101 protein-coding genes, 2 tRNA genes, 3 rRNA genes, 1 other RNA gene and 6 pseudogenes (2 of these 113 running past the window's edge) are annotated in these 115,343 nt (G+C 68.4%); 31 read left to right on the top strand and 82 right to left on the bottom strand.

Annotation, left to right across the window (positions count from 1 at the left end; translation table 11 throughout):
* The 33 genes from DFJ65_RS09765 to DFJ65_RS09610 form a co-directional block, all read right to left on the bottom strand.
* Positions 1–689: the 5' portion of a hypothetical protein gene (locus DFJ65_RS09765; protein ID WP_211308411.1), read on the bottom strand. It extends 103 nt beyond the left edge of the window; the window shows 689 of its 792 coding nt (coding positions 1–689); its start codon is at positions 687–689; the stop codon falls past the left edge of the window.
* On the bottom strand, positions 686–1,618 hold the full coding sequence (locus DFJ65_RS09760) for a copper transporter (protein ID WP_115922859.1): 933 nt from the start codon (positions 1,616–1,618) through the stop codon (positions 686–688). The genes DFJ65_RS09765 and DFJ65_RS09760 overlap by 4 nt, the downstream gene beginning before the upstream one ends.
* On the bottom strand, positions 1,611–2,792 hold the full coding sequence (steA, locus tag DFJ65_RS09755) for a putative cytokinetic ring protein SteA (RefSeq protein WP_115922858.1): 1,182 nt from the start codon (positions 2,790–2,792) through the stop codon (positions 1,611–1,613). Before steA ends, DFJ65_RS09760 begins: the two co-directional genes overlap by 8 nt.
* A complete protein-coding gene (gene recN / locus DFJ65_RS09750) occupies positions 2,789–4,510 on the bottom strand; it encodes a DNA repair protein RecN (RefSeq protein ID WP_115924225.1) in 1,722 nt (573 codons plus the stop codon). Before recN ends, steA begins: the two co-directional genes overlap by 4 nt.
* Positions 4,510–5,409, bottom strand: coding sequence for an NAD kinase (locus tag DFJ65_RS09745; protein WP_115922857.1), 900 nt, complete (start codon positions 5,407–5,409; stop codon positions 4,510–4,512). Before DFJ65_RS09745 ends, recN begins: the two co-directional genes overlap by 1 nt.
* Complete coding sequence (locus DFJ65_RS09740; protein WP_245950162.1) at positions 5,406–6,233, bottom strand: TlyA family RNA methyltransferase; 828 nt, start codon at positions 6,231–6,233, stop codon at positions 5,406–5,408. Before DFJ65_RS09740 ends, DFJ65_RS09745 begins: the two co-directional genes overlap by 4 nt.
* On the bottom strand, positions 6,230–6,448 hold the full coding sequence (locus DFJ65_RS09735; RefSeq protein WP_115922855.1) for a hypothetical protein: 219 nt from the start codon (positions 6,446–6,448) through the stop codon (positions 6,230–6,232). Before DFJ65_RS09735 ends, DFJ65_RS09740 begins: the two co-directional genes overlap by 4 nt.
* The gene (locus DFJ65_RS17475; protein ID WP_170144053.1) at positions 6,441–8,117 is read right to left on the bottom strand and encodes a hypothetical protein; all 1,677 of its coding nucleotides are present in this window, start codon (positions 8,115–8,117) and stop codon (positions 6,441–6,443) included. The genes DFJ65_RS09735 and DFJ65_RS17475 overlap by 8 nt, the downstream gene beginning before the upstream one ends.
* A gap of 35 nt (positions 8,118–8,152) precedes the next feature.
* A complete protein-coding gene (locus DFJ65_RS09725) occupies positions 8,153–9,163 on the bottom strand; it encodes an HAD-IIA family hydrolase (protein ID WP_115922854.1) in 1,011 nt (336 codons plus the stop codon).
* 11 nt (positions 9,164–9,174) lie between these two features.
* Positions 9,175–9,543, bottom strand: a complete 369-nt coding sequence (locus DFJ65_RS09720) for a single-stranded DNA-binding protein (protein ID WP_115922853.1) — start codon at positions 9,541–9,543, stop codon at positions 9,175–9,177.
* Between the two features lie 169 nt (positions 9,544–9,712).
* Positions 9,713–10,627 (bottom strand): tetratricopeptide repeat protein, encoded by a 915-nt coding sequence (locus tag DFJ65_RS17795; protein WP_211308410.1) that lies wholly within the window; start codon positions 10,625–10,627, stop codon positions 9,713–9,715.
* Positions 10,624–11,508: a hypothetical protein gene (locus DFJ65_RS17790; protein ID WP_211308409.1), complete on the bottom strand. Its 885-nt coding sequence runs from the start codon at positions 11,506–11,508 to the stop codon at positions 10,624–10,626. The genes DFJ65_RS17795 and DFJ65_RS17790 overlap by 4 nt, the downstream gene beginning before the upstream one ends.
* A 238-nt stretch (positions 11,509–11,746) precedes the next feature.
* A 5S ribosomal RNA gene (gene rrf / locus DFJ65_RS09710) occupies positions 11,747–11,864 on the bottom strand.
* 119 nt (positions 11,865–11,983) lie between these two features.
* A 23S ribosomal RNA gene (locus DFJ65_RS09705) occupies positions 11,984–15,095 on the bottom strand.
* Positions 15,096–15,431: 336 nt separating this feature from the next.
* Positions 15,432–16,954: ribosomal RNA gene (locus DFJ65_RS09700) — 16S ribosomal RNA — on the bottom strand.
* The 16S, 23S and 5S rRNA genes sit together here, the layout of an rRNA operon.
* Positions 16,955–17,531: 577 nt before the next feature.
* Entirely contained in the window at positions 17,532–18,788 is a 1,257-nt protein-coding gene (gene tyrS, locus DFJ65_RS09695; protein WP_115922852.1) for a tyrosine--tRNA ligase, read from the bottom strand.
* 59 nt (positions 18,789–18,847) lie between these two features.
* Positions 18,848–19,453, bottom strand: coding sequence for a DNA-3-methyladenine glycosylase (locus tag DFJ65_RS09690; RefSeq protein ID WP_115922851.1), 606 nt, complete (start codon positions 19,451–19,453; stop codon positions 18,848–18,850).
* Complete coding sequence (locus tag DFJ65_RS09685) at positions 19,450–19,998, bottom strand: AAA family ATPase (RefSeq protein ID WP_115922850.1); 549 nt, start codon at positions 19,996–19,998, stop codon at positions 19,450–19,452. Before DFJ65_RS09685 ends, DFJ65_RS09690 begins: the two co-directional genes overlap by 4 nt.
* A gap of 3 nt (positions 19,999–20,001) precedes the next feature.
* Entirely contained in the window at positions 20,002–21,492 is a 1,491-nt protein-coding gene (gene argH / locus DFJ65_RS09680; protein WP_115922849.1) for an argininosuccinate lyase, read from the bottom strand.
* Entirely contained in the window at positions 21,489–21,977 is a 489-nt protein-coding gene (argR, locus tag DFJ65_RS09675; protein WP_115922848.1) for an arginine repressor, read from the bottom strand. Before argR ends, argH begins: the two co-directional genes overlap by 4 nt.
* Positions 21,974–22,906, bottom strand: coding sequence for an ornithine carbamoyltransferase (gene argF, locus DFJ65_RS09670; RefSeq protein ID WP_115922847.1), 933 nt, complete (start codon positions 22,904–22,906; stop codon positions 21,974–21,976). The genes argR and argF overlap by 4 nt, the downstream gene beginning before the upstream one ends.
* Positions 22,903–24,126: an acetylornithine transaminase gene (locus DFJ65_RS09665; RefSeq protein ID WP_115922846.1), complete on the bottom strand. Its 1,224-nt coding sequence runs from the start codon at positions 24,124–24,126 to the stop codon at positions 22,903–22,905. Before DFJ65_RS09665 ends, argF begins: the two co-directional genes overlap by 4 nt.
* On the bottom strand, positions 24,123–25,049 hold the full coding sequence (gene argB / locus DFJ65_RS09660) for an acetylglutamate kinase (RefSeq protein ID WP_115922845.1): 927 nt from the start codon (positions 25,047–25,049) through the stop codon (positions 24,123–24,125). The genes DFJ65_RS09665 and argB overlap by 4 nt, the downstream gene beginning before the upstream one ends.
* A gap of 49 nt (positions 25,050–25,098) precedes the next feature.
* A complete protein-coding gene (argJ, locus tag DFJ65_RS09655) occupies positions 25,099–26,250 on the bottom strand; it encodes a bifunctional glutamate N-acetyltransferase/amino-acid acetyltransferase ArgJ (protein ID WP_115922844.1) in 1,152 nt (383 codons plus the stop codon).
* Between the two features lie 37 nt (positions 26,251–26,287).
* A complete protein-coding gene (argC, locus tag DFJ65_RS09650; protein ID WP_115922843.1) occupies positions 26,288–27,328 on the bottom strand; it encodes an N-acetyl-gamma-glutamyl-phosphate reductase in 1,041 nt (346 codons plus the stop codon).
* Positions 27,329–27,466: 138 nt separating this feature from the next.
* Complete coding sequence (pheT, locus tag DFJ65_RS09645) at positions 27,467–29,986, bottom strand: phenylalanine--tRNA ligase subunit beta (RefSeq protein ID WP_115922842.1); 2,520 nt, start codon at positions 29,984–29,986, stop codon at positions 27,467–27,469.
* Positions 29,986–31,080 (bottom strand): phenylalanine--tRNA ligase subunit alpha, encoded by a 1,095-nt coding sequence (locus DFJ65_RS09640; protein WP_115922841.1) that lies wholly within the window; start codon positions 31,078–31,080, stop codon positions 29,986–29,988. The genes pheT and DFJ65_RS09640 overlap by 1 nt, the downstream gene beginning before the upstream one ends.
* 118 nt (positions 31,081–31,198) lie before the next feature.
* Positions 31,199–31,996, bottom strand: coding sequence for a TrmH family RNA methyltransferase (locus tag DFJ65_RS09635; RefSeq protein WP_115922840.1), 798 nt, complete (start codon positions 31,994–31,996; stop codon positions 31,199–31,201).
* A gap of 29 nt (positions 31,997–32,025) precedes the next feature.
* Complete coding sequence (gene rplT / locus DFJ65_RS09630) at positions 32,026–32,415, bottom strand: 50S ribosomal protein L20 (protein WP_115922839.1); 390 nt, start codon at positions 32,413–32,415, stop codon at positions 32,026–32,028.
* Between the two features lie 67 nt (positions 32,416–32,482).
* Positions 32,483–32,677, bottom strand: coding sequence for a 50S ribosomal protein L35 (rpmI, locus tag DFJ65_RS09625; RefSeq protein ID WP_115922838.1), 195 nt, complete (start codon positions 32,675–32,677; stop codon positions 32,483–32,485).
* Positions 32,678–32,766: 89 nt separating this feature from the next.
* Complete coding sequence (gene infC, locus DFJ65_RS09620; RefSeq protein WP_245950160.1) at positions 32,767–33,372, bottom strand: translation initiation factor IF-3; 606 nt, start codon at positions 33,370–33,372, stop codon at positions 32,767–32,769.
* Between the two features lie 330 nt (positions 33,373–33,702).
* Positions 33,703–34,896, bottom strand: coding sequence for an MFS transporter (locus DFJ65_RS09615; RefSeq protein WP_115922836.1), 1,194 nt, complete (start codon positions 34,894–34,896; stop codon positions 33,703–33,705).
* Between the two features lie 65 nt (positions 34,897–34,961).
* Entirely contained in the window at positions 34,962–36,851 is a 1,890-nt protein-coding gene (locus DFJ65_RS09610) for a serine/threonine-protein kinase (RefSeq protein WP_170144052.1), read from the bottom strand.
* An 87-nt stretch (positions 36,852–36,938) separates the two neighbouring features.
* Between DFJ65_RS09610 and DFJ65_RS09605 the strand changes: the two genes are divergently transcribed.
* A complete protein-coding gene (locus DFJ65_RS09605) occupies positions 36,939–37,280 on the top strand; it encodes a DUF952 domain-containing protein (RefSeq protein WP_115922834.1) in 342 nt (113 codons plus the stop codon).
* Between the two features lie 65 nt (positions 37,281–37,345).
* Complete coding sequence (gene lpdA / locus DFJ65_RS09600; protein ID WP_115922833.1) at positions 37,346–38,746, top strand: dihydrolipoyl dehydrogenase; 1,401 nt, start codon at positions 37,346–37,348, stop codon at positions 38,744–38,746.
* 491 nt (positions 38,747–39,237) lie between these two features.
* On the opposite strand, the gene DFJ65_RS18085 is transcribed toward lpdA, so the two are convergent.
* The 4 genes from DFJ65_RS18085 to DFJ65_RS09580 form a co-directional block, all read right to left on the bottom strand.
* Entirely contained in the window at positions 39,238–39,525 is a 288-nt protein-coding gene (locus DFJ65_RS18085; RefSeq protein ID WP_245950158.1) for a maleylpyruvate isomerase N-terminal domain-containing protein, read from the bottom strand.
* The gene (locus DFJ65_RS09590; RefSeq protein WP_115922832.1) at positions 39,522–40,022 is read right to left on the bottom strand and encodes an SRPBCC family protein; all 501 of its coding nucleotides are present in this window, start codon (positions 40,020–40,022) and stop codon (positions 39,522–39,524) included. The genes DFJ65_RS18085 and DFJ65_RS09590 overlap by 4 nt, the downstream gene beginning before the upstream one ends.
* Positions 40,019–40,384: an ArsR/SmtB family transcription factor gene (locus DFJ65_RS09585; RefSeq protein WP_115922831.1), complete on the bottom strand. Its 366-nt coding sequence runs from the start codon at positions 40,382–40,384 to the stop codon at positions 40,019–40,021. Before DFJ65_RS09585 ends, DFJ65_RS09590 begins: the two co-directional genes overlap by 4 nt.
* 82 nt (positions 40,385–40,466) lie before the next feature.
* Positions 40,467–41,120, bottom strand: a complete 654-nt coding sequence (locus DFJ65_RS09580; protein ID WP_115922830.1) for a hypothetical protein — start codon at positions 41,118–41,120, stop codon at positions 40,467–40,469.
* Positions 41,121–41,158: 38 nt separating this feature from the next.
* On the opposite strand from DFJ65_RS09580, the gene DFJ65_RS09575 reads away from it, so the two are divergent.
* Complete coding sequence (locus tag DFJ65_RS09575) at positions 41,159–41,662, top strand: flavodoxin family protein (RefSeq protein ID WP_115922829.1); 504 nt, start codon at positions 41,159–41,161, stop codon at positions 41,660–41,662.
* Here DFJ65_RS09575 and DFJ65_RS09570 read toward each other — a convergent pair.
* Positions 41,659–42,624: a zinc-binding dehydrogenase gene (locus DFJ65_RS09570; protein ID WP_115922828.1), complete on the bottom strand. Its 966-nt coding sequence runs from the start codon at positions 42,622–42,624 to the stop codon at positions 41,659–41,661. The two genes, DFJ65_RS09575 and DFJ65_RS09570, sit on opposite strands and share 4 nt — an antisense overlap.
* Before the next feature lie 50 nt (positions 42,625–42,674).
* Entirely contained in the window at positions 42,675–43,571 is an 897-nt protein-coding gene (locus DFJ65_RS09565; RefSeq protein ID WP_170144051.1) for a peptidoglycan-binding protein, read from the bottom strand.
* Positions 43,572–44,469: 898 nt separating this feature from the next.
* Between DFJ65_RS09565 and DFJ65_RS09560 the strand changes: the two genes are divergently transcribed.
* Positions 44,470–45,306: a patatin-like phospholipase family protein gene (locus tag DFJ65_RS09560; RefSeq protein ID WP_115922826.1), complete on the top strand. Its 837-nt coding sequence runs from the start codon at positions 44,470–44,472 to the stop codon at positions 45,304–45,306.
* Positions 45,303–45,551 (top strand): hypothetical protein, encoded by a 249-nt coding sequence (locus DFJ65_RS09555; protein WP_115922825.1) that lies wholly within the window; start codon positions 45,303–45,305, stop codon positions 45,549–45,551. Before DFJ65_RS09560 ends, DFJ65_RS09555 begins: the two co-directional genes overlap by 4 nt.
* 16 nt (positions 45,552–45,567) lie before the next feature.
* On the opposite strand, the pseudogene DFJ65_RS09550 reads toward DFJ65_RS09555, so the two are convergent.
* Both DFJ65_RS09550 and DFJ65_RS09545 read right to left on the bottom strand, forming a co-directional pair.
* Positions 45,568–46,053: pseudogene (locus DFJ65_RS09550) on the bottom strand (ISL3 family transposase); the annotation flags it as partial.
* Positions 46,054–46,097: 44 nt separating this feature from the next.
* Positions 46,098–46,568, bottom strand: a pseudogene (locus tag DFJ65_RS09545) (transposase); the annotation flags it as partial.
* Between DFJ65_RS09545 and DFJ65_RS09540 the strand changes: the two are divergent.
* Both DFJ65_RS09540 and DFJ65_RS09535 read left to right on the top strand, forming a co-directional pair.
* Positions 46,567–47,827: pseudogene (locus tag DFJ65_RS09540) on the top strand (IS3 family transposase). The pseudogenes DFJ65_RS09545 and DFJ65_RS09540 sit on opposite strands and share 2 nt — an antisense overlap.
* Positions 47,828–47,862: 35 nt before the next feature.
* Positions 47,863–49,008, top strand: coding sequence for a glycerol-3-phosphate dehydrogenase/oxidase (locus DFJ65_RS09535; RefSeq protein ID WP_019310328.1), 1,146 nt, complete (start codon positions 47,863–47,865; stop codon positions 49,006–49,008).
* Positions 49,009–49,249: 241 nt separating this feature from the next.
* Here the strand turns inward: DFJ65_RS09535 and DFJ65_RS09530 are convergent, their stop codons facing one another.
* From DFJ65_RS09530 to DFJ65_RS09515, 4 genes are all read right to left on the bottom strand, one after another.
* Positions 49,250–50,635 carry a Dyp-type peroxidase gene (locus tag DFJ65_RS09530; RefSeq protein ID WP_044496630.1) on the bottom strand — a complete coding sequence of 462 codons (1,386 nt, stop codon included), beginning with the start codon at positions 50,633–50,635 and terminating at the stop codon, positions 49,250–49,252.
* A complete protein-coding gene (locus tag DFJ65_RS09525) occupies positions 50,635–51,351 on the bottom strand; it encodes a hypothetical protein (protein ID WP_044496629.1) in 717 nt (238 codons plus the stop codon). The genes DFJ65_RS09530 and DFJ65_RS09525 overlap by 1 nt, the downstream gene beginning before the upstream one ends.
* A gap of 24 nt (positions 51,352–51,375) precedes the next feature.
* The gene (locus DFJ65_RS09520; RefSeq protein WP_154594327.1) at positions 51,376–52,455 is read right to left on the bottom strand and encodes a catalase family protein; all 1,080 of its coding nucleotides are present in this window, start codon (positions 52,453–52,455) and stop codon (positions 51,376–51,378) included.
* An 82-nt stretch (positions 52,456–52,537) separates the two neighbouring features.
* Positions 52,538–53,827 carry an ISL3 family transposase gene (locus tag DFJ65_RS09515; protein ID WP_102213537.1) on the bottom strand — a complete coding sequence of 430 codons (1,290 nt, stop codon included), beginning with the start codon at positions 53,825–53,827 and terminating at the stop codon, positions 52,538–52,540.
* Positions 53,828–53,930: 103 nt separating this feature from the next.
* Between DFJ65_RS09515 and DFJ65_RS09510 the strand changes: the two genes are divergently transcribed.
* On the top strand, positions 53,931–54,701 hold the full coding sequence (locus DFJ65_RS09510; RefSeq protein WP_115922824.1) for a 1-acyl-sn-glycerol-3-phosphate acyltransferase: 771 nt from the start codon (positions 53,931–53,933) through the stop codon (positions 54,699–54,701).
* A gap of 3 nt (positions 54,702–54,704) precedes the next feature.
* Here DFJ65_RS09510 and DFJ65_RS09505 read toward each other — a convergent pair whose 3' ends face one another.
* The 10 genes from DFJ65_RS09505 to DFJ65_RS09460 all read right to left on the bottom strand — a co-directional run bounded on the left by DFJ65_RS09505 (position 54,705) and on the right by DFJ65_RS09460 (position 67,362).
* Positions 54,705–55,430, bottom strand: coding sequence for an SseB family protein (locus DFJ65_RS09505; RefSeq protein WP_115922823.1), 726 nt, complete (start codon positions 55,428–55,430; stop codon positions 54,705–54,707).
* Positions 55,427–56,164, bottom strand: a complete 738-nt coding sequence (priA, locus tag DFJ65_RS09500) for a bifunctional 1-(5-phosphoribosyl)-5-((5-phosphoribosylamino)methylideneamino)imidazole-4-carboxamide isomerase/phosphoribosylanthranilate isomerase PriA (RefSeq protein ID WP_115922822.1) — start codon at positions 56,162–56,164, stop codon at positions 55,427–55,429. Before priA ends, DFJ65_RS09505 begins: the two co-directional genes overlap by 4 nt.
* 14 nt (positions 56,165–56,178) lie before the next feature.
* Complete coding sequence (gene hisH / locus DFJ65_RS09495; RefSeq protein ID WP_115922821.1) at positions 56,179–56,793, bottom strand: imidazole glycerol phosphate synthase subunit HisH; 615 nt, start codon at positions 56,791–56,793, stop codon at positions 56,179–56,181.
* Positions 56,790–57,407 (bottom strand): hypothetical protein, encoded by a 618-nt coding sequence (locus tag DFJ65_RS09490; RefSeq protein ID WP_115922820.1) that lies wholly within the window; start codon positions 57,405–57,407, stop codon positions 56,790–56,792. The genes hisH and DFJ65_RS09490 overlap by 4 nt, the downstream gene beginning before the upstream one ends.
* 4 nt (positions 57,408–57,411) lie before the next feature.
* A complete protein-coding gene (gene hisB, locus DFJ65_RS09485; protein WP_115922819.1) occupies positions 57,412–58,047 on the bottom strand; it encodes an imidazoleglycerol-phosphate dehydratase HisB in 636 nt (211 codons plus the stop codon).
* Positions 58,044–59,210, bottom strand: a complete 1,167-nt coding sequence (locus tag DFJ65_RS09480; RefSeq protein WP_115922818.1) for a histidinol-phosphate transaminase — start codon at positions 59,208–59,210, stop codon at positions 58,044–58,046. Before DFJ65_RS09480 ends, hisB begins: the two co-directional genes overlap by 4 nt.
* Entirely contained in the window at positions 59,207–60,541 is a 1,335-nt protein-coding gene (gene hisD, locus DFJ65_RS09475; protein ID WP_115922817.1) for a histidinol dehydrogenase, read from the bottom strand. The genes DFJ65_RS09480 and hisD overlap by 4 nt, the downstream gene beginning before the upstream one ends.
* Positions 60,542–60,623: 82 nt before the next feature.
* Positions 60,624–63,605, bottom strand: coding sequence for a bifunctional [glutamine synthetase] adenylyltransferase/[glutamine synthetase]-adenylyl-L-tyrosine phosphorylase (locus DFJ65_RS09470; RefSeq protein WP_115922816.1), 2,982 nt, complete (start codon positions 63,603–63,605; stop codon positions 60,624–60,626).
* Positions 63,602–64,939 (bottom strand): glutamine synthetase family protein, encoded by a 1,338-nt coding sequence (locus tag DFJ65_RS09465; protein ID WP_115922815.1) that lies wholly within the window; start codon positions 64,937–64,939, stop codon positions 63,602–63,604. Before DFJ65_RS09465 ends, DFJ65_RS09470 begins: the two co-directional genes overlap by 4 nt.
* A 107-nt stretch (positions 64,940–65,046) precedes the next feature.
* Positions 65,047–67,362, bottom strand: coding sequence for an immune inhibitor A domain-containing protein (locus DFJ65_RS09460; RefSeq protein WP_245950156.1), 2,316 nt, complete (start codon positions 67,360–67,362; stop codon positions 65,047–65,049).
* 189 nt (positions 67,363–67,551) lie between these two features.
* Between DFJ65_RS09460 and panB the strand changes: the two genes are divergently transcribed.
* Positions 67,552–68,448 carry a 3-methyl-2-oxobutanoate hydroxymethyltransferase gene (gene panB / locus DFJ65_RS09455; protein ID WP_115922813.1) on the top strand — a complete coding sequence of 299 codons (897 nt, stop codon included), beginning with the start codon at positions 67,552–67,554 and terminating at the stop codon, positions 68,446–68,448.
* Positions 68,449–68,469: 21 nt separating this feature from the next.
* On the opposite strand, the gene DFJ65_RS09450 is transcribed toward panB, so the two are convergent.
* Entirely contained in the window at positions 68,470–69,660 is a 1,191-nt protein-coding gene (locus DFJ65_RS09450) for an MFS transporter (protein ID WP_115922812.1), read from the bottom strand.
* A gap of 11 nt (positions 69,661–69,671) precedes the next feature.
* Positions 69,672–70,724 (bottom strand): NAD(P)-dependent alcohol dehydrogenase, encoded by a 1,053-nt coding sequence (locus DFJ65_RS09445; protein ID WP_115922811.1) that lies wholly within the window; start codon positions 70,722–70,724, stop codon positions 69,672–69,674.
* 203 nt (positions 70,725–70,927) lie between these two features.
* Here DFJ65_RS09445 and DFJ65_RS09440 point away from each other — a divergent pair, with 203 nt between their 5' ends.
* The gene (locus tag DFJ65_RS09440; RefSeq protein WP_115922810.1) at positions 70,928–72,112 is read left to right on the top strand and encodes an MFS transporter; all 1,185 of its coding nucleotides are present in this window, start codon (positions 70,928–70,930) and stop codon (positions 72,110–72,112) included.
* A gap of 85 nt (positions 72,113–72,197) precedes the next feature.
* On the opposite strand, the gene DFJ65_RS09435 is transcribed toward DFJ65_RS09440, so the two are convergent.
* Positions 72,198–72,374, bottom strand: coding sequence for a methionine aminopeptidase (locus DFJ65_RS09435; RefSeq protein WP_115924224.1), 177 nt, complete (start codon positions 72,372–72,374; stop codon positions 72,198–72,200).
* A 47-nt stretch (positions 72,375–72,421) separates the two neighbouring features.
* Here DFJ65_RS09435 and map point away from each other — a divergent pair, with 47 nt between their 5' ends.
* Positions 72,422–73,282: a type I methionyl aminopeptidase gene (map, locus tag DFJ65_RS09430; RefSeq protein ID WP_115922809.1), complete on the top strand. Its 861-nt coding sequence runs from the start codon at positions 72,422–72,424 to the stop codon at positions 73,280–73,282.
* A gap of 70 nt (positions 73,283–73,352) precedes the next feature.
* Complete coding sequence (ppgK, locus tag DFJ65_RS09425) at positions 73,353–74,111, top strand: polyphosphate--glucose phosphotransferase (RefSeq protein WP_115922808.1); 759 nt, start codon at positions 73,353–73,355, stop codon at positions 74,109–74,111.
* A 72-nt stretch (positions 74,112–74,183) separates the two neighbouring features.
* Here ppgK and DFJ65_RS09420 read toward each other — a convergent pair whose 3' ends face one another.
* The 3 genes from DFJ65_RS09420 to DFJ65_RS09415 form a co-directional block, all read right to left on the bottom strand.
* On the bottom strand, positions 74,184–75,305 hold the full coding sequence (locus tag DFJ65_RS09420; RefSeq protein ID WP_115922807.1) for a lipid II:glycine glycyltransferase FemX: 1,122 nt from the start codon (positions 75,303–75,305) through the stop codon (positions 74,184–74,186).
* Between the two features lie 24 nt (positions 75,306–75,329).
* Positions 75,330–75,506 carry a hypothetical protein gene (locus DFJ65_RS17470; protein ID WP_170143935.1) on the bottom strand — a complete coding sequence of 59 codons (177 nt, stop codon included), beginning with the start codon at positions 75,504–75,506 and terminating at the stop codon, positions 75,330–75,332.
* A gap of 70 nt (positions 75,507–75,576) precedes the next feature.
* Positions 75,577–76,236, bottom strand: coding sequence for an MBL fold metallo-hydrolase (locus DFJ65_RS09415; RefSeq protein WP_115922806.1), 660 nt, complete (start codon positions 76,234–76,236; stop codon positions 75,577–75,579).
* Between the two features lie 138 nt (positions 76,237–76,374).
* On the opposite strand from DFJ65_RS09415, the gene DFJ65_RS09410 reads away from it, so the two are divergent.
* Complete coding sequence (locus tag DFJ65_RS09410; RefSeq protein ID WP_115922805.1) at positions 76,375–77,832, top strand: GuaB1 family IMP dehydrogenase-related protein; 1,458 nt, start codon at positions 76,375–76,377, stop codon at positions 77,830–77,832.
* A gap of 249 nt (positions 77,833–78,081) precedes the next feature.
* On the opposite strand, the gene rnpB is transcribed toward DFJ65_RS09410, so the two are convergent.
* Positions 78,082–78,431, bottom strand: an RNA gene (gene rnpB, locus DFJ65_RS09405) — RNase P RNA component class A.
* A 49-nt stretch (positions 78,432–78,480) separates the two neighbouring features.
* Complete coding sequence (locus DFJ65_RS09400) at positions 78,481–79,920, bottom strand: RNB domain-containing ribonuclease (protein ID WP_115922804.1); 1,440 nt, start codon at positions 79,918–79,920, stop codon at positions 78,481–78,483.
* Positions 79,921–80,071: 151 nt separating this feature from the next.
* Between DFJ65_RS09400 and DFJ65_RS09395 the strand changes: the two genes are divergently transcribed.
* Complete coding sequence (locus DFJ65_RS09395; RefSeq protein ID WP_115922803.1) at positions 80,072–80,818, top strand: YaaA family protein; 747 nt, start codon at positions 80,072–80,074, stop codon at positions 80,816–80,818.
* Between the two features lie 62 nt (positions 80,819–80,880).
* Positions 80,881–81,951 (top strand): SLC13 family permease, encoded by a 1,071-nt coding sequence (locus tag DFJ65_RS09390; protein ID WP_115922802.1) that lies wholly within the window; start codon positions 80,881–80,883, stop codon positions 81,949–81,951.
* A 28-nt stretch (positions 81,952–81,979) separates the two neighbouring features.
* Here DFJ65_RS09390 and DFJ65_RS09385 read toward each other — a convergent pair whose 3' ends face one another.
* The 7 genes from DFJ65_RS09385 to DFJ65_RS09355 all read right to left on the bottom strand — a co-directional run bounded on the left by DFJ65_RS09385 (position 81,980) and on the right by DFJ65_RS09355 (position 87,358).
* Positions 81,980–83,164, bottom strand: coding sequence for an O-succinylhomoserine sulfhydrylase (locus DFJ65_RS09385; RefSeq protein ID WP_115922801.1), 1,185 nt, complete (start codon positions 83,162–83,164; stop codon positions 81,980–81,982).
* Positions 83,165–83,271: 107 nt separating this feature from the next.
* Positions 83,272–84,495, bottom strand: coding sequence for a bifunctional RNase H/acid phosphatase (locus tag DFJ65_RS09380; protein ID WP_115922800.1), 1,224 nt, complete (start codon positions 84,493–84,495; stop codon positions 83,272–83,274).
* Complete coding sequence (locus tag DFJ65_RS09375) at positions 84,492–85,232, bottom strand: zinc ribbon domain-containing protein (protein ID WP_115922799.1); 741 nt, start codon at positions 85,230–85,232, stop codon at positions 84,492–84,494. Before DFJ65_RS09375 ends, DFJ65_RS09380 begins: the two co-directional genes overlap by 4 nt.
* 34 nt (positions 85,233–85,266) lie before the next feature.
* On the bottom strand, positions 85,267–86,154 hold the full coding sequence (locus DFJ65_RS09370) for a Nif3-like dinuclear metal center hexameric protein (protein ID WP_115922798.1): 888 nt from the start codon (positions 86,152–86,154) through the stop codon (positions 85,267–85,269).
* A gap of 116 nt (positions 86,155–86,270) precedes the next feature.
* Positions 86,271–86,343 (bottom strand) — tRNA-Val (locus tag DFJ65_RS09365).
* A 47-nt stretch (positions 86,344–86,390) separates the two neighbouring features.
* A complete protein-coding gene (locus DFJ65_RS09360) occupies positions 86,391–86,855 on the bottom strand; it encodes a peroxiredoxin (protein ID WP_115922797.1) in 465 nt (154 codons plus the stop codon).
* Between the two features lie 83 nt (positions 86,856–86,938).
* A complete protein-coding gene (locus tag DFJ65_RS09355) occupies positions 86,939–87,358 on the bottom strand; it encodes a DUF3052 domain-containing protein (RefSeq protein WP_115922796.1) in 420 nt (139 codons plus the stop codon).
* Positions 87,359–87,586: 228 nt separating this feature from the next.
* Between DFJ65_RS09355 and aceE the strand changes: the two genes are divergently transcribed.
* On the top strand, positions 87,587–90,352 hold the full coding sequence (aceE, locus tag DFJ65_RS09350; RefSeq protein WP_425452976.1) for a pyruvate dehydrogenase (acetyl-transferring), homodimeric type: 2,766 nt from the start codon (positions 87,587–87,589) through the stop codon (positions 90,350–90,352).
* 303 nt (positions 90,353–90,655) lie between these two features.
* On the opposite strand, the gene DFJ65_RS09345 is transcribed toward aceE, so the two are convergent.
* Entirely contained in the window at positions 90,656–91,765 is a 1,110-nt protein-coding gene (locus DFJ65_RS09345) for a glycerophosphodiester phosphodiesterase (RefSeq protein ID WP_115922794.1), read from the bottom strand.
* A 101-nt stretch (positions 91,766–91,866) separates the two neighbouring features.
* Between DFJ65_RS09345 and DFJ65_RS09340 the strand changes: the two genes are divergently transcribed.
* The 6 genes from DFJ65_RS09340 to DFJ65_RS09315 all read left to right on the top strand — a co-directional run bounded on the left by DFJ65_RS09340 (position 91,867) and on the right by DFJ65_RS09315 (position 98,479).
* Positions 91,867–93,021, top strand: coding sequence for a PucR family transcriptional regulator (locus DFJ65_RS09340; protein WP_115922793.1), 1,155 nt, complete (start codon positions 91,867–91,869; stop codon positions 93,019–93,021).
* An 80-nt stretch (positions 93,022–93,101) separates the two neighbouring features.
* Entirely contained in the window at positions 93,102–94,277 is a 1,176-nt protein-coding gene (locus tag DFJ65_RS09335; RefSeq protein WP_115922792.1) for an acyltransferase domain-containing protein, read from the top strand.
* A complete protein-coding gene (locus DFJ65_RS09330) occupies positions 94,278–95,315 on the top strand; it encodes a beta-ketoacyl-ACP synthase III (protein ID WP_115922791.1) in 1,038 nt (345 codons plus the stop codon).
* Positions 95,316–95,402: 87 nt separating this feature from the next.
* Positions 95,403–95,651: an acyl carrier protein gene (locus tag DFJ65_RS09325; protein WP_115922790.1), complete on the top strand. Its 249-nt coding sequence runs from the start codon at positions 95,403–95,405 to the stop codon at positions 95,649–95,651.
* Between the two features lie 135 nt (positions 95,652–95,786).
* On the top strand, positions 95,787–97,031 hold the full coding sequence (gene fabF / locus DFJ65_RS09320) for a beta-ketoacyl-ACP synthase II (protein ID WP_115922789.1): 1,245 nt from the start codon (positions 95,787–95,789) through the stop codon (positions 97,029–97,031).
* The gene (locus DFJ65_RS09315; RefSeq protein WP_115922788.1) at positions 97,031–98,479 is read left to right on the top strand and encodes an acyl-CoA carboxylase subunit beta; all 1,449 of its coding nucleotides are present in this window, start codon (positions 97,031–97,033) and stop codon (positions 98,477–98,479) included. Before fabF ends, DFJ65_RS09315 begins: the two co-directional genes overlap by 1 nt.
* Before the next feature lie 61 nt (positions 98,480–98,540).
* Here the strand turns inward: DFJ65_RS09315 and DFJ65_RS09310 are convergent, their stop codons facing one another.
* Positions 98,541–99,053, bottom strand: a complete 513-nt coding sequence (locus DFJ65_RS09310) for a DUF3145 domain-containing protein (protein WP_115922787.1) — start codon at positions 99,051–99,053, stop codon at positions 98,541–98,543.
* A 347-nt stretch (positions 99,054–99,400) separates the two neighbouring features.
* Positions 99,401–100,852 carry a protein kinase domain-containing protein gene (locus DFJ65_RS09305; protein ID WP_170144050.1) on the bottom strand — a complete coding sequence of 484 codons (1,452 nt, stop codon included), beginning with the start codon at positions 100,850–100,852 and terminating at the stop codon, positions 99,401–99,403.
* A 179-nt stretch (positions 100,853–101,031) separates the two neighbouring features.
* Between DFJ65_RS09305 and DFJ65_RS09300 the strand changes: the two genes are divergently transcribed.
* Together DFJ65_RS09300 and DFJ65_RS09290 are read left to right on the top strand one after the other, a co-directional pair.
* Positions 101,032–101,105 (top strand) — tRNA-Ile (locus tag DFJ65_RS09300).
* Between the two features lie 108 nt (positions 101,106–101,213).
* Positions 101,214–101,696 (top strand): annotated as a pseudogene (locus DFJ65_RS09290) (amino acid permease); the annotation flags it as partial.
* Between the two features lie 15 nt (positions 101,697–101,711).
* On the opposite strand, the gene DFJ65_RS18265 reads toward DFJ65_RS09290, so the two are convergent.
* From DFJ65_RS18265 to DFJ65_RS09270, 3 genes are all read right to left on the bottom strand, one after another.
* On the bottom strand, positions 101,712–102,743 hold the full coding sequence (locus DFJ65_RS18265) for a WS/DGAT domain-containing protein (RefSeq protein ID WP_115922784.1): 1,032 nt from the start codon (positions 102,741–102,743) through the stop codon (positions 101,712–101,714).
* Positions 102,692–103,012 (bottom strand): wax ester/triacylglycerol synthase domain-containing protein, encoded by a 321-nt coding sequence (locus DFJ65_RS18480; protein WP_425453025.1) that lies wholly within the window; start codon positions 103,010–103,012, stop codon positions 102,692–102,694. Before DFJ65_RS18480 ends, DFJ65_RS18265 begins: the two co-directional genes overlap by 52 nt.
* 529 nt (positions 103,013–103,541) lie before the next feature.
* Complete coding sequence (locus DFJ65_RS09270; protein WP_115924223.1) at positions 103,542–103,973, bottom strand: Hsp20/alpha crystallin family protein; 432 nt, start codon at positions 103,971–103,973, stop codon at positions 103,542–103,544.
* A gap of 150 nt (positions 103,974–104,123) precedes the next feature.
* Here DFJ65_RS09270 and DFJ65_RS09265 point away from each other — a divergent pair, with 150 nt between their 5' ends.
* Both DFJ65_RS09265 and DFJ65_RS09255 read left to right on the top strand, forming a co-directional pair.
* Positions 104,124–104,420 (top strand): MerR family transcriptional regulator, encoded by a 297-nt coding sequence (locus tag DFJ65_RS09265; protein WP_170144048.1) that lies wholly within the window; start codon positions 104,124–104,126, stop codon positions 104,418–104,420.
* A gap of 243 nt (positions 104,421–104,663) precedes the next feature.
* Positions 104,664–105,240, top strand: a pseudogene (locus tag DFJ65_RS09255) (PP2C family protein-serine/threonine phosphatase).
* Positions 105,241–105,281: 41 nt separating this feature from the next.
* Here the strand turns inward: DFJ65_RS09255 and DFJ65_RS09250 are convergent.
* The 4 genes and pseudogenes from DFJ65_RS09250 to DFJ65_RS09235 all read right to left on the bottom strand — a co-directional run.
* Positions 105,282–105,932, bottom strand: coding sequence for a phosphodiesterase (locus DFJ65_RS09250; protein WP_115922779.1), 651 nt, complete (start codon positions 105,930–105,932; stop codon positions 105,282–105,284).
* Positions 105,933–106,034: 102 nt separating this feature from the next.
* Entirely contained in the window at positions 106,035–106,436 is a 402-nt protein-coding gene (locus tag DFJ65_RS09245; RefSeq protein WP_115922778.1) for an SRPBCC family protein, read from the bottom strand.
* A 96-nt stretch (positions 106,437–106,532) separates the two neighbouring features.
* A complete protein-coding gene (locus DFJ65_RS09240; protein WP_147301364.1) occupies positions 106,533–106,880 on the bottom strand; it encodes a hypothetical protein in 348 nt (115 codons plus the stop codon).
* Positions 106,877–107,461 (bottom strand): annotated as a pseudogene (locus DFJ65_RS09235) (SDR family oxidoreductase); the annotation flags it as partial. The pseudogene DFJ65_RS09235 and the gene DFJ65_RS09240, both read right to left, overlap by 4 nt.
* Positions 107,462–107,649: 188 nt before the next feature.
* Between DFJ65_RS09235 and DFJ65_RS09230 the strand changes: the two are divergent.
* From DFJ65_RS09230 to DFJ65_RS09220, 3 genes are read left to right on the top strand one after another with little or no spacing between them, the layout of a single operon-like run.
* Complete coding sequence (locus DFJ65_RS09230) at positions 107,650–108,204, top strand: Dps family protein (RefSeq protein ID WP_115922775.1); 555 nt, start codon at positions 107,650–107,652, stop codon at positions 108,202–108,204.
* A gap of 32 nt (positions 108,205–108,236) precedes the next feature.
* Positions 108,237–109,826 carry a phytoene desaturase family protein gene (locus tag DFJ65_RS09225; protein WP_115922774.1) on the top strand — a complete coding sequence of 530 codons (1,590 nt, stop codon included), beginning with the start codon at positions 108,237–108,239 and terminating at the stop codon, positions 109,824–109,826.
* Between the two features lie 29 nt (positions 109,827–109,855).
* Positions 109,856–110,305 (top strand): SRPBCC family protein, encoded by a 450-nt coding sequence (locus DFJ65_RS09220; protein WP_115922773.1) that lies wholly within the window; start codon positions 109,856–109,858, stop codon positions 110,303–110,305.
* Between the two features lie 385 nt (positions 110,306–110,690).
* Here the strand turns inward: DFJ65_RS09220 and DFJ65_RS09210 are convergent, their stop codons facing one another.
* Together DFJ65_RS09210 and DFJ65_RS09205 are read right to left on the bottom strand one after the other, a co-directional pair.
* Positions 110,691–112,853: a 3-hydroxyacyl-CoA dehydrogenase NAD-binding domain-containing protein gene (locus tag DFJ65_RS09210; protein ID WP_115922771.1), complete on the bottom strand. Its 2,163-nt coding sequence runs from the start codon at positions 112,851–112,853 to the stop codon at positions 110,691–110,693.
* Between the two features lie 38 nt (positions 112,854–112,891).
* Positions 112,892–114,103, bottom strand: a complete 1,212-nt coding sequence (locus tag DFJ65_RS09205; RefSeq protein ID WP_115922770.1) for an acetyl-CoA C-acetyltransferase — start codon at positions 114,101–114,103, stop codon at positions 112,892–112,894.
* Positions 114,104–114,240: 137 nt separating this feature from the next.
* Between DFJ65_RS09205 and DFJ65_RS09200 the strand changes: the two genes are divergently transcribed.
* Both DFJ65_RS09200 and DFJ65_RS09195 read left to right on the top strand, forming a co-directional pair.
* On the top strand, positions 114,241–115,059 hold the full coding sequence (locus tag DFJ65_RS09200) for an enoyl-CoA hydratase-related protein (protein ID WP_115924221.1): 819 nt from the start codon (positions 114,241–114,243) through the stop codon (positions 115,057–115,059).
* On the top strand, positions 115,056–115,343 hold the start of the coding sequence (locus DFJ65_RS09195; RefSeq protein WP_211308407.1) for a TetR/AcrR family transcriptional regulator. 366 nt of this gene lie beyond the right edge of the window; only the first 288 of its 654 coding nucleotides appear in the window; its start codon is at positions 115,056–115,058; the stop codon falls past the right edge of the window. Before DFJ65_RS09200 ends, DFJ65_RS09195 begins: the two co-directional genes overlap by 4 nt.

Genomic DNA, 115,343 nt, shown 5'->3' with positions numbered 1-115,343 from the left:
GCGGTGGTGGCGGCGATGCGCGCCGGCGTGGAGGCACTGCGCGCCCAGCCGGCCGCGATCGCCGCGCCGAGCGCGTTGGCGCCGGTGTCGCCCATCATCGACCGGCCGGCAAGGTCGGCCGGCAACAACACGGCGCCGGCGGCGAGCGGCACGACAGCGACTTCCGGGCGCCGCAGCAGCAACGGCAGATCGGCGAGTGCACCCACCTTGAGCGCACGCCCCGGACGCAGGTCGAACAGGTTCATCAGGTTGGCCGAGGCCGCGATGAGCACGGCTGCCGTCGGGGTGCCGACGAGCCGCCACCGGCCGCGGTCGAGCAGGGCTGCCGCGACGACACCGGTGGCTCCGATGCCGACGATCTTCAGTGCGCCGGTGGTGACCTCGCCGTGGGCGAGTCCGCTGAGGTGGCCCTTGAGCCCGCGCCGGTCGGCCGATCCGGCGACATCGTCGATGAGCCCGAACACGCCCGCGCCGGCGGCCGCGAGCGCCACCGCCGGGTCCACGTACGCCGCGGTGGTGAGCCCGACGACGAGCGCCGGACCCTCGATGAGGGTGACCGGTTCGTCGCGGAAGTTGGTGCGGGACAAGCGTTCCCGCACCGCGGGCAGCCGATGGGCGATCGCCCAGGTTGCTGCCGTGCCGGCGACGGCGAGGCCGACGGCAGCGACCGTGCGGCCCACCGTCGTCACGGGGTGGCGCCCGGCGACGACTCCGGTGACACCCGGGGCACGACCGCAGACGCGTCGCGTCCCATGCCGTACTGACCCGATCGGCCGGCCAGTTCGTCACGTACGGCGAGGCCCAGACCGACCTGACCGATCGGGATCGACCCGTCGTCGATGGTGCTCATCACCGACACCACCTCGGGGGTGTCGCGCAACGAGGTGACCAGGGCGTCGGGTTTCGATCCGCCGTCGCTGGGCGCCGACCCACTGGAGACGCCGACGACCGCGTCGACCGAGATGCCCATCCCGGACACCGACGCCGACCACTTCTTGACCACACCGTCCTTGTCGACCATGCCCGGCCAGACCACGACGACCGCGTCGGCCACCGGCGCGGTCTGCGGGGAGACGGACGCCGCGTCCGACCCGGCCAGATCGCGCAGCACCTCCTGGCCGGCGGGGCGCACCAGCGAGCGGGCAAGCACCGCACCGGCGAGCCGTTCGGCGGGCACGCTCTTGGCGTCGATGCCGACCTTGGCAGCGTCGGTGCGCACCTGCTCGGAGTCGAGCCACTGCGGCGTGATCCATTGCTGCTTCAGCGAAACGGTGGTGGTCACCGTGCCTCCGGCGACGCCGACCGTCTGCTTCACCGACTTCACCAGGGCGTGGTCGGTGTCGGGCAGCGCCACGATCGCGACCCGCTTGTCGGCGAGCGCGCCGGCGAGCACCTTGGGCGCCACCTCGGCCACACCCTCGTCCCGTTTGCGCCCACCGATGCTGGCCTGGTTGACCTGGTTCTGCAGCTCGGACTTGTCCTTGCGCAGTTGAACGACCTGCCCGTTCAGCTGGTCGGCCACCTCGCCGCGCAGTGAGAACCCGCCGATCACGATGCCGGTCGCGAGTGCGAGGAACACCGCGACCAGGGAGACGACGTGGTACCGGAAATCAATCACTGAACAGCCCCTCGAGCCAGGAGTAGAAGGTGTCCCACCGGGCGCCGACGACCTGGAAGAAGGCCTGGCCGGCCGGCGTCGACAACATGGCCACGAGCAGCGCCACGAGTCCGGCCACCACGAGCACCAGCAGCGCCGGCCACCCGATGCTGGAACGGTACAGGCGACTCACGCCCTTCGCGTCGACCAACTTGCTGCCCACCCGAAGTCGGGTGAGGAAGGTGCTCGCCATGCCGGCGCGGCCCTTGTCGAGAAACTCCACCAGCGTGGCATGCGTGCCGACCGCGACGATGAGGTCGGCGCCGGCGTCGTCGGCCATCAGCATCGCGATGTCCTCGCTGGTGCCGGTGGCCGGAAAGACCACGGCGTCCTTGATGCCGAGTTCTTCCACCCGGGACAATCCCGGTGCGCGACCGTCGCGGTAGGCATGGACGACGAGTTCGGCACCGCTGCGCAGCGTTTCGTCGCTGACGGAGTCCATGTCGCCGACGATCATGTCGGGTTTGTGCCCGGCCTCGATGATCGCGTCGGCTCCCCCGTCGACGCCGATCAGCACCGGTTTGAAGTCGCGGATGTAGGGCTTGAGGATCGCAAGGTCTTCCTTGTAGTGGTAGCCACGCACCACGATGAGCACTGGTCGACCGTCGAGATCGGTGCGGATGTCGGGCAGGCCGATGCCGTTGAGCAGCAGGTCGCGTTCCTGTTCGAGGTACTCCATCGTGTTGCCGGCGAACGCGACGATCTGCTCCGACAGCCCCTCCCGGGCGAGCTCCATCGCCTCGTCCACCGACTCGGCGGTCATCACGGTGCCGGTGGCCACGGCCTTGCCGTCGACCATCAAGTGCTCGTCGACGAGCACGCCCGTCGCTCCTTCGAGCTCGGCATCCATCACCTGCTCGCCGACGTCGTCGAGCAGCGGGATGCCCGCCGCGACGAGGATGCCCGGGCCGACATTGGGATACCTGCCGGTCGAGGAGCGGGCCGCGTTGACCACGGCGGACGGGCGGCAGGCGACGAGCGCCTCGGCACTCACCCGATCGATGTCGGCGTGGTTGATGACCGCGATATCGCCCTGCCGCAGACGCTTGGTGAGGTCCTTGGTGCGTCGGTCGACCTGGATGCGACCGAGAGTGTTCTCCGGCACCGGCGCGGCCCGGCGCAGCTTGCTCCTCACGCGTCCATGCTGCCAGCACGCGGCGCCGAAGCCGCGGAGGCGACCTGCTCGAGCAGTTCGTCGACGTGTGCCAGCGCGGCGTCGCTGTCGCTGACGCCGCCGAGCATCCGGGCCAGTTCACGACGGCGTTCGTCGCCTTCGACGACCGCGACATCGCTGACGGTGATGTGGCCGTCGTGCTGCTTGCGCACCACCAGGTGCCGGTCGGCGTACGCCGCGACCTGGCCGAGGTGGGTGACGACGAGCACCTGCGCGTGTGCTGCCAAGGCCTTCAGCCGGGCACCGATGTCGAGTGCCGCCGATCCACCGACACCCGCGTCGACCTCGTCGAAGACGAACGTCGGCACCCCGCCGGCGGCGGTGACGACCTCGATGGCGAGCATCACCCGCGACAACTCACCACCGGACGCCGCCTTGGTGACGCTGCGTGCCTTGCCGCCCTTGTTGGCGGCCAGACGGATCTCGACGTCGTCGACACCGGTGGCGCCGTAGTCACCCTGCCGTGGCTCGACCACGACCTCGACCTTCGCCGAACCCATCGCGAGGTGTGCCAGTTCGGCGGTGACCTCCTTGCCGAGGCGAGCGGCGGCCTTGGTGCGCGCGTTGGTGAGTGCCGTTGCGGCAGAGGCGATCTCGCCGTCGAGGCGTTCGGCGTCGGCGGCCAGCGCGGCGATTCGGTCGTCGGATCCGGCCAGGTCGGTGCTCTCCGCGGCCGCCTGCTGCGACCAGGCGAGCACCTCCTCGACCGTGCTGCCGTACTTGCGGAGCAAGGTGCCGATCGCGGCGCGACGTTCCTGCACCTGTTCCACCCGCGCCGGATCGGCATCGAGGTTCTGCAGGTAGCCCTGGAGATCGGCGGCGAGGTCGGTGAGCAGCACACTGAGTTCGCTCAGGCGGGTGTGCAACGCGCCGAGTGCCGGGTCGTGGTCGGTCGCCCGGGCCAGCGCGGCCGACGCCGTGCCGAGTTGGGTGAGTGCACTGCGGTCATCGATGTCGTCGGTGCCGCTGATCGCGCCGTGTGCACCGGCCGCCGCGGCGAACAGCGCATCGAGATGCTCCAGTCGCATCGACTCCTCGGCGAGCGCGACGTCTTCGCCGGGTTGCGGGTCGACCGCCTCGATCTCCTCCAGCGACGCCGTCAACTGATCGAGCCGCATCGCTCGTTCGCGGGCGTGGGTGCGCAACTCCTGCAGTTCCTTGTGCACCGCGAGTCGTTCGCGGTGCACTGCGGTGTAGCGCTCCAGGCAGGTGCGGACGGCTTTGCCGCCGAAGTCGTCGAGCACCTCGCGGTGCTGATCGGGGCGTTGCAGTCGCCACTGGTCGGCCTGGCCGTGCACGGCGACGATCCGTTCACCGATCTCGCCGAGCACCCCCACCGGGGCGTTGCGGCCGCCGACCCAGGCTCGGGAACGTCCGCCCTCGGCCACCGACCGGGCCAGCAGCAGTTCACCCTCGTCGAGTTCGCCACCGGCTTCGTCGGCGCGCACCACCGCCGGATGGTCGGCCGGCAGGTCGAGTACACCTTCGACGACGCACGATGCCGCGCCATCACGCACGAGTCCCGCGCTCGCGCGTCCGCCGAGCAGGAGTCCGAGCCCCTGCACGACCATCGTCTTGCCGGCACCGGTCTCGCCGGTCAGCACGTTGAGTCCGGGCGCGAACGGCAGGGTCGCGTCGTCGATGACGCCCAGATCCCGGATGCGGATCTCACGCAGCATCAACGCACCTCGCGGGCGCCGCGCCAACCGGTCACCGACAGGTCGAACTTCGCGACCAGGCGGTCGGTGAACGGTGACTGGGCGAGGCGGGCGAGACGCACGGGAAGTTCGCTACGCCGCACGGCGATTCGTGCGCCTTCGGGCAGGTCGAAGCTGCGGCGTCCGTCGCACCACACGACCGCCCGGCCCTGTCCGCTCGGGGACAGTTCGATGGCGACCCGCACGTCGTGGCTGAGCACCAGCGGACGCGCGAACAATGCGTGCGCCGAGATCGGACATACCAGGAAGGCCTGGACACCCGGCCAGACGACCGGTCCCCCGGCGGAGAACGCGTACGCGGTCGAACCGGTCGGGGTGCTGATCACGACTCCGTCGCAACCCCAGGTCGACAACGGTCGGCCGTCGATCTCGACGACGAGTTCGATCATCCGTTCCCGGGACGCCTTCTCGACCGACGCCTCGTTGAGCGCCCAGCTGTTCCAGACGATTTCGTCGTCGACGCTGACGTCGATCTCGAGCGTCTCGCGCTCCTCGACGGTCCAACTGCGGTCGACGATGCGCTGGGCCGCCTCGCGCACGTTGTCGCGCTCGGCCTCGGCGAGAAAGCCGACGTGACCGAGGTTGATGCCGAGCAGCGGCGTGCACGCGTCGCGCACCGTCTCGGCGGCGCGCAGGATCGTGCCGTCGCCGCCGAGCACCACGGCCAGCTCGCATCCTTCACCGGGCGTGCCGGTCTGGGGCACGACGTTCGGGTTGTCGAGCACGCCGAAAGCGCGCAGTTCCTCCTCGTCGCCGGTGACCTCGATCTGCTGCGCGGCCAGTTCGGAGACGAGTTCGCACGCGGCCTGTCGGGCCTGCTCCCGCCCGGGGTGGCCGATGAGCAGCACGCGCCGGGTCATCCGTCCTCCTGCTCGATCGTCGTCACGAAGGCCGCGATCGCGGCGTCGTCCATCTTGCCTGCCGGGCGCTTGCGCGCCCACAGCAGGTACTCCTGGTTGCCGGTGGTGCCCGCAACCACACTGCGATCAAGACCGTGCACGGTCAGCCCTGCGGCGTCGATAGCTTCCAGCACTGCACGGACGGCGCGCGCACGCTCGCGCGGTGAGCGCACCACACCACCGTGACCGAGCCGCTCGCGACCCACCTCGAACTGTGGTTTCACCAGCGCGACCAGGTGCCCGTCGTCCGTGAGCAGCCGCGCGAGATCGGCGGCGACCAGCGTGAGCGAGATGAAGCTGAGGTCGGTGACGACGAGGTCGGCGGGTCCACCGATCGTCTCCGGATCGATGCCGCGCACGGTGGTTCCCGAGTGGTCACGCACGCGGTCGTCGTCCCGCACTGCAGGGGCCAGTTGCCCGTGCCCGACGTCGACGGCCTCGACGACCGCGGCGCCGCGGCTCAGCAACACCTGGGTGAAACCGCCGGTCGATGCACCGACGTCGATCGCCCGCAGCCCCGCCGGGTCGACCTCCCCGAACGCGGCCAGCGCACCGAGCAGCTTGTGCGCCGCCCGGCCGACCCACGGGTCGACCTCGCCGACCACCTCGAGTTCGGTGTCGGGGGTGACCTTGACCGACGGCTTGTCGATCGTGTCGGCACCAGACCGCACCCGGCCGGCGAGGACGAGGTCGCGCGCCACCGCGCGCGACCTCGCCAATCCTCGAGTGACCAGCGCCTGGTCGACCATTTCCGAACCGGTCATCGCAGGCTCACCGGCCGTCATCGATCGATGCTGGACAGCTGCCGTCGCAGGGTGTCGTGGGCGGCGCCGAGCGTTTCGATCTGTTCGTCGAGATCGATCTCGGGCAGCTGTCCCTCCGCGTCGGCCGACGTGCTCGGCAACGCCCGCACGCGGCTCATCGCGTCGTCGATCTCGGCCGCGCCGCGCTCATGGGCGGGCGCGACCGGGCCGGGCTTCGGAACGTTCGACTCAGACATTCGTGGACGGCGCCGCCTCGTTGTTCGCCGGTTCGTCCTTCGCCTCCGCAGACTCCGGCGCGCCGGTCTCGGCGGCGGGGGCCTGTGCCGACGGCGCGGTCGTCGTGTCGGCAGCCGGAGCGCCGGTGCTCGAGGCGGACGGCTTGTCGGAGGTCGACGCAGCGTCCTTCGCGGGCTCGGTGGCCGCAGCCTTCGAGGCGTCCGCCGCGGCCGGGTCGGCTGCCGACGTGGTGGACGTCGAGTCCGCCGCGACGGTGGCCGTCGACGGCGTCGCGACCGACGACGGCGTGGCGGGTGCGGTCGGCACCTCGGGGGCCGAGTTCGTCGACGTGGCGGTGCTTGCCTGTGCGGTGCTCGCAGACGCAGTGCTCGTCGGTGCGGTCTCGACCTCGGTGGCCTTGGTCGTCTGCGGCTTCGGGGCGGTGTCGGTCGCTGCCTTCTTAGCCGACGTTGCGGTGGTGCTGCCCGAGGACGCCGTCGCCGCCTTGGCAGGCATCGTCTTCTTGGCGGGTGCAGCCTTCTTGGCGGGTGCAGCCTTCTTGGTGGTCGACTTCGCCGGAGCCGGCGACGCCTTCGTCGTCGCAGACTTCGCGGTGCCGGTCGTCTTGGCCGCCGAGCTCTTCGTCGCAGCCTTCGTCGCCGGTGCCGCCTTCGTCGCGGTGCTCTTCGCAGCCACGGTCTTCGCCGGGGTTGCCTTCGTGCCGGTCGCCTTCGTGGTGGGGCTCGCAGTCTTGGCCGCCGACTTCGCAGGCGTGGCAGCGGCGTTGGTGGCCGACTTCTTGGCAGCAGCGGTCTTCGCCTGCTGCGTGCCGGTCGACTTCGCCGCAGCCTTCTTGGTCGCAGCCTTCTTGGTCGCAGTCTTCTTGGTCGCAGTCTTCTTGGTCGCAGTCTTCTTGGTCGCAGTCTTTTTGGCAGGCTGAGCAACGGACGCCTTTGCCGCCGACTTCTTCGCAGCGGTCGACGTGGCGGCGGTCGTCGCAACCGACTTCTTCGCGGTGCCCGCACCTGCCGGGGTCGCAGCGGCCTTGCTGGCCGTCTTGCCCACGGTCTTCTTCGCGGGAGCCTTCGCGGCGGGCGCCGACTTCGCGGCCTGCGCGGCGGGCGCCGACTTCGCAGCCTTCTTCACCGCAGCGCGCGAGGGGGTCTTCGACGCGGCCTTGGAAGCAGCCTTGGTAACGGGCTCGGCGGACGGCTCGGTCTCGTCCACGGCTGCCGGAACTTCAACAGCGGGCGCGGGGATGCTCTTGCTGCGGCGACCGGGCACTGCACGCGCGGCCGCGCCGCGGGCGCCGGTGGTCGCAATTCCCGCGAGGGTTGCGGTGCCGCCGGCGATGCTTGCGCGCAGCGCACGCAGTTCCTGGCTCAGTCGGTCGATCTCCTGCTGGGCGTTGCCGAGTTCGGCGAGCGTCGACAGTCCGACCTTCTCCAGCTGACCGGCGATCTCGGCCTGCACCGTCTCACTGATCAACTGACGGTTGGCCGCCGCGGCAGCGATGAGTTCGTCCGCCAGGGTCGAGACCTGGCCGGCCACCGCACCGGCCCGACCGGCCGGCTTTTCCAGCCCGGTCACGGCCAGCAAGGTCTGCGCCGCCTCCGTCGCCTTGGCGCGCGTGAGTTCCCCTGCGCCGGAAAGAATTTGCAGTGCTGCGCGCACGCTGTCGAGACCCATGGCCGCTCCTGATAGGTGACTTGTTCGGCTAGAGCCTACTTGCTCGTAACCCAAAGGTTCACTGCTTCGGTGCGGTCGATCATGCCCGTGTCGACGCCTTCCCAAAGCACCGCCAGCACGAGCCGGAGACGTTCCTGTCCGGTGATCGTTCCACGCACCTCGAGGCAGGCGTCGCCACCTTCACCGTCCAGTCGCGCCCGTGCGGCGCCCAGTTGCCACCCGTCGTCGCGGCGGCGCGGCTCGTCGTACGGGTCGTGCAGCGCACGGAGATCGTCGGCGACATAACGAGGACGCAGATCGGCCGGCGCCGCAATGAGATCGGTGGGGCCATGCACACCCGTGAGCACGTGGAGGCAATCCATTCCTGCGGCGTGGGCGCCGGCGACATCGGTCTCGAGCCTGTCGCCGATACCCAGCGTGCGTGCAGCGCTCGACCCGAGCCGTGCTGCGGCCATCGTGTACATCAACGGTCCGGGCTTGCCGACCACTTCCGGGTCGACGTCGACCGCCTCGCGGACGGCGCCGATGAGCGCCCCGTTACCGGGGGCGGTGCCCTGGGCCGTCGGCAATGTGCGGTCGGTGTTGGTCGCCACCCACCGCGCGCCACGCTGCACCGCATACGCGACATGGGCGAGGTCTTGTGCGGTCACCTTCGGGCCGTACCCCTGCAGCACCGCCGCCGGCTGCTCGGACTTCAACCCCGTCACGACCCGGAAACCCTTGTCGGACAACGCAAGACGCACCCCGTCGCCACCCACGGCCAGAACGGTCGCGCCCTCATGGAGGTGTCGCGCCAAGTGATCGGCTCCGGCCATCGAACTGTTGATCACAGCCGAGTCGTCGGTCGTCAGGCCGAGCTCGCGCAGGTGCTCGGCCACCTCGGCCGGCGGGCGGGAAGCGTTGTTGGTGGCATAGGCAACCTTCACACCGGCACCACCAGCGGCTTCGACCGACTCGATGGCATACGGCACCGGCTCCGGGCCGCGGTAGATCACCCCGTCCAGGTCGCACACCAACGCGTCGTACCGGCTGAGCAGGGAGTCCATGCCCCCCATTCTCACCCGGCGCTTCGGCGGGGTGATCGACGGCTGAGGGTGCGGGCTTCGAGATCCATCCGGCTGGTGACCCCGCCGGGACCGCGGCGCACATTTCGGCGCATCGCCCCGCGAAGTTCGACGAGGTCACCGTCGGCCAGGGAGCGCCCGGTGCGGCGGGTCGCCGCGCTGAAGCAGGTGACGTCGAACAAATCGCTGCGCGGACTGCGTGCACTGCGCCGGTCGGCCGCAGCCCGCTCGACGGCGACCCGAAGGGCGACGATCTCGTCGCCGCTGGGCAGTGTGCGAACCTCCGGTTCTGCTCGGACAACTCCGATGAGATGAACCTCGTTGCAGTGGACGAGGGTGTCGGGCGGCGGTGTCGTGGTCATGAGTCCTCCTGGTGTCTGGTGAGTGCAGCATCGCTGCTGCACACCGGCTCGAGAACTCTGCGACCACCGTTGTGTGGACAACGCCCCGCCGACACCGAGGCTGTGATGCACGAAAGAGGCCCCCGGCCGTCTCCTGTGGATGGTCGGGGGCCTCCTTCGTGCATTCGGCTCAGCTGGGGTCGCCGTCCCGGTCAGCCTCGTCGGTTGCGTCGTCGTCGGACTCTTCAGCGTCCACGTCGTCGTCGGCTTGCTCCGCGTACGCGTCGTCCTTCTCGTACGCGTCGTCCTCGGCGCCGTCAGACTCTTCGGGCTCGTCCTCGTGAGTGTCGTCACCCATGACCTGGCCGTCGAGTTCATCGTCGTCCAGATCCACCGGTCCACCCGGACGCTCCGGGGTGAGCAGGTCGTCGACGTCCTCTTCGTCGCCGAGCAGGTCGAGCATGTCGACACCGTCGAGTTCGGCGACCCGCTCGTACGCATCGGTGAGGCCGTCCTCGTCCGCGCTCGCCGACCGGGCGAAGTACTCGCGGGCGGCCGACTCGTCGCCGGTCGCAAGCAGCGCTTCGGCGTAGGCGTACAGCAGTCGCGATGCCCACGGCTGGCGGCCGGCCTTCTCGAGGGCAGGGATCCGCAATCCGATGAGCGCAGCGTCGGGCTGTCCCATGTCGCGACGCACACCGGAGACCACGATCGCAAGTTCGATCGCGTCGTCCTGAGCAAGGCGCTTCGCCTCCGGGGAGGCAGCCAGGTCGAGCGCGCGGTCGTAACGGCCGAGGCCTCGTTCGCAGTCGACCATGTAGGGCAGCAAATGATCAGACCCCGACAGTCGGCGCGCGGTCTTGAACTCCCGCAGCGCATCGGTGAACTCCCCGCGGCGGTAGCGCACAAGGCCGAGAGCTTCGCGGACGGCGGGAACCCGGCCCGCGCGCCGCGCAGCGTGTTCGGCGTGCTCGAGCGCGCGGTCCTCGTCGTCTTCGAGCAGGATCGCTGCCGCGGCGAGATGGGCCGCGACGCCTTCGGCGTTCTCTGCCGACAGGGTGCGCAACTGCTGCCACACGCTGCGGTCGAGTTCCTTGCCGGTCACGCCCTCGGGCAACACCGGCTCGCGGCGCTTGTCACGCCGGCCCTGCTCGTCGAGCCCGCGCTCCCAGCTGCGCGGTCCGCCCTCGGGACGATCCGATCGATCGTCGGAGCGCCGGTCATCACGCCGGTCGTCGAAACGTCCACGGCCCTGACCGCCACGGTCACCACGGTCGTCCCGACGTGCTCGATCGAAGTCGCCGCCACGGCGGTTGTCGTCGCGACGCGGCCCGCCACCACGGCGGTCGTCGCTCCAACGCCCGCCACGGTCGTCACGCCGGTCATCACGCCCACGTCCGTAACCGCCGCCACGGTTGTCACCCCCGCGGAACCCGCGGTCGCGGTCGTCACGGCGCTCGGAGCGTTCCCCGTATCCGCCTCGGCGCTCGTTGCTCCGGTTGTCGGAACCGCGGTAGCCGCCCGCGCGATCATCCCGTCCGCCATAGCCTCCGCGCCGGTCATCACGCCGGTCGTCGCGCCGACCATCACGCCGGTCGTCGCGCCGACCATCCGAACGTCCACCGCGGTTGTCTGCTCCGCGGTAGCCACCACGATCGTCGCGACCTCCGCGTCCACGGTCGTCGCGACGTTCGAAGCCACCTCGGCGTTCACCCTGCCGGTCGTCCCGTCGGTCGTCGCGACGGTCATAGCCGCCCCGTCGATCGTCACGGCGCTCGTAGCCTCCACGACGGTCGTCACGTCGGTCACCGTCACGGTCGTCACGCCGTCCATCGCGCCGATCACCGTCGGAGCGACGGGGGAACGAACCCCCGGAGCGCTGCGGACGATCGTCACGGTCACGCCGCGGGTAGCCGCCACGGCCGCGGTCGTCACCATCGCGCCGCGGACGGTCCTCTCGCCGGCCGCCGTCGCGACCACGGTCACGTGATTCGCCGCGCTCCGGCCTGTTGTCGCCATTACCTTCGGAGCGTGCTCGGGACCAGCGACCGGAACGGCCCTGCTCGTCTGCCTTGTCGGGCTGCTCGTCCGTCACACCAATCTCCTTCGAACTGTCCTGCTCGGGGGCTCGCAACAGCCCATTCTTCCACGTCAAATGGAAATTGGAGGGTTGTCCCCGGGTCTTGTCGACCATCACGGGGACAACCCTCCAATTTGAGGTGAAGTCCGGCGGTGTCCTACTCTCCCACACCCTACCGAGTGCAGTACCATCGGCGCTGAAGGGCTTAGCTTCCGGGTTCGGAATGTAACCGGGCGTTTCCCACTTCGCTATGACCGCCGTAACACTATGAAACTATCAGCCGACACCACCCACAATTGTGTGGTGTTGCGTGTTGTTTCAGATATTGCATAGTGAACGCGAAGACTCAAATTCTGCAGCACAAACCTGTAAGAACGAGTTTTTGGTAAGTTATCGGTTTATTAGTACCGGTCAGCTACACACATTACTGTGCTTCCACATCCGGCCTATCAACCCAGTAGTCTACTGGGAACCTCCCCACCACAAGGGTGATGGAAACCTCATCTTGAAGCGTGCTTCCCGCTTAGATGCTTTCAGCGGTTATCACTTCCGAACGTAGCTAATCAGCGGTGCCCTTGGCAGAACAACTGACACACCAGAGGTTCGTCCATCCCGGTCCTCTCGTACTAGGGACAGGTCTTCTCAAGTTTCCTACGCGCACAGCGGATAGGGACCGAACTGTCTCACGACGTTCTAAACCCAGCTCGCGTACCGCTTTAATGGGCGAACAGCCCAACCCTTGGGACCTACTCCAGCCCCAGGATGCGACGAGCCGACATCGAGGTGCCAAACCATGCCGTCGATATGAGCTCTTGGGCAAGATCAGCCTGTTATCCCCGGGGTACCTTTTATCCGTTGAGCGACGGCGCTTCCACAAGCCACCGCCGGGTCACTAGTCCCGACTTTCGTCTCTGCTCGACATGTCTGTCTCACAGTCAAGCTCCCTTGTGCACTTACACTCAAAACCTGATTGCCAACCAGGCTGAGGGAACCTTTGGGCGCCTCCGTTACCTTTTGGGAGGCAACCGCCCCAGTTAAACTACCCACCAGGCACTGTCCCTGATCCGGATCACGGACCGAGGTTAGGAGCCCAGAACGACCAGAGTGGTATTTCAACGATGACTCCACACACACTGGCGTGCATGCTTCACAGTCTCCCACCTATCCTACACAAGCCGTACCGAACACCAATACCAAGCTGTAGTAAAGGTCCCGGGGTCTTTCCGTCCTGCTGCGCGTAACGAGCATCTTTACTCGTAGTGCAATTTCGCCGAGTTCGCGGTTGAGACAGTGGAGAAGTCGTTACGCCATTCGTGCAGGTCGGAACTTACCCGACAAGGAATTTCGCTACCTTAGGATGGTTATAGTTACCACCGCCGTTTACTGGCGCTTAAGTTCTCAGCTTCGCCCAAAGGCTAACCGGTCCCCTTAACGTTCCAGCACCGGGCAGGCGTCAGTCCGTATACATCGAATTACTTCTTCGCACGGACCTGTGTTTTTAGTAAACAGTCGCTTCTCCCTGGTCTCTGCGGCCCTCACCCCTAGTGAGCAAGTCACTTCAAGGATTGGGCCCCCCTTCTCCCGAAGTTACGGGGGCATTTTGCCGAATTCCTTAACCACGATTCACTCGATCGCCTTAGTATTCTCTACCTAACCACCTGAGTCGGTTTAGGGTACGGGCGGCTCGAACCTCGCTAGAAGTTTTTCTCGGCAGCATAGGATCACCCTACTTCCCACATTCGTGGTCACCATCAACTCTCAGGCACATGACTGGCGGATTTGCCTACCAGTCGCCCTACAGTCTTGGACGGGGACAACCATCGCCCCGCGGAGGCTACCTTCCTGCGTCACTCCATCGCTTACCTACTACAAGATCGGGTCCCACGCTCCCCACAAACACGCCCACCCGAAGGTGAACAAACGTCATGGTTTGGGTGGTTAGCATCCCCTGATTCGATATGGGCGGTCCTTCGCCGGTTCCGGAATATCAACCGGATGTCCATCGACTACGCCTGTCGGCCTCGCCTTAGGTCCCGACTTACCCAGGGCAGATTAGCTTGACCCTGGAACCCTTGGTTATTCGGCGGACGGGTTTCTCACCCGTCATTCGCTACTCATGCCTGCATTCTCACTCGTGTGGCCTCCACGACTCGATCACTCGGCCGCTTCACCGCCCACACGACGCTCCCCTACCCAACCACACCCCTGGACACAAGGTCAGGGTGATGTGTGATTGCCACAGCTTCGGTGATGTGCTTGAGCCCCGCTACATTGTCGGCGCGGAATCACTTGACCAGTGAGCTATTACGCACTCTTTAAAGGGTGGCTGCTTCTAAGCCAACCTCCTGGTTGTCACAGCAACTCCACATCCTTTCCCACTTAGCACACGCTTAGGGACCTTAGCTGGTGATCTGGGCTGTTTCCCTCTCGACTATGAAGCTTATCCCCCACAGTCTCACTGCCACGCTCTCACGTACCGGCATTCGGAGTTTGGCTGACGTCAGTAACCTGGTGAGGCCCATCAGCCATCCAGTAGCTCTACCTCCGGCACGAAACACGCGACGCTGCACCTAAATGCATTTCGGGGAGAACCAGCTATCACGGAGTTTGATTGGCCTTTCACCCCTACCCACAGCTCATCCCCTCAGTTTTCAACCTAAGTGGGTTCGGTCCTCCACGACGTCTTACCGTCGCTTCAACCTGGCCATGGGTAGATCACTCCGCTTCGGGTCTAGACCCAGCGACTATAGGCGCCCTCTTCGGACTCGCTTTCGCTACGGCTACCCCACACGGGTTAACCTCGCCACTGAGCACTAACTCGCAGGCTCATTCTTCAAAAGGCACGCCATCACCCACCCAAAGGCAGGCTCTGACGGATTGTAAGCGCACGGTTTCAGGTACTATTTCACTCCCCTCCCGGGGTACTTTTCACCTTTCCCTCACGGTACTAGTCCGCTATCGGTCACCAGGGAATATTTAGGCTTAGCAGGTGGTCCTGCCAGATTCACACCGGATTTCACGGGCCCGGTGCTACTTGGGAACACATCCAAGACAGTGACACATGTTTCGACTACAGGACTTACACCCTCTACGGTCAACCATTCAAGATTGTTCGTCTACACGCGCCATTTCTAACTGCCCACCAGCATGTCAGCACTGGTAAGAACGGCCCCACAACCCCACGACTGCAACCCCTGACAGGTATCACACAACCGCGGTTTAGCCTCATCCGCTTTCGCTCGCCACTACTCACGGAATCACTGTTGTTTTCTCTTCCTGTGGGTACTGAGATGTTTCACTTCCCCACGTTCCCTCCACACACCCTATGAGTTCAGATGCGGGTCACACCACATGAATGGTGCGGGGTTCCCCCATTCGGAAATCCTCGGATCACAGTCTGGTTATCGACTCCCCGAGGCTTATCGCAGATTCCTACGTCCTTCATCGGTTCCTGGTGCCAAGGCATCCACCGTACGCTCTTAAAAACTTACACAAAATACTAAGAACAAATCTCAGAAATGCTTACAGAGCACTACAGATGCTTCGCGTCCACTATGCAATTCTCAAACAACACACAGCAACCCCCACCAACCACACGAAACTCATGCAGCCGGCGCAAGGCCTGCCAACCCAGAAGAAACAAACCGTTCCCTCAGGACCCAACAACGTGCCGACACCCAACCAGACACCAACCCAACACTTTCCACAACCCCTCTGACAAGGTTCGTACTCACGCCGAGCCGGCACCCAACCAGGCACCATGATCGATGTTCCACCCTTGAGCAACCCCCACCACACACTCGGTGATGAAAAGGCATGCGCTCCTTAGAAAGGAGGTGATCCAGCCGCACCTTCCGGTACGGCTACCTTGTTACGACTTAGTCCCAATCGCCAATCCCACCTTCGACGGCTCCCCCCACAAGGGTTAGGCCACCGGCTTCGGGTGTTACCAACTTTCGTGACTTGACGGGCGGTGTGTACAAGGCCCGGGAACGTATTCACCGCAGCACTGCTGATCTGCGATTACTAGCGACTCCAACTTCATGGGGTCGAGTTGCAGACCCCAATCCGAACTGAGACCGGTTTTAAGGGATTCGCTCCACCTCACAGTATCGCTGCCCTCTGTACCGGCCATTGTAGCATGCGTGAAGCCCAAGACATAAGGGGCATGATGATTTGACGTCATCCCCACCTTCCTCCGAGTTGACCCCGGCAGTCTCCCATGAGTCCCCACCATCACGTGCTGGCAACATGGAACGAGGGTTGCGCTCGTTGCGGGACTTAACCCAACATCTCACGACACGAGCTGACGACAACCATGCACCACCTGTACACCAGCCAAAAGGCTGCACCATCTCTGGCACATTCCGGTGTATGTCAAGCCTTGGTAAGGTTCTTCGCGTTGCATCGAATTAATCCGCATGCTCCGCCGCTTGTGCGGGCCCCCGTCAATTCCTTTGAGTTTTAGCCTTGCGGCCGTACTCCCCAGGCGGGGCGCTTAATGCGTTAGCTGCGGCACGGAACTCGTGGAATGAGTCCCACACCTAGCGCCCAACGTTTACGGCATGGACTACCAGGGTATCTAATCCTGTTCGCTCCCCATGCTTTCGCTTCTCAGCGTCAGTAATGGCCCAGAGACCTGCCTTCGCCATCGGTGTTCCTCCTGATATCTGCGCATTTCACCGCTACACCAGGAATTCCAGTCTCCCCTACCATACTCTAGCCTGCCCGTACCCACTGCAGAACCGGAGTTAAGCCCCGGTCTTTCACAGCAGACGCGACAAACCGCCTACAAGCTCTTTACGCCCAATAATTCCGGACAACGCTCGCACCCTACGTATTACCGCGGCTGCTGGCACGTAGTTAGCCGGTGCTTCTTCTCCAGGTACCGTCACTTCCGCTTCGTCCCTGGTGAAAGAGGTTTACAACCCGAAGGCCGTCATCCCTCACGCGGCGTCGCTGCATCAGGCTTTCGCCCATTGTGCAATATTCCCCACTGCTGCCTCCCGTAGGAGTCTGGGCCGTGTCTCAGTCCCAGTGTGGCCGGTCACCCTCTCAGGCCGGCTACCCGTCAAAGCCTTGGTAAGCCACTACCTCACCAACAAGCTGATAGGCCGCGAGTCCATCCCCCACCAAAAAATCTTTCCACCCACAACCATGCGATCATGAATGAATATCCAGTATTAGACCTCGTTTCCAAGGCTTATCCCAGAGTGAAGGGCAGGTTACTCACGTGTTACTCACCCGTTCGCCACTAATCCACCACAGCAAGCTGCGGCTTCATCGTTCGACTTGCATGTGTTAAGCACGCCGCCAGCGTTCGTCCTGAGCCAGGATCAAACTCTCCGTAAAAAATCACAAAAACTATCCTGGCCAAAATCAACAAGAGCATTACTTGCTACATAGTCAATCTCAACCAAACAAACATTTGGCATCAATCACTCGACACGCTGTTGAGTTCTCAAGAAACGTTTGCTCACCGTTGGGCTTCTCTTGCGATCCGCACTCTGGGGCAACCTCTTCAGGTTATCATCTCTTCTTTTCGCTTTCAAATCCGCGTTTCGGCCGATCTGACTGCTTCTGAGAAGCGATGAAGTTTTTGCTTTGAATTTGCCTTTTTATTTCGGCTTTCTCAGCAACCTCTTCAGGTTAGCACCACTTTTGTTTGCTTCCAAATCGACTTTCGCTGATTTGTTTTGCTCGGAAGCGGTGGGTTTGTGCCCCGGGACCGGCCTCGCCTCTCGGCTCGTCCGTGCCTCCCGCTGGGCGACTCGGAGAACACTACGCGTCTCGTCCCGCGATGCCAAATCGGTGCGTGCATGACCTGCATCACAGTACTCCGATGCTCGCCCGAGGATGCGCCGAGGCCCGAAATCACGCGGGTTTCCGCGGTCTCCGGGCCTCGGCAGGACGTGTCCGGCGGCGAGGTTCAGCTCGCTCGCGCGGCCGCCTGGTACTTCCGTCCCCGCTTGATCACCGCGACGACGCCGTGCAGGTAGTCGTCGGCGCCCAAGGTCGCGTCGACGTCCGTGACCTTCTCGTTGTTGACCGACACGCCCCCGTCACCGATCAGCCGGCGCGCGGCGTTGCGGGAGTCGGCAATGCCAACGGTGATGAGCGCATCGACGATCGGAGTGCCGGCCGGCACCACGCCACCGGGCAGTTCGGCCGTCGCGTCCTGCAGCGTTCCCGCGTCCAGCGCGTGCAAGTCACCCTTGCCGAACAGTGCTTCCGAGGCGGCCTGCGCACTCACCGTCGCGACCGCTCCGTGCACCAAGGTCGTCGCAGCCGCGGCGAGTGCACGCTGCGCCGCGCGCTTGAACGGCTCGTTCGCCACCTGTTCCTCGTAGTCCTTGATCTCATCAGGGCCGAGATCGCTGAACACCTTGAGCAGCTTGATGACCTCGGAGTCCTCGACGTTCAGGAAGTACTGGAAGAACGCGTAAGGCGAGGTCATCGTCGGGTCGAGCCAGATCGCGTTGCCCTCGGACTTGCCGTACTTGCGTCCCGTGCTGTCGGTGAGCAACGGCGTCGTCAGCACGTGCACGTGTTTGCCCTCGGCCTGTCGGATCAGGTCGACGCCGGCGAGGATGTTGCCCCACTGGTCGACCGCGCCGGTCTGGAGCGTGCAGTCGTAGGTGCGGAAGAGGTGCAGGTAATCCAGGCCCTGCAGGATCTGGTAGCTGAACTCGGTGTAGCTGATGCCGGCATCGGAGTTGAGTCGCGCGGAGACCGCGTCCTTCTTGATCATCGAGTTGACCCGGAAGTACTTGCCGTAGTCGCGCAGGAAGTCCAAGGCACTGATGCCTTCGGTCCAGTCGAGGTTGTTGACCATGCGTGCCGGGTTGTCACCCTCGAAGTCGAGGAAGGACTCTGCTTGACGCTGGATCGAGGCCACTGCCTCGGCCACCTGCTCCTTGCTACGCAGCACCCGCTCGCTGTCCGGCTTCGGGTCACCGATGAGCCCGGTCGACCCGCCGACGAGGCAGATCACGTGGTGTCCGGCCCGCTGCAACTTCCGTGCCACGACGAGTTGCACCAGGTTGCCGAAGTGCAGGGAGGGCGCCGTGGGATCGAATCCCACATACATGGTGAGCGTCCCGTCGAGCGCTTCCCGCAACGCGGCCTCGTCGGTGGTCTGCGCCACCAAGCCACGCCACTGCAGCTCGTCGAAGATGTTGCTCACCGGTGAATCCTTCCCTCGGGGGTAACGGCGTGCCTGTTGCGCGCCGGGTCAAGCCTGCCTCATCGCTCGACCGCTCTGCGACGCGGTTTCGCCGGACGGTACGGCGACACGCTCGGTTCGCCGTCGATCCAGAAGCGCCACGGGTACTCCGGGCCACCTCCTGCGCCCGACACCCCGACCCGCGGACCGCTGCTGATCGCCCGCTTCGTCAACGGCTCCCCCAGCTCGAGCCGCACCGGTGACGCGGGGTCGTGCAGGTCGAGGTCGTAGTCGTCGAGACCGATCCCGAGCGCACTGGTCAGCCGCGCCGGCCCACGTGCGAGGTCACGGTCGCTCCTACCGGGGCGACGGCGACGCGCGAGCTCGATGCCGTCCACCACCGTCCCGGCCCGAAGCAGCACCGCAGCTGCCGTGCCGTCCACACCGCAGACGTAGTTCGCACAGACGTGCATTCCGTAGCTGAAGTACACGTACAGCCGGCCCGCAGGGCCGAACATCACCTCGGTGCGCGGGGTGCGTCCGCGGAAGGCGTGCGACCCCGGGTCGTCCTGCCCGGCGTACGCCTCCACCTCGGTCAGCCGCACGCTCACCCCACGTCCGTGCAGGGTCGCACCGAGCAGCCGCATGGCGGCGTCGGTGGCGGGAATGTCGAGCACGTCGCTCACGAGCGGCCGGCGAACTCGAGGACCCGGTCGACGGTGGTAGCCGGCGAAAGGTCGGTGGTGTCGATCTCGATCGCGTCGGGCGGGGCCGGCAGCGTGCCGCTCGCCAGCGCGTGACGAAGCAGCTGCGGATCGCGCAGTTTCGCGCGCCGTCGGCGGTCTTCGGAAGTCACTCGTTCCAAGAGGGTGTCGGGGGACGCGGACAGCCACACCAGAACCAGGCGCGCCCCGCGCTTTGCCGCGAGTGCCCTGATGCGGTCGAGGAAAGCCGCATCGGTCGGCGAGTCGTCGAGCCAGTTCGTCAGGATGTGGTCGATGTCCGCAGCAGCGAGGGCGATCGCCTCGTGCACCACGTCGATGACGCGCTCCCGCAGCGGGCCGAACCCCGCCGGCAACGGGCGGACTCCGTCGGCACCGAGTGGCACGAACACCGGGTCGTTAACCAGATGGTTGTCGATCAACGCCGCCCCGGTGCGCTCACGCAGCAAGGTGGCGACGGTGAGCTTGCCAACCGCAGGAGGGCCGACGAGGTAGTAGAGGACTGGCACTCCTCAGGCCCCGACCACCCGCTGCGCAGACCACGAACGAGCCTGACCCACGACGATCTTCGCGGCCTCGCGCTGCTCCTCCACCCGGGTCGGCGAGGTGCCGCCCTGCGAGTTGCGGGAGGCGAGCGAGCCGGTCACGGTCAGCACCTCGCGCACGTCGGGCGTCAGCGCCGGGTTGATGGACGTCAACTCCTCGTCGGTGAGATCCCACAATTCCTTGCCCTGCGTCTCGCACACCCGCACGCACTCGCCGGCCACCTCGTGGGCGATGCGGAACGGGGTGCCCTCGCGCACCAGCCACTCGGCGATGTCGGTGGCGAGTGCGAAGCCCTGCGGCGCCAGCGACTCGAGTCGGTCGGTGTCGAACACCATCGTGTCGACCATCCCGGAGAACGCCGGCAGCAGCACCTCGAGGGTGTCGACGGCGTCGAACACCGGCTCCTTGTCCTCCTGCAGGTCGCGGTTGTACGCCAACGGCAGCGCCTTGAGCGTCGTCATCAGACCGGTGAGGTCACCGACCAACCGGCCGGCCTTGCCGCGGGCGAGTTCGGCGACATCGGGGTTCTTCTTCTGCGGCATGATGCTCGACCCGGTCGAGTAGGCGTCGTCGAGGGTGATGAAGGAGAACTCCTTGGTCGCCCAGAGCACGACCTCCTCGGCGATGCGCGAGATGTCCACGGCCGACATCGCCGCGACGAACGCGAACTCGGCGACGAAGTCACGCGAGGCGGTGCCGTCGATCGAGTTCATCACCGCCCGCGAGAAGCCCAGGTCGGTCGCGACCGCGTTCGGGTCTAGACCGAGGCTCGAACCGGCCAATGCGCCCGAACCGTAAGGCGATTCGTCGCAGCGGCGGTCCCAGTCGGCAAAGCGCTGGACGTCGCGCAACAGCGCCCATGCGTGGGCGAGCAGGTGGTGGGACAACAACACGGGCTGTGCGTGCTGCAGGTGGGTGCGCCCGGGCATCGCCACGCCGTGGTGCTGTTCGGCCTGCTTGATCAGCGCGTCGACGACATCGAGCAGCAGCCCACTGACGACGCGGGCGTGGTCGCGCAGGTACATGCGGAACAGCGTCGCGACCTGGTCGTTGCGGCTGCGACCGGCACGTAGCCGTCCGCCGAGGTCGGCGCCGGCGCGCTCGATGAGGCCGCGCTCCAACGCGGTGTGCACGTCTTCGTCGTCCGGCGCCGGCAGGAACGCACCGGTCTGCACGTCGGTCAGCAACCGGTCGAGGGCGTCGATCATGCCGTCGCGCTGTGCGTCGTCGAGCAGCCCGGCCGAGTGCAGCACGCGGGCGTGCGCCTTCGAGCCGGCGATGTCGTAGGCCGCGAGGCGCCAGTCGAAGTGGGTCGATTTCGACAACGTCGCGAGCGCGTCGGCCGGCCCACCGGCAAAACGTCCGCCCCACAGACTGATTCGCTCGCCGGAGCCGGCGGCCTCGGGTGCCGGAGCGGGTGCGGAAGCGGGAGTGGTCGCGTCGTTGTGGTCGGTCATGCCTGCCCTTGTGCGAGTCGAATGAGATGGTCGCGGACCAGCGGCGCCGCCTTGCGGGACGCCGTGATCACCATGATCGTGTCATCCCCGGCAATGGTGCCGAGAATGTGTTGTGGTCGTGCGTGGTCGATGGCCGAGGCGAGCAGGTTCGCGCCGCCAGGCGGGGTCTTCAGCACCACGAGATTCTCGGCGTGCTCGGCCGAGACCAACAGGTCGACACACGCCTTGCGCAGCCGTCCGTCAGGGTCGGCGAGCGAGGCGAACCCGGTGCCGTCGCCGCCCTCGGCCGGCACCGCGTAGACCAGTTGCCCGTCCTTGCGGATCTTCACCGCGCCGAGTTCGTCGAGGTCGCGCGACAGCGTCGCCTGTGTCACGGTGAACCCGCGATCGGCGAGCAACTGCGACAACCGGGTCTGCGACCCCACGTCCTCGCGGGCGAGCACGTCGGCGATCGCCTGGTGCCGCGAGGTGCGGGTGGTGATCACGCCTGCTCCAGCAAGAACGCCATCAACGCCTTCTGTGCGTGCAACCGGTTCTCGGCCTCGTCCCAGACGACCGACTGCGGGCCGTCGATGACGTCGGCGCTGATCTCGTAGCCGCGGTAGGCCGGCAGGCAGTGCAGCACGATGGCGTCGGACGCGGCGTGCCCGAGCAGGTCGGCGTCGAGGGCGAAGGGGGTGAACGGGCTCTCGGTGCCCTTGCGGTCACCGGCCTCGGCTTCCTGGCCCATCGAGACCCAGGTGTCGGTGATGACCACGTCGGCGCCGGTGACGGTGCCGACCGGGTCGTCGTTCACCTGCACCGATCCGCCTGTCTGCGAGGCGATCTCGCGGGCACGATCGACGATCGCCTGCTGCGGTTGGTGAGTGGCCGGCGTGCCGATGCGCACGTTCATGCCGGCGAGCGCGCCACCGAGCAGGTAGGAATGGGCCATGTTGTTGGCACCGTCACCGACGTAACTCATCGTCAGGCCGGCGAGCTCACCCTTGTGTTCGGTGATCGTGAGCAGGTCGGCGAGGATCTGGCACGGGTGGAAGTCGTCGGTGAGCGCGTTGACGACCGGCACGCCGGCATACTCGGCCATCTGCTCGATGCGGTCCTGACCGTAGGTGCGCCACACGATGAGCGACACCTGCCGTCCGAGCACACGAGCGACGTCCGGGATCGACTCGCGCACCCCGATCTGGGCGAGGTTGCCGTCGACGACCGTCGGGAAGCCGCCGAGTTCGGCGACGCCGGTGCTGAACGACAGTTGGGTGCGCAGCGTCGGCTTGTCGAAGATGATCGCGACGCCCTGCGGGCCGGCAAGCGGTTGGATCGCCGTCCGGTCGGCCTTCATCCGAGCAGCGGTGCGCAGCACCTGCGCCTGCTCGGCGGGGCTGAGGTCGTCGTCGCGCAGGAAGTGGCGGGTCATCGGGGCTGTCCTTCGGTCGGTTCGATGGAGTCCAGGAGTGCCGGGAGTGCGTCGACGAAGGTCGCCAATTCGGTCTGTGTGATGGTGAGCGCTGGGGCGAGCCGGATGGCGTCGGGTGCGACCGCGTTGACGATGAACCCGGCCTCGCGGGCAGCCGTGTTCACCTGCGCTGACACCTCGTCGCGCAGCACGACGGCGAGCAGCAGGCCGCGTCCGCGGACGCCGACGATGCGCGGGTCGTCGAGGCCGGCCACGGCGTCGGCGAACCATTCGCCGAGTTCGCGGGCGTGGTCGAGCAGGCCGTGGCGTTCGATGATGTCGACGACCGCAAGTCCGGCGGCGCAGGCCAGCGGATTACCGCCGAAGGTGGTGCCGTGTTGACCCGCCTGCAGCAAGGCCGAGACCTCGGGGCCGTAGGTGAGCATCGCGCCGATCGGCACGCCGCCGCCGAGCCCCTTCGCGAGGGTCATGGCGTCGGGCACGATGCCTGCGCGCTGGTGCGCAAACCAGTCTCCGGTGCGTCCGACCCCGGTCTGGATCTCGTCGATGATGAGCAATGCCCCTGCGGCAGAGGTGATCTCGCGTGCCGCGCGCAGGTACTCGGCGTCGGCCTCGATGACACCCGCTTCGCCCTGCACGGGCTCGACGAAGAACGCTGCGGTGTCTGCGTCGACGGCTTCGGCCAGAGCGTCGATGTCGCCGAACGGCACGTGTACGACGCCCGGCAGCAGCGGCTCGAACGGCTCGCGGTAGGCGGCCTTGTGGGTGAGCGCGAGCGCGCCGGTGGTGCGGCCGTGGAAGGCTCGTTCGGCAGCGATGATCTTGGTGCGGCCGGTGCGCCGGCTCAGCTTGATCGCAGCCTCGATCGCCTCGGTGCCGGAGTTGGCGAAGAACACCCGGGAGCCCTGCGGCGCGGCGCTCACCCGCAGGAGTTCGTGGGCAAGGCCGATCTGGGCGCGGCTGGTGAAGAAGTTGGAGATGTGCAGCATCTCGCCGGCCTGCTTCGACACGGCGGCGACGAGGTCGGGGTTGTTGTGACCGACGACATTGACCGCGATGCCGGCGAGCAGGTCGAGGTAGCGCTTGCCGCCGAGATCCCACAGGTAGCTGCCGTCGCCACGTTCGATCACGAGTGCCGGCTGACCGAACACCGGCAGCAACTCCTGCTGGTACTCCGCAAGGGCGGCCTCGTTCGTGGTGGGTGTCGCGGGTGCGTTCATGCGTCCTGATCGCTTTCGTCGGTCGAGCCGGGCAGGAGCATCGTGCCGATGCCGGCGTTGGTGAAGATCTCGAGCAGCACGCAGTGGGCGCGGCGTCCGTCGATGACGTGGGCCTGGGGCACTCCCCCGTCGATGGCCCGGATGCAGGCCTCGAGCTTGGGCACCATCCCGGAATCGACGCGGGTGAGCAGGTCGCGGGCCTCGTCGACCGGCAGCGTGCTGAGCGGGCTGCCGCGGTCGGGCCAGTCGGCGTAGATGCCCTCGACGTCGGTGAGCACCACCAGCTTGCGGGCGCCCAGAGCCGTCGCCAGCGCGGCCGCCGCGGTGTCGGCATTGACGTTGAGCACCTGCCCGTCGACGTCGAGGTCGGGCGCCACCGACGACACGACGGGGATCCGTCCGGCGTCCAGAATGTCTTGCACCGCAGCGGGATTCACCGTCTCGACGTCGCCGACCAGGCCGATGTCGACCATTTCGCCGTCGACGAGCGTGCCGCGGCGGCGGGCGCCGAAGAGCGCCGCGTCTTCGCCGGAGAGGCCGACCGCGAGCGCGCCGTGGTTGTTGATGAGACCGACGAGTTCGCGGGAGACCTGGCCGGTGAGCACCATCCGGACGACTTCCATCACCTCGGGCGTGGTGACCCGCAGTCCGCCCTTGAACTCGCTCTCCAGGCCGAGGCGGGTCAGCATCGCCTGGATCTGTGGTCCACCGCCGTGCACCACGACCGGGCGGAGGCCGGCGTACTTCAGGAAGGCGACGTCTTCGGCGAACGCGGCTTTGAGGGCGTCGTCGGTCATGGCGTTGCCGCCGTACTTGATCACGACGAGCGCGCCGCGGAACTGCTCGAGCCAGGGCAGCGCCTCGACAAGGGTGGCCGCCTTGTCCGCGGCAGCGGCGAGCGAGGTCTCGTCACGCAGGGTCATCGGTTGCGGTCCTTCGCAGGTCGTCGATCGGTCGTCGATCAGTCGTCGATCAGGTGGAGTAGGCGGAGTTCTCGTGCACGTAGTCGTGGGTGAGGTCGTTGGTCCAGACCGTCGCCGTCTCGGAGCCGGCGTGCAGGTCGACCACCACGTGCACCTCGCGACCGCTGAGGTCGACCAGGGACCGATCGTCGCCCACCCCGCAGGCCCGACAGACCTGCACCCCGTTGACGCTGACGTCCAGTTGCTGGGGTTCGAAGACCGCGTCGGTGGTGCCGACAGCGGCCACGATGCGCCCCCAGTTGGGGTCGTCGCCGAAGATCGCGCACTTGAACAGGTTGTTGCGAGCGATGGCGCGAGCGACCGTCAACGCGTCGGATTCGCTTGCCGCCGTGCGGATCTCGATCGCAATGTCGTGCTTGGCGCCCTCGGCGTCGGCGATCAGCTGGCGGGCGAGCGACGCGCACACCTCGGTGACCGCCTCGGTGAGCGCTTCCCGGCTGACCGGCACGCCACTGGCGCCCGATGCGAGCAGCAACACCGTGTCGTTGGTCGACTGGCAGCCGTCGGAGTCGATGCGGTCGAAGGTCGTGGAGGTGGCAGCTCGCAGCACGTCCTGCAGGGTTGCGGCGTCGACGACGGCGTCGGTCGTCACCACCACGAGCATCGTGGCGAGCGCGGGCGCGAGCATGCCGGCGCCCTTGGCCATGCCGCCGACGCTCCAGCCGTCACGCGCCGCGGCAGCCTGCTTCGGCACGGTGTCGGTCGTCATGATCGCCTGGGCCGCAGCATCGCCTCCGGCCTGGCCGAGCTGCGAAACCAGTTGCGGCACAGCAGCTTCGATCTTGTCCATCGGCAGCAACTCGCCGATGAGGCCGGTCGAACACACCGCGAGATCGCCGGAGGAGATCCCGAGCGCGTCGGCGACCAGTTCCGCGGTGCGGTGCGTGTCGGCAAAACCCTGCGCGCCGGTGCATGCGTTCGCCCCGCCGGAGTTGAGCACGACGGCGTCGAGCCGTCCGTCGCCGACGGCGACCCGCGACCAGGTGACCGGCGCGGCCTCCACCCGGTTGCTGGTGAAGACCGCCGCGGCGTGGCGGGCGGGTCCGTCGTTGACGACCAGCGCGAGGTCGGACTTGCCGCTCGGCTTCAGACCGGCGGTGATGCCGGCCGCGCGAAACCCTTGCGGTGCAGTGACGCTCACGACCGGGCTCCCGTCGCTCGATGTTCGGTGGGGTGGGTCACGGTGCGACTCCTACGCTCGGCAGGCCCGTCGACTCCGGGAGTCCGAGGGCGAGGTTCATGCACTGCACGGCGGCGCCGGCGGTGCCCTTGGTCAGATTGTCGACGGCACTGGCGACGACGAGTCGGCCGACGTGTGCGTCGACGGCCACCTGGATCTGCACGTTGTTCGACCCGAGCACGGCGCCGGTACTCGGCCACATGCCCTCGGGCAGCAGGTGCACGAACTTCTCCTCGGCATATGCGGCGTCGTAGGCGCGGCGCACCGCGGCGAGATCGACACCCGGCTTGATGCGGGCGGTGCAGGTGGCCAGAATGCCGCGCGGCATGGGTGCCAGGGTCGGCGTGAACGACACGGTCACCGGCTCGCCCGCGGCGCCGGAGAGGTTCTGCTCGATCTCCGGGGTGTGGCGGTGCACGCCACCCACGCCGTACGGACTCATCGAACCCATCACTTCGGCGCCGAGCAGGTGCGGTTTGAGGCTCTTGCCGGCCCCCGAGGTACCCGACGCAGCGACGATGACGACGTCGTCGGCATCGACGAGCCCGGCCGCGAAAGCCGGCGCGAGCGCGAGGCTGGCCGAGGTCGGGTAGCAACCGGGCACCGCGATGCGGCGGGCACCCTCCAGCTGGTGTCGCTGCGGTCCGTCGGCGGTGGCGAGTTCGGGCATGCCGTAGGGCCAGGTGCCGGCGAACTCGGTGTCGTAGAAGGTGGTCCACGCAGCTTCGTCACCCAGCCGGAAGTCGGCGCCGCAGTCGATGAGCACGACGTCGTCGGGCAACTGTCGAGCCAGCGCGGCGCTCTGGCCGTGCGGCAGCGCGAGGAACACCACGTGGTGGCCATCGAGGGTCTCGGGCGTGGTCTCGGTGAACTGCCGGTCGGCCAGCGGCGTGAGGTTCGGGTGCACCGAGGTGACCGGCTTGCCGGCCTGACTACCGGCCGCGAGCGTGCCGATCTCGACCTGTGGGTGGTTGGTCAACAGCCGGACGATCTCGCCTCCGGCATATCCGCTCGCTCCCGCGACAGCAGCCCTGATCATGTGATGATCATACATCCGACCGCATATTCATGCACGGGGGTCGCGCCGCCGACCCCTCCGCCCACCCCCGCGAAAGTTTGCAACCTTGCGCGCATCTGTCGCGTGTCGCGCAAACTTTCGCGGGGGTGTGGGGTGGGCTCAGGCGCCGCGCAGCACCGCCGCGTGCTCGCGTCCGGCGGCGGCGACCGCGGCGTCGCGCAGCGCGTTGACCTCTTCGGTCTTCAGCGTGCGATCGGCCCGGAAGGTCATCCGGAAGGCGAGCGACTTCTTGCCCTCGCCGACCTGGTCGCCCTCGTAGCTGTCGAACAGCTGGATCCGCTCCAGATCGTCACCGGCGGCGGAACGCAACGTGGCGAGCACCTCGCCGGCGCGCACCTGCGCGTCGACGGTCAGCGCGATGTCGCTCTGCACGATCGGGAAGTTCGACAGCCCGGCGGCCTGCGGGGTCGTCGACGCCGCGATGAGCGCGTCGAGGTCGAGCTCACCGCCGACCGGGCGGCCACTGAGACCAAGCGCCCCGACCACCTTGGGGTGCAACTCACCGGCCGCACCGATCACGGTGCCGTCGGGGAGCACGATCTCGGCGCAGCGTCCCGGGTGGAACGGCGCCACGGCGCCGGTGCGCACCTGCAGCGGCACCGCGAGTGCGTCGCCGAGAGCCAGAGCGGCGTCGATGGCATCCGACCAGTCGGCGGTGCGGCCCGCGCCCCACCAACCGGCCTTCTCGACGTCGCCCGCAAGCGCCCAGGCGATGTGCCGCGGCTGTGCCGGCACGGCGTCCTCGATCGCGCGGACGGCGTCGGCACCCGGGTAGGTGCCCACCGGGAAGGTCGGCGCCCTGCCCGCCGGGCCGGCGACGACGAGCCCGTGCTCGAAGAGCGCCACATCGCGCTGGCCACGAGAAGTGTTGCGGCGCAACGCCTCCAGCACGTTCGGCAGCACGGCCGTGCGAAACAGTGGCTCCTGCTCCGAGAGGGGGTTGGCGATACGGACGGTGATGCGCCGCGGGTCGTCGGCGGGGTAACCGAGCTGGTCGAACGACTCCACCGCCACGAACGGTGCGCTCCAGATCTCGCTGAAGCCGCGCGCGGCGAGCACGTTGGCCGCCAGGCGGCGTCCGCTCTGTGCCGGGGTGAGCCCGCGACCGCCCGGGGCCGCCGGCACGATCGACGGGATCGCGTCGTACCCCTTGATGCGGGCGACCTCCTCGGCGAGGTCGGGCCAGGTGGTGAGGTCGGGGCGCCAGGTCGGCGGCGTGACCGACAAGGTGTCGCCGTCGCCCTCGACCGTGCACCCGATGAGTTCGAGCACGCCGCGCACGTCGTCGGCCGAGTAGTCGACGCCGACGAGCCGGCCCGGCTGCTCCACGCCGATCGTGATCACCGGCTGTTCGACGGGAGTGTGCACATCGGTGACACCCTCGTCGACGGTGCCGCCACCGAACTCGACGAGCAGGTCGATCGCCAATTGCGCTGCCGCAGGCGCGAGTTCGGGGTCGACGCCGCGCTCGAAACGCTTCGACGCCTCGGTGGCGAGCTTGTGCCGCCGGGCACTTCGGGCAATCGAGACCTGGTCGAACCGGGCAGCCTCGACGAGCACGTTGCGGGTGGACTCGGACACCTCGGAGTCTTCACCCCCCATGACACCCGCGATCGCCAGCGGCTTCTCGCCGGCGTCGGTGATGAGGAGGTCTTCGACATCGAGCGTCCGCTCCACGTCGTCGAGGGTGGTGAGCTTCTCCCCCGCCCGGGCGCGACGCACCACGATCGGGCCGGTGAGGGTGTCGACGTCGAAGGCGTGCAGCGGCTGGCCGAGCGCAAGCATGACGTAGTTGGTGACGTCGACCGCGAGCGAGATGGGTCGCATGCCCGCCTCGGTGAGGCGGGTGGCCATCCACTCCGGAGTGGGCGCGCTCGGATCGATGCCGCGCACCGTCCGCGCGACGTAGCGGGTGCAGCCGACCTTGCCGCCGAGTGGGGCGTCGTCGGCGACCTGCACCCCGAAGCCGGAGTCGTTGGCGGCCGGTGCCCGCCGGGCCAGATCGTCAGCCGAGTCGGTGAACACCGCACCGGTCGAGTGGGAGTACTCCCGGGCCACTCCGCGCAAGCAGAAGCAGTAGCCGCGGTCGGGCGTCACGTTGATCTCGACGGTCTCACGGTCGAGGCCGAGGATCGGCAACGCGTCCTGACCGGCGGTGAACTCGACCCCCGGCACCCGCTCGGCGAGGCGGATGATGCCGCCGGAGCCGTCGTCAGGAAGTCCGAGTTCGTCTGCGGCACAGATCATTCCGGCCGAAACGTGGCCGTAGGTCTTGCGCGCGGCGATTGCGAAACCGCCGGGCAGCACGGCTCCGGGCAGCACGCAGACCACCCAATCGCCGGCGTCGAAGTTGTGTGCGCCGCAGACGATGCCCTGGGGCTCGCCGGTGCCGTTGGCGTCGCCGACGTCGACCTGGCACCAGTTGATCGTCTTGCCGTTCTTCTGCTCCTGCGGCTCCTTGGAGATCACCCGGCCGACGACGACCGGGCCGGTGATGTCGCCACCGTGGATGCCCTCCTCCTCCAGACCCACCTTCACCAGGGCGGCGGCCACGTCGGTGCCGCGTGCGTCGGTCGGGACCGCGACGTACTCGCGCAGCCAATCGATCGGCACCCGCATCAGATCTCCATTCCGAACTGGTTGTTGAAGCGAACGTCGCCCTCGATCATTTCCCGCATGTCGGCGGCGCCGGTGCGGAACATCAGTGCCCGATCGACGCCCATTCCGAAGGCGAAACCGGAGTACTTGTCCGGGTCGATGTTGCAGGCGCGCAGCACGTTCTGGTTGACCATGCCGCAGCCGCCCCACTCGATCCATCCGGTGCCGGAGCAGGCCCGGCAGGCCTGGTCTTCCCCGCGGCAGACGAAGCAGCGCAGGTCCATCTCGGCCGACGGCTCGGTGAACGGGAAGTACGACGGACGCAGCCGGGTCACGATGCCCTCACCGAACAGTTCGGTGGCCATCCGGTCGAGGGTGCCCTTGAGGTGGGCCATCGTCAGGCCCTCGTCGACCGCAAGGCCCTCGATCTGGTGGAACGCGGGCATGTGGGTGGCGTCGAGTTCGTCGGTGCGGAACACGCGTCCGAGGCATCCGATGTACAGCGGCGCGCCGCGTTCGAGCATCGCGCGGGCCTGCACCGGCGAGGTGTGGGTGCGCAGCACCAACCCGTTCTCGGGCGGGTCGATGTAGAAGGTGTCCTGCATCTGGCGCGCCGGGTGGTCGGCGTCGAAGTTGAGGGCGTCGAAGGTGAACCACTCGGCCTCGATCTCCGGGCCCTCGGCGATCTCCCAACCCATGCCGACGAGGATGTCGGCGATGCGCTCGCCCATCAGTTCGGTGGGGTGGCGCCGGCCCAGCGGACGGCGTCCGGGAGTCATCGTGACGTCGACGGCTTCCTCGACCAGGATGCGTTCGTCGCGTTCGGCCTCCAGCACCGCCTGGCGTTCCTTGAATGCCTGACCCACGCGTCCGCGGGCTTGGCCGACGCGCTTGCCGGCTTCGGCCTTGGCGGTGGGCGGCAGGGCGCCGATCTCGCGGTTGGCGAGGGCGAGCGGCGACTTGTCGCCCTGGTGCGCGGTGCGCACCGACTTCAGTTGCTCCAGGTCGCCCGCGCCGGCGATCGCGTCGAGCGCGTCCTGGACGGCTTTGTCGATCGCTTCGGGGTCGAGGGCGGCGACCTCCACCGGGTCGTACTGCGTATTGGGGCCTGACATCGCTCTCGTCTCGTCCTCGTGGTGTGCGTTCGCCGTGCCGGAAAGCCGGAATCGGCAGCCCGGCGATTCTATCGACGGCGCCGTGGGCGCCTCATCCCGGTTTCGGTGGGCGGAGGGTTCAGTCGGTGGTCTGCGTCGCGGCGGCGCTGGCGTACATGCAGACGGTCGCGGCCATCGCGAGGTTGAGCGACTCGGCGTGCCCGTAGATCGGCACCCGCACCACCTCGTCGCAGGCGTCGCGCACCTCGGGTTCGAGACCCCACGCCTCGTTGCCCATCACCCAGGCGTGCGGACGGGTGAGGTCGGTGTCGGGCAGCAACTGCTCACCGACGCCGTCGGCAGCCAGCAGCAGCAGGCCGGCGTCACGGCAGGCGGCGAAGATCTCTTCGATGCTCGACCCGGTGTGGATCGGCAGGTGCCACAGTGACCCGACGGTCGACCGCACCACCTTGGGGTTCTCGATGTCGACGCTGGAGTCGCTGATCAGCACGCACCGCGCACCCGCCGCGTCGGCGCCGCGGATCACCGTGCCGGCGTTGCCGGGGTCGCGCACGTTGGTCAGCACGACCACGTAGCCGTCGCCGGCCAACGCCTCGTCGAGCGACACCGACACCGGGCGCACCACGGCAACCACCGGTTGCGGATGCTGGGCCTCGCACATCTGCGCGAGCACCTCGGGGGTGCACTCCCGGGTGGTGACGCCCCGCTGGGCGGCCAGTTCGACCAGTTCCGCGCTGCGCTCACCGCGCACGTAGTAGACGGCGTCGACGGTGCCGGGCGCGAAGCGCAGGACCTCCCGCACCGACTGCGGACCTTCGGCCAGGAACTGGCCGGCCCGCTCACGCGACGAACGCCGGTGGAGCGCTCGCACCTTCTTCACCCGATCGGAGGTCGGGTTGGAAAGGACGGGCTCCACCGGCGTACGGCGTGTTACGTGTGGCGTTCTCAGGCAGCCGGGGTCGACTCGGGGGTCGACTCGGTGCTGACGTTCGCCTTGGCGATCTCGACCAGGGCGGCGAACGCGGCGGCGTCGTTGACGGCCAGCTCGGCGAGCATGCGGCGGTCGACCTCGATCTCGGCGTTCTTCAGACCCTGGATGAACCGGTTGTACGTCATGCCGTTCGCGCGCGCACCTGCGTTGATGCGCTGGATCCAGAGGCGACGGAAGTCGCCCTTCTTCGCGCGCCGGTCACGGTACGCGTAACCCATGCTGTGGGTGACCTGCTCCTTCGCCTTGCGGTAAAGGCGCGAGCGCTGGCCGCGGTAGCCGCTGGCCTGCTCGAGGACGGTACGGCGCTTCTTCTGGGCGTTGACTGCCCGCTTCACGCGTGCCACGTGAATCTCCTTCGTTCTTGGGCGGTCCTACCGGGGACGGTCAGGACCAGTGGTGCAAGTGGGCGGATTACTGACCGAGAAGCTTCTTGATCTTCTTCTCGTCGGACTTGGCGACGACGACGTCCGGAACGAGGCGGCGGGTGGCCGACTTGCTGCGCTCCTGGAACTTGTGCACGTGACGCGCACGCTGACGCATCACCTTGCCGGAGCCGGTCACGCGGAAACGCTTCTTGGCACCACTGTGGGTCTTCATCTTCGGCATGAGCCGATCTCCTTCTATCGCTGTTCCGGCGTTTGGACGCCGGTCGTCATTACCTCGGGACCGCGGGATCCCGAGTGGTTGTTCCGCTCCTACTGGGCGGCAGTCTCGGTGGCCGACTCCTCGGCCGGCTCGGCCTGCTCGACGGCTTCGGGTGCCTGCTCGACGGTCTCAGGCGCCTTCTCGGCAGCCTGCTCACGACGACGGCGACCCTCGGCGCGGGCTTCGGCCTTCTTACGGGTCGGACCCAGCACCATGATCATGTTGCGACCGTCCTGCTTCGGCGCGCTCTCGACGAAGCCGAGCTCGCCGATGTCGGCGGCCACACGCTGCAGCAGACGGAAACCCAGCTCCGGACGCGACTGCTCACGTCCGCGCAGCCAGATGGTGACCTTGACCTTGTCGCCGGCCTTCAGGAACCGCTCGATGTGGCCGAGCTTGGTCTGGTAGTCGTGCGGGTCGATCTTCGGTCGGAGTTTGATCTCCTTGATGACCGTGTTGACCTGGTTCTTGCGGGCCTCACGGGCTTTCAGGGCAGCTTCGTACTTGAACTTGCCGTAGTCCATGAGCTTGGCGACCGGCGGCTTGGCCTGCGGTGCCACCTCGACGAGGTCGAGATCTGCTTCGGCGGCCAGTCGCAACGCGTCCTCGACGCGCACGATCCCGACCTGCTCACCGTTGGGGCCGACAAGCCGCACTTCCGGAACCCGGATGCGGTCATTGATACGAGGCTCGGCGCTGATGTCTGCTCCTTGTGTCTGACGTTCAGTTGCACCGCCCGGAGACGAAGAAAGGCTCCTCGTCACCGAAGTGCACGAGGAGCCAACGCCTGACATCGGAGACTGCTTACGGCGCGCGGCCATGGGCGCGGACGGCGAACCGTCCTCTCCGGTACCGGGACCCGGCGACATGCCTGTCGACTCGGGTGGAAGCGTTGCTTCTCTTGCACACTCACACGACGAAACGCATGAGTCGGTTCACCAAGGGTAACAGCGATGCCGCCTCCGACGAAATCGTTGTGCCCCCGCTCAGTGCGCGGGGATCAGCTGGCTGCGTCGACTGCGGACCAGGGCGGCCGCGGCGGCACCCGCGAGCGCCACGACCAGGCCGAGCACGCAGACCAGCACGATCGCAGATTGATGGCCGTGGCCATCAATGACCATCCCGACCAGTGGCGCCGCGAGGGCTGATCCTGCCGTCATGCAGGAGCCGTGCCAGCCCATCGCCTCACCTCGAGCAGCCGCCGGTACGACCCGGCTGACCGCCTCGACCGACGCGGTGATGGTGGGCGCGCAGAAGACTCCGGCGAGCACGGCAAGTCCCGCCACGGTAAGAGCGGAGTCGGCGAGCGCCATCGGTGCGGTGACCAACGCCAGACCGGCGAGAAGGAAGTACGGCGACAGGCCACGGGACATCGCGCCGTAGTAGAGACCGCCTAGGATCGATCCAACTCCCCACCCGGCGAAGACCAGGCCGAGCGACCCGGACTCACCCCACTGGCGCAGTCCGGCGACCACGGCGACCTCGCTGCCCACGAGCACGAGCGTCGATGCAGCGGCGGCCAGGCACAGGCCGACGAAGGCCGGACGGAACCATTCCGAACGAGGAATCTGCGCAGCGGCGTCTGCCGTTGCGGACCCCTCCTCGCGCAGGCTCGGGTCGAGCAACCAGAGCACGATCCCACCGACGACCCCGAGCATCTGCAGAGCGAACAGCGTGATGGCGGTACCGAACTGATGCCCGGCCCAGACGGCGACCGCCGGTCCGGACATGTAGGCCAGTTCCACCCCCACGCCGTCGACGGACAGCGCAGTGCGACGTTCGTTCAGCGGGACGGCAGCGATGACGCTCTGCCGCGCGATCGAGAAGATCGGCACGACGAAGAGGCCGGCCAGGCCGGCGAGGAACAGCAGCGGCCAGTACCCCACGAACGGCGCAACCGCCCAACACGACCCGGTGATGACGATCGACGGGGCGACGACCTTGCGAAGCCCGTGCCGATCCAACAGGCGTCCACGCCAAGGTCCGCTGACCGCAATCGCGAGAGTCGCGACCGCCGAGACGAGGCCGGCCTCGGCCCACGAACGGTCCAGATGCTCGACAACGTGCAACATCAGCAGCACCCCGGTGCCGAAGATCGGGATGCGCAGCAGGATGCCGAGCACCAGGGCTCGGCGAGCGGCCTGGTTGGCGAGCACGCTGCGGTAAGGGGTGATGGACATCCGGCCATTCTTCCAATTCGAAGTGTTCGAACACAAACGGTTTTCCGGTGAGTTCGATCACCGCCTCAAAGGATGCGGATCTCATGCACCTGCGAGTTGTCGCCGTCCAGCAGCCAGAGGGAGCCGGAGAAGACCAGGAAGTCCACCAGCCGTGGCGGCACTCCGGCGATGGACGCACCCAGCGGCGCATTCAGGTCGAAGTCGTACTTGGTGATCGTGCCCCCAGAGCCGTCGTGGATCCACACGCCGTCGTTGCCCAGGGCAGCGCTACCGCGCACGTTGTTCTCCAGGTCGGCGGCGGTCACCTTCGAGCCGCGCACCTGGGCCAGGCCGTTACCGCCGACGAACACTCGCCCGAAAGCAGCCACCACCTCGACGATGCCTGCGGGCAGGTCCACTCGTTCCCCGGCCGGCTGCCCGGTGGCCTCGTCGAGCGTTACCAGCGCCCGATCGCCGACACAGACGACGTAGACCTTGCCACCGGAGGCCGCGATTCCGTCAGGACGGCTACCCACCTTGATGAGACCAGGGATGTTCTCACCGCTACGCATGTCGATCCTGCCGACGGCCTGCTCGCTCGGCACGACATACCAGAGGAAGTCGGTTCCGGCGGCCGACCTGGAGATCGCGTGGTCGAGGCGGATGAGCTCACCGACCTCCCCGGTCGCGGCATCGACCGGCGTGAACGAACTGGTGTAGTTCCACACCCACGTCTTGCCCTGGCCGAAGTGCAGGCTGCCCGGGCCACCGTTGACCTTGATCGAGCGCACCGTCCGGTTCGCGAGGTCGATCCGACTCACCGTGCCGTCGTCGTAGTTCGCGGTCCACAACGCGCCGTCGCCGCCGGCGAGCCCTCTTGGGTTCGGGCCCACCGAGATCGCACCGGCCTTCAACTCACCGACCACTCCGGGCGAGGGGCCCGTGCCAGCGGGCTCGTCGTCCCGCGGGATCAGATACCAGCCGATGGCTCCGGCCGCCAGTGCCGCGGCGCCCGCCCCGGCTCCGAGCAGCACGCGTCTCGACGGCCCTCCGGGACGCGGCGCAGACTTCGTGGTGGAACCGCCGGGTCCATGGGTGGCATCTGCGCCGACGAACGGCACCGGCGAGTGGACTGAACCACCGTACACCAGAGCTGCACGAGCAGCTTCGGCCAACGCGGTACACGAGCCGAAGCGTTGATCCGGCTGTTTGGCGAGGCCCTTGGCGACGACGTGAGCCAGTTCGCCCGGCAACTGCGGCCTGATCGTTCGAAGGTCGGGCGGCGGAGAGTACAGGTGACCCGAGATCCGGGCGACCTGTCGATCCGCTGCGAACGGCACCCGGCCGGTGAGCAGTTGGAACAGCACACACGCCAAGGCGTACTGGTCGCTGCGTCCGTCGACCGGATCCCCGTTGATCTGCTCGGGCGACATGTAGTCGACGGTGCCGATGGTCATCCCGGCAGCGGTCAGCCCGTTGTCACTGACCTCCTTAGTGATGCCGAAGTCGGTCAGGTAACTGTGCGGTCTTCCTCTACTTCCGCTCACCAGGATGTTGGCCGGCTTCACGTCCCGGTGGACGAGCCCGCGGGCGTGCGCGGCGTCCAGCGCTCCCGCGACCTGGTGGACGATCTCCACCGCCTCCGCAGGCTCGACGCTTCCCTCCCGGATGACCTTCGACAGATCCGTGCCGTCGACGAACTTCATCGTGAGGTAGACGCGACCGCCTTCTTCCCCGGCATGCATGATCGGGACGACGTGCGGGTGATCCAACGCGGCGGCCAGCCGCGCTTCGCGGCGAAACCTGGCGAGGAACTCGGGGTCGTCGGCGACGTCGGCGTTCATCACCTTGATCGCGACGGTCCGATCGAGCGCGAGGTGCTGCGCCCGGTACACCGAGCCCATGCCGCCGCGCCCGGCCAGGCCGATGACGGACACTCCCCCGATCACGGTTCCAGGTGCCAGTTCTCTCCCCACAGCCATATCCTGCCCTGCCATGTGCGGCCGGACCAGCAACTCTCGGCCCGGTGAGTCCTTCGCGCCCCCACTGCTTCAATCTCGACCATGAAATCCGAGCCGACCACCGAACTGTTCCACCTCGCCCTTCCTGCAGACTGGATCCTGGCGCAGGGACAGGGTGAGTACCGGGTCTCGACCCGTGGTGTCACCCTCGAAGAGCAGGGCTTCATCCACCTTTCGTTCAAGCATCAGTGGCCGGCTACCAGGCAGCGCTTCTACGCCGACGTCACCACCCCGCTGCTGCTGCTCACCATCGACCCGACCGGGCTCGACGTGCGTCCCGAACCCGGCAACCCCGGCTCCGAGGAACTGTTCCCGCACCTCTACGGCCCGTTGCCGCTCACCGCGGTGACCCGCATCGAGCGACTCGACCCGCCGCACGCCTGAACCCCACTACCGCCGGGTTGGACGGCCGCCCGCACGACGGCGTCCGACGGCGTTAGGCTCAGCCCGTGGCAGATCACTTTGACGTCGTTGTCCTCGGTGCCGGCCCTGGCGGGTACGTCGCCGCCATCCGCGCTAGCCAGCTCGGCCTGAAGGTCGCTGTGGTTGAGAAGAAGTACTGGGGAGGTGTCTGTCTCAACGTCGGGTGCATTCCGTCGAAGGCCCTGCTGAAGAACGCGGAGCTGTCGCACACGCTCACCCACGAGAAGGACAAGTTCGGCATCGTCGGCGATGCCTCGATGGAGTACGGCCCGACGCACAAGCGCAGCCGTGCCGTCTCCGAGGGCATCGTCAAGGGTGTCCACTTCCTGATGAAGAAGAACAAGATCACCGAGATCGACGGCTGGGGCACCCTCAACGGCGCCAAGTCGATGTCGGTGGAGCTCAACTCGGGACAGACCCAGGAGCTCAGCTTCGACAACCTCATCATCGCCGCCGGCGCCACCACGCGCATGCTGCCGGGCGTCACGGTCAGCGACAACGTCGTGACCTACGAGGAGCAGATCCTCGACCCCAACCTCCCCAAGTCGATCGTCATCGCCGGCTCCGGCGCGATCGGTGTTGAGTTCGCCTACGTGATGACCAACTTCGGCGTCGACGTCACCATCGTCGAGTTCCTCGACCGCATGGTGCCGACCGAAGACGAAGAGATCTCCAAGGAACTCGCCAAGCACTACAAGAAGCTCGGCGTCAAGGTGCTCACCGGCACCAAGGTCGAGTCGGTCGAAGACACCGGCTCCGGCGTCAAGGTCACGGTCTCCCCCGCCAAGGGTGGCGACCAGCAGGTGCTCGAAGCCGACCGCCTCCTGTCGGCCATCGGCTTCGCGCCGCGCCTCGAGGGCTACGGCCTGGAGTCCGTGGGCGTCGAGACCACCGACCGCGGTGCGATCAAGGTCGACGACTACGGCCGCACCAACGTCGACGGCGTCTACGCGATCGGCGACATCACCGGCAAGCTTATGCTCGCCCACGTCGCCGAAGCCATGGGCATCGTCGCCGCCGAGACAATCGCCGGCGCCGAAACCCAGACCATCGACTTCCAGAACATCCCCCGCGCCACCTACTGCATGCCGCAGATCGGTTCGATGGGGTTGTCCGAAGCCCAGGCCAAGGACGCCGGCCACGAGGTCAAGACCGCCAAGTTCCCGTTCACCGCCAACGGCAAGGCCATGGGCCTCGGCGAGCCCGTCGGCTTCGTCAAGGTCGTCGCCGACGCCAAGCACAACGAGATCCTCGGTGTCCACATGATCGGCCCCGACGTCACCGAACTCCTCCCGGCCGCCGTCACCGCCACCACCTGGGACCTCACCGCCGCCGAGATGTCGCGCGTCGTGTTCGCCCACCCGACCCTGGGTGAGGCGCTCAAGGAAGCGTTCCACGGCATCGAAGGCCACATGATCAATTTTTGATCGCGGCTCCTTCGCGGTTCACGCCCCCAGCGCTTCGCAAGCTCGCGCTGGGGGCGTAACGCGTCCCGCCGCGGTGAGCCTTCCGTACGGGGAGACCGGGCGAGCCACCACCGGCAGTGTCCGTACTGGCGCGATTCACGAACACCCCGAATGTTTGCAGGATCGCGCGCGCACGCGCACGATCCTGCAAACATTCGCGAGGGGGTGTCAGCGCGCGGGTGGGGTCCAGTGGGGGTCGCGCCCGAGGAACGCGAACAGCTTGTCCTGCTCGGGGCATCGGCGGCGACGGGCTGCTGCTGCCCGAACTGTCCGGTCGGACGCAGGAACTCCTCCGCCGCCGACATGCCGGCGTACGCGTCGTGCACCAGGTCGGCGTCGAGCGTGTCGTCGAGACCGTTCGAGCGGGCGAGGTCCCAGGTGTGAAAGAAGACATCGCCGGTGTAGATGCGGTCGATCAGCACCGGCACCGGGTTGTCGCCCGTATTCGGTTGCTAGTGAGGCAGATTCATCGATTCCGGATCGTCGAGGATCGCCTGGATCTGCCCGGCGTGCGCCTCCCACAGCGCCACCGGATCGTCGGCCGCCGGCAGCGGCGCCAGCGACACCGCGTCGCCGAGCACCGAACGGATCCACGTCAGGTGCTCGACGACGTCGCGCGCCGTCCACTCCTGCACCGGGGTCGGAGCGTCCCAGTCGGTGACGCCCCGAACCCGCTGCGTGAAGCCGCCGGAGATGATGCGGTGCTTCTCGGCGATCGGCTGGTCGGGCAAGCGCGTCACGCGATCGCCCCATCGGAGACGAGGCCGTCGAGCTTGGCGTAGCCGTCGTTGACACCGACCTCCATGCCGCTGTTCAGCCATCCGTCGCGGGCCTCGAACGACTCGACCAACGACTGCGCGTGCAGCCGGGTCCAACCGTCGCCGAGGTCTTCGAAGACCAGCGTTTCCAGCGAGACGCCCTCGGGCATGGCCTCCCAGGTGAAGGTCTGCACCATGCGGGTGGGACTCACCTCGTGGAACGAACCGTGGAACCCGTACTCCTCCCCGCCCCGCACATTGGTGAATCGCCAGCTGCCGCCGGTGCGAGCGTCCCAGTAGTCGATCTCCGTGCCGATGTCGTTCGGGCCGACCCACTTCATATAGAGGTCGGGGTCGGTGTGCGCCCGAAACAACTGCTCCGTCGTCGCGTGGAAGTCGCGGGTGATGCGGATGATCGGCAGGTCGGGGTCGGCCTCGATCGTCGCAGTGGTGTTGCGTTCGCCCGTGTTGGTGCTCATGACGGTTCTCCCTCTGATCGGTGCTGCGAATGATTCGGCGTGTGCCGTCCTGCTTCGGCGAGCACCCGGTCGAGCCGCGACATGCGTTCCTCGGCTCGCCTCTGGTGCTGCTGCACCCAGTCGGTCATGGTCCCCAGCACGTCCGCTTCCAGATGCACCGGACGGCGCTGGGCGTCTCGGCTGCGACTGACCAGACCTGCGGCCTCGAGCACCTTGAGGTGCTTGCTGATCGCCTGCAGGCTCATGTCGTAAGGAGCAGCGAGTTCGCCGACGGTGGCGTCACCGATGACGAGCCGCGCAACGATGTCACGGCGCGTCGGGTCCGCCAGTGCGGCGAACACCTTCGACAGCTCGTCACTCATCTCCCGAACCTTTCTCAACCGATTGGTTGATAACAACGGTACGCGCCATCCCTCGATTGTCAACCCATTGGTTGAATAATCCTCATTGGTTCAGCAGCGACACCCACCGGTGTTCGGCGCCGAGCGTCTGCGCCAAGGCGTCTGCGAGCCAGCGTCGGCGCTGCTCCTCGAGCAACGGCAGGCACGCATCGAAGTCGGCCTGATCCTTCGGTCGCACGCGAAGCGCTTTGTGCAACAACTGGATCTCGGCACGCAGGTAGCGGATGCCGTCCACTTCGACCAGGGCGTCGGCCATCGGCATCGTGAGCGCAGGGTCGCGCTTGTAGACCCAGGTTTCGGGCGTGCCCGGCGAGATGAGGATGTCGAACTCCCACGGATCACCGGCGGAGCGCCGCGCCCACACCTGGCCGCTCGCGCTGAGCTGCAACCGCTCGTCACCGGCCGGCAGCGATTCGAACACCGGCCGCATCATCCCGCTGCTGCACGACCACAGCTGCATCCGGCCGCGTGCGTGCGCGCGCAGCAACTCGAACTCGCCGCCGAGCACCGCCGGATCGCAGTCGTCGTGCTGCCGCAATGGCCCGGTGAGCGCCTCGATCGCGTAACCACCGGCGATCCACCACAGGCCCGGGTAGCCCTCGAAGAAGGAGGCTGCATCCGACGGTGTGCGCCCGGCCCACCCACCGTAGAACCACTCGAACTCCTCGTCGTGCAGTTCCCAACCGCCGATGCCCATTCGGGCAGCGTACTCAGCCGATGCGGTTGGCTTGTCCCATGTCGACGACCCCGTGCACGCTCCTGATCGCTCATCACTCCCCCACTCGCTCGACCCGGGCGCTGACCGACGCCGTTGTGACGGGCGCGAACGACGATGCGATCGAGGGCGTGCGCGTGGAAGTACGTGAGGCGCTCTCGACCTCGGCCGACGACCTGCTCGCCGCCGACGGCTACCTGCTCGGCACCCCGGCGAACTTCGGGTACATGTCCGGAGCGCTGAAGCACATGTTCGACTCGACCTTCCTCGCCATCGGCGGGGCACTGGACGACTCCGGCTCGGCGGCATCGACCGGCGGCACGACGGCGGGGCGACCGTTCGGGCTCTACGTGCACGGCCGCTACGACCTCACCGGCGCGGTGCGTGCGGCGACCTCCATCGTCGGGGCGCTGGGGTGGAAGCAGGCGGCCCCGGTGCTCGAGGTGACCGGCGATGTCCACGACGCAGCATTGGAGCGCGCCTACGAACTCGGCGCAACCCTTGCGGCGCTGCTGGCCGACTAGACCGTCAGCACCAGCTTGCCGAACACCTCTCCACTCTCCATCCGCTCGAACGCGTCGCGCGCCTGCGACAGCGGGCGCACGGAGTCGATCACCGGCTCGATGCGGCGGCTCGCCATGAAACTCAGCAACTGCTGAAGCTCGGTGCGAGTGCCCATCGTCGAACCCTGAACTCGCATCTGCTGGAAGAAGATTCGCGTCAGCTCGGCCGGCGGCGCATCACCCGACGTCGCTCCTGCGATGACGATGGTGCCACCCGGCTTGAGCGACTTCACCGAATGCGACCACGTCGCTGCACCGACCGTCTCCAGCACGGCGTCGACGCGCTGCGGCAGCCGCTCACCCGAAGCGAACGCGGCCTCGGCACCAAGCTCGACGGCCTTGGCGCCGCGCGCCTCGTCGCGGCTGGTGACGAACATCCGCAGGCCGGCCGCCGACCCCAACTGGACGGCAGCGGTCGCGACACCGCCGCCCGCGCCCTGCACCAGCACGGTGTCGCCCGGTCGCACGCCCGACTGCACGAAGAGCATCCGGAAGGCCGTCAACCAACTGGTCGACACACACGCGGCGTGCTCGATCGGCATGCCCTCGGGCAGCGCGACCAGGTTGCCGGCCGGCACCCGCACCTGCTCGGCGAGCGTGCCCGGGTAGCGCTCGGAGAGCAGACTGCGCTTAGGGTCGAGGGTCTCGTCGCCCGTCCATCCGGCGCTCGGAATCACGGCGTGCAACACCACGATTCGACCGTCTTCGGTCTCACCGACACCGTCGCAGCCAAGAATCATCGGCAACCGGTCGGCCGGCAGCCCGACGCCGCGCAGCGACCAGATGTCGTGGTGGTTGAGGCTCGAGGCCCGCATTCGGACGGTGACCCAGTCGGCGGGGGTCTCCCCCGGCTCGATCTCGCCCACCTCCAGGGCGGACAGCGGGTTTTCGGCGTCGGTGCGGGCGGCGTAGGCGGCTAGCATGACCCCACCATATGACCTGGGTCTCACAGGGCTACCTGCGCTCCCCCGCGCTACCTCGTGCCGCCAGAGCCCGACCCACGCCACGACGTGTGGTCCTGGATCGCCGCCGGTCGTGCACGCGCCGTCCAGTGGTTCACCCCGCCGGTGCACGGCAACTGATCGGGCAAGCGGGACGGCGCGGTCGTGCCGGCGAACGCCTGACAGAGCGCGAGCCCTCGGGTTGCCAGACCGGCCTTGATCTGCGCCAGCGCGGTCGGGTTGAACGCGTTCCAGGTCATGTGTGCGAGCACGGTGTCGTTCGACTGCGTCGTCGTCGCCAAGTAGTTCACGATGGCGGCCTGCGACGCGCCCGCCCAGTCGCCCGTATCCCGGGTCCAAGCCCAGACGCGAACCCCCTTGCTCGCAAGGAGTTTCGTGACCCGGGCATCCCACGAGCCGTACGGCGGACGCATGTACCCCGAGGCGGCCGAGGCCGGATCGATCTGCGCCAGCACCTGCGCGTCGGTGAGGTTGCGGAGGTTGGGGTGGGTGTTGGAGTGGCCGATGACGATCTGGCCCTTGGACCGCGCGTAGGTGGCGCTGAACGTCGAGCCGCGCTGACAGTCGCCGGTCGGGGCGAGCACGATCGTCACTCGCGATGCAGCAGCCGCGTCGACCACTGCTTTGAACGCGGTGTACGACTTCGGACAATCATCGAACGACAGCACGACCCGTGCGGTGCGGTTCGGTCCGCGCTGCTCGATGTACTGGACTGCCGTCGTGTACAGCGGGATCTCCTGCGTTCCGCCGATCAGCGCCGTCCAAGTGCGCGCGTCGACAACCCCGGTCGCGGGTAGCGCCTTCGTGGTCTGGAACTGCTTGACGTAGTCGAGAGCCACCGGGCCGAACGTGTGCGTCTGGCTGACCGGGTAGCCGTTGCGGTTGAGGCGTGCTTGGAGTTCCTGCACGCACCACCCGTCATCGCCTTGGTACAAGGTCGGCCGCTGCGAAACCGGTGTCACGTTCGCGCAGTATTTCGTGGCCGCCGCTGCGGGCGATGCGGCCACGAATGACCCAACCGTGGCGAGACCTCCGGCCACAAACGTGGCTGCGAAAGCACGGATCCGAAGCGTTGGTCGGGCGCGTAAGCGGCCGCGAGGAAGCGTCAATTGCATCTCAGCTTCTACCCATCGCCAACCCGCGATCATTCAGAATTGCGCGATAGCCCAAGGACGCCCGCGGCAAGTAGTAGGGCAGGGCCAATTACTCGATACTTGTCGATGTCACTACCGTTCGCCATGAGAATCAAGGTGCCGAGGAGAATCATGAAACCAACGACGGTTGCAAACCATGAGACTAGGCGCATTACAGGTCCCTGCAGTCGGAATAATTCCTCTCACTGACCACACCGTACTTGCGGCACCAAGAAGAGTTTCCGGACCGGGCGCGACGAGACGCAGGCGAGGTGTACGAGGAACTGCCCGACAACGGGACGAATCGCTCCTGCTGCGCGTCCGACGCCAGCAACAAAACCGTGCCGTCCGTGTTTGCAATGACCCGGTTGTCCTGCCCCAGCAGTCGGAACCAGCCCGTCCCAGCGGCACTCGAGGTGACCTGCGAACCCGATCCCAAAGCCAACGACTGGTACGACAATCACAACAATCAGCCCCTTGTCCCCTTGAGACGGCGAGCGCCCCTGTGCGCTCTGCGATCGATGCTGCCCCTTGGATAGTGCCACCCGCCAGTACCAGAACCTAAAGACTTGGCAAAGACCGCCCGAGGCGTCCGGTGCCGGACGGTCGGGTTCACTGCCAGCGGAATCCATCTAGCGTCCGGGCGAATCACTTGATCACTAGTGTCGATGTCATGGCTGCACAAACCCCGCGCACCGCGTTCGTTCTCGGCGGCGGCGGAGTGCTCGGGGCCACCCAGATCGGCGCGCTGCGTGCCCTGCTCGAAGCCGGAATCGTCCCCGACCTGGTGCTGGGCACCAGCATCGGCGCGATCAACGGCGCCGCGTACGCGGGGCGCCCGGACGCCGACGGGCTTGCCGACCTCGAGGACATGTGGACCCGGCTCACCACGCTGCGCGGGTTGCGCGAGCGCGCCTCCTACCTGCGGCGTCCGCGCGGCTCCGACCTACGCACGCACGTCTACCCGACCGGCGGGTTGTTGCAGTTGCTGCGCGACGAGTTGCCAGCGCAGACGATCGAAGACCTGCAGATCCCGTTCCAGTGCGTGGCCGCGAGCGTGGAACGCGCTGTGGCGCAATGGTTCACCAAGGGACCACTGGCCGAAGCCGTCATCGCGTCGTGCTCCGTGCCGGGCGTCTTCCCACCGTTCCGCATCGGCGACGAGCACTACTTCGACGGCGGCCTGGTGCACTCCATCCCGGTCGGCCGGGCGATGCTGCTCGGCTGCGAACGCATCTACGTGATGCATGTCGGACGCGTCGACCGGCCGCTGGCACCGCCGCGCTGGCCGTGGCAGGTCGGTCAGGTCGCGTTCGAGATCGCACGTCGACACCGCTACATGGAGGAGATCGAGTCGGTGCCCGACGAGGTCGACCTCGTCGTACTGCCGACCGGCACCGAATCGGCGCCGGGAGTGTCGATCGGGCAGATGAACGCGACCGCGGTGCGTCGGCGCATCGACAACGCCTACGACGCGGCCACACGCCACCTCGCCGAGCACGGCCGATGAACCCGCCCGTGCCGCCGCGCGTCGTGCGCCGCCTCGTCCGCGACCCCATCTACGCGATCGGCGCGCCGCTGATGATGCTGCTGTTGATCCTGTTGGGCGCGATCGTCTGGGTGCTGGAGATCCCGAGCCGGCGCAAGCGCGGCTGGCGACTGCTCTGGACGTCCGCGGCAGCGGTGCTGCTCGACTGGTCGGTGTTCCTGCGCTGCGTGTGGTTGTGGTGCGCGATGCCGGCTCTTCAACTTTGAGCGTGGTGCTGGGTGTTCACGCCGCGATCGGTCGGGGCGCATAGCCAATGATGCGGCATCTGTAGTTCCGATGGTTGCGGTACCCGCGCCCGACCCTCTTGATCGTCTTGGCGGTCAGGTTCGCCGCCTCGGTGCGAGCGTTCGTGACCCTGGTTCGGCAGAAGGTGAGCAGCTCACGACGCCAGGCCAGCAGGGTCCGGAACAGCGCGGCCGGCTCGGGCAGGTGGGTGGCTCGCACGGCGCTCTCAAGGCGGGCCCAGTGCCGCTGGAAGGAGGGCGTGTCGGTGGCGGTGAGGACCTGGCGGACGTGTTCCTTGATGCCCCACGCGACGGCCAGCTCGACGTCCTCGGCCAGGATCTGCTGCAGCTTGGTGCGCTGCCGGACGGTGAGCCGGTCACCGGCGCAGGTGAGCAGCTTGCGGTACTTCCACGGGGTGTCGGTCGCCCGCCCTCGGCGCTCGTGCAGCTCCCACACCCGGCGCCTCCTCACCTTGGTGACCATCTCGTGGGACTGTCCGCCTAACGGTGTAAGTGGCGTTTTCATGGTCAGCGGTCTTCGGCGGCCGGCATGCGGTCGGCGAAGGTGATAGCAAAGGCGTTCAACGCTGGCTTCCAGCGCATGGTCCATCGTGTCTGTCCGGTGCCCTTGGGGTCCAGACTCCGAGTGACGAGGTACAGGGTCTTCATCGCGGCCTGCTCGTTGGGGAAGTGGCCCCGGGCGCGGATCGCCCGGCGGTAGCGGGCGTTGAGGGACTCGATCGCGTTGGTCGAGCAGATCACCTTGCGGATCTCGATGTCGTAGTCCAGGAACGGGATGAACTCCGCCCAGGCGTTCTCCCACAGCCGCACGATCGCCGGGTAGGGCTTGCCCCATTTCTCGGCGAACTCCTCGAACCGGTCCCTGGCCGCGGCCGCGGTCGGGGCGGTGTAGATCGGGCGCACGTCGGGGCTTGACCCCGGTTCTTGGACACGCTGAATCCAGCACCTGCTGGGGAAGCGAGATGATCCAGGAATCATGGCCAGGAAGAACTACTCCGAGGAGTTCCGTCGTCAGGCCGTCGACTTGTACGAGTCCACCCCGGGCGCCACGGTCCGCGGCATCGCCGAGGATCTCGGCATCGTGCGCGGCACGCTGCGGCACTGGCTCGCGGTCTACGGGACCGGCAAGAAGACCGCCGCTGACGGGACATTGACCTCCAGCCCACTGCAGTCCAAGCCGTCGCCGACAAGCCCTACGGGTCCCGCCGGTGAGACGCCTGAGCAGAAGATCGCCCGGCTCGAGGCCCGGGTCAACGAGCTCGAGGTCGAGACGACGAAGCTGACCACCGAGCGGGAGATCCTCCAGCGGGCGGCCAAGTATTTCGCTGGGGAGACGGGCTGATGAGTCGCTTCCAGTTCGTCGCCGACAACTCCGCCACCTTCGAGGTGAAGCGACTGTGTGAGCCCGTCGAGATCGAGCGCTCGTCCTACTACGCCTGGCTCAAGGCTGCCCCGGCCCGAGAAGCCAGGGCAGCTGACGACGCGGCGCTGGCAGAGCGGATCAGGGCTGTCCATGCCGAGGACAACACCCAGGGTGCGCCACGGATCACCGCCGAGCTCAACGACAGCGCGCCTGCCGGTGAGCGGGTAAACCACAAGCGCGTCGCCAGGGTGATGCGGCTGCAAGGAATCCGGGGCTATGTGAAGAAGCGGCGGGTGCGGACCACGATCCCCGAACCGTCTGGCCAGAAGTACCCCGACCTGGTCAAGCGCGACTTCACCGCCCCGGCGCCAGGGCTGCGCTACGTCGGCGACATCACCTATCTGCCGATCGCCGACGGCACGAACCTCTACCTGGCGACCGTGATCGACTGCTACAGCCGTCGGCTTGTCGGGTGGGCCATCGCTGACCACATGCGTACCGAGCTCGTCGAGGACGCGTTGAAGGCCGCCGCCGCAACCCGGGGCACCCTCAAGGGCAGCGTATTTCACAGCGACCACGGGTCGGTCTACTGCTCGAAGGACTACGCCAAGCTCTGTCGCAAGCTCGGCGTCACCCAGTCCATGGGCGCCGTCGGGTCCAGCGCGGACAACGCGTTGGCCGAGTCGTTCAACGCCACCATGAAGCGCGAGGTTCTCCAAGACGCCGCCTGCTGGAGCAACGAACTGGTCTGCCGCGGCAGGTCTTCAGGTGGCTCGTCCGCTACAACACCAAGCGACGCCATTCGTGGTGCCGCTACGTCCCGCCGGTCCTCTACGAGACCGGCAACACCGCTACGCTGCCGACGGCTGCGTAATCACACCCCGTGTCCAAGATCCGGGGGTAGGGCCCTTGCGCGGTGCCGTCTACTACACCGACGGTCAGCTCGAGGACGACGCCCGCCTCGTGATCGCGCTGGCCCGCACCGCCGCGGCGCACGGCGCGGACGTCCTCACCCGGTGCGCCGCGACCGACCTGCGTGAGGACCGACTCACCCTCACGGACGAGACGACGGGCGAGAGCGTCGAGGCTCGGGGCACGGTCGTCTCGGCGACCGGCGTGTGGGCCGGTGAACACGACCCGTCGTTGCGGATCTCGCCGAGCCGCGGATCCCACCTGGTCGTGCGGGCCGAGGCGCTCGGGTGTCCCAGCGCCGTGTTCACCGCGCCGGTGCCGGGTCACTTCGGCCGGTTCGTGTTCGCTCTGCCACAGAGCGACGGCCTCGTGCTCGTCGGCCTCACCGACGACGCCGCTCCCGGGGTCGACGGCATCGCTCCGCCGGTGCCGGAATCCGACGAGGACTTCCTCCTCGCCACGATCAACCGCGCGCTGGAGCGCCCCCTGACCAGGCAGGACGTGGTGGGCCGGTTCGCCGGGCTGCGGCCGTTGGTGCTGCCGACTCCGTCGGGCGGGTCGACGGGAGGGACGAAGAGGCGGATCGGGAGGCACGGGTTCGGGGAGAGGCGCGAGCACGGCGCGTCGGGGGATCTGTCGGAGGGCGCGGAGCGCGCACTCGTCGAGGCGGGCGCGACCGCCGACGTGTCCCGACGGCACCTGCTCATCGACGAACCTGGCCGGCCCCTGACGATCGCCGGGGGCAAGCTCACGACCTATCGCACGATGGCCGAGGACGCCGTGGACGCCGCCTGCCGTCGTCTCGGGACGGACCGGGAGTGCCGGACGAGGACGCTCCCGCTCGTGGGCGCGGCGCCGCGGGAGGTGCTGGCCCGTCTCGAGGAACCGACCCGTCTCGTGCGCCGTTACGGCACCGAGGCCGGTCGTGTCGCGGAGTTGGGCCGTCGGTACCCCCGGTTCGCGGGCCCCGTCGCCGAGGGCGTCGCCTACACCGGTGCGGAGATGCTCTTCGGCGTGCTGGCGGAGGGCGCCCTCACGGTGGAGGACCTCGTCGAACGCCGCACCCGCACCTCCTTCGTCGAGTCCGCCGTCCCCGCCGCCCGCGAGGTCGCCGCCCAGGTCCTGGAACTCGCGACCACCTGACCCCCGCCCCCCGGATGACGTCATCGATGACGTCATGCGGGGTGAGGAAGGGGGCAGGGGGGCCATCGACACGGCTGAGCGCGTCGAGCGCGTGCTCGCCCTCGTGAGGTCCGAGGGCGCGGACGGCCCCAGAGCCACGGCGTTCCAAGTCGAGAGGCCCCCTCCCGGGTTGGGAGGGGGCCTCTCGTTCATCGCCGGTGCGGACGACCGGGCGAGCACCGGTCTCGATCCGCCGGCCTGGTCAGCTCTCCCAGCCCGCGTCGGCGATCCAGCGGAGGGCGGTGAGGGAGGGCATGAACATGTATTCGCCGCCGCGGAGGCGGTTGAACGTGGTCACGCCGTCGACGCGCTTGCGGACGGGGCGGTCGGGGATGGTGAACCGGCCCGGTTCCTCGTGGAGTCCGACGACGGGGTCGCGTTCGGTGCCGAGGTCGACGAAGTTGCCGCGGTTGATCCACTCCTGCTGGAGGAACTCGACCGTGTCGTAGGCGCGGGCGCTGATGAAGATGAAGAACAGGCCGCGCTCGTCGTCCTTGTCGTCGGCGGCGGTGAGGTCGGGGTCCCATTCGGGGCCGAACGTCGAGGAGCGGCGGATGATCCGGTGGATGTTCTCGTCCGTGAGGATCGTCAGCTCGCTGCCGCGCGGGTTCATGCGGCGCACGTGCGCCGAGTGGGGGCACATGAGGCCGCGGCGGTCGTCGGAGTAGTCGAAGTCGTCGTTGCGGGACTGATCCATGCCGAGGTCGACGTCGTCCTTCTCGGGGGAGAGGACGAGCGGCGCCCCCGACCGCCACCGGCCGACGAGCTTCGCGCCGAGGGCGTCGCGGGACTCCTGCGTGTCCTCCTCCGCGTGCTCGCGGAGGAAGTCGTTCCAGGCGCCGACACGGCTGTCGTACTTGCGGAGCACGACGAACGAGCCGTTACGACCCAGCACGTCCGGCGAGGGCATGGCGACGGGCGAACCCGTCTCGCTGTCCTCCCCGAGGATGAACTCGCCCGCGGCGATGGCCCGCTCCTGCCCCGGGAGGGCGTCGACGCCGGCGCCCGCGACGAGCGGCTGGCTGAGCGAGTCGTGGTAGCCGAACGGGTTGGCCGCATCCGGCGCCCCGAACGCGTGCGTGCCGAGCAGGGTGACCCCGTCGATCTCCTCCAGGTACCCCAGAGCCTTCTCCACGGCGTCCGCCAGGGACTCCTCCGAGTCGGCGTAGATCGTCACCGCGACGTGCAGGGAGTCGTCCTTGTAGAACTCCTCCCACGTCTCCGGGGCGTTCTCGCCCGTGTCCATGAGCTGGCCCGCGCGGGCCGCCATGCCCTGCCGGAACGGCAGCGGGAAACTCGCGAGGGACTCCTCCGGCAGGCCCATCGCCTTGAGGCCGGCGTGGCTGATCGCCACCCCCGTCCACGCGTGCATGTCCGCGGTCCAGTCCTGCGCCGAGGGGACGTACTCGACGAGCCGCCCCAGCAGGGCACGACCCCCCTCGGGGGTGTCGACCCGCAACCCCGCGTGGATCCCGACGTAGGGCTCGGGCCGCGACCGCAGGATGAGGGACTGGATGTCGTCGAGCTGCAGCGTGACGCTCTCCCGACGGAACCGCTTGCGCAGCTCCCTGAGGTGCTCGAACGGCATCAGTAGTCCACCCCCTGCGGCGTCGCCACCGCGTCCGACAGCGCCGACAGGGCCTCCCGGGTCGTCGCGTCCATCGCGGTGTTCGCCGCCATCGCGTCGAAGAACGTGTCCAGGGCCTGCTCCATGCGCTGGTACCGGCGCACGTCCACGACCGTCACCTGCGGGTTCGCGACGAACCACGCGGCGGCGTCGATCTGGTGGTCGGCGATGAAGTCCTTGACCTTCGGGGAGTCGATCCCCGGCCAGCCCTCGACGTTGGCGAACAACAGGTCCATGAGCTCGGGGATCTTCGTCGCGAAGTCGTCGATGTAGGTGTCCCAGTCGCCGTCGTAGGCCGTGGCGAACAGCACACGCGTGTCGTCGTCGAGGAACACGAACCGCATGTTGTGCAGCGTCGAGACGCGCTTGGCGCCGTCGAAGTCGCCGCCGGTGAGGCCGAAGATGCGGCGCAGCCGGTCGGCGCCGCCGGGCCTGAGGTCGGCGATGGCGGTCAGCTCGGACACGTTGCCGGAGCGGGCACCGGCCCGGCCGGCCGACTCGTACGTGCCCTCGTGGAGCGGGTTCTTGTCGGTGAGCAGGGAGTTGATCGCGATCTGGGAGATCGTCGGCGCGTCGGCCGCGACCTCCTTGACCACGCGGCGGAACTCCTCCATGCGGCTCTCCTCCGAGAGGCGCGGGTCGATGCGGGTCTGTTCGGACGTCAGCTTCTCGTTCATGGGGTCCTCCAAGGGGGTGAGGGGTCAGGCGGTGAGGTCGGCGAGGGAGTCCGGCTCCCGGCGGGCCACGGCGTTGAGGTCGTGCCGCTGCCGCGAGGACGACTCGTAGGCGAGCTTGCGCACGCGCATGATCGACCCGAGGGGCCGATGGGCCTCGACTCCGTTCCACGGGTTGAACGCGAGGTGGTCGTCACCGGCGACCCGACGGGCGGGTCCGCCGACGTCCTGCGGGTCGAAACGGACCGTCGCGACCACGCGGAACGGAGACTCGTCCTCGTCCCAGAGCACGGCGGCGTCCTCGACGGGCATGGTCTTCAGGTCGGTGCACAGCTGCGCCCGCAGCTCGTACGTCGCGCCCTTGGTCATGAAGTGGCGGACGACCGCGGTACGCATCGCGTCGAAGTCGTCGCCGACGTCGACGCCGGTGAGCTCGGCGACCTCCCCGGTCGGCGCGAGGGACATCTTGGCGACGTGGTCGCCGTAACGGATCGCGGCCTGGGTGTAGAAGGTCTCACCGAGCATGTGGGAGTAGTCGTTCGCGAGGCCCTGGACGGTCGCGCCGGGGGTGCGACCGAGTTTCTCGGTGATCGAGGCGATGCCCCGGGCGGCGGCGGAGACCGCCTTCTGCGCGGCGGCCGGGTTGCTCGCGTTCTTCTCGAGGATGTCGAGCATGTCCTCGTACTTGGTCACGGTGCCGAACGCGAGCGTCGGGAAGTTCACCATGAGGAAGTCCTGGTTGGCGCCACCGAGGTCGGGGGACAGGCGCTCGCCCTCCACGCCGATGATCTTGAGCGCGAAACCCCGCGGGGCAGGGATCTCGTCGGAGTGGATGTCGCCGGGTGCCGACGAGAGGCGGGCGACGACCTCGTGGGTGCCGGGGGTGGCGAAGATGCCCTGCGCGAGCTCGTGCGGCAGGTCGTCGTGGACGGTGAGTTGCCCGGTGATGATCGCGTGGCTCTTGGCGTGCGCGTCGCGGTGGGCGTGGCGGTGACGGTCGGCGTTCTCCGCCTGGGTGGCGGCCATTCGTTCGACGATTCGCTGGGAGATCTCGGCCTCGTTCTCGACGGGGACCTCGATGTCATCGTGGTAGCGGATGGGGTTCATCGGTATGCCTCCTCGACATCGTGACAACAATATTGTATTGGACTCAATTTGGCTCTTCAGCTTTGAGCGTGGTGCTGGGTGTTCACGCCGCGATCGGTCGGGGCGCATAGCCAATGATGCGGCATCTGTAGTTCCGATGGTTGCGGTACCCGCGCCCGACCCTCTTGATCGTCTTGGCGGTCAGGTTCGCCGCCTCGGTGCGAGCGTTCGTGACCCTGGTTCGGCAGAAGGTGAGCAGCTCACGACGCCAGGCCAGCAGGGTCCGGAACAGCGCGGCCGGCTCGGGCAGGTGGGTGGCTCGCACGGCGCTCTCAAGGCGGGCCCAGTGCCGCTGGAAGGAGGGCGTGTCGGTGGCGGTGAGGACCTGGCGGACGTGTTCCTTGATGCCCCACGCGACGGCCAGCTCGACGTCCTCGGCCAGGATCTGCTGCAGCTTGGTGCGCTGCCGGACGGTGAGCCGGTCACCGGCGCAGGTGAGCAGCTTGCGGTACTTCCACGGGGTGTCGGTCGCCCGCCCTCGGCGCTCGTGCAGCTCCCACACCCGGCGCCTCCTCACCTTGGTGACCATCTCGTTGGCCAGCCGCACCACGTGCCAGTGGTCCACGCTGACCTTCGCCCGCGGTAGTGCCTTGCGGACCGCGGCCCGGAACTCACTCGACATGTCCAGGGCGACGACCTGCACCCGCCGGCGCCACCACCGCGGCCGCGCCGCGAGCCAGGAGGTGACGACCTTGCCGCGGCGGCCGTCGACGACGTCCAGGATCGCGCCGTCGTCCAGGTCGGTGAACACGATGGACCACGGCTCGACCCGCTTCACCGCGTGGGTGTCCGGGTCGCGCAGGTAGCGCACGGTGCGGAACCGGTGCTCATCGATCCCCAGGTGCCGCACGTGCCGGCGGTCCACGCCGGTGTCCAGGTCCAGGGTGGTGGTGAGCATCCGCATCACCGTGGGCCAGGACAGGTGCGCCTCGTGCGCGACCCGGGACACCGCCCGCGGCTCGGCCCGGCAGGCGGATATCACCTGCTCGGTCAGCCGGGTCGTGACCCTCGCCCGCGCGGGCAGCTGCTCGGTCTCCTCGGTGAACGACCGCCGCGGGCACAACGACTCACGGCAGGCGTAGCGGCGCTTGCGCACGAGCACGTCGAGCCGCTCACCCCCGCACGGCACGTCCTTCACGCGCTGGGTAGGTCTTGCCTGGATCCGCGAGGACAGCACCCCGCAGGAGGGGCAGGCGCCCTCGCTCGTGGTCGTCTCGATCAGCACCTGCCGCGGTTGCTCAACGCCGACGCCAGGGGTGGCCGAGACGACTCGGTAACCGGACAGGTTGAACAGGATCGACGCCGCATCGACGTCGAACGTAGGCTTGTGCACGCTCGCGGTCCTCGCTCATGAGATGTCTAGACAACACCCATGCTGGCGTAGGGCCGCGAGCCCTACGCCAGGGCCCCACCACGCTCAAAATTGAAGAGCCGCGATGCCACCGTGGCGCCGCGACGAACAGGAGTGGCAGGCACGCCACGTGCTGGTGCTCGGCCAGGAGTTGCACCGGTTCGTGCTAGCGGCCGACCGGCTCGTCAGCCTCGACCTCCGGGTGAAGGTGCCGACCGCTGACCCGTCGCGTCCGGTGCTGCTGCTCGCCCGCCACGCCGGCCCCGGCGACTCCCTGCTGATGGCCTACGTCATCACCCATGACCTGCTGCGCATCCCCCGCATCGTGCTCAAACGGGCGCTGCTCTGGGACCCCGCGATGGACCTCTGCCTCGCCCGACTCGACGCCTACTTCATCGGCCCCGGTCTGCCTCGCGAGGAACGCGACCGACAACTGCGCGAGTTCGCCGAGCACGTACAGGTCGGCGACGCCACCCTGCTGTTCCCCAAAGGACGCAACTGGACGCCCGGCCGCCACGCCGAGGAGTTCTCCGAAGCCGTCGAAGACGGCGAACTCGAACGCGCCCACTGGCTCAAACGCAACCCGCGCGTGCTCTCGCCGCGCTCCACCGTCGTCCGCCGGATGTTGGCGGCACGGCCCGACTCGCAGGTGATGATCGCCGGGCCACCAGGGCCTGGAAGATCTGGTGTCACCGGCGGTGATCTGGCGGTCCCTCCCGTTGAACCGGCAGATCCACATCGACGTGCGGCTGGTGCCGGCCCCGACCGACGAGCTGATCGACGACTGGCTGCAGGCCGAGTGGGAGCGACTCGACGACTGGACCGACGCGCTGGACGGCGACTGACGCGTCGATGACCCCTACGCGGGGCGGACGGCGAAGGTCACCGCGTCGATGCGCGCCCGCACCTCACCGTCGGTGGCCAAGCGCTCACCGACGCGTTGGGCGATCGTGGCGACCTCGTCGCCGGCCAGACCCGGCAGCAGGTGCAACACGATGCGCAACGCGCCGTCGTCGCCTGCCTCACAGACCACTCGAGCGACCGACGGCTCCTCGGCGGCCGCCCGCGCGACGGCCGACACAACCTGCGGGTCGTCGTGTGCCGGCAACCAATCCCGTTGCATGGCAAGGGCCCACACCATGCTCGGCCGCAACGCGACGGTCGTCGGACCGGCCACGTCGACGACGATCACGTCGGCACGTTCGCTCACCGCCGCTTGCGCGGCGCGATCGGCCGTCACCGGCGACGGACGTGCTGCGGGGTCCCAGGCGTGCAGGGAATCCATCGAGGTGAACACCGGCAGCGCGCGGGTGCCGTCGGGAGCCACGAGCACCGCGACGGCCATGTCGGCGGCCTTGTCGGCGTGCAAGCCGCCGTCCTGCACGACCTCGGTCGCGTCGGCGACGATCGGCACGAGGAACCGGGCGCCGGCGAGGATACGCACCAGTGCGACCTCGTCATCACCGGCGAGGGCCGCGGCCACCGCCGGGTCGGCCGACCCGTCGTCGCCGCCGAACCCTGTGTCGGTGACCTGCCGCCCCTGCCAGGTCTGCCCGGCGGAGTCGGTGTGTTCCTCGGACGTCACGGGCGACCGGCGACGTCGAGTGCCTCGGGCAGCGTGAACGCACCCTTGTAGAGCGCCGAGCCGACGATCGCGCCCTCCACGCCGGCCGGCACGAGCTCACGGATCGCACGCACGTCGTCCAGCGTCGACACCCCACCGGACGCGACCACCGGGCGGTCGGTGCGGGAGCAGACGTCTTGCAGCAGAGCGATATTGGCGCCCTGCATCATGCCGTCCTTGGCGACGTCGGTGACGACGTAGCGGGCACAGCCCTCACGATCGAGCCGTTCGAGCGTCTCGTAGAGGTCGCCGCCCTCCTTGGTCCAGCCGCGGGCCGCGAGGGTGGTGCCGCGCACGTCGAGGCCGACGGCCACCCGGTCGCCGTGCTCCGCGATCGCCTGCGCGGTCCATTCCGGGTTCTCCAGCGCCGCCGTGCCGAGGTTGACCCGCCGGCAGCCACTGGCCAGGGCCCGCTCGAGCGTCTCGGCATCACGGATGCCACCGGACAGCTCGACCTTGATGTCGAGCCGCTGCACGATCGAGGCGAGCAGTTCGTGGTTGCTGCCGCGGCCGAACGCCGCGTCGAGGTCGACGAGGTGCAGCCACTCCGAACCCTGGTCCTGCCAGCCCTTCGCCGCCAACCAAGGGTCGCCGAACTCACCGCCGCTGCCGGCCACCCCCTGCACCAGCTGCACGGCACGTCCGTCGACCACGTCGACGGCGGGCAGAAGTTCGAGGCGGGGGCTTTCGGTCATCGGGTTCACCTGTCTCACAACGAATCACACCAGTTGCGCAGGAGCTGCGCACCGGCGTCCCCGGACTTCTCCGGGTGGAACTGGGTGCCGGCGAGCACGCCGGCCTCGACGGCCGCGACGAACGGGTCGCCGTGGGTAGCCGTGCTGACAACGGCATCGGACGCGCCCCGCCAGCGCGGCGGCGCGTAGGAGTGCACGAAGTAGAACCGTTCGCCGTCGAGCCCGTCGAGCAGGCGGCTGCCGGCTGCGGCGGTCACCTCGCTCCAGCCCATGTGCGGCACGACATCGGCGGTCAGTCGAGCGACGGTGCCGGGCCAGAGCCCGAGCCCGGGCAGTTGGGCGCGCGCGGGCTCGACACTGCCGTCGAACAGCACCTGGTAGCCGACGCAGACACCGAGCACGGGGCGTCCGGCGGCCAGCCGCGCACCGATCAGCGCGCCACCGTCGACCGCGTTGAGTCCTGCCATGCAGGCGTGGAAGTTGCCGACACCGGGCACGTAGAGCCCGTCGGCGTTGCGGACGGCGTCGGGGTCGGCGCTGAGGTCGACGTCGGCACCGATGCGTTCGAGCATCCGCACCACCGAGCGCACATTGCCGCTGCCGTAGTCGAGCACGACCACCTTGGTCATGAGTGTTCCCGCAGTTCGGCGCGCATGTCGTCCTCGTCGCGGGCCACCTTCTCGAAGTGACCGACGGCGCTCTTGTCGGGCTCGACCAGCACCGCCTCGAGGTCCGACTTCACACCTTCGCCGCGCAGCATCGCCGCCCCCGGCAACGCGAGCACCTTCATCAGTTCCTGCAGTCGCTCGACCGGTCGTCCGGTGCGGGCGCCGAGCACGCGGGTCACCGCACGCACATCCCCCTCGTGCAGACCGGCCGCCTCGGCCAACTGCCCCACCTTCAGCGTCGGGAAGCCGGGCATCTCGTCGGCGCCGTGACCGGGCGCCCAGCTCAGCATCCGGGGCGTCGACCGCGAACCCCGGGTCTGTGCGGAGACCACCGCGATGTCGCCGATCACGAAGAAACCCAACGCGGTTCGCAACCGGGTCGGCACCGGACGGTTCGCCAGCACGGTCAGCGAGTCGTCGTACGGCGCGCCCAACTGGGTGTGATCGGCGGGCACGATCGCCGTCCATCCCGGCAACGGCACCACGTAACTGGGCACGACCCCACGCCGCACCCACGCGTCGGCGAGCTTGGCGTCGGCATGCAGCAGGAGAACGCCCGGAAGGGTGTCGGTCATCGGTTCACAGCACGCCCTTGGCGCTCGGCACGCCCTGCACCCGCGGGTCACGGGCGACGGCCGCGCGCAGCGCACGGGCCACGGCCTTGAACTGGGTCTCGACGATGTGGTGGGGGTCGCGACCCGACAGCACACGCACGTGCAGCGCGATGCCGGCGTGGTAGGCGAAGCTCTCCAGCACGTGGCGGGTCAGCGAGCCGGTGTAGTTGCCGCCGATGATCGCGTAGATCTGACCTTCGGGCTCGCCCTCGTGCACGAAGTAGGGGCGTCCGGCGACGTCGACGACGGCCTGCACGAGCGCCTCGTCGAGCGGCACCGTGGCGTCGCCGAACCGGCTGATGCCGGTCTTGTCGCCCAGCGCCTCGCGCACCGCCTGACCGAGCAGGATCGCGGTGTCCTCGACGCTGTGGTGGGCGTCGACGTCGACATCGCCGACGGTCTTCACGGTGAGGTCGATGAGCGAGTGCTTCGCCAGGCTCTCGAGCATGTGGTCGTAGAACCGCACGCCGGTCGAGATGTCGGCGCGGCCGGTGCCGTCGAGGTCGACACGCACCTCCACCGAGCTCTCGGAGGTCTTGCGGGACAACTCGGCAACACGATTGGGCTGCGGCGAATACGGTTGCGCCTGAACCGAAGTCATGCGGTCTCCTGACGGGGTGTGGCGGTCTGGACGGCGGCGAGCGCGGCCAGGACGGCGTCGGTCTCGGACGGTGTGCCGGCGGTGATGCGCAGGTGGTGCGCAATGCCGACGTCGCGCACGAGCACGCCCTGGTCGAGCAGAGCCTGCCAGGTCGCGGCGGCGTCGTCGAACCCGCCGACGAGCACGAAGTTGGCGTCGCTGGGCACCGGGTCGAGCCCGAGCGCGGCGCATCCGTCGACGAGGCGGTCGCGCTCGGCCTTGATCGCCTCGACCATCGCGAGCATCGCGGTGCGGTGCTCCAGTGCGGCGCAGGCGACGGCCTGGGTCACCGACGACAGGTGGTAGGGCATGCGCACGAGTCGCAGGATGTCGACGAGTTCGGGGTCGGCCGCCAGGTAACCGAGCCGCACACCTGCGAACGCGAAGGCCTTCGACATGGTGCGGGTGACGACCAGGCGCGGGCGTCCGGCCAGCAGGGTGAGCGCGCTCGGTGTGCCCGGCCGCGCGAATTCGGCGTAGGCCTCGTCAACCACGACGATCGCGTCGGGCGCCGCCTCGTAGACCGCCTCGACCACCGAGAGGTCGAGTGCCGTGCCGGTCGGGTTGTTGGGTGAGGTCAGGAACACCACGTGCGGGTCGTGCTCCCGGCACTGCGCAACGGCGAGGTCGGTGTCGACGTCGAACCGGGTCTGAGCCGGACGCGCGGCCCGGTCGGCAGGCTGGGCAGGGTCGGACGGGTCGGCGCTGCGCAGACCGTCGACCCAGGTGGTGCCGGCCACCCGGGAGATGATCGGGTGCATCGAGTAGGAGGGGGTGAAACCGAGCGCGATCCGGCCAGGCCCACCGAAGGCCTGCACGATGTGCTGCAGCACCTCGTTCGAACCGTTGCCGGCCCAGACCTGCTCGACCGGCACATCGACGCCGGTGGTGGTCGTGAGGTACTCGGCGAGGTCGGCGCGCAGCGTCGTGAACTCGCGGTCGGGGTACCGGTTCAGCGACCCCGCGACGGCCTCGACGCGCTCGACGATGGCGGCGACCACGTCGGCCGGCACGCCGTACGACGACTCGTTGGTGTTGAGCGCGACCGGCACCTCGAGTTGCGGGGCACCGTAGGCGGTGCGACCGCGCAGATCTTCGCGCAACAGGCGCTGCAACTCGCTCATCGGTCGCCCTCGAAACGCGCGGTGACGGCCTCGCCGTGCGCCGGAAGATCTTCCGAATTCGCAAGCGTGACAACGGTGTCAGCGACCTCCGCGAGAGCGTCGCGTGAGTAGTCGACGATGTGCACACCGCGCAGGAACGACTGCACCGACAGGCCGCTGGAGTGGCAGGCGCATCCACCGGTGGGCAGCACGTGGTTGGAGCCGGCGGCGTAGTCGCCGAGGCTCACCGGGGCGAACGAGCCGACGAAGATCGCACCTGCGTTGCGCACCCGGGCGGCCACAGCCGCAGCGTCGGCGGTCTGGATCTCGAGGTGCTCGGCGGCGTAGGCGTCGACGACCCGCAGGCCCGCGTCGACGTCGTCGACGAGCACCGTGCCCGACTGGCGACCGCGCAGCGCGACGTCGACCCGCTCGTGGTGCTTCGTGGCGGCAGCACGCCGCGCCAGCGCGACATCGACGGCGTCGGCCAACTCGGTCGAATCGGTGACGAGCACCGAGGCGGCGAGTTCGTCGTGCTCGGCCTGACTGATGAGGTCGGCCGCCACCAACTCGGGGTCTGCCGTGCCGTCGGCCAGGATCGCGATCTCGGTGGGGCCGGCCTCGGCGTCGATGCCGATCAGCCCCTTGAGCAGGCGCTTGGCCGCGGCGACGTAGATGTTGCCCGGGCCGGTCACCAGGGTTGCCGGCTCGCACACGGTGGCACCGTCGGCGTCGCGGGCGCCGTACGCGAACATCGCCACGGCCTGGGCGCCGCCGGCGGCGTAGACCTCGTCGACACCCAGCAGGGCGCAGGCGGCGAGGATCGTAGGGTGCGGGTAGCCGCCGTTGTCCCGCTGCGGCGGGCTGGCGACCGCGATCGACCCGACCTCGGCGAGCTGTGCCGGAACGACGTTCATCACGACGCTGCTGGGGTAGACGGCCTTGCCGCCGGGCACATAAAGCCCAACGCGGTCGACCGGGATCCACTTCTCGGTCACGCTGCCGCCCGGGGCGACCTGGGTGGTCACCGTCTGCCGACGCTGATCGGAGTGCACGAGGCGCGCACGCCGGATCGACTCCTCGAGCGCGGCACGCACCGCCGGGTCGAGGTCGGCGAGGGCGGCGTCGAGCACCTCCTGCGGCACCCGCAGCGACGGCGGGCGCACCCCGTCGAACTTCTCCCCCAGCTCCAGCAGCGCCTGCTCTCCCCCATGCTCGACGTGCTCGCAGATCGGTCGCAGCGCGTCCAGCGCGGCCTCGACGTCGAACTCGGCACGGGGCAAGGTGGCGCGCAGGCCGCGGGCGTCCAGGTCGGACAACGCCGCGCCGCGCAGATCGATTCGGGAAAGCACGGACCTCAGTTTACGAACACCGTCCGAGTGATGGTCGTCGCGTCCACATTGCCGAACACCACCGGCAGCCCCCGAACCGAGCTCAGCGGGTCGGGTTCGGATCCCAGTGCCGATCCTTCGGGCTCTCGCCGTAGAAGATCTCTTCCACCACCCCGCGGGCCTTGCGAGCCGCGCGCAGGTAACGCTCCGACAGTTGTCCGCCGCTGCCGACCGGCCAGCGCATCACCCGGGCGATGCCGTTGGCGTCGGTCAGGTCGCTCGGCAGGCTGTCGACCGGGCGCCCCCGCCACAGCACGGACGCGTTGCGCAACTGGGAGGCGAGGGTCCACGACTGCCGCAGGTGGTCGGCGTCGTCCTCGTTGATCAGTCCGTGTTCGGCCAGGACCCGTAGCGGCGTCATCGTGCCGGGGTGCCGCAACTGCGGAATCGCGGCGGCGTGCTCCAACTGCAGCAGTTGCACGGTCCACTCGACATCGGAGAGCCCGCCGTGCCCCAGCTTGAAGTGCCGCTTGCGGTCGCCGCCGCGCGGGATCCGTTCGGCTTCCATCCGCGCCTTGAGGGTGCGGATCTGCCGCACCGCCTTGTCGCTGATGCCGCCTTCGGGATACCGCAGCGGGTCGATGAGTTCGGTGAACCGCCGTCCGAGCTCGGCATCGCCGGCGATCGGGGTCGCGCGCAGCAAGGCCTGCGCCTCCCAACCCTCCGACCACCGGTCGTAGTAGGCGGCGTACGACTCCAGCGTGCGCACCAGCGGCCCGGCCTTTCCCTCCGGACGCAGCGAGGCGTCGACCTCCAGCCCCGGGTCGGGTCCGGTCGACCCGAGGTGCTTGCGGATGAACCCGATGACCGTCTCGGCCTGCGCCTGCGCCTTGGCCGGGTCGGCGCCCTGGGCCGGCTCGTGCACGAACATCACGTCGGCGTCGCTGCTGTAGCCGCACTCCCGGCCGCCGAGCCGCCCCATGCCGATGATCGCGATGCGAGTGAGCAGGCGAGCACCGCTCTCCTTCTCCACGGCGCGGACGGCGATGCCGAGGGTGACGTGCAGCGTCGCGGCCGTGAGCGCGGTGAGCGCCTCCTCGACGCCGTCGGTGTCGAGGTCGCCCGACAGGTCGGCGATCGCGATGCGGATGAGTTCGGTGCGCCTTGTCGCGCGCAACCCGACCACCGCCTTCTCCTCGTCGTCCTGACGGGAGGCGGCCGACTTCATCGCGGTCATGATCGCGTCGCGGCCGAGCGGCACCAACGCGTCCTTGTCCCCCACCAGCGCGGCGGCGGACGGCGCCCGCTCGAGCAGCCCGGACACGAATCGGCTGGTGGCCAGCACCCGCGCGAGGGTCTCGGCGGCGCTGCCTTCGTCGCGCAGCATCCGCAGGTACCACGGGCTGGTGCCGAGCGCCTCGCTGATCTTGCGGAAGGTGAGGAGTCCGAGATCGGGATCGGCCTCCTCGGCGAACCACTGCAACATCACCGGCAGCAGGGTGCGCTGGATCGCGGCGCGCCGGCTGACGCCGGACGTGAGCGCCTCGAGATGCCGGATCGCGCCCTTCGCGTCGCGGTAACCGAGCGCGCTGAGCCGATCGGTCGCGCTCTCGGTGCTGAGGCGGGCGTCGTCGTCGGACAGTCGCGCGACGGCGCTCAGCAGCGGGCGGTAGAAGATGCTCTCGTGCAACCGGCGCACCTCGCGCGACTGGCTGCGCCACAGCTTCTCGATCTCGGTCTCGGCGTCGGCCCGGAAACCCAGCCCGCGCCCGACCCGGCGGCGGTCGGCGTCCGAGGTCGGCATCAGGTGGGTGCGCTTCATCTTCGCCAACTGGATGCGATGCTCCATCGCGCGCAGCGTGCGGTAGGCCTGGTCGAGCTTGTTGGCGTCGGTGCGGCCGATGTAGCCGCGGTTCGACAGCGCGTCGATCGCAGCGAGGGTGCTGCGCAACCGCAGTCGCTGGTCGGTGCGGCCGTGCACCAACTGCAGCAACTGCATGCTGAATTCGATGTCGCGCAGCCCGCCCGGACCGAGCTTGATCTGTCGGGCGGCTTCGCCCGCCGGCACGTGTTGTTCGACCCGGCGACGCATGGCCTGCACGTCTTCGACGAAGTTCTCCCGGTGGGCCGCCTGCCAGACCATCGGCTGGATGACGTCGAGGTAGTCCTGGCCGAGGTCGAAGTCGCCGGCGACCGGTCGTGCCTTGAGCAGCGCCTGGAACTCCCAGGTCTTGGCCCACCGCTCGTAGTACTGCTTGTGGCTGGCGACGGTGCGCACCAGCGGACCCTGCTTGCCTTCCGGGCGCAACGCGGCGTCGACCTCCCACAGGCTGCCTTCGGCGGTCGACGCGCTGCAGATGCGCATGAGGTCGGTCGCCAGCCGCGTCGCGACGGCGAGCGCTTCGTCCTCGTCGGCACCGTCGGCCGGCTCGGCCACGAAGATCACGTCGACGTCGGAGATGTAGTTGAGCTCACGGGCGCCGCATTTGCCCATGGCGATCACCGTGAGTCGACATTTGTCGCTGTCGTTGTATTCGCGCGCGGCGATGTCGAGGGCCGTCTGCAAGGCGGCCCCGGCGAGTTCGGCGAGCGCCTGTGCGACGACGGGCAGTTGCTCGATCGAGTCGCCACTGACGTCGACCGCGGCGATGCGCATCAACTGGCGCCGGTAGGCGACCCGCAACAGGTCGCGGGCCTCGTCGCCGACGCTCGTGCCGACCTCGTCCGAAATCGCTGCGCGCAGGGTGGATTCGTCGTCGATGCTCGCCTCGGCGACGTCTCGCCACTGCTCCGGACGGCGCACGAGCGCGTCGGTCAGGGCGACGGACGCGCCGATCAGGCCGACCACCCGGCGTCGGGGCTCACCGTCGTCGGCGAGCACCTGCCCGAGTGCGGCGCGGTCGGACGGCGTGAGCTGCTCGTACAGGCGCACCAGACCGAGCGCCGCGCCGTCGGGGTCGGCGACCTCGGCCAGCGGCGCCACGAGCGCGTCGACGTCCCATTCGGACAACTGCCCGAGCAGGTCGAGCGAGCGCGTCGGGTCGAGGAATCCGGCGCGGGTCAGGGCAGCGGCACTGACACTCACAGGCGGAAGAGGTACTGCTCGAGCTCGAACGCGGTCACCTGCTCGCGATACGCGGCCCACTCGGCCTTCTTGTTGCGCAGGAAGAAGTCGAAGACGTGCTCACCGAGGGTCTCGGCGACCAGTTCGCTCTCCTCCATGAGGTGGATCGCATGATCGAGCGACGCCGGCAGCGGTTCGATGCCCATCGCCCGGCGTTCGCGGTCGGTGAGGTTCCAGACGTCGTCCTCGGCCTCCGGCGGCAGCTCGTACTCCTGCTCCATGCCGCGCATACCGGCCGCGAGGATGAGCGAGTAGGCCAGGTAGGGGTTGCAGGCCGGGTCGAGGGAGCGGATCTCGACGCGGGTCGAGGCGCCCTTGAGCGGCTTGTACATCGGCACCCGCACCATCGCGCTGCGGTTGTTGTGCCCCCAACAGACGTGCGCCGGCGCCTCCGCACCGCCCCAGAGGCGCTTGTAGGAGTTGACCCACTGGTTGGTCACCGCGGAGATCTCCGGTGCGTGCCGCAGCACGCCCGCGATGAACCGCCGCGCGGTCTGCGACAACTGGTAGGGCGCACCCGGCTCGTAGAAGGCGTTGCTGTCGCCGTCGAACAGCGAGACGTGCGTGTGCATGCCTGAACCCGGCTGGTGGGCGAGGGGTTTCGGCATGAACGAGGCGAAGATGCCACGCTCGAGCGCGACCTCCTTCACCACCGTCTTGAAGGTCATGATGTTGTCGGCCGTCGACAGCGCGTCGGCGTAGCGCAGGTCGATCTCGTTCTGGCCCGGGCCCGACTCGTGGTGGCTGAACTCCACCGAGATGCCCATCGTCTCCAGCATCGAGATCGCGGCGCGGCGGAAGTCGTGCCCGGTGCCCTGCGGCACGTGGTCGAAGAATCCCGCCTGGTCGACCGGCACCGGCTCACCCGTCACCGAGAGGTCCTTCTTGAACAGGTAGAACTCGATCTCGGGGTGGGTGTAGAAGGTGAGGCCCTTCTCGGCCGCCTTGCCGAGCGCACGCCGCAGCACGCTGCGCGGGTCGGCCGCGCTCGGGGAGTTGTCGGGCAGCCGGATGTCGGCGAACATCCGCGCGGTGCCCGGACGCTCACCGCGCCACGGCAGCACCTGGAAGGTCGAGGCGTCCGGACGCACCAGCATGTCGGCCTCGTAGACGCGGGCCAGGCCCTCGATCGAACTGCCGTCGAAGCCGATGCCCTCGGAGAAGGCGCCCTCGAGCTCGGCCGGCGCGACCGCCACCGACTTCAACGTGCCGAGCACGTCGGTGAACCACACGCGAACGAACCGGATGTCGCGTTCCTCGATGGTGCGCAGCACGAATTCCTGTTGCCGATCCATGGTCCGATCTTGCCCTACTCCCCTACTCGTTGTTTCGGCGACGCACGAGGCCCCGGGTGACGAACACCCGGGGCCTCGCTTCTCGGAGTCTCCGAGACGGATTCAGATCACTTGAACGAGATGACCAGCTTCATCGAGGCGGCCGCCTGGTTCTGCACCGTGATCGTCGTGCCCGAGCCCGCGACCTTGGTCGACGCCCACGGGTTCGTCGGGTCGTAGTAGCGGTTCGGGTCGCTGTCGTCGAACGTGCTCACTCCCGGCTTCGACGGGAACGTGGTCGGAACACCGTTGCGGTGCAGGGTGATCGCGTCACGCTTTTGCGTGCTGAAGGTCGCGTCGTACGGCTGACGGCGGTTGCCGACCTTCACACCGTCGGAGAACTTCATGTTCGCCGGGTTGGCGTCGACCGGCAGCACCTGGCCACCGCCGGGGTGCACCGACGTGTTGTTGTCGGTGTACTGGCCGTCGCTGTAGGTGATCAGCAGACCGTCCTGATAGGGGAAGTACTCCACCCAGTCAGGACGGGTGTTGCCGAAGCCGAAGTTGTACGGACCGGTCTTCAGGCCGGTGTCGTAACCGGAGTACCGGCGGTACTCGGCCAGGTAGAACTGCGCCACGTCCACCGAGGTGGTGCCGTTGATCCGCGAGAAGCCCTTGGCGGTCCAGTCGGAGGTGGCCGATTCGGCACCCTCCGGCGCCGAAGCCACACCGTTCACCGTGGTCACGATGTCGTCGATGAAGGCACCGGCCTCGTTCACGCCACCGTCAGTCAGGTAGTTGAAGCGGAACTTGATCTTCTGCCCCTTGTACGCCGACAGGTCGACCGAATTGGTCGTCCAGGTCATGTTCTTGCCGGTGAGCGGCGCTGCGACGTCGGTCCAGGTGGTGCCGCCGTCGGTCGACACCTGGAAGTTCAGGTAGTCGTAGCCCTCTTCGATGTCGTACGCGATCGCGGCCGAGACCGAGGCGGTGGTCGCGCCGGTCAGGTCGATGTCGCGGGTGAGCGAGTTGCTGAGGTCGTCACCACGACCGCTCCACCACTCCATCGTGCCGGTCTTCGGCGTGTTGTAGTTGGTGACCACCTTCTTGTTTGGCAGGGAGACTGCGACAGCCTGCGGGAGCTTCTTGTCGTCGAGGTCGGCCGGACCGGTGGTGATGGTCTGGCTGGTGCCCTTGGCGTACTGCACGGTCTTCACGTCGGCCCAGCCGAGGAAGATCTTCTCCCACGCGCCCATGTAGCCCGGGGTCGTGCCGATGCCGTTCTTGCCGTTGCCGAGCCACGAACCGCCGCTCATCAGCGTCCAGAAGCCGGTGCTGTTGTCGCCGCCCTGGGTGTCGTAGAGGTCGGGCAGACCGAGGTCGTGGCCGAACTCGTGGGTGAACACACCGAGGCCACCGTTCTCCGGCTCGGTGGTGTAGTCGCGCACCCAGATGCCGGTGTTGCCGATCTGCACACCGCCGGCCTTGTTCGCGCCCGGACCGGTGCTGCCGGTGCCGGACTGCACGGCCCAGCGGTGCGACCAGATGGCGTCCTCGCCCTGCGCGCCGCCACCGGCTTCCTCACCCTCACCGGCGTGGATCGCCTGGAAGTGGTCGATGTAACCGTCGGGCTCGTCGAAGTTGCCGTCGCCGTCGTAGTCGTTGCGGTCCCACTTGTCGAACTGCTGAAGGTAGGTCTTGATCTGCGCGTCGGTCTTGCCGGCAGCCTTCTGAGCGTTGTACCAAGCGGTCAGGGTGTCGCGGATGAAGCTCCAGTAGCCTCCGGCCTCGGTGGTGCCGTCACCCGCGACCGGGTTGTGGCCGTAGCGAGCCTCGTTGTAGGGCACGGTGACCCAGTCGCTGACGTCACCGGTGACGTTGAACCGACCCTGCGACTGCGCCTTGTAGAACGACTTCATCGACTCGCCCGAGCCGGTGATCATGTTCAAGTAGTGCGCGCGGTCGAACTTCGGCTCCCAGTAGGTGCTGTTGTCCTTGGTGCGGTCGGGCTCGGCGATCTGACCGGCCTGCGGGCCGGCGGTGCCGCCCTGCACCGGCATGGTCTGGTTACCGAACTCGGCCAGGATCGTGAAGATCGAGGCCTCGCGGTTGACGTCGTACTGGACGTACTTGCCCTTCTGCGCGGCCTTGCCGTTCTTGGCGGCCTTGGGCGCCTTCATCTCGACGACGCGCTTGCCGTTGATCGTCTTGACCTTGGCCGTGCCGGCGACGACCTGCTTGACGGCAGCGTCGCGCAGCTGCGCCTGCGCGTCCTGCATCGGGTCGGGCAGGTTGTCGGGGCGCGCCTTCGCCGCAGCGTCGACGACGGTCGTCGCGGCCACGGACTTTCCGGTGGCGGGGTTTGCTGCCGCCGAACCGCCACCGGCGATGGCGGTCAGTGCAGCGGTGGTGCCGGCGAGGGCACCGAGCATGCGTCGGTTCACGTTTCCTCCAGGGGGTGCCGGGCAGCGGGGTGAGCCCGGTCACCGGGAAGTTTGGCCCCAAATCATCGCCTGACGAAGAAACCTGAACAATTCTTTAACAAACCTTTACGTTTGTCTTGGAACGTCTCACTCGAGGGGGTGAGCCCCCGCCGGGCCGAGCGGGCCACGCGCGGGACTAGCCTTTCGGCCATGAGCGAAGAGCCCGCACCGTACGGCGGAGGACGTCCCGCATCGAGCGACCAGGCCACATCGACCGACCAGGCCGCAGCGCCTGCGGCCGCGCCCCGCCGACGCACCCGCACCGTCCACCTGCAGCAGATGAAGCAGAAGGGCGAGCGGTTCGCGATGCTGACCGCGTACGACCAGTACTCCGCCGAGATCTTCGACGAAGCCGGTGTGCCAGTGCTGCTGGTCGGCGACTCCGCCGGCAACAACGTCTTCGGTTACGAGACGACCCTGCCGCTGACCCTCGACGAATTCATTCCGCTGGTACGCGCGGTCAGCGGCGCCGCGAAGTACGCGATGGTCGTTGCCGACATGCCGTTCGGCACGTACGGCGGCAGCATCCAGCAGGGGTTCGACTCCGCCGTCCGGTTGATGAAGGAGGGTCGTGCGCACGCCGTGAAGCTGGAGGGCGGCGCCCCGATGGTGCCGTTGGTGAAAGCGTTGACCGACGCCGGCATCCCGGTGATGGCGCACATCGGGTTCACCCCGCAGAGCGAGCACAACCTCGGTGGCTACCGGGTGCAGGGACGGGGCGAGGCGGCCGCGAAGATGATCGCCGACGGGCGCGCGCTGCAGGACGCCGGCGCGTTCTCGATCGTGATGGAGATGGTGCCCGCGCCGGTCGCGGCCGAGGTGACCAAGGCGCTGCGCATCCCGACGATCGGCATCGGGGCCGGAGTCGACTGCGACGGCCAGGTGCTGGTCTGGCAGGACTTCGCCGGCCTGCGCGGCGGCAAGGCACCGCGGTTCGTCAAGCGCTACGCCGACCTGCGCGGCGAGCTGCTGCGCGCGGCGCAGGAGTACAAGCAGGACGTCGAGTCGGGCACGTTCCCGGCGGCGGAGCACTCCTTCGCCGAGTAACGCGCAGCAGCCTCGTTCCGGTCAGGTCCGCGCGCCGGGCCTGGCCGGAACGTACTTCCAGAGCACTCCGGCGGCCACCAGCCCGACGACACCGGTCGCGGCGATGGCCGGGCCGAGGGCAACTGCAGCAGTGACACCGGAGAGCAACGCCGGTCCACCCACCGCCCCCAGGTCGGACAGCTCACGCCAGATGCCGAGGAACTGCGCGCGGCCGATGTCGGGTGAGTAGTCGGCGCCGAGCGTCATCACCATGCCGGCCCCGATGCCGTTGCCGAACCCGAGGATGCACGAGACCACGGTGAGGCTGACCGCCCCGGACGTCAGCGGGATGGCGAGCAGCGACAGACCCATCACCACCATCGACGGCACGGTCACCCACCGGCGGCCGCGCACGTCCATCACCTTGCCCGCCGGGTAGAAGACGAGCATGTCGACGCCGCCTGCGATGCCGTAGACGATCGACGCGTGGCCGGCGCTCAGCCCGAGGTGTTCGGCCCACAGGGGGATGACCGCCTGCCGGGAGGCCCGCACCGCGCAGATCAGGACGACGCCGAGGCCGACGGTGGCGAACACCCGCGCATGGTCGTGCAAAACGTCCCGCACGGTCACCTTCGCGTGCGCGACCGCCTCGGTCACTTCCAGGTCGGGCAGGCTCGCGCCGAGCACGCCGGCGAGAGCCAGCGCGACGGCGCAGATCAGATAGGCCGAGCGCAGCCCCCATTGCGAAATGGCGGCGGCGCCGAGGAACGGGCCGGCGAACACACCGACCCGCATCACGCCGCCGAGCGTCGAGAGCGCGCGGGCGCGGTACGCGACCGGCACCGCCTCGGTGAGGTACTTCTGGCGGGCGAGCATGAACACCGAAGCCGCCGCACCGAACACCAACACCCCGACGACGAGATGCCACAACTGCGTTGCGCCCCAACAGATCACGCCCGAGAGCGCGCCGAGCACGGCCGCCCCGACGATCGCCTTGCGCTCCCCCGTCCGGTGCGTGATGACCGACGCCGGCACGTTGCAGATCAATGATGAGACGTAGGTCAGCATCACCATGAGCGCCGCCACCGGCACGCTCGCACCGAGGTCGAGCGCGGTGAGCGTGACGACCGGGAGGATCGCCCCCTCGGCGAGCCCGAACAGCAGAGACGGACCGTAGGCGGGTACGGCGAGCCGGCGCAGGTCGAAACCCGCGCCGGCTGTGTCCGTCACCATTGGTGAACCGTTCAGGCGTTCGCGCCGATCGTCGCGGTGTCGATGACGACGCGGTAGCGCACGTCACCGGCCACGACCCGCTCGTAGGCCGCGTCGACGTCGGCCGCAGCGATCTTCTCGATCGTCGCTCCGATGCCGTGCTCGGCGCAGAAGTCGAGCATCTCCTGGGTCTCGGCGATGCCGCCGATCATCGAGCCGGCCATCGCGGTGTTGCCGCCGAACGAACGCGGCGAGAGCTCGTAGCCACCGCTGGGCAGACCCACGTTGACCATCACACCGAACGGCTTGAGCAGTCGCATGTAGTCGTTCATCGGCAGGTCGGCGCTCACCGTGTTGAGGATGATGTCGAAGCTGCGCGCGTGGGCCTTGAACGCTCCGGCGTCGGAGCTGGCGATATGGCCGGCCGCACCGAGCTTCTCGGAGTCCTCGGCCTTGGCCATGGAGCGCGAGATGCCGTAGACCTGCGCACCCATCGCGGAGGCGATGCGCACGCCGAGGTGGCCGAGGCCGCCGACGCCGACGATGCCGACCTTCGTGCCCGGCCGCGCACCCCACCGCTTCAGCGGCGAATAGGTGGTGATGCCGGCACACAGCAGCGGCGCCGCGACGTCGAGCTCGAGGCTGTCGGGGATGCGGCAGGCGAAGCGCTCGGTGACGACGATCTGCTGGGAGTAGCCGCCCTGCGCGCGCTCGCCGTCGTAGTTGAGGGAGTTGTAGGTGAAGACCGCCGGCTTGGTGCAGAACTGCTCGTGGTCGTTCTTGCAGTTCTCGCACTCGCCGCAGGAGTCGACCATGCAGCCGACGCCGACGCGGTCGCCCACCTTGTACTTGGTGACGCCGTCACCGACCGCGGCAACAATGCCCGCGATCTCGTGACCGGGAGTGATCGGGAACGTGATGTCGCCCCACTCCTGGCGGACGGTGTGGATGTCGCTGTGGCAGATGCCGGCGAACTTGATGTCGATCAGGATGTCGTCGTCGCGCAGGTCGCGCCGCTCGAGCGAGATCGTCTCGAAGGAACCATTTGCCTGGGTGACCGCAAGCGCGGGAGTTGAGGTAGTCATCGCCTCTCACCGTACGACCAGAGCCGGTTTCGCCGCCAATCCTATAGCTATCCGATGCATCACACTCGGCCTGGCCGGCGGTACTGTCGATCGAGGCCGGCTCCGGTGAAAGATCGGTGTTGCCATGACAGCAGCGATCTTTCACTGGAGCCGCTGCCACGGCTGATTAGCGGCGCGAGCGGCCGGGGTGATGGGATGGCGGCGTGCTATCGACGTACACCCCGTTGCTGAAGGATCCCGCCACCCGCCGGTTCATGACCGGCTCCTCGATCGGACGGCTCGGCGGCGCGATGTTCGGCATGTCGCTGGTGGCGATGGTGTCGACCCGCACCGGGTCGTTCGCGCTCGCCGGCGCGGTGTCGGCGACCGGTCTCGTCGTGCTCGCGCTGACCGCTGTCATCGCCGGTCGGCTCACCGATCGGTACGGCCAGCGACGGATCACCTACCCCCTGCTGGCGTGGTCGGCCGTCTGGTGCGCGGTGCTCGTGGCCGCCTCGAGTCTGCAGTGGCCGCGCTGGACCTTGTTCGTGTCGTACGCGATGGCCACCGTGGTCGCCAACGTCGGCACGCTGTCCCGCGCCCGCTGGGCGCACCGGATGCGGAACCAACCCGACCAACAGCACAGCGCGATGTCGCTGGAGCAGGTCGTCGACGAACTGTCGTTCGTGCTCGGCCCGGCCCTCGCGATCGGCCTGGCGACCCTGTGGTTCCCGGAGGCCGGCCTCGTCGTTGCAACGCTGCTCTACCTCGTCGGCACCCTCGTCTTGCTGTCGGAGCGCACCACGGAGCCGCCGGTCGACGGCGCCGCGCACCACGACACGTCGCTGGCGGTGCGGGTGCCGGGCATCGTCATCCTCGCCTGCGTGCTGTTCATGACCGGCGCCATCTTCGGTTCGAACGAAGTGACGGCGATCGCCGTCGCGAAGGACCAGGGCCACCCGTCGGCGTCCGGCCTCGTCGTCGCCGTGTTCTCGCTCGGCTCCGCGGCCGCCGGACTCTGGTTCGGTGGGCGCAAACCGTCGCGGTCACTGCCGTCGCTGCTCGTGGTCGGCACCGGCGCGATGTTCCTGCTCGAGGCTCCGATCCTGCTCGCCGAACACCTCGTGCCGATCGCGGTCGTGATGATGTTCGCCGGCGCGGCGACCGCGCCCACGCTGATCATCTCGATGCAACTCGCCCAGCGCCTCGTTCCGGGCACTCAGGTCAACGAGGCGATGAGCGTCGTGCTGACCGGACTCATGATCGGCATTGCCGCGGGTTCCGCGATCTCCGGCACGGTGATCGAGAACGTCGACCCGCACGCCGGATTCACCGTGCCGGTGGCCGCCGGTGGCACCGCGTTCCTGCTCGCGATCGCCGGACGCGCCTTCCTGCGGCGGCGGGAATAGTCGGCGGATAGCCGGCCGGCGTTCGCCGGATATGCGTAAGGGCGGTGCGTGCGCGCACCGCCCTCACGTCATCACCGGGTGGACGTCACTCGTCCTTCCACTCCCGGTCTTCCTCGTCCCACAGCTCGTTCTTCTTGCGCGAGGTCTCGATCGCGGCGCGGGCGTCGTCCTCGGTGGGGTACGGACCCATCAGGTTGTCCTTGGGGTCGGTGTTGCCGTCCTGCTCGATCTGACCGGTGTTGACGTTGTACCAGTAGGCCATCATCGCTCCTTCGTGTGCAGTTGACCGCTCGTTCTAAGCTGCACCCTATGTCGCTTCGCAGTCCGATGGTCCCCGGAACGATCAGCCCTCGGCGCGCGGTGCCCGCGTCGATCGCCCGGCCCGAGTACGTCGACCGGCCGGCCCCGAAGGAGTTCGACGGCTCGGAGGTCAAGGACGCGGAGACGATCGAGAAGATGCGCATCGCCGGACGCCTCGGCGCCCAGGCGCTGCAAGCCGCGGGAGCCGCCGTCCAGCCCGGCGTCACCACCGACGAACTCGACCGCATCGGCCACGAGTTCCTCATGGACCACCACGCCTACCCCTCGACCCTCGGCTACCGCGGCTTCCCGAAATCGTTGTGCACCAGCGTGAACGAGGTCATCTGTCATGGCATCCCCGACGACTTGCCGCTCGAGGAGGGCGACATCGTCAAGATCGACGTGACCGCCTTCATCGGCGGGGTGCACGGCGACAACTGCGCCACCTTCACCGTCGGCGAGGTCTCGCCGCAGGTGCAGGATCTCGTCGACCGCACCCAGGAGGCGATGCTGCGCGGCATCAAAGCCGCGATGCCCGGCCGCCAGTTCAACGTCGTCGGACGGGTCATCGAGAAGTACGCGGCACGGTTCGGCTACGGGGTGGTGCGCGACTACACCGGGCACGGCATCGGCACCAGCTTCCACTCCGGCCTCATCGTGCCCCACTACGACGCCGCCCCCGCCTACGACGACGTGATCGAGCCAGGGATGACGTTCACCGTCGAGCCGATGATCACGCTCGGCGGTGCCGATTGGGATCTGTGGGACGACGGGTGGACGGTGACCACCAAGGACAAGTCGTGGTGCGCGCAGTTCGAGCACACCGTGTTGATGACCGACGAGGGCCCGGAGATCCTGACCCTTCCCTGACCGCGCCGACCAGGCGCACGCAACGCACCAACCGACGACCGAATTCGTTATCGATCAAGGAGATTCGAACATGGCCAAGACCTACCCGCTCGGCATCGACGTGGGCGGCAGTGGCATCAAGGGGGCGCCCGTCGACCTCGACAAGGGCGAGTTCGCGGCTGACCGCCTGCGCATCGAGACCCCCGACCCGTCCACCCCGGACGCTGTGATCGAGGTCATCGGTCAGATCGCCGAGCACTTCGCCGACTCGACCAAGGACCAGCCGATCGGCATCACGGTGCCGGCCGTCGTGATGCACGGCGTCGTGAAGACCGCAGCCAACATCGACAAGTCCTGGATCGACACCGACGTGACCAAGATGCTCGAGGACAAGCTCGGCCGCCAGGTCGTCGTGCTCAACGACGCCGATGCGGCCGGCGTCGCCGAGTTGCACTACGGCGCCGCCAAGGACCAGAGCGGCCTGGTCGTGATGACCACCCTCGGCACCGGCATCGGCAGCGCCCTGCTGAACAACGGTGTGCTGGTGCCGAACTCGGAGTTCGGGCACATCGAGGTCGATGGCCACGACGCCGAGACCCGCACCGCCGACAGCGTGCGCGAGGCCAAGGACCTGTCGTGGGAGAAGTGGGCCAAGCGACTGCAGAAGTACTACTCCGCGCTGGAGAACCTGCTGTGGCCCGACCTCTTCGTCGTCGGTGGTGGTGTCTCGAAGAAGCACGAGAAGTTCTTGCCGCTGCTCGACATCCGCACCCCGATCGTGCCGGCGAAGCTGGAGAACGCTGCCGGCATCGTCGGGGCCGCCTACGCGGCAGCCGAGAAGGGCAAGTAGTCGCGCAGGCACCTGGAAAACGCAAAGAGCGCCGCGAGGTTTCGCGGCGCTCTTTGCATGCGGCAGGTCAGCTCACTCGCGACGCAGCTTCGCGAGCGCCCCCTTCGGGTCCTTGATCGCCGACTTCGCCTGCGGCACACCCTTCTTCAGCACCGTGCGCACCTTCGGCAGCGCCTTGGCGAAGGCCGGGTAGAGCGGCGACAGCGGACGGTCCCAGGTGCCGATGAGCATGTTCTCGTGCTTGGCAAACTGTCGTTTGAAGTCGCTGATGCCGTCGTTCAGCAGACCGTTGACGTCGTAGCGGGTGACGCCCTGCTCCCGCACGTGCTGCATCGCGTAGAACTTCAGGCCGTAGTTGAGCCGCAGCTTCATGCCGCGTTCGTTCACGCCGCCGTACAGCTCGAACGCGGTGGTCGCCGAGACGACCAGCCAGACGAACGCGACCACCTGGTCGCCCTCCCACGCCGCGATGAGCTGCGACCGGTCGCCCATGAGGTCACGGATGCCGCGGTGGTAGTCGTCGCTGTGCACCGCGAACTCGGCCCGGCGGGCGGTCTCGTGGTTGATCGCCAGCACCTGATCGAGGTCGGCCTCGGTCTCGACCAGCCCGAACCGGACGTTCTCGGCCTTGAACGACTTGCGGACGTTCTGTCGGGTGCTCGACCCGAAACCCTTCATCAGCGCGTCGTCGTCCTGGCTGCAGTCGACCACCAGCGTGCGCGGGATGAGCCCCGTGTTGTCGCTGGGCGAAAAACCGTGCGCGGCAATGTCGCGCAACCACTGGGGGTCGTCAGCGCGGCGCAGCTGTGCCAGCGCTTCGTCGTCGGTGCCCTTCGGCATCGGCGAGTAGCCGGCCTCCCAGTCGGGCTCGATCGACAGCGCGATCGGCTTGCGGTGGGCCTTCACCCAGTCGGCGAGGGCATCGAGCACCTCGGCACGGCGCGCCTCGTCGCTCACCTGCGGACCGCGCGGAATGTAGGACAGGCTGCGGAACGGTTGTGGCAGCTTGCGGTGCAGCACCTGCGCCGAGCCGACAACCTCGTCACCGTCACCGACCACGAGCCGGTCGGCGCTCCACTCGTAGCGTGACTTCAGCTCACCCCAGCCCCACAACTGCAGGGGGTGTCCCCCGGTGCGGTCGAGGAGGTCGTCCCATTCGGCTCGATCGGAGCACTCGGTTACGCGCAAGGTCATGCGGTCAGGCTAACGGGCCGCACCTCAGCGGGCGCGCACCGACTTGGCCACCTTCTTCTTCGGCTTCGACAGCATCTCGTACTTGCGGGAGCCGACCTTCTCCGCGTGTCCGAGCATGGTCAAGCGGTGCAACACAACCGGACACTTCTTGCACCGCGGGTCGCTCTTGCAGCACTTCTTCTTGACTGTGATCGACGACACCCGGTCGATATTAGGGCAGCCTCAGGTAATTTCTGCGCATTGATCACGGGTTGGACGTCGGCGATCGCGCTCAGGCGTCGAAGGAGGTCGCCGGCTCGCCGCGCAGATCGCGCACCGGCACTCCCCCGTCGAGACCGAAGTCGCCGATGTGTTTGAGGTACATTCCGCGACCGACCTCGGAGAGGGTGCCGTCGTGAATCGGCACGACGACGGACGGCGCGATGCGGCGCACGAACGCGATGGTCTCCTTCACCGCGCCCCACGGGGCGCTCACCGGAACGGCGAGGATGTCGATGTGTTCCAACGGCTGCCCGTCGAGGGCATCGCCGGGGTGGAACAGCGTGGGATCGCCGTCGGCCTGGAGGGTGACGCCGAGGTTCGGGATGCGTTCGATGTAAGGGTGGATCTCGGCGTGCATCCGGCCGATCGGCGTGACCCGCACCGACCCGACGGAGAAGGCCTGACCGGCCTGGTTCTCCTGCGCGTCGATCCCCGCCTCGCGCAGCACCTTGAGCGACCCCGGGTCGGCATACACAGGGACGTCGGGGTTGCGCTCGAGCACTCCACGCAGCTTGTCGAGGTCGAGGTGGTCGGCGTGCTGGTGGGTGATCAGCACCGCGTCGACCACACTCACACCGCTGACGTCCGAGAACGAGCCCGGGTCGATGAGGATGCGCGCGTCGGGGTACTCCGCGAGCAGGCAGGCGTGGCCGAGATGGGTGATCTTCATGGCGTCACCGTACGAGCCGTCGCGTCAGGGTGGAACCGCCACGGACACAGTGACCACGTAGCGGACACCTCGATCGGACGACGGGGCGCAATGTCGGCGAATCGTGGTGTACCGACGAACGACGTAAAATCGCCTTCCGTGAAACTCCTCGGTGACCTCCCCCCGTTCGACCTCACGTACAGCGACGTCTTCATGGTGCCGTCGCGTTCGTCGGTGACCAGCCGACTCGACGTCGACCTCAGCACCCCCGACGGTGTCGGCACCACCATCCCGTTGGTCGTGGCGAACATGACCGCGGTGTCCGGTCGCCGCATGGCCGAGACGGTGGCCCGTCGCGGAGCGATCGCGGTGCTCCCCCAGGACATTCCGATCCACGCGGTCACCGAGACCATCGAATACGTCAAGGCCGCGCACCCGATCTACGAGTCACCGGTCACCGTCTCGGCCGACGCCCCGGTCGCGGCCGCCCTCGCCCTGCTCGGCAAGCGGGCGCACCAGGCCGCCGTCGTGGTCGACCCCGACCGCCACCCGGTCGGTGTGGTCACCGACGGCGATCTGCGCAAGGTCGACCGCTTCGCCACCGTCGGGCACGTGATGAGCACCGAACTGTTCACGGTCGGCCCGGATGCCGACCTCGACAGCGTCTTCGACGGCCTGGCCAAGCAGCACCTCGGGCTCGCTCCGGTCGTCGCCGACGGTCAGCTCCAGGGAGTGTTGACCCGCAAGGGCATACTGCGCAGCGCGATCTACTCCCCGGCGCTCGATGCACAGGGCCGTCTGCGCATCGGCACCGCGATCGGTATCAACGGTGACGTCGCCGCCAAGGCGAAGGCGATGTTGGAGTCGGGCGCCGACGTGCTCGTCGTCGACACCGCACACGGCCACCAGGACAAGATGATCGACGCGTTGTCGGTGGTGAAGGCCACGCGCGATGCACACGAGGCCGCCACCGGCGTCCGCGTGCCGGTTGCCGCCGGCAACGTCGTGACCCCCGACGGCGCCCGCGATCTGGCCACCGCCGGCGCCGACATCATCAAGGTCGGGGTCGGCCCGGGCGCGATGTGCACCACCCGCATGATGACCGGCGTGGGCCGCCCGCAGTTCTCGGCCGTGCTCGAATGTGCCGCTGCGGCAACCGAACTCGGTGCCCACGTGTGGGCGGACGGCGGCGTCAAGTACCCGCGCGACGTCGCCCTCGCGCTCGCCGCCGGCGCCGCGTCGGTGATGATCGGTTCGTGGTTCGCGGGCACCTGGGAAAGCCCCGGCGACCTCAACCGCGACGCGTCCGGGCGCTTCTACAAGGAGTCGTTCGGCATGGCGTCCGCACGCGCGGTGAGCAACCGCACCCAGGGCCGCTCGGCGTTCGACCGGGCCCGGTCGGCGTTGTTCGAGGAGGGCATCTCCTCCTCGAAGATGTACCTCGACCCGGCGCGTCCGGGCGTCGAGGACCTCATCGACTCGATCGTCGCCGGAGTGCGTTCGAGCTTCACCTACGCCGGGGCGCGCGACATCGCGCAGTTCCGCGAGCGGGCCACCGTCGGGGTGCAGAGCGCCAGCGGCTACGACGAAGGACGGCCGCGCGAGACCTCGTGGTGACACACCACTGATCCGGCGGACGGTGCCGGTGGCCTCGGGCCACCGGCACCGTTTGCGCGTGCCTGGGACCGGTGCCGGTTTTCCGATTCGGCGCGCGACCCACCGGCGCCGTGGACACGCTTGAGATGTCGGTGGACGAGAGCCGGCATCGGTGGAATACAGGCGTCCGCCGATCCTGCCCGTCCATGGCTACACCATCGACCGCTTTGCCGAACCCTCTGCAGCCGTAGGGGGTGCGGGTGGGATGGGCGGATGAGCCGACCGGTACGCCGGGTTCTGTCGTTGGGCGACCATCCATCTAGGACGACCGTTGCCGGTCGCCTCAAGCGGCCTACCCGCATGCTCGGGCGAGCAGCCCTCGGGCGCATGCTGTCTGGCCTTGCTCCGGGTGGGGTTTACCTAGCCGCCCCAGTCACCTGGGGCGCTGGTGGTCTCTTACACCACCGTTTCACCCTTACCTGCGCGAGCGCAGGCGGTCTGCTTTCTGTGGCACTGTCCCGCGGGTCACCCCGGGTGGCCGTTAGCCACCACCCTGCTCTTCGGAGCCCGGACGTTCCTCGGCGGGAGCAAGCTCCCGACGCGGCCGCCTGGTCGGCTCATCCGCAGCGAAGTCTAGTGGCCGCACGACGTAGCTCAAACCGCGGAGGTTCACGCCAGCGCCAGCTCGATCTTCCCGGCGGCGATGTCGGCCGAGACGACCTTCACCTGCACGGTCGACCCGAGTTCGGCGGTGCCGGGCACCGAGGCAATGACCGCGTGGTCGACGAGCTGCACCAACAGGCCGTCCTCGCCGTTCTTGTCGACGACGGCGGCCTCGAAGGTCTGGCCCACGCGGCTCGACATGAACGCCGCCTCGACGATGTCGGTCGCCGCCCGCTCCGCCTTGCCGGCCAACGAGTCCGACGTCTTCATCTCCTCGGGCAGCGTGGCGAGGGCTGCGCGCGCCCAGTCGGGCACCTCGCCGTCACGGCTGAGTGCCTCGCAGATCACCAGGCCGTAGCGGTCGACCAACCGGCGCAGCGGCGCGGTCACGTGGGCGTACGGCGCGGCCACCGCGGCCTGTTGGGTCACCTCCGGGATGTCGCCGTCGAACGGGGTGTACGCGGCGCCACGGAACAGGCTGGTCGCCTCGTAGATCAGCGCGAGGTGCCGGGGGTTGTCGCGATCGAGGGTGCGCAGGAATTCGCCGTACGTCAGGTCTGACCGCCAGTCGGCCCCGAGTGCATGCGCGGCTCGCTTGAACCGGGCGATCGCGTCGGGTTCGGGCTCGGGCATCGTGCGCAGGATGCCGATCTGGTTGTGCAGCATCATCTCGGCGGCCGCCATGCCGGTCATCAGCGAGATCTGCGCGTTCCAGTCCTCGGCGGGCACCGGCGGGCGCATCGTCAATTCATACCCGGCGTCGGTCTTGCTGACGATCTGCTCGGGCATCGGCAGGTCGGCGCCACCGCGTGACCGCTCCATCTCGATCCGCTTCTCACCGATCTCCCGCAGCAACTGCAGCGATTCGTCGGCCTTGCCCGAATCGATCTGTTCCTGCACGAAGTGGTAGTCGAGGCGCTTGGTGCTGCGCACCTTTGCGCGGTAAACCTCGTAGGCGGTGCAGTCACCGGACGCGTCGAGGGTCATGTCCCACACGAACGCCGGGCGCACCTGCCCCTCCAACAGCGACGCGGCGTCCTCGGACAGCACCGGCGGGTGCAGCGGCACGCGCTGGTCGGGCAGGTAGATCGTCTGGCCGCGCCGGTGCGTCTCGGCGTCGAGCGCTCCGCCCGGCCGCACGAACGCGGGAACGTCGGCGATGGCGTACCGTACGCGATACCCGTCGCCGGAGCGCTCCAGGCACATCGCCTGGTCGAGGTCGGTCGAACCCTCGGGGTCGATGGTGAAGAACGGCACCGCGGTCTCGTCGCGCTCGGGAAGGTCAGGGGCCGCAGCGGCTTGTGAGGCTTCTTGTTCGGCGTCGGCGGGGAATGCCTCGGGGAGCTCCAGACGCTGCCGCAGCGCGGCGAACGCAGGGGCCAGGCCGTCGCCGTCGACCTCGTCGGAGGAAACCTCGCCGGACACCTTGATGACACGCTTCACCATGCGTCTCACCTTAGGCAGAGCCGGTGACACCGACAGGCTTCGCGGGCACATTTCCGATCATCGAAACGTCGCGTCGACGCGCGACGACCACCGTCGCAGAGCTACGTGGACGACGGTCGGCGCACCCACGTCCGCTGCGTAGAATTCGCGGGTGTTCGTCCTGCTCCCGCCCTCCGAGTCGAAGACCCCCAGATCGCGCGGCAATGCCTACGCCTCTGCGTCGCTGTCGTTCCCAGCACTCGAGCCGGCGCGGGAGAAGGTGCTCGACGCGGTCGCTGCGGTGAGCGAATCCGACGACGCCGCAACGGTGCTCGGGGTCAGCCCGAACCTCGTCGAGGAGATCGCCCGCAACACCCGACTGCGCACCGCGCCCGCGGTGCCGGTCAGCGCGCTCTACACCGGGGTGCTGTACGACGCCCTCGACCTGCCGTCGATGGACGCCGCTGCGCTGCGCCGTGCGAACCGATGGCTGGTCGTGCAGTCGGCACTGTTCGGCGCGCTGCACCTGAAGGACAAGGTGCCGCCGTACCGACTGTCGATGGCTGTCAACCTGCCCGGCATCGGACCGCTCGCCGGCTTCTGGAAGCCGCTGCTCGCCGAGCCGATGGCGGCCGCCGCGGCCCGCGGGTTGATCGTCGATTGCCGCTCGAGCACGTACGCCGCGGCGTGGACCCCCACCGGTCCGCAGGCGGACGCGTGGGTGCAGGTGAAGGTGCCGGGGGCGACCCACATGGCCAAGCACACCCGCGGGCTGGTGGCGCGGGCGATCTGCGATCTGGGGCTCGACCCGCGGCGTCCGGAGGGTCTTGCCACCGGGCTCGCCGAGCGCTTCGACGTCGACCTCGCCGAGCCCGCACGAGCGGGCAAGCCTTGGGTGCTGTCGGCGACCGCCCGATGACCGACGACCCCGCAGCGGGCTCACCGGCTCGCAGTGGTCGCGCATGGTTGACGTGACTGAGCGTGATTGACCTCGTCGAGCGCGTCATCCCCGTGCTCGGGTTCCTGGTCGCGCTGACGATCGTGGCCGAGATCGGCGACCGTGCGGGCCTGTTCGACGTGACCGGCCACTGGGCGGCGCGTGCCGCGAAGGGCAGCGTGCTGCGGCTGTGGCTGCTGGTGGTCGTGCTCGCGACCGCGTCGACGATCGTGCTGAGCCTCGACACGACCGCGGTGCTGTTGACCCCGGTCGTGCTGGCCATCGCGCGCCGGGCCGATGTCGACCGCACCCTCTTCGCCCTGACCACAGTGTGGCTCGCGAACACCGCCTCGCTGCTGCTCCCGGTGTCGAACCTCACGAATCTGCTTGCCCTCCATCGCTTCTCCCGGCTGCCCGGGCACCCGGGCTATCTGGAGCTCGTGTGGCGGCCGTCGCTGGCCGCGATCGTCGCGACGGTGCTGGTGACCGCGGTGCTGCACCGGCGCACGCTGCGTGGGCAGTTCACCGCGACGGAGCCGGCTCAACCGCACGACCGGTTCCTGCTGGTGCTGTCGGCGGTGGTGTGCGTCGGGCTGGCACCGTTCTTCGTCTCGGGCGTCACCCCGGTCTACCCCGCAGCGGTCGCGGCCGTGGTGTTGCTGGTCGCCCTGGCCTGGCGCGACCGCGCCGGTCTGCGCGATCTCAAGCTTCCATGGGCGACGGTCGTCGCGGTGGTGGTGCTGTTCGTGCTGGTCGACCTCGCCGGAAAGCACGGGCTCACCACCCTGCTGCGGACGGTGGCCGGCACCGGCGACGGCGCCGTCGACCTGCTGAGGCTGGCCGCGTCGTCGGCCGGGTTGGCCAACGTCGGCAACAACCTGCCCGCCTACCTCGCGATGGAACCGGTGGCGGGCTCGGTGGACCGTCTGGCCGCCGTCCTGGTCGGGGTCAACACCGGCCCGATCGTGACCGTGTGGGGTTCGGTGGCAACCCTGCTGTGGCGCGACCGGTGCCGGCGGGCCGACGCGGAGGTGCCGTTGCGCACGTACGCCACGCAGAGCCTGATCGTGGCCGTCGCCTGTGTCACGGCTGCCACCCTCGCGATCGCCTGGTAGTCGCAGCGGGCTTCGTCAGCCGGGTTCGTCAGCCCAGTGCGGCAGTGAGGTCGCGGATGATGTCGCCGGTGTCCTCCAGGCCGACCGAGATACGCAGCACACCGTCGGTGATTCCGATCGCGAGGCGGGCCTCCTCCCCCATCCGCCGGTGCGTGGTGGTCGCCGGGTGGGTGATCAACGACTTGGAGTCGCCGAGGTTGTTGGAGATGTCGATCACCTGCAGCGCGTTCATCAACGCGAACGCCTCCGCCTTGCCGCCGGCGAGGCGGAACGTCACGACCGTGCCACCACCGGTCATCTGCCGGCGGGCCAGCTCGTGCTGCGGGTGCGACTCGAGGAACGGGTACCAAACAGCTTCCACCGCAGAGTGATTCGCCAGCGCCTCGGCGACCGCGACGGCCGACCGAGCCATCTGCTCGACCCGCAGCCGCATCGTCTCCAACCCCTTGACGAGCACCCAGGCGTTGAACGCCGACATCGACGGACCGGTGTGACGCAGGAGGTTCTCGACGGGGCCGTGGATGTACTCCTTCGGCCCGAGGATCGCGCCGCCGAGCACCCGGCCCTGACCGTCGATGTGCTTGGTGGCGGAGTAGACGACGATGTCGGCGCCGTGTTCGAGCGGCTTGGAGAACACCGGCGTGCCGAACACGTTGTCGACGACGACCTGCGCACCGACGGCGTGGGCGAGTTCGCTGACGCGGGCGATGTCGATGAGCTCCTGCATCGGGTTGCTCGGCGTCTCGAAGAACACCGCGGCGGTCGGCTTCGACAGCGCCTCCTCCCACTGCGCGAGGTCGGGGCCGTCGACGAACACGGTCTCGACGCCCCAGCGCGGCAGGATCTCGTCGAGGATCACGAAGCACGAACCGAACAGCCCGCGCGCGGCGACGACGCGGTCGCCCGCCCCGAGCAGGGCAGCCAGCGCGGTGAAGACCGCACCCATGCCCGATCCGGTGGCGTAGCAGGCCTGCGCACCCTCGAGCTGGCGCAGACGCTCCTCGAACGTCGCGACCGTCGGGTTGCCGTAGCGGCTGTAGACGAACCGGTCGACCTCGCCGGTGAACGCCCGCTCGGCGTCCTCCGCGCTCTCGTACACGAACCCGGACGTGAGGTAGAGCGCCTCGGAAGTCTCTTCGAAACCGCTGCGCGCCAGGCCTCCACGCACTGCGATCGTGTCGGGGGCGAACCCGTCGTGCGGCTGCTGGTCCATGACGCTCCTACTGCTGATCCACTGCTGATCTACTGCTGACCTACTCCGCTGAGCGGCTCGTGCGGTGTGGTCGATCGACGCACCGCGCGGGCCTGCTGTGCTGCTGCTTACCGTGCTCGCAGGTGGTTCGTATCGTTCACGAAGCTGATCGTGCCGTGGCCGTCGGACCACAGTTCGAGACCTGTGAACGACGCCGGGCCGATCGACAGCATCCACGCGTGGGTGAGGTCGATGCCGAGCAGGTCTGCGAGCACCACCATGATCGGCTTGCGGTGGGACGCGACGACCACCACCCCACCGTCCGGCGCCGACGCGAGCGCCCGGCCGAGCGCACCACGCACCCGCTCCACCAGTTCACGGTGCGTCTCGCCGCCACCGGGCGCCGCATAGGCCTCGTCGTCACGCAGACGCCGGAAGTCCTTGTTCTGCACCAGATCCCGCAGCAGCTCACCGTCCCACTCGCCGAAGTTCTGCTCGTCCCAGTCGGGGTCGACCTCCACCTCCAGACCGCGCGCCCGAGCGGCCGGACGAATGGTGTCCTGTGCCCGCGACAGGTCGGACGCGATGAACCGCACCGGCAGGCTGCCGACCTTGGCGTCGATGCCGGCTGCGACCGCGCGCGCCTGCGCGAGCCCCTCGTCGTTGAGGTCGGGGTTGGGGCCGCCGCGCCCGTCGAGCCGTCCGGTCACGGTGAAGTCGGTGACTGCGTGCCGCACCAGCAGCAGGCGCACCGGGCGCTCACGACCGGCCGACATCCGCTGCGCCTGAACCGGTTCCGCGGCCGCTCCGGCCTCGGCGTCGGCGTCGGCGACGACGTCGGCGGCCGACACCTCGGGTTCTTCGACGTCGACCGCATCCCCGGAATCCGCTGTCTCCCAGAGGTCCTCGCTGATCGACCGGCCGTCCATGCCGTCATTGGAGAGGGCGTCGGCGTCCTTGTTCTTCTCGCGCGGGATCCAGGAGTAGCTCACCGACCCACCGGCCGCCGCGATCGCCTGGGCCACCTCGCGGGCCTCGAGCGCGAGCCGCTTCATGTCCTCGTGCTTGATCTTCCAACGTCCCGACATCTGCTCGACGACGAGTTTGGAGTCCATCCGCACCTCGACCCGGGCACCGGGGTCGATCGCGTACGCCGCGGTGAGACCGGCGATCAACCCGGAGTACTCGGCGACGTTGTTGCTCGCCACGCCGAGTGGTTCGGCCCGCCGGGCGATGATCCGGCCGCTGTCGGGGTCACGGACCAGCGCACCGTAACCGGCAACTCCGGGGTTGCCCCGGGAGCCACCGTCGGCCTCGACGATCAGGGTGCGTTGCCGAGCGGCTCGACTCACAGGCCCGACTCGGAGGTGCGCACGACGATCCGGCGGCAGTCCTCGCAGCGCAGGATCTCGTTCTCGGGCGCGTTGCGGAAACGGGCGAGTTCGGAGGCGTTCAGCTCCAATCCGCAACCACCGCAGCGTCGCTGGGTGAGCGCCGCGGCGGCGAGGCCACCGCACTGCTCGCGCACCTTCTCGTAGAGCCCGAGCAGGTCTGCGCCCAAGCCGGGAGCAACCTGATCGCGCTGTGCCGCAACGGAGTTCGACTCCTTGTCGATCTCGGCGATGGCTTCGTCGCGCTGGTTGGTGAGGCTGACGATCTTCTCGTCGACCTCGGCCTTCTGCGCTTCGCGTCGGGCGAGGGTGGCCCGCAGTTCCTCGGCTCGCTCCATCACGGCGAGTTCTTCGTCCTCGAGCTCGGCCTGGCGGCGGGCGAGGGTCTCGAGCTCGTGTTGCATGCCCTGCAGGTCCTTCGGCGAGCCCTGGCCGGCGTCGAGCCGTTGCTGGTTGCGGGCCGCGCGGTCACGCACCAGTTGCACGGCGTCTTCGGCCTTGGTGATCTCGCGTTCGACGTCCTGGGCGGCGGTGCGGGCGAGCACCACCTCCTCGAAGAGCTCGGCCTGCTGTTTGGTGGCCGTTTCGAGCTCGGCGAGCACCGGCAGCATCCGCTTCTTGTGGGCGAGCTGGGTGAGCCGGGTGTCGAGGGCCTGCAGGTCGAGCATGCGCCACTGCTTGGCGAGGTCGGCGTTCATCGGTCAGCTCCCACTGTGCTCTTGTGTTCCATACCTAGGTCAGGTCGTTCTGCGCGGCCGCCTCGGGTCCGGCGACGAGGAAGTCCCAGGGGTCGGTGCGGATCGTGCAGATGTCGGTGTCAACTGTAAGACCGGTTTCGGCCAGCCGTTCACGCAACCGATCGGCGGCGGCCGCCAACCACAGCGATTCGGTGGCCCAGTGGCCGGCATCGATGAGGTACGGCGTGCCCCCGCGGACTTCCTCCCGTGCTTCGAGCGCCGGGTGGTGGCGCAGGTCTGCCGTGACGTAGACGTCCGCGCCGCTGCGTCGCACGACGTCGAACCGGTCGTCGCCGGCGCCGCCGAGCACCGCAACCCGCCGCACCTGGGCCGCCGGGTCACCACTCACCCGGACGCCGACCGGGGCGCCGGGGAGCTCAGCCGCGAGCCGCTGGGCGAATTCCTTGAGGGTCAACGGTTCCGGCAGGTCACCGACACGTCCGATCGGCTGGCCGTCCTCTTCGTCGAGGGCGTCGCAGCCGTCGGGCAGGCCACAGGCCCCGGCGAGGGCGTCGTTGACGCCGGGACGCGCGACGTCGGCGTTCGTGTGGGCGCAGTAGAGCGCAAGATCCGACACGACGAGCGCGGTGACCGCGGCGCCCTTGGCCGAAGTAGTCGCCACGGAGTGCACGCCGCGCAGGAGCAGCGGGTGGTGGGTGACGAGCAGGTCGACGCCGTCGTCGCGGGCGGCCTCGATCACGGAGAGGGTCGGGTCGACGGCGAACCGCACCCGTTGCACCGGTTGTTCGGGATCGCCGCTGACCAGCCCGACCTTGTCCCACGACGCCGCCGACGCCGATGGGTAGAACTCCTCGAGCGCGGCGACGACGTCCGCGAGTCGGGCCGCGCGATCCGTTTCGGCAGGTTCGGCAGCTGAGGTCATGCGCCCAACCCTAATGTTCGCCCCGACCTCGCACGGGCGAAGGCCGGACGGGGGTGCTCAACAGCAGGAGTGCCAGGAGCCGTGCAAGAAAACGGGAGCCGTTCAAGAAACGGAAGTGGGCCCGGCCGGCCTCGAACCGACGACACCCGCGGTGTAAACGCGGTGCTCTACCAACTGAGCTACAGGCCCTGAACCGCGCACCGTCGGGTGCGCGGTTGGTCAAGGTTAGTGGGGTTTCAGCCGAGGGCCGAAACGGCGTCGTCGTAGCCGGCGAAGTCGCGCGCCTCGCCGGGGGCGTTGACCTGCGTCCAGACGATCTTGCCGGTGGTGTCGACCAGGAAGGTGCCGCGGATGGCCATGCCGGCGTCCTCGTTGAACACGCCGTAGTCCTTGGCGATGGAGCCGTGCGGCCAGAAGTCGGACAGCAGCGGGAAGTCGTAGCCCTGGTCCTCGGCCCACGCACGCTGGGTGAAGATCGGGTCGCAGGAGATGCCGACGACCTGCACCTTGTCGTTGACGAACCGCGAGATGGCGTCGCGGATGGAGCAGAGTTCGCCGGTGCAGATGCCGGAGAACGCGAAGGGGTAGAAGACCAGGAGGGTGGCCTTGTCACCGGTGAGTCCGGTGAGGGTGACTTCCTGGCCGAACTGGTCCTTCGCGGTGAACGCGGGGGCCTGTTCGCCGACCTGCTTTGCAGACATGGAGATGTCCTTTCCGCACTGCGTGCGTGTGATGCCGACGGGTGGTCGGCGGGGGCTGGGTGGGCTGAACGGGTCGCGCCGGTTCAGCGCTGCTTCTGGGTGCCGCCCTGGACGAGCTTGGTGGCGATCCACGCACCGGCCTTCGCGGTGGAGCTCGCCTTGAGCCCGACGGTCTGGGCGGCTTCTTCGATCTCGGCGGCTTCGACGTGGTCGGGGTGGCCCGCCTGGGGCACCATGACGACGAGGAATCCCTTGTCGGCCAACGTGGTCAGTGCATCGACGCAATCGTCGATGAGGTCGCCGTCCCCGTCGCGCCACCACAGCAGGACGGCGTCGACGACTCCGTCGAACTGGTCTTCTTCGAGCGGGGAACCGACGACGGTTTCGACGTTCTCGCGGAGCGCGTCGTCGACGTCCTCGTCCCAACCGATTTCCAGAACGACCTGTCCCTGCGTGAACCCGACCCGGTTCACCCAGGTCCCCTCAACTGCGTCCTTGACCATGTCCCTTTCCCAGTGTGTTCCTCGAGCTCCGACGTCGGTCGGCTGACGACTGGTGCCGCCTCGATGATCCGAGGTTACAGATGGGCACAGTCCATCCGGTTGCCCCGCCCTTTGCAACCTACCGGCCCACGCACCGAACTACCGGAAAGTAACGGGCCTCGCCGGTGCGCGATGAACCTCGGCGGTGTTTGATGGACTTTGCGAATCATGTACGCGAAGGAGCCAATCGTGTCACCAGAACCCACCTCGGGCCCGATCCTCAACGGCCTTCCCTCTCAACTGCCGGACATCGATCCGGAAGAGACGCAGGAGTGGCTCGAGTCCCTGGACGGGATCATCGACGCCGGCGGTCGTAACCGCGCTCGTTACGTCATGCTCAAACTGCTCGAGCGCGCACGCGAGCGCCAGGTGGGCATCCCCTCCCTGACGACCACCGACTACATCAACACCATCCCGCCGGAGTCGGAGCCGTGGTTCCCCGGTGACGAGGAGGTGGAGCGCCGCTACCGCGCGTGGCTCCGTTGGAACGCAGCGATCATGGTGCACCGCGCGCAGCGTCCGGAGATCTCGGTCGGTGGCCACATCTCCACCTACGCCTCGGCGGCCACGTTGTACGAGGTGGGTTTCAACCACTTCTTCCGTGGCAAGGACCACCCGGGCGGCGGCGACCAGGTCTTCTTCCAAGGTCACGCCTCCCCCGGCATGTACTCCCGTGCGTTCCTCGAGGGTCGCCTGACCACCGAGCAGCTGGACGGTTTCCGCCAGGAGCACTCCCACCTCATCGACGGCAAGGCGGCCGGTCTGCCGTCCTATCCGCACCCGCGCAACATGCCCGGGTTCTGGGAGTTCCCGACGGTGTCGATGGGCATCGGCCCGATGAACGCGATCCACCAGGCACAGTTCAACCGTTACCTGCACAACCGCGGCATCAAGGACACCAGCCAGCAGCACGTGTGGGCGTTCCTCGGTGACGGCGAGATGGACGAGCCGGAGTCGCGTGGTCTGCTGCAGTTGGCGGCCGGCGAGGAGCTCGACAACCTCACCTTCGTCATCAACTGCAACCTGCAGCGACTCGACGGCCCGGTGCGCGGCAACGGCAAGATCATCCAGGAGTTGGAGTCGTTCTTCCGCGGAGCCGGCTGGAACGTCATCAAGGCCGTGTGGGGTCGCGGCTGGGACCCGCTGCTCGCGGCCGACCGCGACGGCGCCCTGGTCAACCTGATGAACTCGACGTCCGACGGTGACTACCAGACCTTCCGCGCCAACGACGGAAAGTACGTGCGCGACAACTTCTTCGGCCGCGACCCGCGCACCAAGGCGATGGTCGCCGACTGGTCGGACGAGGACATCTGGTGGCGCTTGAAGCGCGGCGGTCACGACTACCGCAAGGTGTACGCGGCGTACAAGGCGGCGTTGGAGCACCAGGGTCAGCCGACCGTCATCCTCGCCAAGACGATCAAGGGCTACAGCCTCGGCACCCACTTCGCCGGCCGCAACGCGACCCACCAGATGAAGAAGCTGACGCTCGACGACCTCAAGGCCTTCCGCGACTCGCTGAAGATCCCGATCAGCGACGCCGTGCTCGAGGAGAACCCCTACCTGCCGCCGTACTACCACCCGGGTGAGAACGACGAGGCGATCAAGTACATGCGTGACCGCCGCGCGAAGCTCGGTGGTGGGCTGCCGTCGCGGCGCACCACGTCCAAGCCGCTCACCTTGCCACCCGACTCGGCCTACGCGCAGGCGAAGAAGGGTTCGGGCAAGCAGCAGGTCGCCACCACGATGGCGTTGGTGCGGATCCTGAAGGACATGATGCGCGAGAAGGAGTTCGGCAACCGTCTGGTGCCGATCATCCCCGACGAGGCGCGCACCTTCGGCATGGACAGCTTCTTCCCGACGCTGAAGATCTACAACCCGCACGGGCAGAACTACCACTCGGTCGACGCCGAGCTGATGCTCGCCTACAAGGAGTCGCCGCAGGGGCAGATCCTCCACATGGGCATCAACGAGGCCGGATCTGTCGCGGCGTTCACCGCGGCAGGCACCTCGTACGCAACGCACGACGAACCGATGGTGCCGCTCTACATCTTCTACTCGATGTTCGGCTTCCAGCGCACCGGTGACAGCATCTGGGCGGCCGCCGACCAGATGACCCGCGGCTTCCTCGTCGGCGCCACCGCCGGTCGCACCACCCTCACCGGTGAGGGCCTGCAGCACGCCGACGGTCACAGCCTGCTGCTCGCCGCCACCAACCCGGCGATCGTGGCCTACGACCCGGCCTACGCCTACGAGATCGCGCACATCATGCAGGACGGTGTGCGGCGCATGTTCGGTGACAAGCCCGAGAACGTCATCTACTACCTGACGGTCTACAACGAGCCGATGCAGCAGCCCAAGGAGCCCGACGACGTCGACGTCGACGGCATCCTCAAGGGCATCTACAAGCTGTCCGAAGGCAGCTTCGAAGGTGTCGGCGACGACGCCCGCCGGGTGCAGTTGCTCGCCTCCGGTGTCGGTGTGCCGTGGGCCCTCGAAGCACAGCAGCTGCTCAAGGACGACTGGGGCGTCGTGGCCGACGTCTGGTCGGTCACCTCGTGGGGCGAACTGCGCCGCGACGGCCTGGCCGCCGACGAGCACAACTTCCTCCACCCGCAGGAGGAGCCGGTCGTTCCCTACATCACCCAGAAGTTGCAGGGCGCCCCCGGCCCCGTCGTCGCGACGTCCGACTGGATGCGTGCGGTGCAGGACCAGGTGCGTCAGTGGGTGCCGCAGGAGTTCGCCTCCCTCGGCGCCGACGGGTTCGGCTTCTCCGACACCCGCCCGGCAGCGCGACGCTACTTCCACATCGACGGCCCGTCGATGGCGGTGCGTGCGCTGCAGATGCTCGTCGAACGCGGTGAGCTCGACCCGAGCTACCCGAAGCAGGCCGCCGAGAAGTACCAGCTGCTCGACGTGCGTGCCGGTACCTCCGGCAACGCCGGAGGCGATGCATAACTTCTTGCGGCTCCCTCGGCCCTGAGGCCCCCAGCAGTCACTCCGTTCCTGCTGGGGGCCTCAGCCGTTCCGCCGCGTGAGCCTTCCAGCGTGGTCACCGTGGCAGCCACCACTGGCTACTGATGCCTGGGCTGACTCGTTTGATGTTGCTGGGCCTGCCTCGTCTGTGTGGGTAGTAGGTTCGGCGCATGTTCGAGCCCATCACCGCCGACGAGATCGTGCGCACGCAGTTCCGGCGTGGCACGCGCACGACCGGCTAGGCGTGCAGGCGAGCAAACTTTCGCGGGCTCGGCGCTCGACCGGTCAGATGTCGAGGGTGAGCTTGCGCGACAGCACCGCTAGGTCGGGCATGTCGCTGAAGATGCCGTCGAGACCTGTCTTCCACAGCTGCGCGAAGAAGTCGAGGACGCGTCCGAAGTCCGCCGGGTTCGCGCCGGTGCGGTAGTCGACCGGCAGGAAGCTGTTCTCCGCACGCACCGTCCACGGGCACACCTGCAGCCCGTTCGCGTGCGCGTCGGCGACCAGGCTCGTCGGCGAGCCGAGAGTGCCGTCGGCCTTCACCGGGATGACCCGCTTGGTGTCGGGGCCGACGCCGTCGATGTACTTCGCCCAGGCCTTCATGCCGGTGCGCGAGAGCAGTTCGTCGTAGCTGCGGGTGTCGCCGTACGGCTTGCCGGTGGCGGTGGCGAGGAACACCAGCGGAGCCTTCACCTTGAATTTCGTGCGCAGGTCGATGAGGTTCTGCAACTCGAACGACTGCACGAAGACCGGGGCCTTCGGCGCGTCGAGGTGATACTTGCGCAGCAGCGGAACCAGCTTCTCCTCCAACGGCTTTCCCTGGTCGCGGAAGTACGTCGGGTGCTTGGTCTCGGGGTAGACACCGATGCTGCGCCCGAGCTCCTTGGTGAGCTGCTCGCGCAGCTTGAGCACTTCCTCGAAGGTGGGCACCTGCCACAGGCCGTCGTAGACGGTGTTGTGCTGCCGCAGTTCCGGCAGCCGCTCGACGGCACGCAGCGTGCGCAGCTCGGCGAGGGTGAAGTCCTCGGCGAACCATCCGGTGGTGGCCACACCGTCGAGGTTCTTGGTGGTGCGACGCGAGGCGAACTCGGGCCGCTTCGAGACGTCGGTGGTGCCACCGATCTCCGGCTCGTGCCGGCAGACCAGCACGCCGTCCTTGGTGGTCACCAGGTCGGGCTCGATGAAGTCGGCGCCCATGTGGGCGGCCAACGTGTAGGACGCCAACGTGTGCTCGGGTCGGTAACCCGAGGCTCCACGGTGTCCCACGACGATGGGGGTTCCGGGACGGCGTCCGCGGTTGTTGCCGCCGGGGGTGGCGGAGGCGGCGGAAGTGGAGGCGACTACGGCGGAGGCGGCGCCGGCTGTGACGAGGCATGCGAACGTTCGACGGTTCATCCCTCCATGCCAGCGTGTCCGCAGCCGCGGCGGGTGACTACGGGATGACGAATCGCCGAACAGCGATGGTTTGGTGAATGTCCTACAAATAGGGTGGAGCGATGACCGCCGCGGAGAACACCCATCGCCGACTCCAGGCGGCTGCCGGCGCGATGGCGACCACCGCCGTGCAGCGGATGGAGGACGAGCTGCCGTGGTACCGCGCGCTGCCCGCCGAAGAACGCTCCTGGGTCGGCATGGTGGCGCACGCGGGCATCGCCGCGTTCATCGCGTGGCACGCCGAACCGCACGAACTGCCGCCGATCGCCGCCGACGTCTTCGGCACCGCGCCGCGTGAGCTCGCCCGGTCGATCACCCTGCAACACACCCTCGACCTGGTGCGCACCACGGTCGATGTCGTCGAGAAGACGGTGCCGACCCTGGCCGACCCGCCCGAACAACCCGAACTCCTCGCCGCGGTGCTCACCTACTCGCGTGAGGTCGCGTTCGCCTGCGCCCAGGTGTACGCGCAGGCGGCCGAGACCCGCGGCGCGTGGGACGCCCGGCTGGAGTCGCTGGTGATCGACGCGGTGTTGCGCGCCGAGGCCGACGACTCCTTGCGTTCGCGGGTGTCGGCGCTGGGTTGGGACGACGTCAAGGACATCGTGGTCATCGCCGGAAACGCGCCGCGGGGCGCGGCAACCGAGACCGTCGACGCGATCCGGCGGGTCGCCCTGCGGATCGGCGCCGAGGCGCTCGCTGCGGTGCAGGGACGGCGCCTCATCGCGATCCTCGGCAATGTCGCCGACCCGATGTCGGTGGCTGCCGACCTCGCCGATCTGTGGGGTGACGGGCCCGTGGTGGTCGGTCCGTTGGTGCCGCACGTGTTCGCCGCCGGCCGCTCCGCCCGCGCTGCCCAGTCGGGATTCACCGCGGCGGCCGCCTGGCCGAGCGCGCCGCGTCCGTGTCATGCCGACGAGTTGCTCGCCGAGCGCGCCTTGGGCGGTGACCAGCGGGCCCGCCGCCAACTCACCGACCGGGTGTCCGACGCGCTGAAGGTGCGGGCCAGCGCCCGCGACACGGTCACCGCATTCCTGGAGTGCAACAGCCTCGAAGCCACCGCACGCGCCCTGTTCGTGCACCCCAACACGGTGCGATACCGCCTGGGAAAGTTCGAGGAGGACAGCGGATTCGACATCACCGGCGCCCGCGATGCGTTCGCCGTCCGGCTCGGGATGATGTACGCCGCACTGCCCGGCACGCCCGACCGTCGTTGACGATTCCTCCAAACTCGTTCCGGCGATCTTCGTCGGATTCGGTGACCGTCCCGGCGGGCGGTGCACGGGAGAGTTGAATCGTGCTCGCAATCGTCTGCCCTGGACAGGGCTCCCAGACCCCCGGCTTCCTTGCCCCCTGGCTCGAGCTTCCCGGCTTCCGCGACCGCCTCAGTTGGCTGTCCGCCGTGGCCGCGATCGACCTGGTCGAGCACGGGACGACCTCCGACGCCGACACCATCAAGGACACCGCCGTCGCGCAGCCGCTGATCGTCGGCGCCGGCCTCGTGTCGCTGCTCGCCCTGTTCAGCCACCCCGCCGACGGCTTCCGTGTCGTCGGGGCGGGCGCCGGCCACTCGGTCGGTGAGATCACCGCCGCGTCCGCCGCCGGTGTGCTGTCGGCCGAGCAGGCGATGGTGTTCGTGCGCGAGCGCGGCAACGGCATGGCCGCGGCGAGCGCCGTCCGCCCGACCGGCATGTCGGCCGTCGTCGGCGGCGACGAGGCCGAGGTGATCGCCACGCTCGAGAAGCACGGCCTCACCCCCGCCAACCGCAACGGCGGCGGCCAGATCGTCGCGGCCGGCACCGCCGAGCAGCTCGACGCGCTCAAGGCCGACCCGCCCACCAAGGCCCGCGTGATCCCGCTCGCGGTGGCCGGCGCCTTCCACACCGAGCACATGGCCCCCGCCGTCGCCAAGCTCGGTGGTTACGCGCGCGCGATGTCGACGCACGACCCGCGGGTGCCGATCGTGTCGAACAAGGACGGCCAGGTCGTGCACAGCGGCGTCGAGGTGCTGCGCCGCCTCGTCACCCAGGTGAGCAGCCCGGTGCGCTGGGACCTCACGATGGAGACGTTGAAGTCGATGGGCGTCACCGGGATCATCGAGATCCCGCCGGCCGGCACGCTCGTCGGCCTCGCCAAGCGCGGTCTGCCGGGCGTCGAGACGCTCGCGCTCAAGACTCCCGCCGATCTCGAGGCCGCCCACCGCATGCTGCGCGAGCACGGCGAGCCGCGTCAGGCGATGGACCCGACCTGGCGTCTGGTCATCTCCCCCGCCAAGGGCACCGTCAAGATCGCCGACCTCACCGCCGGCGACACCGTCGAGCCGGGCTCCGAGGTCGCTTCGGTCACGACCCTGCGCGACTCCTCCCCCGTCACCGCGCTGCACGGTGGCCAGGTCGTCGAGTGGCTGGTGTCCGATGGTGACCCCGTCGCACCCGGTCAGCCGATCCTTCGTCTCTACCCCACGGAGCTGTAGATGGTTTCCCCCAAGAACACCGGCACCCTCGTCGCACCGGAGGGCGCCAAGCACGCGCGCATCCTCGGTGTCGGCGGCTACCGCCCCGAGCGGGTCGTCACCAACGAGGAGGTCTGCGAGTTCATCGACTCCTCCGACCAGTGGATCCGGGAGCGGTCGGGCATCATCACCCGCCGCATCGCGAACGAGCAGGAGACGGTCACCTTCATGGCCGAGGCGGCCGCGCGCAACGCGATCGAGAACTCCGGCATCGAGCTCGCCCAGATCGACGCTCTCCTCGTCGCCACCGTCACCCACCCGTTCCAGACCCCCGCGGCTGCCCCGCTGATCGCGACAAACCTGGGGCTCAACGGGATTCCCGCCTTCGACATCTCGGCGGCGTGCGCCGGTTACTGCTACGGCATCAGCCTCGCGAACGACATGGTGCGTTCGGGCAGCGCCCGTAACGTGTTGGTCGTCGGCGTCGAGAAGCTGTCCGACTTCACCGACAAGTACGACCGCGGCACCGCGTTCATCTTCGCCGACGGCGCCGGTGCGGCGGTCGTCGGTCCGTCCGACACCCCCGGCATCGGCCCGACCATGTGGGGTTCGGACGGCGAGCACTGGACGACCATCCAGCAGCGTCGGTCGTGGCTCGAGGTGCGCAGCGACTGGGCCGAGCAGCCGGAAGACGAGCGCACTTGGCCCTCGATCGGCATGGCCGGCCAGTCGGTGTTCCGGTGGGCCGTGTGGGGCATGGCGCCCGTCGCCCAGAAGGCGCTCGAAGCCGCCGGCATCACCGCCGACGACCTCGACGCGTTCATCCCGCACCAGGCGAACATGCGGATCATCGACGCGATGATCAAGCAGCTGAAGTTGCCGGCCGACATCCCCGTCGCTCGCGACATCGCCGAGCAGGGCAACACCTCGGCCGCCTCGATCCCGTTGGCGACCGAGCGGATGTTGCGCGAGGGCGAGGCGCCGCACGGCGGTCTCGCGCTGCAGATCGGATTCGGCGCCGGGCTCGCCTACGCGGCCCAGGTCGTCGTCCTCCCCTAAGACCCCCGTCGGCTCGGCGGGACAACCGGGTCAGCCCAGTTCCCTTGAAAATCAAGGGAATACACACCAAACAAGGAGTTCACCAAGATGGCACAGAGCGACCAGGAAATTCTCGAGGGCCTCGCTGAGATCGTCAACGAGGAGACCGGCCTCGACGTCAAGGAAGTGCAGCTCGACAAGTCCTTCACCGAGGACCTCGACATCGACTCGCTGTCGATGATGACGATCGTCGTCAACGCCGAGGAGAAGTTCGGCGTGCGCATCCCCGACGACGAGGTGAAGAACCTCAAGACCGTCGGCGACGCCGTCGAGTACATCAAGAACGCCCAGGGCTGACGGCGGTTCCACCGCACCGGGTGGGTCGGAGGGACCAGCGACCGCCGACCCACCCCGCCCGGGATCAGGCACCGCACCACGGATGCCGTCCATCACCCGCACCACGCGCCACCAATCACGAGGAGTTCGCACCCCATGAGCGCAGACACGCGCATCGTCGTCACCGGAGTCGGCGCCACCACACCACTGGGTGGCACGGCGGTCGAGACGTGGGACGCACTGCTGGCCGGACGATCCGGAGCCCGCACCATCGAGGCCGACTGGGTGCAGCAGTACGAGCTGCCGACCACGTTCGCCGCCTCGATCGCCCAAGACCCCGCAGAGGTTCTGGCCCGCGTCGAGACCCGCCGGATGGACCCGTCCGCCCAGTACGCACTCATCGCGACGCGCGAGGCATGGGCCGACGCCGGCACCCCGGAGGTCGACCCCGAACGCCTCGGTGTCGCCATCGGCACCGGCATCGGCGGCGTCCACACCCTCCTTTCCCAGTACGACGTGCTGAAGGAGAAGGGCGCGCGGCGCATCTACCCGCTCACCGTGCCGATGCTGATGCCGAACACCGCGTCGGGCAATGTCTCCCTCGAACTCGGTGCCCGTGCCGGCGCCCACACCACCGTGTCGGCCTGCGCCTCCGGCGCCGAAGCAATGGGTTACGCCGCAGAGATGATCCGCGCCGGCCGCGCCGACGTCGTCGTCGCGGGTGGCACCGAAGCCGCCATCCACGCGCTCACCATCGGTGGCTTCAGCGCGATGCAGGCGCTGTCGAAGCGCAACGACGACCCGGCCGCCGCGTCTCGCCCCTACGACAAGGACCGCGACGGTTTCGTGATGGGTGAGGGGGCCGCCGTCATCGTGCTCGAGACCTACGAGCACGCCAAGGCCCGCGGCGCGAAGATCTACGCCGAACTCGCGTCCGTCGGCGTGTCGGCCGACGCCCACCACATCACCGCACCCGAGCCCGAGGGCGCGGGAGCGAGCCGCGCAATGACCGAGGCCGTCGAGCGAGCCGGTCTGACCCTCAAGGATGTTGCCCACATCAACGCGCACGCGACGTCGACCCCGGTCGGCGACATTGCGGAGTCGAACGCGATCCGCCGCACCTTCGGCGACGCCACCGACGGCATCTGCGTCACCGCCACCAAGTCGATGACCGGACACCTGCTCGGAGCGGCCGGCGCGCTCGAGGGCGTGCTGACCATCTTGTCGGTGCACCACCGCCTCGTGCCCGCCACGATCAACCTCGACAACCCCGACCCGGACATCGTGCTCGACGTCGTCACGGGCGAGGCGCGCAAGCTGCCTGACGGCGACATCGCCGCCCTCAACAACTCCTTCGGGTTCGGCGGCCACAACGTGGCCATGATGGTGAAGAGCGTCTGATGGCACGTCAACCCAACGAAGCATCCGCGTCGGCATCGGCCGCCTCCAAACCCAAGGTCGACCGCGCAGACGACCCCCGAAACCCGCGCAAACGGCTGGAGCAGTTCTTCGACGAGGGCTCGGTCGAACTCATCACGGCCGAGGACACCACCGGCGTGCTGTCGGCCGTCGGCACCGTCGACGGCACCAAGGCCGTCGCATTCGCCTCCGACGCCACCATCCAGGGTGGCGCGATGGGCGTGGAGGGCTGCAAGGCGATCCTGGTGGCCTACGAGCGCGCGCTCGCCGACGAGGTGCCGGTGGTGGGCCTGTGGCACTCCGGTGGCGCCCGCCTCGCCGAGGGTGTCGTGTCGCTGCACGCGGTCGGTGAGGTCTTCGCGATCATGACCCGCGCGTCGGGCAAGATCCCGCAGATCTCGGTCGTCATCGGCCCCGCCGCCGGCGGCGCCGCCTACGGCCCGGCCCTCACCGACATCGTCATCCTCGGCCCCGACGGACGCGTGTTCGTCACCGGCCCCGACGTCGTGCGGTCGGTCACCGGCGAACAGGTCGACGCGCTGCGACTCGGCGGCCCCGAGCCGCACGGTCGCCGCTCGGGCGTCGTCCACGTCGTTACCGAGACCACCGAGGAGGCCTACGAACGTGGCCGCCAACTGGTGGATCTGCTTGCCGCACAAGGCGAGATGGACCTCGCCTCGGTGGAGGACCGCGACCTTGCGGCCACCCTCCCCGCGTCGGCGAAGCGCGCCTACGACGTGCACCCGCTGATCGCCGACCTGCTCGACACCGACTCCGCCCCGTTGGAGCTCCACCCGCGCTGGGCGCCGAACATCGTCACCACGCTGGGTCGACTCGGTGGGCGCACCGTCGGTGTGATCGCCAACAACCCGATGCGTCTGGGCGGCTGCCTCGACTCCTCGAGCGCGGAGAAGGCCGCCCGCTTCGTGCGGATGTGCGACGCGTTCGGCGTGCCGTTGGTGGTGCTCGTCGACGTGCCCGGCTACCTGCCCGGCGTCGGCCAGGAATGGGACGGCGTGGTGCGTCGCGGCGCGAAACTGCTGCACGCGTTCGCCGAGGCCGTCGTGCCGCGGGTGACGCTCGTGACCCGCAAGACGTACGGCGGCGCCTACATCGCGATGAACTCCCGCTCGCTCGGCGCCACCAAGGTGCTCGCTTGGCCCGACGCCGAGATCGCGGTCATGGGCCACGTCGCCGCCGTCCGCATCCTGCACCGTCGTCGCCTCGCCGAGGTCGACGAAGCCGAACGCACCGCGGTGGAGAACCAACTCGCGCAGGAGCACGCCGTGCTCGCCGGCGGCCTGCCGCGCGCCATCGAGATCGGCGTCATCGACGGCACCGTCGAACCTACCGGCACCCGCAGCGCGCTGGCCGCGGCGATTGCGGAGGCACCCGCCCGTCGCGGAGACCACGGCAACATCCCGTTGTAAACGGCATGAACCCGGCCCCGGTCACCGTCGCGGTGGCCGGGGCCAAGTCATTGCTGCGCTGTCAGCTCACGCGGTGCAGCCAACGGACGGTGGCGCCGTCCCCGGCGTAGCGGAAGGGTTCGAGCTCGGCGTCCCAGGCGACGCCGAGCAGTTCGGCCATCTCGGCACGGAACAGTTCGGGGTCGCCCTTGCTGGCGGCCAGCGCCGAGCGGAGCCGGTCTTCGTTGACGACGGCGTCGCCGTTGGCGGAGGTCCAGGTGTGGTGGATGCCGAGCGAGGGCGTGTGCGACCAGCGCGAGCCGTCACAGCCCGGGCTCGGCTCCTCGGTGATCTCGAAGCGCACGTGGTCCGATCCGCGCAGCGCGCTGGCGAGCTTGGCACCGGTGCCGGGCTCCCCCATCCACGACAGTTCGGTGCGCACGAGTCCGGGCGCCATCGGTTGCGGCGTCCAGTCGATGCGGACGGCCGAACCCAGCACGTTCTCCAGCGCCCAGCTGATGTGGGGGCACAACGCAGTAGGGGTCGAGTGAACGAACACGACCCCGCGCGTGACACGCGAATTCACCGCAGACATCCGAGCCTCCTAGCTGTGCGAGGGACGTCTTCCCCAACGGCCTCGCGTGGCCCGATATCAACGGTGCTGAGTTGTGCGTTCATTGTGCCCCATTTTCGCCACATCCGCACCACCGGGCACAGGAGAAACGCCGAGCGTCGCTCGAAAAACACTGTGGGACAACAGACTCGGCCGGGATGGGCCGTCCGCAACCGGAGAATGTCTCCAGGGCATGAAAGAGCCCGGGTCGTGGGACACAGGGAGGAGGGGTACGACCCGGGCTACTTGAGAAGAACGCTACGCGCCGTTCCTGGGAACAACCTGGGACCGACCGGGGACTTGCGTGCGGATCGCCGCGTGGGGACTCGTCAACGCCGCTTCGCGATGGTCGTGCCGATCACCGGAAGATGCAGGAAGCCCACGATGCCGCACAGCACCGCACCCGCCGCAATGTGCAGTTGGCTGAAGTCGGTGTCGCCTCCGGTGATGGTGCCGAGGCCCGCCGCCCAGAGCAACCCGGCGATGAGGCTCAGGACCAACGCGACGATCGAGCACGCGATGTGCCCCTTCCCGAGCGCCTGCGGGATGCCCAGTGCGCCGACGATCAGGGTGACCACCAGCAACATCTCGGCGATCCCGCCCGAGGTCGGGTCGGAGGAGTACGACGCCTCGGCGAGTTCGAGCCCGAAGGCCGACCAGGACTGCCCGTTCAAGGTCGCCCACGCCAGGTACAGGCTGAGGATCACCAGCAGCGACAACGCAATCCACGCCCAGCCCAGACCTTTCGCGAGCGGACTTGCCGGCCCGGCGTTCTTCTTCGGCGGCTGGTAGACCGACTGCGCGTACGGCGGTGAGATCGGCCCGCCCGCGAGAGGTCCGGACTGGGGTCGGTAGCCCTGGGGGCCGCCGATCGGCCCGCTGGTGTGCCTCCCACCGTGTCCCCCGCCCTGCCCCCCGCCCGGCGCGGCGTACGGCGCGGTGAACGCCTGTTGGTGCGTCGACGCGCTACCGGTGCCGGGCTGACGCAACTCGCGGGCGAACGCAGCCACCCCGGCCGGGCGCTGCGCGGGGTTCTTGGCGAGCCCGTGCATCACGGCGTTCCGGATCGCCGCAGGAGTGTTCGTCGACAACGGGGGCGGCGGCTCGTTGACGTGCTTCATCGCGAGCGTCACCGCCGAGTCGGCCTGGAAGGGACGCCGTCCGGTGAGCGCCTCGTAGGCGACGACCGCCAGTGAGTAGAGGTCTGCCTGCCCGTCGACGTGGTGCCCCAGGGCCGCCTCCGGCGGGAGGTACTGGGCGGTGCCCATCACCTCACCCGTCCGCGTCATCTTCGCCTCGCCGAGGGCACGGGCGATACCGAAGTCGGTGATCTTCACCTGACCCTTGTCGGTGATGAGGATGTTCGCGGGCTTGACGTCGCGGTGCACGACGCCCGCCTCGTGGGCCGCCTCGAGACCGTCGGCGGCCTGGCCCACGAGCGAGACGACCTGCGCCGGCGGCAACCCGCCGGGGTGCTGGTCGATCATCGAGGCGAGGGAGGTGCCGCGCACGTACTCCATCACGAGGTAGTCGGTGTCGGCGTCGCGACCGAAGTCGTGCACCTGCGCGATGTTCGCGTGGCTGAGCCGAGCCGCGGTGCGCGCTTCCTGATGGAACCGACGGGCGAACTCGGGATCTTCGGCCAACTCGCGGCGGATCACCTTCACCGCAACGGTGCGGTCGAGCACGTCGTCGTGCGCGATCCAGACCTCGCCCATCCCGCCACCGGCGATTCGTGAACGCATCGCGTAGCGCCCACCGAGCATGGTCCCGACGTCCACGACGTCTCCCTCCGATCGATTGTGTTCAAGCATGCCGCAGTGCGTGCGACGTTGCCGACACCGGACCGGCTCCGCTTGCGTGTCGGGCAGATCCACCCGATCGGCATGTGCGCGGCTCACCACTGCGGTCGGACGGGTAATCTCTGGGGGCCGGTGTTTGCGAGATGCAACGCCGGCGCGGGGCGGTAGCTCAGCCGGTCAGAGCAGCGGACTCATAATCCGTCGGTCCTGGGTTCAAGCCCCAGCCGCCCTACAGTGTTTGTGTAGGACTTCGCCTGATGCTTGACATTCGGGCTTCACCTGATGTCTGACGGTGTTTCGGGTGATGCTTGACAGTTGCTTCGGCTGATCCTCGCCGATCCAGATCGCCGTCTTCGCCTTCGTCGGCCTCGAGCTGGTCGGGACGACCGCCGCCGAGACCAAGAACCCCGAGCGCACGCTGCCCAAGGCCATCAACTCGATCCCGATCCGCATCATGCTCTTCTACGTCGGTGCATTGGTCGTGATCATGGCCGTCACCCCGTGGCGAAACATCGTGGCCGACAAGTCCCCGTTCGTGGGCATGTTCACCCTAGCCGGTCTGGGCATCGCGGCGTCGGCGATCAACTTCGTCGTACTGACCTCGGCGGCGTCCTCCACGATCTGCGGCATGTACTCGACCTCGCGGATGATCTACGGGCTGGCGCTCGAGGGTGATGCACCGTCCCGACTCAGCCGGCTGACGAAGCGAAGCGTGCCCGCCCCGGCGCTGGTCTTCTCGTGCACCTTCCTGCTCGGCGGCGTCGCGCTGCTGTATGCCGGGTCCTCGATCATCCAGGCCTTCACGCTGGTCACGACAATCTCGGTCTGTCCCCAACCCTCAACCCGGCGCCAGCACGCTGCTGCGTCCAGCTGATCCACCGATCAAAGCAGTGAGCTCCTCGTCCAACAGGTCTGTCAGCAAAGCCTGCTCGGGCACGATGTCCGGATCGGCGACGACCGGGACGACGAGCCGCCCGGCGTACGAGAGGACGTCGAAGCACACTCCGACGTTGCCCGGAGTGACAGCCGCGGGAATCACCGTTCCGACCCGGTGCCCGGCGAAATGCACGGCCGACTCGGGGCCATGGATGTTCGTGACGAAGGTGTGCACCAGCCGCTGGTGGTCGATGAAGAGCTGAAAGACGCCCAGCGCGCCCAAGGTCCGGAAGACCGCGCCCATCGGTCCGGCGGAGGCGCCCCGCGAGGCGCCGCGGCGGCCGCTGGACATGGCGGCAATGGCACGCAGTCGCGCATCCGGGTCGGTAAGCAGCGGGATCGCCAGGGGACGGACCCCTGTGCGGTTGCCCAATTCGCCGCCGGTGGCCTCTCGCCGTGCGGAGATCGGCACTGACACGACCAGTTCGCCGGGCCGCTCCCCGCGCCGCCGAAGAACGGTAGCCATCGGCCCGGTGACGCCGCTGAGCACGACGCCGTTGAGGGTGCAGTCCCGGGCGTGAGCAAGATCGAGCACGCCGCCCAAGGGCACCTCGATGGTGGTCAGCCGCCGGCGCGGGCCGGTGGGACGGTTCAGCGAGGTGCGCGCGGCGAAGGTCGGTCGCCCCGCACCCAACCCGAGTTCGCGAAGCCCGTGGCGAGAGGCGCGCAGGCCGCTTCTCGTCTTCGTGAGGGCGCCGACCCGCTCTCGCCAGGTCGCGGCGGCCACGGACCGCCACCGCGGCAGCGGACGCGGGAAGGCGTCGGCGATGGGGTCCGTGCCCTCGTCGGCGAGCGCCGTTAGTACGGCGAGTCCGCCGACCCCGTCGGTGAGCACGTGGTGCATCACCAGGATGAGCGCCGCTCGATCGTCCGACGGACCCGTCACCCACCGGGCGGCCCAGAGCGGCTGGTGTCCGGGCAAGGGTGTGCACACCAGTCGGCGGCCACTGCCAGGACCTGTTCGTCAAATCGCCCGGCACCCGCTGAACCCGGCGCAGTCGGCAGCACCGTCTCGGACAGGTGGCGACCCAGGTCGAAGTCTGGTTGGTCCACCCACACCGGCCGCCCACAGCCGGGCGGTGTTCCCTGGAGCCGCTGGCGCAGCCGCCGCACCCGTGGAATTCGTTCTGCAAGAGTGGAACTCACCGTAACGAAGTCGAGATCGGAGGTCGCCTCGACAACGAGGACTGCGCCGATGTTCACCGACACACACGAACGGTGGCCCCGGTCCGATGACCGGGACCCCGCCCGAGGAAAACTGTCGTCCGGCCCGCATCACTGTGTGCCGTTCGGGCCCTGGCGCCGCATGCACGATCTCGCGCGCCCCTGCCGGAAACCGCGGGCGAAGCGCACAGTCACCTCGCTGTATCGATCGATGGCTCCGGGATCCCCCTGGCATCCTGGATGCCGTCGCTTCAGCCCGTGAACGGCGGTGAACGTTGCCGTACCCATTCCCCGCTACCCGGGCGTCGTGCGCGCGGCGGCCGATGCGCCTCTCCCCCGCGATGGCCGCCTCGGGAGCCTGTCCCGCCCGGGACGCAGCGGTCGTCGAACCCGCGGTCGCCCGGCGGCCCGGCCGGACACTCGCGCCACTCGGCCGTGACAAGCGCGTCGAACTCAGCCTGGACCAACTCGTCGTCGCCGCAGACCAACTCGATGAACTGCTCCTCGAGCGCCGAGGCTGACAGGCGCTCTGCGTCAGCTAGCACCCCCATGTTGCCGCCTCCGCTGATCAGGCGTTGATCGCCTGTCGGCCCGTGTCCTTGGTGGCCACCGCGATCTTGCGGGGCTTCGCCCGCTCGGCGACCGGGATCTCCAGAGTCAGGACACCGCTGTCGTAGCTGGCGCTGATCTGTTCGGTGTCCAGGTTCTCGCCGAGGATGAGTTGCCGGCTGAACACCCCGCGCGGCCGCTCGGCAGCGAGCATTTCGACGTCACCGCCGCGGACCGGGCGTTCGGCCTTCACCGTGACGACATTGCGCTCCACGTCCAGATCGATCGACTCCGGGTCGACGCCCGGAAGGTCGAACTCGACGTGGAAGGTGTCTCCGTCCCGCCACGCGTCCATCGGCATCATCGACGGTCGCGCCGGCGTCCCATCAGCGCCGAACACCTGCCGGCTGAGTCGGTCCAGCTCACGGAACGGGTCTGTGCGCATCAGCATCGTTTCCACCTCCATGACCCCTGTTCTCTCGGATGCTCCGATGTGTGGCCATGGATCGCGCTCGACGCGATCTATGGCGTGCGCTATAGATCCCGTTCTAGCACTGCTGTCATACTTACGCAAGATGAAAATTCTGAACCGAGGACGAGGGTGAGCGTCGTGTCGTCTCGAGTGGAACCAGACCCGGCTTACGGGATTTCAGCAGCAGCAGAATTGGTCGGCACGGGCGTCCAGAACCTGCGCGCCTACGAAGCCCGAGGTTTGCTCTCCCCCGACCGAACGCCCGGCGGCACCCGGCGGTACGGCACGGACGACCTGGACCGCTTGAGACGTATCGGGAAGCTCCTGGCGGACGGACTCAACCTCGCCGGAGTTGCCATGGTGCTGGACCTGCAGGATGAGAACACACGACTGCGCGCCAGAAGCGCAACCGGCAGTGAGAAGTAACGCGGCACAGAACCGAACAGGCGGCACACCGACCTGTACGAGTGGGCCCAGCGCACACGCCAGTCGAGCGTTGCCGCAGAGATCCAACAGCGACTCCTGCCTGAAGCTCGCACCTGCGAGGCGGGGGCATTCACGCTTTCAGCCTGGTTGGAGCCCGCCGCCGAGATCGCGGGCGACACCTTCGACTACAGCCTGGCCCGGGACGAGTTCCACCTGTCATTGACCGATGCCAGGGGCCACGGTGTGAAAGCGGCCCTGACCGCCACCCTGTGCGTGAGCGGGTTACGGGGCGCCCGGCGACGAGGCGCGTCCCTGGTGGAACAGGCGAAGGACACCAACGCCGCCGTCGCGACAAGCACCGACGAGGACTTCGTCACGGGGCTGATTGGGCGCTTGGACCTGGAATCGGGAGCGCTGGAGGTGATCAACGGGGCATGTGGCCCCCTTCCTCCTGCGCGACGGGCAGGTCACCAGCGTGGACCTGCCCGTCGATCTACCGTTCGGACTCTTCCCTGATGCGGCGTACCAGAGCACGACGATCACGCTGGAGCCCGGTGACAGGCTGGTGTTGGTCACCGACGGCATGCTCGAGCGCAACGCTGCCAACCTCGAAATCACCTCGGTGGTGCGCGCGACCCGGACGCTGCACGACCGCGAGGCCGTCCGCGAGCTGGCCGATGGGGTGTTGCGGGCCACAGGTCGGGAACTCATGGACGATGCCACGATCCTCATGGTGGACTGGCACGGTGGGCACGGCCGGGAAAGGCACGCTCCGTCGGGCGCGGACTCGGTCCCCGACGGCCTGAGGCCCACCGGTTGAGCCGATTGCTCGGGCGACCCGCCTGACGGTTGAGGCGGCGCTCAGGAAGCGCCGCTGCGTCCGGCCCGGTAGGCGGGCTCGCGCAGGGCGGTGACCCAGCCGTACTGCGTGGTTCCGGGCAGCTGATTGAGCACCGGGTCGAAGCGGATCTTCTGGTCCTCCTCGCGCCAGTCGACAGTGAGCTGCCCCACCGTGCGCCACGGGCCGCCGACGTGGCCGACGGACAGTTCGTAGGAGACCGGTAGCCCGGACGCAGTCGGGCCGGCACTCGGGACCAGCCGCAGCAACAAGGACCCGCCCGGGGTCGATACGGGCAGCAGGGTGGTCAAGCAGCCGTGCTGTCCGGGCCGGCGGGCAACGAGCGCATGCCGGGAGATGACCCCGTCGCCGGTACTGGCGAAGAGCACGTCCGCTACGACCCCACCAAGGTCCAGGCGAAGCGCCAGCCCTTCGATGTCCGCGGCACCTGGCGGCAGTCCCATCGCGCGGGACCAACGCACGATGACGTCGTGCTCGGCCGGCTCGTCGAGGAGCGGCACTTCCGTGGCGGCGCCGCCCTCGATGTGCAATCGGCCCGCGCCCATGATGCCGACCGGGTGCAACGGTTTCGTGTGCCGGATCCGTGCCGTGACCACCGCGCCCACCGCGAGTGCGGCCCCGGGGACGGCGCCGAGGGCGCGTTGCACAAACACTGGAGTAGTCACTGCCCCATCTTGACCCAGTCGGGGTCCAGGTGTCCGTCGCGAGCCGCCGGGACCGGACCCGGGACGGCCTTGCATGACCGACCACCGACCTCAACGTCTGACCAGGCGGTGCAGGGCCACGGCGGAGGCGAGCGCATACCCATGGACGACGAGCGGCGGACCGCTCACCTCCAAGCCGGTGCGGCTACCCGCGGCCTGGTCCTCGACGGTGTGCACGAGACGCATCGACAGGCCGAGCGGCTTCACCGCCCACACCCAGCGGCGCTCGTCCGGATCGACCTGCTCGATCCGGAACGGGACGCGCACACCGCCGATTGCGTGCACCATCCCTGCCGTACCGGCGCGGATGGTCCGGTGCGGGTAGTCGACCGACCGGATCTGCGGAGACCAGGACGACCACGTCGCCGGGGTGATGTAGCGCTGCCACACGATGTCGGGAGCAGCGTCACCGCTGACGTTGATGCGAGCGGCGGTGGGACGGGGAAACTTCATCGATGCAGTGTGTCGCGTCCGGTGGATTCGAAGTGGGCTGCGAGCGTGCACTAGCGGCCAAGACAACGACCACCCGGTAGATCAAGACTGCTGCCTTCAGCGCGAGGACGACGCGAGCCGCGTTTCGGCGACGCAGAGCAGACTCGCGACGACCGCGTCGAAGGCGGCGAGCGAGCGGTCATCACCCTCCGCCAGTCGGCCCAGGGGCACCAGGCTCAGCGCGTGCAGACCGTCCACTGCGGCGCCGACGCGGTGGGCGGTCGGGCCTCCCGTCGTCAGCAGGAGGAGGCCCTGGATGAGGTGCCGCGCTCCGAGCACCCGCGTCAGCGTCAGGCTGGTGCCCGAGGGCCGTTGCCCGACGACTGCGCACAGACGCTCCGGCGCGAGCAGTTGCAGGGCGCCGTAGGCGAGCCGGCCACCCTCCACGGCGTACCCGGCCCTCATCGGGTGCGCCCGCCGAGGACGCCGAGAAGAGCCGCCCCGAGCGCGCCCGCGACGACGCCGCCGACCACGCCGCGGTGCTGGGAGGCCCACACCTGGGTGGACCGCGCGGTCGCCCGGTCGTCGAAACTGCCGCGGGTGCCGAAGTCACGTTCGGCGTCCGCCGGCTCCCACAGGTTGACCGGCTGGTCAGGGTCACGCGGCTGATCCGTCTGGTGCGAGGAGAAGCCCGTGCGACCCAGGTAGCGGTCCAGCACGCCGGGTGCGGCGGCGTTCGCGATGAGCGTTCCGGCGGTGCTGCCGCCCACCCAGTACTCGCGGCGCTGGGGGTGGTCGGCCGCGTAGACGACCGCGCGGCCGGCCACTTCGGGTTGGTAGATCGGCGGCACCGGCTGCGCGCGCTTGGGCAGCCTGGACAGCACCCACCCGAACTGCGGGGTGTTCATCGCCGGCATCTGCAGCATGGTGACCCTGACCGGTGACTTCTCGTGCAGCAGTTCGCAGCGCAGCGCCTCGTGGAAGCCCTGGATGGCGTGCTTCGATCCGCAGTATGCGGTCTGCAGTGGTATGCCGCGGTAGGCGAGGGCCGACCCGACTGCCTAGCCACGTCGTCACGTGCCGTCCGCACTAAGGAACTCGGCCTGGCAGGGGGCGGGTCGACACCGATACCACCCCAATGGGGCGACCGCCGAAGACCCACACGCGGCCCGGCCGTTGATTTGATGGGGAGTCAGCCGTGCGCCGCGCGGCATCCCACCGAAAGGACGTCACGATGGCGGACAAGACCAGCTTCACTCTCCCCGGCCTGACCAAGGCGAAGTCGGAGAAGATCGTTCAACTCCTGCAGGTGCGCCTGTCGGCCTACAACGACCTACACCTCACCCTGAAGCACGCCCACTGGAATGTCGTCGGGCCCTTCTTCATCGGCGTCCACGAAATGATCGACCCGCAGGTGCTGCTCGTCCGTGGCTACGCGGACGAGGTCGCCGAGCGCATCGCCGCCCTCGGCGCCTCCCCCGGCGGCCGGGTCGGTGACATCATCCGCGATCGCGACTGGGACGACTACGACATCGAGCGCGACTCGGTCGGCGCGCACCTCGGCGCCCTCGACAAGGTCTACGAAGGCGTCATCACCAGCAATCGCAAGGTGATCGAGGAACTCGAGGACCTCGACCCGGTCACCCAGGACATGGTGATCGGTCACACCGCCGAGCTGGAGAAGTTCCAGTGGTTCGTGCGGGCCCACCTGGAGAGCTACACCGGCGTCCTGGCGGACGCGGGCACCACCACCGAGAAGGGCGCGGCGGCAAAAACCCGTAAGCCCTGACCGCTCGCCCCGACGACCCGGATGGGAGTCGCATGACGCACTACGACGCGGTGATCGTCGGCGCGGGGCACCACGGCCTGGTTGCCGCCATCGAACTCGCCGAGCAGGGTTGGCAGGTGGTGGTTCTCGAGGAGCGCGATGTGGTCGGCGGGGCGGTCGCGCACCGGCAGGTGGGCGACTTCGTGATGGACGAGTTCAGCGCGTGCCATCCGCTGGCGCTGGCCTCGCCGGTGCTCAAGGGGCTCGAACTCGAGCGGTACGGCCTGCAATGGGCCCGCACCGACCGGGTCGTCGCGCACCTCGCGGACCCGTCCGACACGCACGGCGATCTGCTATCCGCGGACCCCGCGGTCACCGCCGAGCATCTCGATGCCGGACACACCGGGGACGGTCACCAATGGCGTCGGCTCGTCGAGGCGTATGACTCGGTGAAGGGGCCGCTGCTCGACGCGTTGTTGCTGCAGTGGCCCCCGATCCGCTCCCTGCCTGCGCTGGTGCGCGCGGTGGGTGGTTCCCAGCTGCTCGACTTCGCCCGGTTCGCGCTGTTGCCGGTGGAACAGCTGAGCCGGGAGCGGTTCGGTGGGTCGGCGGCACGGAACCTGTTGTCCGGCAACGCGATGCACGCCGACATCCCACCCGATGCACCCGGCAGCGGGATCTACGGCTGGATCATGACGATGCTCGCCCAGGACGTCGGTTTCCCTTCGCCCCGCGGCGGCACCGGCGGCCTGGCGCAGGCTCTGGCCGCCCGCGCGCAGGCGTCCGGGGTGCAGATCCGCACCGGCGATCGGGTGACCCGGATCGAGACTTCCGGGGACCGCGTGCAGGGCGTGCAGACCGCTTCCGGTGAGGCTCTGCGAGCACGCGTCGTGATCGCCGACACCAGCGCGCCGATGTTGTACGGGGAACTGCTCGACGACGTCCCGGCCGGCATCCGGGCCCGGATGGACCGCTTCACCTGGGACCTGCCGACGGTCAAACTCAACCTCGGGTTGTCCGCACCAATGCCCTGGACGGCGGCGGCTGCCCGAGGCACCGGCGTGGTCCATGTCGGCGGCGACCACCGCGAGCTCGTCACCTGGAGTGCCGAGCTGAGTGCCGGGCGGATCCCGCATCACCCGTTCGCCCTGATCGGGCAGATGACGACCATCGACCCCAGCCGATCCCCCGCGGGGACCGAGGCGCTGTGGCTGTACACCCACCTGCCCCGCGGCCTCGAGGACGAGGACGCCGCGGCCGAACTGATCGGGCGGTCTGAGCAGATGCTCGATCGGTTCGCTCCCGGCTGGCGTGACCTGGTGGTCGAGCGCTGGGACCAGACCCCCCGAAGCCTCGCGCAGGCCGACGCCAACCTCGGGCGGGGCGCGGTCGGCGGCGGCACCATGCAGCTGTTCCAGCAGGCGATGTGGCGCCCGGTGACCGGTCTGGGCGGCCCACGCACCTACGTCCGCGGCCTCTATCTGGGCAGCGCCGCGATCCACCCGGGCGGCGGCGTGCACGGCGGTGCCGGGCACATGGCGGCCCACGCGGCGCTGCGCGACCGGGGTGTGGTCGGCCGCGGTGCAGGCCTGGTCGGTCGACGACTCCGCCGCATCATCGACAACACCACGCCGCGCTTCTGACGCCGGCACCAATCACACGGAGGAACTCCATGGACACGTTGCAGGTTCGACACACCACCAGCGCCTCGCCCGAAGCGGTGTGGGACGTGCTCGCGGACGGCTGGCGGTACCCCTGCTGGGTGGTGGGCGCGTCCAGGATGCGGGCGGTCGAGCGGGGCTTCCCCGCCGCGGGCACCAAGTTGCATCACAGCGTCGGTTCCTGGCCGCTGCTGCTGGACGACGACACCGAGGTGCTCGAGTCGCAGCCCGCTCGGCTGCTGCGTATCCGGGCGAAGACGCGCCCGTTCGGTACCGCGGTGGTCACCCTGACGCTGGAACCAGCCGCGGACGGCGGCACCACGATCACGATGGCCGAGGACGCGGACAGCGGGCCGATCAAGGCCGTACCCATGGTCGCCCGGCAGGCCGCAATCACCCCACGCAACCGCGAGTCCATGCTCCGTCTGGCCCTGCTCGCCGAACGCGCCGACCAACCCTGACCGGATTTTCTGAAGTTCGCGGTCGGCTCCGGGCGGCGAATGCAGTGGCCCCGCCCACCGACGCGGTCGGGGCCACTGCGTTCCGGCTGATCAGTCCCGGCGATCCTTGTCGCGGAACACCTGGATCAGGTCTTGCTGCCCTGGTTCATGAGGCACCGGCCACCGCGACCGGCTCGGAGGTGAACCAGAGCGGCGTCGGCGGTCGATACACCTTCATGGGCGACATCAACCCGTTCCCCGGGTTCCGGGCACCCGCAACGGGCTGCTGACGCAGGGTGACCCACCCGTACCCGCGGCGTTCCTGCGGGTACGTGAGCAGGCACCAAGCGGCGCCCGACGGATTCATTCCGTCGGGCGCCGTCTCGTCGATCGGGATCCGATCAGGTCAGTAGGTCTCCCCCGCCTCGGCCTTGGCCACCAGCGAGGCCGGCGGGTTGAACTGCGGGCCGTAGCGATCGGCAAGTTCACGAGCGCGGGCGACGAAGCCGGCAAGACCGCCCTCGTACCCGTTCATGTACTGCACGACGCCGCCGGTCCAGCCGGGGAACCCGATACCGAAGATCGAACCGATGTTGGCGTCCTCGACCGAACGCAGCACGCCCTCGTCGAAGCACTTCACCGTCTCGAGCGCTTCGGCGAACAGCATGCGCTCCTTCATGTCCTCGAACGGGAGTTCCTTGTCGCCAGCGAACTTCTCGACCAGGCCCTTCCACAGGCCGGTGCGCTTGCCGTCGGCGTAGTCGTAGAAGCCGGCGCCGCCGAGCTTGCCCTTGCGGCCCTGCTCGATCACCGAGTCAACGATGGCGTAGGCGGGGTGCTCGTAGTAGGAGTCCCCCTTGCCGTCGGCCACGAGACCGTCGCGGGTCTCCTTCTGGATCTTGCTCATCAGCGTCAGGTTGAGCTCGTCGGCGAGCTGCAGCGGCGCGGCCGGGTAGCCCGCCTGCAGACCGGCCTGCTCGACCGACTGCGGGTGCACCCCCTCGCCGACCATCGCGATGGCCTCGTTCAGGAAGGTTCCGATGACGCGGCTGGTGAAGAACCCGCGGCTGTCGTTGACCACGATCGGGGTCTTGCGGATCTGCTGCGCGATGTCGAACGCCTTCGCCAGCGTCTCGTCGCTGGTCTTGTCGCCGGCGATGATCTCCAGCAGCGGCATCTTGTCGACCGGGGAGAAGAAGTGCAGACCGATGAAGTTCTCCGGCTTCTGCACGCCGTCGGCGAGGCCAGTGATCGGCAGGGTCGAGGTGTTCGAGCCGAGCACGGCGTCGGCGTTGACGACCTCCTCGATCTCCCGAAAGACCTTGTGCTTCAGCTCGACGCTCTCGAAGACGGCCTCGATCACGAGGTCGCACCCGGCGAGGTCGCCGGCGTCGGCGGTCGGCGTGATGCGCGCGAGCACCTCGTCCGCCTGCTCCTGGCTCGACTTGCCGCGCGCGACAGCCTTGTCGAAAAGGCTTGCCGAGTAACCCTTTCCGCGCTCGGCCGCCTCCAGCGAGACGTCCTTGAGCACGACCTCCATGCCGCCGCGGGCACAGACGTACGCGATGCCGGCGCCCATCATTCCGGCCCCCAGCACACCCACCTTCTTCGCGGTGTACTTCGGCTGGTCGGCGGGCCGACTGCCGCCCCGGTTGATGTGTTCGAGGTCGAAGAAGAACGCCTTGATCATGTTCTTCGAGACCGGTCCGGTGACCAGCTCGGTCAGGTAGCGCGACTCGATCACGAGCGCGGTGTCGAAGTCGACCTGCGCGCCCTCGACCGCGGCAGCGAGGATCGCCCGCGGCGCCGGGTAGTTCGCACCCTTGAGCTGCTTGCGCAGGTTCGCCGGGAAAGCCGGCAGGTTGGCCGCGAACGCGGGGTTCGTCGGCGTGCCGCCCGGAATCTTGTATCCCTTGACGTCCCAGGGCTGCTGGGCCTCGGGGTTGGCGGCGATCCATGCCTTCGCCGCCGGCACCAACTCCTCGACGCTGCCCACGACCTCGTCGACCAGTCCGAGCTCGAGGGCGTCCTTGGCGGCATAGCGGGTGCCCTGGAGCAGCACCTTCAGCAGCGCGTCGGCGATGCCGAGCATGCGGACGGTGCGCACGACCCCGCCACCGCCGGGCAACAGACCGAGGGTCACCTCGGGCAGCCCGACCTGGGCGCCCTTGACGTCGGCGATGACGCGGTGGTGGGTGGCAAGAGCGATCTCCAGGCCGCCGCCCATCGCGGCACCGTTGATCGCCGCCACGACGGGCTTGCCGAGGGTCTCGAGGGCACGCATCTGCGCCTTGACCTCGCCGATCCCTTCGAAGAACTCCTGCGCCTGCTCCTTGCGGGTGGCCATCAGGTCGTGGAGGTCGCCACCGGCGAAGAAGGTCTTCTTCGCCGAGGTGATGACGACGCCGGTGATGTCGTCCTTCTCGGCGACCAACCGGTCGACGGCGGTGCGCATCGAGGCGATGTAGTCGGCGTTCATCGTGTTGGCCGACTGGTTCGGGTCGTCCATGGTGAGGACGACGACGCCGTCGCCGTCCTTCTGGTAACGAATCGTGTTCGAGTTGCTCATCAGTTCGATTTCCTTGGTTCGCAGCCTGTTTCGCGCGTTCAGACGCGCTCGATGAGAGTGGCGACACCCATACCGCCGCCGATGCAGAGGGTGACGACCGCACGCTTCTGGTCACGCCGCTCGAGCTCGTCGACCATCGTGCCGAGGATCATCGCGCCGGTCGCACCCAGTGGGTGCCCCATCGCGATCGCGCCGCCGTTGACGTTGAGCTTCTCGTCCGGGATGCCGATGTCGCGCTGGTACTTCAGCACGACCGACGCGAAGGCTTCGTTGATCTCGAACAGGTCGACGTCGTCGGCGGTGATGCCGGCGGTGTCGAACAGCTTGCGGGTGGCCGGCGTCGGACCGGTGAGCATGATCGTCGGGTCGGCGCCGCTGGTGGCGGTGGCCACGATGCGGGCGCGCGGAGTGAGCCCGAGCTCCTGACCGATCTGCTCCGAACCGACGAGCACGAGCGCGGCCCCGTCGACGATGCCGGAGGAGTTACCGCCGGTGTGGACGTGGTTGATCCGCTCGACCGCGTGGTACTTCTGCAGCGCGACGGCGTCGAACCCGCCAGCCTCACCCATCCCGGCGAACGCCGGCTTCAGCGACCCGAGGCTCTCGACGGTGGAATCGGGACGCATGTGCTCGTCGTGGTCGAGCACGACCAGCCCGTTGCGGTCGACCACCGGCACGACCGAGCGGGAGAAGTAGCCGTTCGCCCAGGCCTTCGCCGCCAACTGCTGAGAACGCACGGCATAGGCATCGACGTCCTCCCGGCTGAAGCCCTCGATCGTGGCGATCAGGTCGGCCCCGATGCCCTGCGGCACGAAATAGGAGTCGTAATTCGTCGCCGGGTCGTTCGCCCAGGCGCCGCCGTCCGACCCGATCGGCACACGCGACATCGACTCGACCCCACCGGCGATCACCAGGTGGTCCCAGCCGGAGAGCACCTTCTGGGCCGCGGTGTTGACCGCCTCGAGGCCCGATGCGCAGAACCGGTTCAGCTGGACGCCACCGACCGTGTCGGGCAGGCCGGCCGCGATCGCCGCGGTGCGCGCGATGACCGAGCCCTGGTCGCCCACCGGCGAGACGACGCCGAGCACGACGTCGTCGATGCGCGCGGGGTCGAGCGAAGGGTTACGGCGACGCAGTTCGTCGATGAGGCCGACGACGAGGTCGATCGGCTTGGTGCCGTGCAGGGAACCCCCGCGGTTGCGACCGCGCGGGGTGCGGATCGCGTCGTACACGAATGCTTCGGTGCTCATCGAGAGCGGTCCTTTCGGAGCAGGTCGAACGCCGCCGTTCCGGGGCGTGATCCGAGTATCGGCGGGCTGTTGACAGAGTGTCAACAGTGCGTCCACGATGGCGACCGACACGCCCGCAACGGATGCACGAGGCCACCATGACCGACGCCCAGGTCCGGTTCGAGATCACCGGACACACAGCGCTCATCACGCTCGACCGACCCGATGCGCGCAATGCGTACACCAACCAGATGGCGAACGAACTCGCCGCGGCACTGGTCGCCGCGAACCGGGACGACGCCGTCCGCGTGATCGTGCTGACGGGTGCAGGCAGCGACTTCTGCGTCGGCGCCGACCTCAGCGCCCTCGGCGGCGGCCGGATCACGGACGCAACCGAAGAACTCGAGCCGGCCTCCCGCGTCACCCGGCCGATGTACGAATCGGACAAACCCGTCATCGCCGCCGTGCGCGGAGCCGCCGTCGGGGTCGGGTCGACGATGATCCTTCCCGCCGACTTCCGGATCGCGGCCGACGACAGCCGCTTCGGGTTCGTCTTCGGCCGGCGCGGCCTCTTCCCCGAGGGCGGCTCGGTCTGGTTCCTCCCCCGCCTGGTCGGCATGGGCCGCGCCACCGACTGGATGGTCAGCGGACGACTGATCCCTGCCGCGGAGGCACTCGCGGCAGGGCTCGTCACCGAGTTGCGCCCGGCGGACGAAGTGCTCGAACGGGCGCTCGAACTCGCCGAGGAACTCGCCACCGTCACAGCTCCGGTGTCCGTTGCCGTCATCCGCAAGGGGCTGCACCGGATCAGTGCTCTCCCCTCCCCCGATGCGGCGTTCGATCTCGACTCGCGGCTCATCGCCTCCTGCGGGTCGAGCGCCGACACCGCCGAGGGCGTCACCTCCTTCCTGGAGCGGCGCGCCCCGCAGTTCCCCGGCCGGGTCGCGGACGACCTGCCGGACTTCCTTCCGTGGTGACCGGGACGGCGGGTCGGCACCGCCGGCTCGAGGCCGACGCGCGCCGCGAGGAGATCCTCGGCTGCGCCGTGCGGCTGTTCGGTGAGCGCCCGTATTCGCAGGTGTCGACGATCGAGCTCGCCGACGCGGCCGGGGTCACCCGTGGTCTGATCCACCACTATTTCGGCACCAAACGCGACCTCTACCTCGAGGTCGTGCGGGCGATGGTGTTGGTGCCGAACATCGACGACGCCGACGTGCCGCAGGACCGCCCGGTGCGGGAGCGCGTCGAGCACAGCGTCGAC

The sequence above is a fragment of the Calidifontibacter indicus genome, assembly GCF_003386865.1.
Classification (GTDB): domain Bacteria; phylum Actinomycetota; class Actinomycetes; order Actinomycetales; family Dermatophilaceae; genus Yimella; species Yimella indica.
This window is presented reverse-complemented; position numbering and strand designations above follow the sequence as displayed.

Coding starts and splice junctions, on each gene's coding strand:
- DFJ65_RS09385 (WP_115922801.1), bottom strand. CDS start 83,164: ATGGACCAGCAGCCGCACGACGGGTTCGCCCCCGACACGATCGCAGTG.
- hisB (WP_115922819.1), bottom strand. CDS start 58,047: ATGACTTCGGTTCAGGCGCAACCGTATTCGCCGCAGCCCAATCGTGTT.
- DFJ65_RS09310 (WP_115922787.1), bottom strand. CDS start 99,053: ATGTCTGCGGTGAATTCGCGTGTCACGCGCGGGGTCGTGTTCGTTCAC.
- DFJ65_RS09345 (WP_115922794.1), bottom strand. CDS start 91,765: ATGAACCGTCGAACGTTCGCATGCCTCGTCACAGCCGGCGCCGCCTCC.
- argH (WP_115922849.1), bottom strand. CDS start 21,492: ATGACCGACCACAACGACGCGACCACTCCCGCTTCCGCACCCGCTCCG.
- map (WP_115922809.1), top strand. CDS start 72,422: ATGTCGCTTCGCAGTCCGATGGTCCCCGGAACGATCAGCCCTCGGCGC.
- DFJ65_RS09590 (WP_115922832.1), bottom strand. CDS start 40,022: ATGAGCACCAACACGGGCGAACGCAACACCACTGCGACGATCGAGGCC.
- DFJ65_RS09370 (WP_115922798.1), bottom strand. CDS start 86,154: ATGACCTCAGCTGCCGAACCTGCCGAAACGGATCGCGCGGCCCGACTC.
- DFJ65_RS09745 (WP_115922857.1), bottom strand. CDS start 5,409: ATGACCCGGCGCGTGCTGCTCATCGGCCACCCCGGGCGGGAGCAGGCC.
- DFJ65_RS09200 (WP_115924221.1), top strand. CDS start 114,241: ATGACCGACGCCCAGGTCCGGTTCGAGATCACCGGACACACAGCGCTC.
- DFJ65_RS09740 (WP_245950162.1), bottom strand. CDS start 6,233: ATGACGGCCGGTGAGCCTGCGATGACCGGTTCGGAAATGGTCGACCAG.
- DFJ65_RS09325 (WP_115922790.1), top strand. CDS start 95,403: ATGGCACAGAGCGACCAGGAAATTCTCGAGGGCCTCGCTGAGATCGTC.
- DFJ65_RS09450 (WP_115922812.1), bottom strand. CDS start 69,660: ATGGTGACGGACACAGCCGGCGCGGGTTTCGACCTGCGCCGGCTCGCC.
- DFJ65_RS09230 (WP_115922775.1), top strand. CDS start 107,650: ATGGCGGACAAGACCAGCTTCACTCTCCCCGGCCTGACCAAGGCGAAG.
- DFJ65_RS09490 (WP_115922820.1), bottom strand. CDS start 57,407: ATGACCGACACCCTTCCGGGCGTTCTCCTGCTGCATGCCGACGCCAAG.
- DFJ65_RS09520 (WP_154594327.1), bottom strand. CDS start 52,455: ATGAACCCCATCCGCTACCACGATGACATCGAGGTCCCCGTCGAGAAC.
- DFJ65_RS09360 (WP_115922797.1), bottom strand. CDS start 86,855: ATGTCTGCAAAGCAGGTCGGCGAACAGGCCCCCGCGTTCACCGCGAAG.
- DFJ65_RS09580 (WP_115922830.1), bottom strand. CDS start 41,120: ATGGGCATCGGCGGTTGGGAACTGCACGACGAGGAGTTCGAGTGGTTC.
- DFJ65_RS09570 (WP_115922828.1), bottom strand. CDS start 42,624: ATGCTAGCCGCCTACGCCGCCCGCACCGACGCCGAAAACCCGCTGTCC.
- DFJ65_RS09375 (WP_115922799.1), bottom strand. CDS start 85,232: ATGAACGCCGACCTCGCCAAGCAGTGGCGCATGCTCGACCTGCAGGCC.
- DFJ65_RS09640 (WP_115922841.1), bottom strand. CDS start 31,080: ATGTCAGGCCCCAATACGCAGTACGACCCGGTGGAGGTCGCCGCCCTC.
- DFJ65_RS09330 (WP_115922791.1), top strand. CDS start 94,278: ATGGTTTCCCCCAAGAACACCGGCACCCTCGTCGCACCGGAGGGCGCC.
- DFJ65_RS09480 (WP_115922818.1), bottom strand. CDS start 59,210: ATGAGCGAGTTGCAGCGCCTGTTGCGCGAAGATCTGCGCGGTCGCACC.
- DFJ65_RS09615 (WP_115922836.1), bottom strand. CDS start 34,896: ATGTCCATCACCCCTTACCGCAGCGTGCTCGCCAACCAGGCCGCTCGC.
- panB (WP_115922813.1), top strand. CDS start 67,552: ATGAGCGAAGAGCCCGCACCGTACGGCGGAGGACGTCCCGCATCGAGC.
- DFJ65_RS09575 (WP_115922829.1), top strand. CDS start 41,159: ATGTCGACGACCCCGTGCACGCTCCTGATCGCTCATCACTCCCCCACT.
- DFJ65_RS09315 (WP_115922788.1), top strand. CDS start 97,031: ATGGCACGTCAACCCAACGAAGCATCCGCGTCGGCATCGGCCGCCTCC.
- argF (WP_115922847.1), bottom strand. CDS start 22,906: ATGACCCGCCACTTCCTGCGCGACGACGACCTCAGCCCCGCCGAGCAG.
- priA (WP_115922822.1), bottom strand. CDS start 56,164: ATGACCGAAAGCCCCCGCCTCGAACTTCTGCCCGCCGTCGACGTGGTC.
- DFJ65_RS09665 (WP_115922846.1), bottom strand. CDS start 24,126: ATGAACGCACCCGCGACACCCACCACGAACGAGGCCGCCCTTGCGGAG.
- argB (WP_115922845.1), bottom strand. CDS start 25,049: ATGACCCTGCGTGACGAGACCTCGCTCGCCGCTGCCGCGGACAAGGCG.
- DFJ65_RS09270 (WP_115924223.1), bottom strand. CDS start 103,973: ATGCTGATGCGCACAGACCCGTTCCGTGAGCTGGACCGACTCAGCCGG.
- DFJ65_RS09735 (WP_115922855.1), bottom strand. CDS start 6,448: ATGTCTGAGTCGAACGTTCCGAAGCCCGGCCCGGTCGCGCCCGCCCAT.
- DFJ65_RS09525 (WP_044496629.1), bottom strand. CDS start 51,351: ATGAACGAGAAGCTGACGTCCGAACAGACCCGCATCGACCCGCGCCTC.
- DFJ65_RS09555 (WP_115922825.1), top strand. CDS start 45,303: ATGAACCCGCCCGTGCCGCCGCGCGTCGTGCGCCGCCTCGTCCGCGAC.
- pheT (WP_115922842.1), bottom strand. CDS start 29,986: ATGCGGGTGCCGATCGATTGGCTGCGCGAGTACGTCGCGGTCCCGACC.
- DFJ65_RS09415 (WP_115922806.1), bottom strand. CDS start 76,236: ATGAAGATCACCCATCTCGGCCACGCCTGCCTGCTCGCGGAGTACCCC.
- DFJ65_RS09465 (WP_115922815.1), bottom strand. CDS start 64,939: ATGGATCGGCAACAGGAATTCGTGCTGCGCACCATCGAGGAACGCGAC.
- DFJ65_RS09400 (WP_115922804.1), bottom strand. CDS start 79,920: ATGGTGAAGCGTGTCATCAAGGTGTCCGGCGAGGTTTCCTCCGACGAG.
- DFJ65_RS17475 (WP_170144053.1), bottom strand. CDS start 8,117: ATGGGTCTCGACAGCGTGCGCGCAGCACTGCAAATTCTTTCCGGCGCA.
- hisH (WP_115922821.1), bottom strand. CDS start 56,793: ATGACCAAGGTGGTCGTGCTCGACTACGGCAGCGGCAATGTGCGCTCG.
- DFJ65_RS09725 (WP_115922854.1), bottom strand. CDS start 9,163: ATGGACTCCCTGCTCAGCCGGTACGACGCGTTGGTGTGCGACCTGGAC.
- DFJ65_RS09205 (WP_115922770.1), bottom strand. CDS start 114,103: ATGAGCACCGAAGCATTCGTGTACGACGCGATCCGCACCCCGCGCGGT.
- recN (WP_115924225.1), bottom strand. CDS start 4,510: ATGCTGCGTGAGATCCGCATCCGGGATCTGGGCGTCATCGACGACGCG.
- DFJ65_RS09585 (WP_115922831.1), bottom strand. CDS start 40,384: ATGAGTGACGAGCTGTCGAAGGTGTTCGCCGCACTGGCGGACCCGACG.
- DFJ65_RS09340 (WP_115922793.1), top strand. CDS start 91,867: ATGACCGCCGCGGAGAACACCCATCGCCGACTCCAGGCGGCTGCCGGC.
- argC (WP_115922843.1), bottom strand. CDS start 27,328: ATGATCAGGGCTGCTGTCGCGGGAGCGAGCGGATATGCCGGAGGCGAG.
- DFJ65_RS09225 (WP_115922774.1), top strand. CDS start 108,237: ATGACGCACTACGACGCGGTGATCGTCGGCGCGGGGCACCACGGCCTG.
- DFJ65_RS09220 (WP_115922773.1), top strand. CDS start 109,856: ATGGACACGTTGCAGGTTCGACACACCACCAGCGCCTCGCCCGAAGCG.
- DFJ65_RS09510 (WP_115922824.1), top strand. CDS start 53,931: ATGCCACCGTGGCGCCGCGACGAACAGGAGTGGCAGGCACGCCACGTG.
- DFJ65_RS09445 (WP_115922811.1), bottom strand. CDS start 70,724: ATGACTACCTCAACTCCCGCGCTTGCGGTCACCCAGGCAAATGGTTCC.
- fabF (WP_115922789.1), top strand. CDS start 95,787: ATGAGCGCAGACACGCGCATCGTCGTCACCGGAGTCGGCGCCACCACA.
- DFJ65_RS09355 (WP_115922796.1), bottom strand. CDS start 87,358: ATGGTCAAGGACGCAGTTGAGGGGACCTGGGTGAACCGGGTCGGGTTC.
- DFJ65_RS09720 (WP_115922853.1), bottom strand. CDS start 9,543: ATGACCACGACACCGCCGCCCGACACCCTCGTCCACTGCAACGAGGTT.
- DFJ65_RS09420 (WP_115922807.1), bottom strand. CDS start 75,305: ATGACCTTGCGCGTAACCGAGTGCTCCGATCGAGCCGAATGGGACGAC.
- rpmI (WP_115922838.1), bottom strand. CDS start 32,677: ATGCCGAAGATGAAGACCCACAGTGGTGCCAAGAAGCGTTTCCGCGTG.
- ppgK (WP_115922808.1), top strand. CDS start 73,353: ATGGCCAAGACCTACCCGCTCGGCATCGACGTGGGCGGCAGTGGCATC.
- DFJ65_RS09210 (WP_115922771.1), bottom strand. CDS start 112,853: ATGAGCAACTCGAACACGATTCGTTACCAGAAGGACGGCGACGGCGTC.
- DFJ65_RS09435 (WP_115924224.1), bottom strand. CDS start 72,374: ATGGCCTACTGGTACAACGTCAACACCGGTCAGATCGAGCAGGACGGC.
- DFJ65_RS09530 (WP_044496630.1), bottom strand. CDS start 50,635: ATGCCGTTCGAGCACCTCAGGGAGCTGCGCAAGCGGTTCCGTCGGGAG.
- DFJ65_RS09560 (WP_115922826.1), top strand. CDS start 44,470: ATGGCTGCACAAACCCCGCGCACCGCGTTCGTTCTCGGCGGCGGCGGA.
- DFJ65_RS09240 (WP_147301364.1), bottom strand. CDS start 106,880: ATGAGGGCCGGGTACGCCGTGGAGGGTGGCCGGCTCGCCTACGGCGCC.
- DFJ65_RS09605 (WP_115922834.1), top strand. CDS start 36,939: ATGAAATCCGAGCCGACCACCGAACTGTTCCACCTCGCCCTTCCTGCA.
- DFJ65_RS09245 (WP_115922778.1), bottom strand. CDS start 106,436: ATGAAGTTTCCCCGTCCCACCGCCGCTCGCATCAACGTCAGCGGTGAC.